The 98,999-nt window shown below is 70.0% G+C and carries 85 protein-coding genes, 2 tRNA genes and 1 pseudogene; 48 read left to right on the plus strand and 40 right to left on the minus strand.

Annotated elements, in window-relative coordinates; all coding sequences use genetic code 11:
- Positions 1–1,023: M23 family metallopeptidase (locus ACWCPW_RS38925; RefSeq protein ID WP_449766325.1), on the plus strand; the 1,023-nt coding region annotated here is incomplete at its 5' end.
- 233 nt (positions 1,024–1,256) lie between these two features.
- Here the strand turns inward: ACWCPW_RS38925 and ACWCPW_RS38930 are convergent.
- Together ACWCPW_RS38930 and ACWCPW_RS38935 are read right to left on the minus strand one after the other, a co-directional pair.
- Entirely contained in the window at positions 1,257–3,290 is a 2,034-nt protein-coding gene (locus ACWCPW_RS38930; RefSeq protein ID WP_449766326.1) for a PIG-L family deacetylase, read from the minus strand.
- 118 nt (positions 3,291–3,408) lie between these two features.
- A complete protein-coding gene (locus tag ACWCPW_RS38935) occupies positions 3,409–4,557 on the minus strand; it encodes an NlpC/P60 family protein (RefSeq protein WP_449766327.1) in 1,149 nt (382 codons plus the stop codon).
- A 233-nt stretch (positions 4,558–4,790) separates the two neighbouring features.
- Here ACWCPW_RS38935 and ACWCPW_RS38940 point away from each other — a divergent pair, with 233 nt between their 5' ends.
- The 6 genes from ACWCPW_RS38940 (at position 4,791) to ACWCPW_RS38965 (ending at position 10,919) form a co-directional block, all read left to right on the plus strand.
- Positions 4,791–5,099 (plus strand): hypothetical protein, encoded by a 309-nt coding sequence (locus ACWCPW_RS38940; RefSeq protein ID WP_395864725.1) that lies wholly within the window; start codon positions 4,791–4,793, stop codon positions 5,097–5,099.
- A gap of 314 nt (positions 5,100–5,413) precedes the next feature.
- Positions 5,414–6,220, plus strand: coding sequence for a hypothetical protein (locus ACWCPW_RS38945; RefSeq protein ID WP_449766328.1), 807 nt, complete (start codon positions 5,414–5,416; stop codon positions 6,218–6,220).
- A complete protein-coding gene (locus tag ACWCPW_RS38950; RefSeq protein ID WP_449766329.1) occupies positions 6,210–7,523 on the plus strand; it encodes a hypothetical protein in 1,314 nt (437 codons plus the stop codon). The genes ACWCPW_RS38945 and ACWCPW_RS38950 overlap by 11 nt, the downstream gene beginning before the upstream one ends.
- A complete protein-coding gene (locus tag ACWCPW_RS38955; RefSeq protein WP_449766330.1) occupies positions 7,524–9,035 on the plus strand; it encodes an SCO6880 family protein in 1,512 nt (503 codons plus the stop codon).
- A 60-nt stretch (positions 9,036–9,095) separates the two neighbouring features.
- Positions 9,096–10,439: an ATP-binding protein gene (locus tag ACWCPW_RS38960; protein ID WP_406300305.1), complete on the plus strand. Its 1,344-nt coding sequence runs from the start codon at positions 9,096–9,098 to the stop codon at positions 10,437–10,439.
- Positions 10,440–10,919 (plus strand): hypothetical protein, encoded by a 480-nt coding sequence (locus ACWCPW_RS38965; RefSeq protein ID WP_449766331.1) that lies wholly within the window; start codon positions 10,440–10,442, stop codon positions 10,917–10,919.
- A gap of 203 nt (positions 10,920–11,122) precedes the next feature.
- Here ACWCPW_RS38965 and ACWCPW_RS38970 read toward each other — a convergent pair whose 3' ends face one another.
- Complete coding sequence (locus tag ACWCPW_RS38970; protein ID WP_449766332.1) at positions 11,123–11,389, minus strand: hypothetical protein; 267 nt, start codon at positions 11,387–11,389, stop codon at positions 11,123–11,125.
- Positions 11,390–11,487: 98 nt separating this feature from the next.
- Positions 11,488–12,408 carry a DMT family transporter gene (locus ACWCPW_RS38975; protein WP_449766333.1) on the minus strand — a complete coding sequence of 307 codons (921 nt, stop codon included), beginning with the start codon at positions 12,406–12,408 and terminating at the stop codon, positions 11,488–11,490.
- A 254-nt stretch (positions 12,409–12,662) separates the two neighbouring features.
- Here ACWCPW_RS38975 and ACWCPW_RS38980 point away from each other — a divergent pair, with 254 nt between their 5' ends.
- Positions 12,663–13,130 (plus strand): DUF6328 family protein, encoded by a 468-nt coding sequence (locus ACWCPW_RS38980; RefSeq protein WP_449766334.1) that lies wholly within the window; start codon positions 12,663–12,665, stop codon positions 13,128–13,130.
- Between the two features lie 49 nt (positions 13,131–13,179).
- On the opposite strand, the gene ACWCPW_RS38985 is transcribed toward ACWCPW_RS38980, so the two are convergent.
- Both ACWCPW_RS38985 and ACWCPW_RS38990 read right to left on the minus strand, forming a co-directional pair.
- Positions 13,180–13,449: a hypothetical protein gene (locus ACWCPW_RS38985; RefSeq protein WP_395864481.1), complete on the minus strand. Its 270-nt coding sequence runs from the start codon at positions 13,447–13,449 to the stop codon at positions 13,180–13,182.
- A 76-nt stretch (positions 13,450–13,525) separates the two neighbouring features.
- Positions 13,526–14,080: a MarR family winged helix-turn-helix transcriptional regulator gene (locus ACWCPW_RS38990; RefSeq protein WP_406297865.1), complete on the minus strand. Its 555-nt coding sequence runs from the start codon at positions 14,078–14,080 to the stop codon at positions 13,526–13,528.
- A gap of 383 nt (positions 14,081–14,463) precedes the next feature.
- On the opposite strand from ACWCPW_RS38990, the gene ACWCPW_RS38995 reads away from it, so the two are divergent.
- Positions 14,464–15,723, plus strand: coding sequence for an MFS transporter (locus ACWCPW_RS38995; RefSeq protein ID WP_449766335.1), 1,260 nt, complete (start codon positions 14,464–14,466; stop codon positions 15,721–15,723).
- Positions 15,724–15,911: 188 nt separating this feature from the next.
- Here ACWCPW_RS38995 and ACWCPW_RS39000 read toward each other — a convergent pair whose 3' ends face one another.
- Both ACWCPW_RS39000 and ACWCPW_RS39005 read right to left on the minus strand, forming a co-directional pair.
- A complete protein-coding gene (locus ACWCPW_RS39000) occupies positions 15,912–17,528 on the minus strand; it encodes a SpoIIE family protein phosphatase (RefSeq protein WP_449766336.1) in 1,617 nt (538 codons plus the stop codon).
- A 223-nt stretch (positions 17,529–17,751) separates the two neighbouring features.
- Entirely contained in the window at positions 17,752–19,083 is a 1,332-nt protein-coding gene (locus ACWCPW_RS39005) for an NAD(P)/FAD-dependent oxidoreductase (RefSeq protein WP_449766337.1), read from the minus strand.
- Positions 19,084–19,302: 219 nt separating this feature from the next.
- Between ACWCPW_RS39005 and ACWCPW_RS39010 the strand changes: the two genes are divergently transcribed.
- Positions 19,303–20,043 carry a TetR/AcrR family transcriptional regulator gene (locus ACWCPW_RS39010; RefSeq protein ID WP_395864490.1) on the plus strand — a complete coding sequence of 247 codons (741 nt, stop codon included), beginning with the start codon at positions 19,303–19,305 and terminating at the stop codon, positions 20,041–20,043.
- A gap of 72 nt (positions 20,044–20,115) precedes the next feature.
- Here the strand turns inward: ACWCPW_RS39010 and ACWCPW_RS39015 are convergent, their stop codons facing one another.
- From ACWCPW_RS39015 to ACWCPW_RS39030, 4 genes are all read right to left on the minus strand, one after another.
- Positions 20,116–20,568 carry a universal stress protein gene (locus ACWCPW_RS39015; RefSeq protein ID WP_449766338.1) on the minus strand — a complete coding sequence of 151 codons (453 nt, stop codon included), beginning with the start codon at positions 20,566–20,568 and terminating at the stop codon, positions 20,116–20,118.
- Positions 20,569–20,663: 95 nt separating this feature from the next.
- Complete coding sequence (locus ACWCPW_RS39020) at positions 20,664–21,704, minus strand: phosphotransferase family protein (protein WP_449766339.1); 1,041 nt, start codon at positions 21,702–21,704, stop codon at positions 20,664–20,666.
- A 14-nt stretch (positions 21,705–21,718) separates the two neighbouring features.
- The gene (locus ACWCPW_RS39025; RefSeq protein WP_449766340.1) at positions 21,719–22,864 is read right to left on the minus strand and encodes an acyl-CoA dehydrogenase family protein; all 1,146 of its coding nucleotides are present in this window, start codon (positions 22,862–22,864) and stop codon (positions 21,719–21,721) included.
- Between the two features lie 649 nt (positions 22,865–23,513).
- On the minus strand, positions 23,514–25,442 hold the full coding sequence (locus ACWCPW_RS39030; RefSeq protein ID WP_449766341.1) for an albusnodin/ikarugamycin family macrolactam cyclase: 1,929 nt from the start codon (positions 25,440–25,442) through the stop codon (positions 23,514–23,516).
- A 451-nt stretch (positions 25,443–25,893) separates the two neighbouring features.
- Between ACWCPW_RS39030 and ACWCPW_RS39035 the strand changes: the two genes are divergently transcribed.
- The gene (locus ACWCPW_RS39035) at positions 25,894–27,423 is read left to right on the plus strand and encodes an MFS transporter (RefSeq protein WP_449766342.1); all 1,530 of its coding nucleotides are present in this window, start codon (positions 25,894–25,896) and stop codon (positions 27,421–27,423) included.
- A gap of 100 nt (positions 27,424–27,523) precedes the next feature.
- Here the strand turns inward: ACWCPW_RS39035 and ACWCPW_RS39040 are convergent.
- Positions 27,524–27,597, minus strand: a tRNA-Met gene (locus ACWCPW_RS39040).
- 283 nt (positions 27,598–27,880) lie between these two features.
- On the opposite strand from ACWCPW_RS39040, the gene ACWCPW_RS39045 reads away from it, so the two are divergent.
- The 6 genes from ACWCPW_RS39045 to ACWCPW_RS39070 all read left to right on the plus strand — a co-directional run bounded on the left by ACWCPW_RS39045 (position 27,881) and on the right by ACWCPW_RS39070 (position 35,999).
- A complete protein-coding gene (locus ACWCPW_RS39045) occupies positions 27,881–29,287 on the plus strand; it encodes a cytochrome P450 (protein WP_449766343.1) in 1,407 nt (468 codons plus the stop codon).
- Positions 29,288–29,373: 86 nt separating this feature from the next.
- Positions 29,374–30,591 carry an L-2-hydroxyglutarate oxidase gene (gene lhgO / locus ACWCPW_RS39050; protein ID WP_449766344.1) on the plus strand — a complete coding sequence of 406 codons (1,218 nt, stop codon included), beginning with the start codon at positions 29,374–29,376 and terminating at the stop codon, positions 30,589–30,591.
- Positions 30,592–30,695: 104 nt separating this feature from the next.
- Positions 30,696–32,885, plus strand: coding sequence for an FGLLP motif-containing membrane protein (locus ACWCPW_RS39055; RefSeq protein WP_449766345.1), 2,190 nt, complete (start codon positions 30,696–30,698; stop codon positions 32,883–32,885).
- Positions 32,886–32,909: 24 nt separating this feature from the next.
- The gene (trmB, locus tag ACWCPW_RS39060; RefSeq protein WP_449766346.1) at positions 32,910–33,638 is read left to right on the plus strand and encodes a tRNA (guanosine(46)-N7)-methyltransferase TrmB; all 729 of its coding nucleotides are present in this window, start codon (positions 32,910–32,912) and stop codon (positions 33,636–33,638) included.
- A 136-nt stretch (positions 33,639–33,774) separates the two neighbouring features.
- The gene (locus ACWCPW_RS39065; protein ID WP_449766347.1) at positions 33,775–35,475 is read left to right on the plus strand and encodes a PrsW family glutamic-type intramembrane protease; all 1,701 of its coding nucleotides are present in this window, start codon (positions 33,775–33,777) and stop codon (positions 35,473–35,475) included.
- 35 nt (positions 35,476–35,510) lie between these two features.
- Complete coding sequence (locus ACWCPW_RS39070) at positions 35,511–35,999, plus strand: YcxB family protein (protein WP_449766348.1); 489 nt, start codon at positions 35,511–35,513, stop codon at positions 35,997–35,999.
- 250 nt (positions 36,000–36,249) lie between these two features.
- On the opposite strand, the gene ACWCPW_RS39075 is transcribed toward ACWCPW_RS39070, so the two are convergent.
- A complete protein-coding gene (locus tag ACWCPW_RS39075) occupies positions 36,250–37,878 on the minus strand; it encodes an MFS transporter (protein ID WP_449766349.1) in 1,629 nt (542 codons plus the stop codon).
- 141 nt (positions 37,879–38,019) lie between these two features.
- Between ACWCPW_RS39075 and ACWCPW_RS39080 the strand changes: the two genes are divergently transcribed.
- Positions 38,020–38,223: a hypothetical protein gene (locus ACWCPW_RS39080; RefSeq protein WP_355541626.1), complete on the plus strand. Its 204-nt coding sequence runs from the start codon at positions 38,020–38,022 to the stop codon at positions 38,221–38,223.
- Positions 38,224–38,371: 148 nt separating this feature from the next.
- Here the strand turns inward: ACWCPW_RS39080 and ACWCPW_RS39085 are convergent, their stop codons facing one another.
- From ACWCPW_RS39085 to ACWCPW_RS39095, 3 genes are all read right to left on the minus strand, one after another.
- A complete protein-coding gene (locus tag ACWCPW_RS39085; RefSeq protein ID WP_395864511.1) occupies positions 38,372–38,662 on the minus strand; it encodes a hypothetical protein in 291 nt (96 codons plus the stop codon).
- 67 nt (positions 38,663–38,729) lie between these two features.
- Positions 38,730–39,269: a nuclear transport factor 2 family protein gene (locus ACWCPW_RS39090; protein ID WP_449766350.1), complete on the minus strand. Its 540-nt coding sequence runs from the start codon at positions 39,267–39,269 to the stop codon at positions 38,730–38,732.
- Between the two features lie 13 nt (positions 39,270–39,282).
- Complete coding sequence (locus tag ACWCPW_RS39095; RefSeq protein WP_449766351.1) at positions 39,283–40,029, minus strand: nuclear transport factor 2 family protein; 747 nt, start codon at positions 40,027–40,029, stop codon at positions 39,283–39,285.
- A 229-nt stretch (positions 40,030–40,258) separates the two neighbouring features.
- Here ACWCPW_RS39095 and ACWCPW_RS39100 point away from each other — a divergent pair, with 229 nt between their 5' ends.
- Entirely contained in the window at positions 40,259–40,681 is a 423-nt protein-coding gene (locus ACWCPW_RS39100) for a hypothetical protein (RefSeq protein WP_395864516.1), read from the plus strand.
- Between the two features lie 28 nt (positions 40,682–40,709).
- Here ACWCPW_RS39100 and ACWCPW_RS39105 read toward each other — a convergent pair whose 3' ends face one another.
- Positions 40,710–42,743: a serine/threonine protein kinase gene (locus ACWCPW_RS39105; protein WP_449766352.1), complete on the minus strand. Its 2,034-nt coding sequence runs from the start codon at positions 42,741–42,743 to the stop codon at positions 40,710–40,712.
- Between the two features lie 308 nt (positions 42,744–43,051).
- On the opposite strand from ACWCPW_RS39105, the gene ACWCPW_RS39110 reads away from it, so the two are divergent.
- Positions 43,052–43,243, plus strand: a complete 192-nt coding sequence (locus ACWCPW_RS39110) for a ferredoxin (RefSeq protein WP_449766353.1) — start codon at positions 43,052–43,054, stop codon at positions 43,241–43,243.
- 32 nt (positions 43,244–43,275) lie between these two features.
- Here ACWCPW_RS39110 and ACWCPW_RS39115 read toward each other — a convergent pair whose 3' ends face one another.
- Both ACWCPW_RS39115 and ACWCPW_RS39120 read right to left on the minus strand, forming a co-directional pair.
- Positions 43,276–44,244, minus strand: a complete 969-nt coding sequence (locus ACWCPW_RS39115) for an RDD family protein (RefSeq protein WP_449766354.1) — start codon at positions 44,242–44,244, stop codon at positions 43,276–43,278.
- A gap of 299 nt (positions 44,245–44,543) precedes the next feature.
- Positions 44,544–45,641 (minus strand): S1C family serine protease, encoded by a 1,098-nt coding sequence (locus ACWCPW_RS39120; RefSeq protein ID WP_449766355.1) that lies wholly within the window; start codon positions 45,639–45,641, stop codon positions 44,544–44,546.
- A gap of 223 nt (positions 45,642–45,864) precedes the next feature.
- Here ACWCPW_RS39120 and ACWCPW_RS39125 point away from each other — a divergent pair, with 223 nt between their 5' ends.
- From ACWCPW_RS39125 to ACWCPW_RS39160, 8 genes are all read left to right on the plus strand, one after another.
- The gene (locus tag ACWCPW_RS39125; protein WP_449766356.1) at positions 45,865–46,305 is read left to right on the plus strand and encodes a nuclear transport factor 2 family protein; all 441 of its coding nucleotides are present in this window, start codon (positions 45,865–45,867) and stop codon (positions 46,303–46,305) included.
- Positions 46,306–46,358: 53 nt separating this feature from the next.
- Positions 46,359–46,835, plus strand: a complete 477-nt coding sequence (locus tag ACWCPW_RS39130; RefSeq protein ID WP_449766357.1) for an N-acetyltransferase family protein — start codon at positions 46,359–46,361, stop codon at positions 46,833–46,835.
- A gap of 67 nt (positions 46,836–46,902) precedes the next feature.
- Complete coding sequence (locus tag ACWCPW_RS39135) at positions 46,903–47,418, plus strand: DUF6879 family protein (protein ID WP_449766358.1); 516 nt, start codon at positions 46,903–46,905, stop codon at positions 47,416–47,418.
- Between the two features lie 166 nt (positions 47,419–47,584).
- A complete protein-coding gene (locus tag ACWCPW_RS39140; protein ID WP_449766359.1) occupies positions 47,585–47,782 on the plus strand; it encodes a hypothetical protein in 198 nt (65 codons plus the stop codon).
- Positions 47,766–48,290: a DUF6879 family protein gene (locus tag ACWCPW_RS39145; protein ID WP_449766360.1), complete on the plus strand. Its 525-nt coding sequence runs from the start codon at positions 47,766–47,768 to the stop codon at positions 48,288–48,290. The genes ACWCPW_RS39140 and ACWCPW_RS39145 overlap by 17 nt, the downstream gene beginning before the upstream one ends.
- Positions 48,287–49,120: a helix-turn-helix domain-containing protein gene (locus ACWCPW_RS39150; protein ID WP_449766361.1), complete on the plus strand. Its 834-nt coding sequence runs from the start codon at positions 48,287–48,289 to the stop codon at positions 49,118–49,120. Before ACWCPW_RS39145 ends, ACWCPW_RS39150 begins: the two co-directional genes overlap by 4 nt.
- A 179-nt stretch (positions 49,121–49,299) precedes the next feature.
- The gene (locus tag ACWCPW_RS39155) at positions 49,300–50,514 is read left to right on the plus strand and encodes a methyltransferase domain-containing protein (protein WP_449766362.1); all 1,215 of its coding nucleotides are present in this window, start codon (positions 49,300–49,302) and stop codon (positions 50,512–50,514) included.
- Positions 50,515–50,605: 91 nt separating this feature from the next.
- Entirely contained in the window at positions 50,606–51,139 is a 534-nt protein-coding gene (locus ACWCPW_RS39160) for a DUF6879 family protein (protein ID WP_449766363.1), read from the plus strand.
- A gap of 90 nt (positions 51,140–51,229) precedes the next feature.
- Here the strand turns inward: ACWCPW_RS39160 and ACWCPW_RS39165 are convergent, their stop codons facing one another.
- Together ACWCPW_RS39165 and ACWCPW_RS39170 are read right to left on the minus strand one after the other, a co-directional pair.
- On the minus strand, positions 51,230–52,384 hold the full coding sequence (locus ACWCPW_RS39165; RefSeq protein ID WP_449766364.1) for a CapA family protein: 1,155 nt from the start codon (positions 52,382–52,384) through the stop codon (positions 51,230–51,232).
- A gap of 81 nt (positions 52,385–52,465) precedes the next feature.
- A complete protein-coding gene (locus ACWCPW_RS39170; RefSeq protein WP_449766365.1) occupies positions 52,466–53,002 on the minus strand; it encodes a hypothetical protein in 537 nt (178 codons plus the stop codon).
- A gap of 235 nt (positions 53,003–53,237) precedes the next feature.
- Here ACWCPW_RS39170 and ACWCPW_RS39175 point away from each other — a divergent pair, with 235 nt between their 5' ends.
- Positions 53,238–53,954 carry a DedA family protein gene (locus ACWCPW_RS39175; protein WP_449766366.1) on the plus strand — a complete coding sequence of 239 codons (717 nt, stop codon included), beginning with the start codon at positions 53,238–53,240 and terminating at the stop codon, positions 53,952–53,954.
- 111 nt (positions 53,955–54,065) lie between these two features.
- On the opposite strand, the gene ACWCPW_RS39180 is transcribed toward ACWCPW_RS39175, so the two are convergent.
- Together ACWCPW_RS39180 and ACWCPW_RS39185 are read right to left on the minus strand one after the other, a co-directional pair.
- Positions 54,066–55,292 (minus strand): LLM class flavin-dependent oxidoreductase, encoded by a 1,227-nt coding sequence (locus ACWCPW_RS39180; RefSeq protein WP_449766367.1) that lies wholly within the window; start codon positions 55,290–55,292, stop codon positions 54,066–54,068.
- Between the two features lie 356 nt (positions 55,293–55,648).
- On the minus strand, positions 55,649–56,641 hold the full coding sequence (locus ACWCPW_RS39185) for a PP2C family protein-serine/threonine phosphatase (RefSeq protein ID WP_449766368.1): 993 nt from the start codon (positions 56,639–56,641) through the stop codon (positions 55,649–55,651).
- A gap of 323 nt (positions 56,642–56,964) precedes the next feature.
- Between ACWCPW_RS39185 and ACWCPW_RS39190 the strand changes: the two genes are divergently transcribed.
- Complete coding sequence (locus ACWCPW_RS39190) at positions 56,965–57,330, plus strand: DUF2277 domain-containing protein (RefSeq protein ID WP_449766369.1); 366 nt, start codon at positions 56,965–56,967, stop codon at positions 57,328–57,330.
- A gap of 234 nt (positions 57,331–57,564) precedes the next feature.
- Complete coding sequence (gene dnaE / locus ACWCPW_RS39195) at positions 57,565–61,113, plus strand: DNA polymerase III subunit alpha (protein WP_449766370.1); 3,549 nt, start codon at positions 57,565–57,567, stop codon at positions 61,111–61,113.
- A 108-nt stretch (positions 61,114–61,221) separates the two neighbouring features.
- Here the strand turns inward: dnaE and ACWCPW_RS39200 are convergent, their stop codons facing one another.
- Positions 61,222–61,665 carry a winged helix-turn-helix transcriptional regulator gene (locus tag ACWCPW_RS39200; RefSeq protein ID WP_449766371.1) on the minus strand — a complete coding sequence of 148 codons (444 nt, stop codon included), beginning with the start codon at positions 61,663–61,665 and terminating at the stop codon, positions 61,222–61,224.
- A 134-nt stretch (positions 61,666–61,799) separates the two neighbouring features.
- Here ACWCPW_RS39200 and ACWCPW_RS39205 point away from each other — a divergent pair, with 134 nt between their 5' ends.
- A complete protein-coding gene (locus ACWCPW_RS39205; RefSeq protein ID WP_449766372.1) occupies positions 61,800–62,660 on the plus strand; it encodes an SDR family oxidoreductase in 861 nt (286 codons plus the stop codon).
- 48 nt (positions 62,661–62,708) lie between these two features.
- On the opposite strand, the gene ACWCPW_RS39210 is transcribed toward ACWCPW_RS39205, so the two are convergent.
- A complete protein-coding gene (locus tag ACWCPW_RS39210) occupies positions 62,709–63,575 on the minus strand; it encodes a helix-turn-helix domain-containing protein (protein WP_449766373.1) in 867 nt (288 codons plus the stop codon).
- 264 nt (positions 63,576–63,839) lie between these two features.
- Between ACWCPW_RS39210 and ACWCPW_RS39215 the strand changes: the two genes are divergently transcribed.
- On the plus strand, positions 63,840–64,268 hold the full coding sequence (locus tag ACWCPW_RS39215) for an SRPBCC family protein (RefSeq protein WP_449766374.1): 429 nt from the start codon (positions 63,840–63,842) through the stop codon (positions 64,266–64,268).
- 20 nt (positions 64,269–64,288) lie between these two features.
- On the opposite strand, the gene ACWCPW_RS39220 is transcribed toward ACWCPW_RS39215, so the two are convergent.
- On the minus strand, positions 64,289–65,464 hold the full coding sequence (locus ACWCPW_RS39220; RefSeq protein ID WP_449766375.1) for a macrolide family glycosyltransferase: 1,176 nt from the start codon (positions 65,462–65,464) through the stop codon (positions 64,289–64,291).
- A 229-nt stretch (positions 65,465–65,693) separates the two neighbouring features.
- Positions 65,694–66,518: an NAD(P)H-dependent oxidoreductase gene (locus ACWCPW_RS39225; protein WP_449766376.1), complete on the minus strand. Its 825-nt coding sequence runs from the start codon at positions 66,516–66,518 to the stop codon at positions 65,694–65,696.
- 191 nt (positions 66,519–66,709) lie between these two features.
- Between ACWCPW_RS39225 and ACWCPW_RS39230 the strand changes: the two genes are divergently transcribed.
- Positions 66,710–67,717 (plus strand): helix-turn-helix transcriptional regulator, encoded by a 1,008-nt coding sequence (locus ACWCPW_RS39230; RefSeq protein WP_449766377.1) that lies wholly within the window; start codon positions 66,710–66,712, stop codon positions 67,715–67,717.
- Positions 67,718–67,798: 81 nt separating this feature from the next.
- Here ACWCPW_RS39230 and ACWCPW_RS39235 read toward each other — a convergent pair whose 3' ends face one another.
- Both ACWCPW_RS39235 and ACWCPW_RS39240 read right to left on the minus strand, forming a co-directional pair.
- Positions 67,799–68,218: an SgcJ/EcaC family oxidoreductase gene (locus ACWCPW_RS39235; RefSeq protein ID WP_449766378.1), complete on the minus strand. Its 420-nt coding sequence runs from the start codon at positions 68,216–68,218 to the stop codon at positions 67,799–67,801.
- Positions 68,219–68,251: 33 nt separating this feature from the next.
- Positions 68,252–68,854, minus strand: coding sequence for a CGNR zinc finger domain-containing protein (locus ACWCPW_RS39240; RefSeq protein ID WP_449766379.1), 603 nt, complete (start codon positions 68,852–68,854; stop codon positions 68,252–68,254).
- A gap of 199 nt (positions 68,855–69,053) precedes the next feature.
- On the opposite strand from ACWCPW_RS39240, the gene ACWCPW_RS39245 reads away from it, so the two are divergent.
- Positions 69,054–70,466: an MFS transporter gene (locus ACWCPW_RS39245; RefSeq protein ID WP_449766380.1), complete on the plus strand. Its 1,413-nt coding sequence runs from the start codon at positions 69,054–69,056 to the stop codon at positions 70,464–70,466.
- 84 nt (positions 70,467–70,550) lie between these two features.
- Here the strand turns inward: ACWCPW_RS39245 and ACWCPW_RS39250 are convergent, their stop codons facing one another.
- On the minus strand, positions 70,551–71,048 hold the full coding sequence (locus ACWCPW_RS39250; protein WP_449766381.1) for a MarR family winged helix-turn-helix transcriptional regulator: 498 nt from the start codon (positions 71,046–71,048) through the stop codon (positions 70,551–70,553).
- Between the two features lie 217 nt (positions 71,049–71,265).
- On the opposite strand from ACWCPW_RS39250, the gene ACWCPW_RS39255 reads away from it, so the two are divergent.
- Positions 71,266–72,939: an MFS transporter gene (locus ACWCPW_RS39255; protein WP_449766382.1), complete on the plus strand. Its 1,674-nt coding sequence runs from the start codon at positions 71,266–71,268 to the stop codon at positions 72,937–72,939.
- 110 nt (positions 72,940–73,049) lie between these two features.
- Here ACWCPW_RS39255 and ACWCPW_RS39260 read toward each other — a convergent pair whose 3' ends face one another.
- Positions 73,050–74,420, minus strand: coding sequence for an MFS transporter (locus tag ACWCPW_RS39260; RefSeq protein WP_449766383.1), 1,371 nt, complete (start codon positions 74,418–74,420; stop codon positions 73,050–73,052).
- A gap of 292 nt (positions 74,421–74,712) precedes the next feature.
- On the opposite strand from ACWCPW_RS39260, the gene ACWCPW_RS39265 reads away from it, so the two are divergent.
- Both ACWCPW_RS39265 and ACWCPW_RS39270 read left to right on the plus strand, forming a co-directional pair.
- Positions 74,713–75,159, plus strand: coding sequence for a winged helix-turn-helix transcriptional regulator (locus tag ACWCPW_RS39265; RefSeq protein WP_449766384.1), 447 nt, complete (start codon positions 74,713–74,715; stop codon positions 75,157–75,159).
- A gap of 397 nt (positions 75,160–75,556) precedes the next feature.
- A tRNA-Lys gene (locus ACWCPW_RS39270) sits at positions 75,557–75,629 on the plus strand.
- 320 nt (positions 75,630–75,949) lie between these two features.
- Here the strand turns inward: ACWCPW_RS39270 and ACWCPW_RS39275 are convergent.
- The 3 genes and pseudogenes from ACWCPW_RS39275 to ACWCPW_RS39285 all read right to left on the minus strand — a co-directional run.
- Positions 75,950–76,111: pseudogene (locus ACWCPW_RS39275) on the minus strand (tyrosine-type recombinase/integrase); the annotation flags it as partial.
- Entirely contained in the window at positions 76,045–77,325 is a 1,281-nt protein-coding gene (locus ACWCPW_RS39280) for a site-specific integrase (RefSeq protein WP_449766385.1), read from the minus strand. The gene ACWCPW_RS39280 and the pseudogene ACWCPW_RS39275, both read right to left, overlap by 67 nt.
- Positions 77,322–78,167 carry a helix-turn-helix domain-containing protein gene (locus tag ACWCPW_RS39285; protein ID WP_449766386.1) on the minus strand — a complete coding sequence of 282 codons (846 nt, stop codon included), beginning with the start codon at positions 78,165–78,167 and terminating at the stop codon, positions 77,322–77,324. Before ACWCPW_RS39285 ends, ACWCPW_RS39280 begins: the two co-directional genes overlap by 4 nt.
- Positions 78,168–78,265: 98 nt before the next feature.
- On the opposite strand from ACWCPW_RS39285, the gene ACWCPW_RS39290 reads away from it, so the two are divergent.
- The 3 genes from ACWCPW_RS39290 to ACWCPW_RS39300 all read left to right on the plus strand — a co-directional run bounded on the left by ACWCPW_RS39290 (position 78,266) and on the right by ACWCPW_RS39300 (position 80,962).
- Positions 78,266–78,523 carry a hypothetical protein gene (locus tag ACWCPW_RS39290; RefSeq protein WP_449766387.1) on the plus strand — a complete coding sequence of 86 codons (258 nt, stop codon included), beginning with the start codon at positions 78,266–78,268 and terminating at the stop codon, positions 78,521–78,523.
- Positions 78,524–78,727: 204 nt separating this feature from the next.
- Positions 78,728–80,197, plus strand: coding sequence for a DUF3631 domain-containing protein (locus ACWCPW_RS39295; protein WP_449766388.1), 1,470 nt, complete (start codon positions 78,728–78,730; stop codon positions 80,195–80,197).
- 318 nt (positions 80,198–80,515) lie between these two features.
- Entirely contained in the window at positions 80,516–80,962 is a 447-nt protein-coding gene (locus ACWCPW_RS39300; RefSeq protein ID WP_449766389.1) for a hypothetical protein, read from the plus strand.
- Here the strand turns inward: ACWCPW_RS39300 and ACWCPW_RS39305 are convergent.
- From ACWCPW_RS39305 to ACWCPW_RS39325, 5 genes are all read right to left on the minus strand, one after another.
- Positions 80,934–81,695 (minus strand): hypothetical protein, encoded by a 762-nt coding sequence (locus tag ACWCPW_RS39305; protein ID WP_449766390.1) that lies wholly within the window; start codon positions 81,693–81,695, stop codon positions 80,934–80,936. The two genes, ACWCPW_RS39300 and ACWCPW_RS39305, sit on opposite strands and share 29 nt — an antisense overlap.
- Before the next feature lie 220 nt (positions 81,696–81,915).
- Positions 81,916–82,560 (minus strand): hypothetical protein, encoded by a 645-nt coding sequence (locus ACWCPW_RS39310; RefSeq protein WP_355534407.1) that lies wholly within the window; start codon positions 82,558–82,560, stop codon positions 81,916–81,918.
- Between the two features lie 177 nt (positions 82,561–82,737).
- Complete coding sequence (locus tag ACWCPW_RS39315) at positions 82,738–83,649, minus strand: phospholipase D family protein (RefSeq protein ID WP_449766391.1); 912 nt, start codon at positions 83,647–83,649, stop codon at positions 82,738–82,740.
- A complete protein-coding gene (locus ACWCPW_RS39320) occupies positions 83,646–85,514 on the minus strand; it encodes an ATP-binding protein (protein WP_449766392.1) in 1,869 nt (622 codons plus the stop codon). The genes ACWCPW_RS39315 and ACWCPW_RS39320 overlap by 4 nt, the downstream gene beginning before the upstream one ends.
- On the minus strand, positions 85,511–87,139 hold the full coding sequence (locus ACWCPW_RS39325) for a DEAD/DEAH box helicase (protein ID WP_449766393.1): 1,629 nt from the start codon (positions 87,137–87,139) through the stop codon (positions 85,511–85,513). The genes ACWCPW_RS39320 and ACWCPW_RS39325 overlap by 4 nt, the downstream gene beginning before the upstream one ends.
- A gap of 457 nt (positions 87,140–87,596) precedes the next feature.
- Between ACWCPW_RS39325 and ACWCPW_RS39330 the strand changes: the two genes are divergently transcribed.
- From ACWCPW_RS39330 to ACWCPW_RS39360, 7 genes are all read left to right on the plus strand, one after another.
- A complete protein-coding gene (locus tag ACWCPW_RS39330; RefSeq protein WP_449766394.1) occupies positions 87,597–88,766 on the plus strand; it encodes a cysteine desulfurase family protein in 1,170 nt (389 codons plus the stop codon).
- 53 nt (positions 88,767–88,819) lie between these two features.
- On the plus strand, positions 88,820–89,923 hold the full coding sequence (locus tag ACWCPW_RS39335; RefSeq protein ID WP_449766395.1) for a DUF4007 family protein: 1,104 nt from the start codon (positions 88,820–88,822) through the stop codon (positions 89,921–89,923).
- A complete protein-coding gene (locus tag ACWCPW_RS39340; RefSeq protein WP_449766396.1) occupies positions 89,920–93,486 on the plus strand; it encodes an ATP-binding protein in 3,567 nt (1,188 codons plus the stop codon). Before ACWCPW_RS39335 ends, ACWCPW_RS39340 begins: the two co-directional genes overlap by 4 nt.
- A 2-nt stretch (positions 93,487–93,488) precedes the next feature.
- Positions 93,489–94,325, plus strand: coding sequence for a phosphoadenosine phosphosulfate reductase domain-containing protein (locus tag ACWCPW_RS39345; protein WP_449766397.1), 837 nt, complete (start codon positions 93,489–93,491; stop codon positions 94,323–94,325).
- Between the two features lie 144 nt (positions 94,326–94,469).
- A complete protein-coding gene (locus ACWCPW_RS39350; RefSeq protein WP_449766398.1) occupies positions 94,470–95,072 on the plus strand; it encodes a hypothetical protein in 603 nt (200 codons plus the stop codon).
- A 37-nt stretch (positions 95,073–95,109) separates the two neighbouring features.
- Entirely contained in the window at positions 95,110–96,402 is a 1,293-nt protein-coding gene (locus ACWCPW_RS39355; protein ID WP_395800914.1) for a DNA sulfur modification protein DndB, read from the plus strand.
- A 332-nt stretch (positions 96,403–96,734) separates the two neighbouring features.
- Positions 96,735–98,408, plus strand: a complete 1,674-nt coding sequence (locus tag ACWCPW_RS39360) for an ATP-binding protein (protein WP_449766399.1) — start codon at positions 96,735–96,737, stop codon at positions 98,406–98,408.
- Positions 98,409–98,999 lie beyond the last annotated feature (591 nt).

A 98,999-nucleotide genomic window follows, 5' to 3' on the forward strand; every position in this document is an offset into this window, starting at 1 on the left:
CCCGGCGCCTGGCCGGTGTGCTCGGTCAAGGCGGGCCTGACCCGAGGCGGCGCCGCCGCCGACGTCGACACCGGCTCCTCGGCCGGCAAGACCGCTCCCAAGACCGAGACCAAGACCGAGACCGCCAAGCCGGCCCCGAAGAAGACGGAAGCCGCGCCGAAGATCGAGGTCAAGACCGAGGCTCCGAAGACCGAGGCCCCCAAGGCCGAGGCCCCGAAGACCGAGGCGCCCAAGACCGAGACGCCGAAGACCGAGCCGGCCGCCGCGACCTCGTCCTATGTCGTGGTCACCGGCGACACGCTCTCCAAGATCGCGAACGCCGCGCACGTGCCCGGCGGTTGGCCGCAGCTGTTCGAGGCCAACAAGTCCGTCGTCGGCGAGAACCCCGACCTGATCTTCCCGGGTCAAAAGCTCACGGTCGACGGCAAGGCCGCGCCGACCACCACCAAGACCGAGGCCGCCCAGCCCAAGGTCGAGGTGCAGAAGGCCGAGACGCCGAAGACCGAGGCGCCCAAGGCCGAGACCCCGAAGGCCAAGACGGAGAGCAAGCCGGCTCCGAAGGCCGCGAGCACCAAGACCGAGGCCGCCAAGACCGAAACGACGACGACCGCCTCCGGCTCGTACGTCGCCCCGGTCTCCGGTGCCACGCTCACCGCGAGCTTCGGCTCCGGCGGCTCGCGCTGGTCCAGCGGCAGCCACACCGGCCAGGACTTCGCGGTCTCGACCGGCACCACGGTGCGCGCGGTCACCTCGGGCACCGTCGTGTCGGCCGGTTGGGGCGGCGCGTACGGCAACGAGGTCGTCATCCGGCACGCGGACGGCAAGTACACCCAGTACGCCCACCTGTCCTCGATCTCGGTCAAGGCCGGGATGAAGGTGCAGACCGGCCAGAAGATCGCGCTCTCCGGCGCGACCGGCAACGTCACCGGCCCGCACCTGCACTTCGAGGTCCGCACCACGCCGAACTACGGCTCCGCGGTCAACCCGATGACGTGGCTGCGCAGCCACGGCGTCAGCGTCTGAGTCACCTGCTCCACCGCTGCACCGAGTCACCCGCTGCGCCGAACGGCGGGCGTTCCCTCCCGGGAGCGCCCGCCGTTCGCGTGTGCGGGGGTTCGCGTGTGCGGACGGATTGCGTGTCCGGACCGGTGCGCGTGCCGGACCGGTGCGCGTGTCCCGAGGTTTGCGTGTGCGGACGGTTTGCCTGTCCGGAGCGGCGCATGTCCCGGACCGGTGCGCGTGTGCGGACGGTGCCGTCAGGGCAGCCGCGCGGTGCGCAGCGCGCCGTCCGCCCCCAGCCACAGGGCCACCGCGTGGCCGGCGCCGTCCGGCGCACCGGTGGGATCGACCGCGACCGCGCGTTCGTCGAGCACGACCGGCGGGCCGGCCGCGCCGAGCACGATCGGCCGGCCGTCGGCGTCCCGGGTCAGCGTCGCCGTCGTGCCGTCCGGTCGGGGCACTCGGCTCAACCTCTCGTAGCCCGCGCCCGCGGTGCCCGAGCCGGCCGGCGCCCACCCGCTCGGCCCGGCCTCGACCACGCTCGCGATCTCCGGCGTGCCGGCCCGCCGGTAGGCGACGCCCACCCGGCCGTCCGCGCCCACCGACACGGCGGGCGGACCCGCCGGTCGCTCGGCCGGAATCGTGCGCGGCGGACCCGACCGCTCGCCGACCGGTTCCCAGTAGCGAATGCCCTCGCGCGCCGTGCCGAAGACCACGACCCGGCCGTCCGGGCGGGTCACCGCGCCGGGCCCCTCGACGATCTCGCCGCCGCCCAGGTCCCGCCACGGCGACCACGTGTCGCTCCCGGTGGGCCGATGACGGCCGCTGATCCCCTTGTCCCGGTCGCGCACGAACAGGTACAGCCCGCCCGCGCCGTCCATCCCGACCACCGGTGTGCCCGGACCGCGTCCGGCGCCGTCGGGGTTGCCCAGGCCGCGCCACGGCCCCAGTTCGCCGCCGGGCGTCGTCTCGGTCGCCGTGAGGATCTCGAACCGGTCCCGATCGGCCCGTCGGGCGCCGCCGATGCGCAGCGCGAACACCGCGATCCGGCCGTCCGCCGTGCGCGCCGCGGCGAGCCCCGGGGCGAGCTCGCCGTCGCCGGGGCCGGGCATCGAGTGCGCCGGGGACCAGTTCGGGCCGCCGACGGCCTCCTGGGTCCACCGGGTGATCCGCCCGCCGAGCACGGCCCACGCGGTGAGCCGGCCGTCCGCGCCGAGCACCGGGCGCACCCCCGCGTCCGGATAGCGATAGGTGGTGCTCTGCGGCCAGTTGGTCGAAGGCGCGGTGTCCCGCACCTTGAGGTCGCCGCAGTCCACCCGCCCCGGGCAGTGCCGCACCCGGTCCGTCCAGCCGTACACCCGGTTGATCTCGTCCTTGCGCTCGCGCGCCGCCGGCGCCAGATTGTGCGGCCAACGCTCGTTGTAGTAGCCCCGGTAGGCGATCGCGGCGGCATTCGCGGCCGGTCGATCGGCGTTGTACCGGCGCAGCGCCTCCCACGTGAACCGCGCGGCGGCGGTGTGGTCCTGGTGGTCCGAGACACCGCCGTTGTCGGCGTGTACGGGGTGCGCGCCATCGTGTCGCTGCCGGTCGGGCTCCGGGTCGAGCGTGCGCACCACGGTCGGCGTCTGGGCCCGCATCAGGTCCGCGAGCGAGTCGATCAGGCCGTCCCTGGTGTACGTGTAGGGCCCGCCCGCCGGCTCGTCCCGCGGGGCCAGCGTGTCCAGTTCGCGTTCCGAGCCGTTCCACAACGTGCGCAGCCGCCCGTGCGCGCCGATGCCCTCCTCCTTGCGGGTGTTGAGGAACACCAGCTTGATGTTCGGGGCGTCCACGAGTCGGTCGAGTTCGGCGTGCGCGCCGTCGCGCAGTCGTACGCTGTGCCGCTCCCAGCGCGCCGCGCGATCCCCGAGCGCCATGAACGCGTACGCGGCGCGTGAGCCGTTGTTGCGCGCGGCGGCGTACGCCTGGGGATCGGGCCGTCCGCCGGGGCCGTTGCGCCCGTCCGCCTCGCCCGCGGTGAGGAAGACCGTGACGCTTTCCGTGCCCGCCCGCACCGCGCGGTCCACGTCGGGGTTCATGAAGTAGAGGTCGTCGTCCTGGTGCGCGACCACCTGCATCACCGCACCGGTCGTGCCGGCCCGCGGCGTCAGGGTCTCGATGCCGATCGGTCGGGTCGGCGCGTGGTAGGGAGGCGAACCGTACGGGCCGGTCAGCTTCACCACCCCGAGCGCGAAGCCCAGCGCCAGGACGCCGACCACCGCGGTGAATCTGCCGGTGCCGGGGATCATCGCCATCTCGGCCGGTCCCTTTCTGCCGTCGCGGGCGAACCGGCCTCATCATCGCCGGTCGCCGGCGACCGCCCGCACCCGGCACGGCCCGATCGGCCGGCGGGGATCGCGTGGCGCCCGGCGGTCAGCGCGCCCGCGCGTCACCCGCACCGGCGCCGCGCGGCTCGGCCGCGGCCGGGAGTCGGGCCGGGACGTTGCCGCCCGACGCGGTGGAGCGGCCCGGGTCGGCCGCCGGACTGCCCGCGCCCGAGTCGTTGTTCGCCGAGCCGGGGCTGCGGTCCGGCAGCGACTTCGCGCCCTCGGGCGTGACCCGGGTCGCGCCGATGTAGTCCGGCTTGTCGATCGGGCCGAACTTGATCACCGTGCCGGTGTACGGAGCGTGGATCATCTGGCCGTTGCCCACGTAGATCCCGACGTGGTGGATGCTGCGCGGGTCGCTCAGGTCGGTGGCGAAGAACACCAGGTCGCCGGGCAGGAGTTGGTCGCGCGAGGGGTGCCGGCCGGCGTTCCACTGGTCGTTGGCCACCCGGGGCAGTTTGATGTTCACCGTCTCGTAGGCGGCCTGGGTCAGCCCCGAGCAGTCGAACCGGCCGCCGTCGGCCGCGGTGCCCTCACCGCCCCACAGGTAGGGGGTACCGAGCTTGGTCTGCGCCCAGTTGACCGCGCCCGCCGCCTGCGCCATCGGCTGGAGCGGGGCCTGCACCACGCCGAAGCTCTGCTCCAGCGAGCGGATCGACTTCACGTAGTCCTGGGTCTGGGTGTAGGGCGGGATGCCCTTGTACTGCATCACCCGGTACGCGCCCGCGTTGTACGCGGCGAGCATGTTGTTGGTGCGGTCGCCGGGCACCGAGGCGACATATTTGGCCAACGAGCAGTCGTAGCGCGCCGCGGCCGGGATGGCGTCGGCGGGATCCCACGGGCTCGACTTGCCGTCCCCGTTGCCGTCGGTGGCCCACTCCGGCCAGGTCGTGGGCATGAACTGGGCGATGCCCTGGGCGCCCACGTTGCTCACCGCGTTCGGGTCGAAGCCGCTCTCCTGGTAGAGCTGCGCGGCGAGCAGCGCCGGCGAGATCTCCGGGCAGAGCCGCCCCCACTTGTCGATCGCCGCCGCGTACGCGGCGGGCACCGTGCCGGGAGCCAGCGCCATCGTGCCACCCGCGCCGGTCTGCGTACCGGACGCGGATTGCATCGCGCCGACGCCTACAGTGAGAAGACCGACCAGACCGAAGGGAATCGCGAACGCGATGCCACCGGCGACCCAGGCTTTGCGCATGGCGGGCACCCCCGATTCTCCGCAGCCGGGACGGGCCGCGACGGACTCTCCGTCCACATTGTGCGTGCCACGATTGCTCAGCGCAATCACCCGTGATACACACAGTGAGCAGACACACTTGCCGAGGTGGTAGCCCGATCGGCTTCCCCACAGCACAATAAACGAACGACCACTCCTCCGGTCGAATGCGACCGGAGGCAACCAAAAGCCCGACCTCGGGGGCGGTGAACAACGTGTTTCTTGGCGAAGGCAATGGCGACATCAATACGATCATCGGCGGGATAGCTCCGGACTGGGGCCCGTTCGCGAAGCTGGGGGCGGAAGCCCGGATCATGGTCGAGGTGATCATGGCCGTCGCGCTGCTGCTGTGTCTGGCCCTGGCCATCTGGGGTGCGGCGAAGCAGCGCATAGGTGCCACCGCGATGCGCGACACGTTCAGCGCGGAGCAGGGCAAGGGCCTCATCATCGCCGGCCTGACCGGTGTCTTCATCATCGGATCGCTCGGGACGCTGTTCACGATCGTGTACGGAATGGCGATCTAGACCGATTCGCACCCTGCCGTCCCAAGGTGGCGAATCCCGTGGTGTTTTATCCCGGGCGCGGCGCACTTCGGTGTGCCGTGCGCCCCGAAACCGGAATGCCCCATTCCGCATTCGAGGCAAAGCAGCAATTCCGGTTCCTTTACCGGACAATCGAGCCTGTGTTCACGCAACAGCGCGGTGCCACCGGAATGAGTTCCCGTCTGGGAAGATCGTTCCGGCTGCAACCGAACCCGGCGGCGCTCCGCCGCCGGGGACAGTGTTGTGCGCGCGGGTCGTCCGTATCTTCCGGCCTGCCGCGGTAAGGGGGACAGGCCATGAGCGACGAGGAACCCGTCACGCGTACCCGGCTGCCCAGACCCACCTCCTCACCGGAGGGTCCGGAGCCCAGGCGCAATCCCATACTGTCCGGGATCGGTGTGGTCGTGGTGGTCGCCGTGGTGATCGTTTCCCTGTTGTTCGCCGCGAACCGCTCGGACGAGGACGACGGCTCCGCCACCGGGGACGCCGCGAAGACCTCCGCCGCGCCCGAGGCGTCGAGCGGACCGCCGCTGTCCGCCGCGCAGTTGCCCGAACGCGTCGAGTCGGGCGTGCCGGTCGGCTACCCGCAGACCGCGGAGGGCGCCCAGTCCGCCGCGGCCAACTTCGTCGTCGCCTTCGGCTCTGATCGGATGTTCCGGGCCCAGCCGCGCACCGCGATCATCACCACGGTCACCGACCCGGCGGTCCGGGACGGTCTGCTCGCGCGCGCCGACCAGACGTACCGCGCGCAGACCACGACATTCGGCCTGCAACCGGACGGCTCACCGCCCAAGGGGCAGACCTTCGTTTGTCGGGCCGTCCCGATGGGCACCAAGTCCGTTGTCTTCGGTGCCGCTTCGGCGACCGTCGAGGTCTGGAGCGTCGGCGTGGTGGGCCTCGCCGGACCCGGCTCCACCAAGCCGGTGGCCGAGGCGTGGAACACCACCACGATGAAGTTGTCGTGGGTGAACGGCGACTGGAAGCTGGTCGAGTTCAGTCAGAAGGAGGGCCCGACTCCGGTCTCCGGGCTCCAGGATCCGTCCAGCGCCAACGACATCGCCAAGGCCGACGGGGAGTTCGGGGAATTGCGCCATGCACGCTGACCGGGAACGCCGCAGCCCTCGCAACCGATTCCTGACCCTCGGCGGGACACTGACCGCGGCCTGGACCGTCGTCGTGCTCGGCGCCGGCCGCGCGCGGGCCGAGCCCACCCCCGGCGCCACCACACCGCCCGGCGGCACACCCGCTCCCAGCGCACCCGCGAGCAAGCCCGAGTGCGACCTGCTCACCGGCCCCGCCAAGGACATCTGCAACAACGGCGGCCCCAGCGCACCGGGCACCGGCCCGCTGGGCACCGTCACCGACCCGCTCGGCTCGATCGCCAAGGGCTGCGCCGACGCGGCCACCTGGATCATCGACAAGCTCGCGGGCGCGGTCAACGACACCACGCAGGTGGACTTCACCAACCCCGGCTTCCTGCGCCAGTACGCGGTGGTGTTCGCCGCGTCCACATTCCTCACGCTGATCCTGTGGATACTCGCGGTCGCCAAGCGCGCCGTGCGCGGGGTCCCGATCGGCACCGCGATCAGCGAGGCGGTCGGCTACCTGTGGCTCGCGGTGATCGCGTCCGCGTTCACGCCGCTGATGCTGTATTTGGCCGTGTCGATGACCGACGCGGTCACCGCGGCCATCGCCACCGGCACCCAACAGGACACCAACAAGTTCCTCGGCGGCTTCTCCAAGGCGCTCGATCCCGCGAGCGACCTCGGCGGCGGGCCGGTGATGCTCATCTTCGTGTCCCTGCTCTCGATGGCCGCCGCGGCCGTGTTGTGGGTCGAGCTCCTGGTCCGCGCCGCGATGTTGTACGTCGGCGCGATCCTGGGCACCGCGGTGTACTCCGGCCTGGTGGACAAGGCGATGTGGCACCACGTCCGGCGCTGGGCCGGGATCATGATCGCGGTACTGCTCGCCAAACCGGTGATCGTGATCGTGCTCGGACTGGCCACGGCGGTCACCGCCGGCGGCAAGGACGACGCGTTCTCGTCGGTGCTCTCGGGCCTGGCGATCCTGTTCCTGTCCATCTTCGCGAGCGTGCTCATCTACCGTTTCGTCCCCAGCATCGGCGACGACATGGCCTCGCTGCACAGCAGCCGCAAGGCGATGCAGTCGGCGGGTCCGGCGTCCATGGTCAACGGCCCTGCCACGTACGTGAAGCAGGGCATCCAGGCGCACGCCTCGCGGGGATCGACCGGTTCCGGCTCTGCCCCGGTGACCGCGAACGCCGTATCGTCGGGCATTGCGGCCCATGGCACCAGGGGCGGCGGATCGGGCGGCACCCCGACTCCGGCACCGACGCCTCCGGCCAACCCCGCGGCAACGCCTCACGCGAGGAACGGTAAAGAGTAAATGACTACGCAACCGGTCGCCCGACGGCGGACCTTCCTGATCGGCAAGGCCAAACCCACCGCCGTCATCGGCAAGAACCGCGAGCCGGGTGAGATCTTCCTGATCATCGCGGCCGGCGGACTCGCCCTGATGTGGGGCCTGTTGGTGCCCGTCCTGGTGATCCGCATCGCGGGTCTGGTCGGCTTCCCGCTGCTCGCGTTCGCCGCCGTGTACATGCCGTACAAGAAGCGCACGTTCTACAAGTGGTGGGAGATCAACCGCACCTACAAGCGCACGCTCAAGCGCGGCGCGAAGTACCGGTCCGCGGTCACCGAGGCGGGCACCAAGCTGACCGGCCAGGGTGTCGCGGTCGGCGCCCCGCCCGGCGTCGGCCGGGTGACCTGGTCGAGTGTGCCGTTCGGCCCGGACGACCTGACCGTGCTGCTGCACCTGGAACGGCGCACGGTCACCGCCGCCATCGAGATCGAGGGCCCGGGTGTGGGGCTGCGCGACTCGGAGGACCAGGAGGCGCTGGTCGAGCGGTTCGGCACACTGCTCAAGCACGTGGCCAACGGCGACGGCTTCGTCACCCGGTTGCAGGTGCTGGCCCGGACGTTGCCTGCCGACCCGGACGCGCACGCCAAGGACGTGGCCCGGCGCGGCGACCACAGGGCGCCGCTGTGGGTCCAGGACTCCTACGAGCAGCTCCAGTCGATGGTCTCCACCTCCTCCGAGCAGCACCGGGCCTACCTGGTCGCGTGCATGCACTACACCCGGGAGCTGGCCGCCGAGGCGAACGTGATGGGCAAGGGCGACAAGGGCATCGGCGTGGTGATGGCCCGTGAACTCACCGACGTCTGCGCCCGGTTGACCGAGGCGGACATCCGGGTCCGGCAACCGCTGAACGAGGCCCGGCTGTCCTCGCTGATCCACTCGATGTACGACCCCGAGCACCAGATCGACGCGTTCGAGGGCATGCAGGCGCGCTACGCGTGGCCGGCCGAGCTGGACGCGACGCACCAGAACTACCTGGAGGCCAAGACCCGCGAGTCGGACTCGGCCGAGCCGTGGTGCCACGCCACCGCGTGGATCAAGGAGTGGCCGCTGACCCCGGTCGGCGTCAACTTCCTGGCCCCGCTCCTGGTGCACACCCCGGACGTGATCCGCACCGTCGCCGTCACGATGGACCTGGAACCCACCGACGTGGCGATCGAGCGCATGCTCACCGAGAAGACCAACGACGACGCGGACGCGGCCCGCGCGGCCAAGATGAACCGCGTGGTCGACCCGCGCGACATGGCCCACACCGGCCGGGTCGACCAGCGCGGCGAGGACCTGGCGGGCGGCGCGGCGGGGGTGAACATCGTCGGCTACATCACGGTGTCCTCGCGCAATCCCGACCAACTCTCCCGGGACAAGCGCACGATCCGCGCGTCGGCGGGCAAGTGCTTCCTCAAGCTGGAGTGGTGCGACCGCGAGCAGCACCGCGCGTTCGTCAACACGCTGCCGTTCGCGACGGGCATTCGCAAGTGAGCGTCGGCGGCCACGACCGTGGCCGCGACGGAGGGATGAGGTGATCACGTGTCGGGTCTGATGTCCACGTTGACCCAGGGCTTCTCCGGCATCATCTTCGGCCGCAACGAGACCCAGCGGCTGCCGGTGCGCACGTCCACCGGCCAGGCCCAGGCGGTCTACCTGCCCACGGCCGCACCCGGGCTGGGCGACTCGGGCGTGATCATCGGCCGCGAGGTGTACTCCGGCAAGGGCTACATCTACGACCCCTTCCAGCTCTACGGCCAGCAACTGCCCGCACCGCACTGGCTGGTCCTGGGCGAGTCCGGGAACGGCAAGTCGGCGCTGGAGAAGACCTACGTGCTGCGCCAGCTACGTTTTCGCGACCGCCAGGTGGTGGTCCTGGACGCGCAGGGCGAGGACGGCGTCGGCGAGTGGAACCTGATCGCCGAGGCGCTGGGCGTCAAGCCGGTCCGGCTGGACCCCAACGACCTCTCCGGCGATGCCGTCCGGCTCAACCCGCTGGACCCGGCGATCGCCGTCACCGGCCAACTGGCGCTGTTGCGCACCATCATCGAGGTGGCGATGGGCCACTCGCTCCAGGAGCGCGCCGGCTACGCGCTCAAGGCCGCGCACACGCACGTGATGCGCACCGTGCACGGTCGGCAGCCGATCCTCCCGGACATCGTCGAGGCGTTGCGCAATCCGACGCCCGAGTCGTGCGAACTGCTCAGCCTGGACGTCAAGGACGTCCGGGTCTGGGGCCTGGACGTCGCGCTGGTCCTGGACCGGCTCACCGACGGCGACCTCAAGGGCATGTTCGAGGGGCCGACCACGGACGGCATCGACCTGGACTCGCCGCTGATCATCTTCGACCTGTCGCACATCGACCGGAACTCGATCGCGATGCCGATCCTGATGGCGATCGTCGGCGTGTGGCTGGAACACACCTGGATCCGGCCGGACCGGGTCAAGCGCATCTTCCTGGTCGAAGAGGCGTGGCACATCATCAACAGCCCGTTCGTGGCCCAACTCTTCCAGCGCCTGCTCAAGTTCGGCCGCCGGCTGGGCCTGTCCTTCGTCGCGGTCGTGCACCACCTCTCCGACGTCGTGGACGGCGCGGCGGCCAAGGAGGCGTCGGCGATCCTGAAGATGGCCTCGACCAGAACCGTGTACATGCAGAAGTCGGACGAGGCGCGCGCGACCGGGAAGGTGCTCGGCCTGCCCCGGTGGGCGGTGGAGATCATCCCGACGCTGACCCCGGGCATCGCGGTGTGGGACGTCAACGGCAACGTACAGGTGGTCAAGCACCTGATCACCGACACCGAGCGGCCGATGGTCTACACCGACCGCGCGATGACCGAGGACGCGGTGGAGGAACGGGTGCGCGCCGAGGCGGCGTTGGCCGACGATCCGGCGGCGTAGATGGGGTCGCCCGGGCAACCGCCGGAACCGCGCCTGCCCACGCCGGGCCGAGCGCCCTCGCGTGGCGTCCCGGACGGCCTGCTGATCGCGGGCCTGTTGCTGCTGGTCGCGGGTACCGCGGTGATCTGGCTCTCCACCGGGTTGGCCGCGCTGGCGAGCGGCAAGGACTGGCCGGACGGGGTCACCTACCGTCGGTCGGCGCTCGCCATGCGCTCGGTGCTCGGTACGCCCGACGACCTGCCGCGCGCGTGGCCGGACACCCCGCCGGGGCAGTTGCCCACCCCCACCGCGTTCTGGGTGTCCTTCGGCCTCGTGGTGTTGCTCCTCCTGATCGCGGCGGGGTGCGTGTTCCGGTGGTGGTTGCGCCGGATGGCGGCGAAGGCCGCGGGTGCGCCTGCGGCCTCGGCCGCGAACACAGCGGCGCAATCGCCGAATTCATCTGCCCCGAACCGGAATCAGCGGCTCCCCGACGGGGAATGATGCGCTTGCGTCCTCGGCGAGGACGCCCCCGAACGTGGCCGGGCCTGGTCGCCGCGTGGCCGCACGGTCACCCGACGATCGGCCCGACCCACCATGTTCGTGGCCGCATGGCCCGATGGATGCGGCCGGCGGTCGGGTGGTCGATGCCGCGGGTGGCCGCGAGCGCCGGCCGGGCCGGGTTTTCGCCGGTTCCGCGGACGGTGTCAGTCCGTCCAGGTCATGCATTCTTCGCAGCGGTAGGCGCGCGGGCCGGACTTGTATTCCACTTTGTCGGATTTGCGGTAGTACTTGCACGCGCGGTTCTTGCAGACGATCGGGTGGCCGTCGACCGCCTCGGCCGGCAACGGCGCCGTCTCGTAGGTGCACGGCGTGGGCGGGAGCTTCTTGTAGTAACCCCCCGTGGCCGGCAACGCGGTCGGGTCGAACGGTGAATACGCGGCCCCGTCGGACACATCCTCGGACACGTTCATGGCACCTCCTCCGTGTGCCGGCACGCTAGCCGAGATACGGGCGCGGGGCGGGTGGTTCGGGATGGTTCCGCCCGAAGGGCCGACGGGGCCGCGTGGGTTCAGTCGCGGGCCGGCCGGTCGGCCGCGCGTCGGTGTACGGCGATCGAGGTCAGCACGAGGAGGCCGCCGAGCAGTTGCACCGGGCCCAGCCGCTCACCGCGCAGGAGCGCGGAGAGCACGGTCGCGGTCAGCGGTTCGAGCAGCACCGCCACGACGGCGCCGGCCGGGTGCGCGCGGCCGAGTGCGGTGAAGTAGGCCACGTACGCCGCCCCGGTGGGCAGCACGCCGAGGAAGACCACCGCGCCCAGGACGTCGGCGCGCATCGGCACGGTCATCCCGACCACCAGCCCCGCGGGCAGCAGCAGACAACCCCCGAACAGGAATCCGAGGCCGGTCACCGCGACCCGATCGAGGGTGGGCAGGTCCGGCCGGGAGTCCAGGGTCAGCACCGCGAACCCACCGGCGGCCACCAGCGCGAAGCCGGCACCGGCGAGCGCGCCGCCCGCGCCGCCGGCGGGTGTGCCGAGCAGCAGGAGCAGACCCAGCGCGGCGGCGGCGAGGCTCGCGAGCACGATCCGGCCGGGTCGGCGCCGCTCGCGCACCGCCGTGCCGACGGTGACCATGAGGTGTACCGCGACCATGGTGGTGAGCGTGGCCAGGCTCACCGAGCCGGCCACCACGGCCGCGAAGTAGGCGGCCTGGAACACCGTGAACAGCGCGCCGGCGCCCGCGATCCGGGCGAACTCGGCGCGGCTCGGGCGGCGTACCCGCAGCCGCCCCGTGGCGAGCGCGTAGCCGGTGATCAGCAGACCGCCGGCGAGCAGCCGGTAGGCCGCGATGGCGACCGGGTGCAGACCGGCGCGGCCGGCCAGGACCGCGCCGGCGATTCCGCCGGTGCCCCACAGGACTCCGGCGAGGACGAACAGATCGAGCCCGGATCGGGTCTTCCGGGCAGCGTGCACGAAGGTACGAACAGACATGGAAAGGCTCCGACTTCGACGCCAACAGGACAACGTCGGAGCGGGGCGGCACCGGTTCGGGCCAGCTCGGGCGGGGGCCGCGACCCGGACTGCCGGATCGGACCCGGGGACACCCCGCTCAGTGGCGGGGCGGCGGGCAGATCGACCAGTCGCGGTGCATGGACGACACCCTAACCCCGCGCCGGCGCCGCGGGCCGGTGATTTCGCGGTGCCGGGAGAGGGTGTGAAACGTTTCTTCGGGGCAGCAGCCCACCATGGACGAAACGTCGAAGGAACGACTGGACCGCGAACTGAACGAGTTGCTCCAAGGGCTGCGCATCGCGATCCCGGGTGTGCAGTTCATGTACGCGTTCCTGCTGACGGTGCCGTTCGCGCAGGGCTTCGCGCGGGTGACCGAGTTCCAGAAGGACGTCTTCCTGGTGGCGTTGATATCGACCGCGCTGTCCTCGGTGTGCTTCATCGCGCCGGCCGTCCAGCATCGACTGCTGTTCCGGGGCGGCCTCAAGGACGTCCTGCTCAGGCGGTCGAACCGCTACGGGATCGCCGGCGCGGTCGCCCTCGCGGTGGCCATGACCTCGGCGATCCTGCTGGTCGTGGATTACCTGTTCGGCCGTTCCTGGGCGTTGTCCGTGGCGATCCCGCTCTCGGCGCTGATTCTGTGGGTGTGGCTGCTCCAACCGATGATCACCCGCTTCCGGCGGGCCGGCGAACCGCTTCCCTGAAGCTTCGCGCACAAGTCTTCAGAGCGGGTCGCATCGGATCCGAATCGGGTCAGACCCATTCCAGGAGCCGGGCCGCGTGCGCCCGGACCGGGCACGGTACGGGCACGCCGCAGCCACACTCGCCGGCCTCGGCGGGCCGGTGCCGGATCAGCGTGCGGGTGACCACCAGGCGGTAGTCGAGCAGTGGGTCCTCGGCCGGGCGCGGGGCCCTCGGGCGCGGCGCGCGCAGGATGCGCGGCGCCGGTCTGGACAGTCCCTCGGGCAGCGGTCGGTCCAGCCGCTCGATGTCGCCGCGTTGTCTCGGAATGCGCACTCGCATGTTTCCGGTCCCCTTCTCGTCCGGTGTCCCGCCGTGGCGGCGCACCCGAGCGTGGCAGCACTCGGAGCCCGCCGGATCACTCCGTGTCCAGGCGCCCGCCCGCGTCCGGCTGGGATTCCTCGACCCGCGCCAGCATGCCGCGCAGTCCGGCGGCGAGCGCGTGCCGCTCGGCCGGACCCAGGTCCTGGAGCAGACCGGCCTCGAAGACCGCGGCCTCGCGCACCACGCGCAGCCACACGTCCCGACCGGTCGTGGTCAGTTCGACGATCACCCGCACCCGGTTCTGCTCGTCCCGGGTCCTGGTGACCAGTTCCTCGGCGACCATCCGGTCCAGCCGATGGGTCATCGCCGCCGGGGTCAGGCCCAACCGGCGGGCCAGGTCGCCGGGGCTGAGCCGGTAGGGGCGGCCGACCAGCACCAGGGCCTTGAGCACCTCCCACTCGGCGTTGGTGATGCCCAGTGCGGTGAGTTGGCGGCCGTACGCGACGTTCATCCGGCGGTTGAGCTTGGAGAGCGCCGCCACGATCGTCTCGACCTGCGGGTCCACCTCGGGGAACTCGCGCTGGAAGACGGCGAGGTACTCCTCGATGTCGCCTTCGTCCGCTGTTGCCTGCTCGGCCCCCTCTGTCATGCCGGGAAGTATCGCATCTTCGACCCGCTCGACCGCCGTCTCCGGGCTGTCGCGACACAAGGCGTTGGACGGCAACGCTATAGATCCGTATAGTTTAGCTCTGAAGTCTTCAGACTTGAGGACTCGGACTCTTCGGATCAGGCAGGGCGGCGACGCCGGCGTGGGCCCGGACCAGGCGTGCCCTGGACTCCGGTCGCCCCCGGCGCACCCGCCTCGACGCGGATACAGGCGGTCCCTCGCCGCCGGACTCGGGCATGCCCCGGGCCGGCGACGGTCGGCTCGGCTGCCCTCGCACGCCTCCGTACGCCCGAGCCCGGTCTGCGGACCGATCCCCCGCGGGCCGGAGCGGCCGGCTCGCGCGACCGGTAGTCGGGAGGTGTGTGATGGCGACCCAGGGCGCTCTGCGTCGGATCCAGCTCGGCAACGCGCTCAGTGCGTTCGGCAGCGGTTTCACGGTGCCGTTCCTGTTCGTTTACGTGACGCGGGTACGAGACCTGTCGGCCGGTCAGGCCGGCCTGATGTTCAGCGTGCTCGCCATCGCCGCGCTGTGCGCGCTCCCGATGGTCGGTCCGGCGATCGACCGGCGCGGCCCCCGCCCGGTGGTCGCGGTCGGCTCGGTGGTGGCCGCGCTCGGCGCGCTGACCCTGGGTCTGGCCCGCGGCGAGCTGCCGGTGATGGTGGGCGCCGCGCTGCTCGGGGCCGGCGTGGCCGCGATCCAGCCCGCGCTGGCGACGATGATCGTGCGGTGTACGACGGCGCCGACCCGCGCTCGCGCGTTCGCGCTCCAGTTCACCTTCAACAACCTGGGCCTGGGCATCGGCGGCCTGATCGGCGGCCTGATCGTCGACCCGTCGCGGCCGGCCAGCTTCACCCTGCTGTTCGCCATCGAGACCGCGATGTTCCTGGTGCTCGGCGCGGTGTGCGGCACGGTCCGGCTGCCCGCGGTGCCCGCCGCGCCGGCCGGGACGGTGCCGGGCGCGGGTTTGCGGCATCTGCTGCGGAACCGCGCGATGGTCCGGTTGTGCGTGGTCAGCGCGGTCATCTTCTTCACCTGCTACGGCCAGTTCGAGTCGGGCCTGGCCGCGTTCGCCACCGAGGTCAGCCGGATCTCGCCGAGCATGCTGGGCGTCGCGCTCGCGGCCAACACCGCGGTGATCGTGCTCGGTCAGCTCACCGTCCTGCGGATCACCCAGCGCCGCCGGCGCAGCACGGTGATCGCGGCCACCGGCCTGGTCTGGCTGCTCGCCTGGATCGTCACCGCGGTGTCCGGTCTGGTGCACGGCGACAAGGTCGCGGCGGCGGTCACCATCATCATCACGTTCGCGCTGCTCGGCGTGGGCGAGTCGCTGCTCGCGCCGACCCTGGGCCCGATGGTCGCGGACCTGGCACCCGCGCACCTGCTCGGCCAGTACAACGCGGCCCAGTCCCTGGTGAAGCAACTCGCCATGGCAGCGGGCCCGGCCTTCGCCGGCGTCATGGTCGGCGCCGGCCTGTACGGTCCCTACCTGGCCGCCCTGATGGCCTGCTCACTCCTGATCACCGCACTCGCCCTACGCATGCGCCACACCCTGAACCCCACCCAAAACGGCACAATAATCGCCGAATCCACCCCCCGCCCCACCCCCCAGGCCCTCCCCGCCTGACCCCCACCCCCAGCCGGCCGGCGCATGAAGTCACCCTCAGCCCGGCCGGCGCCTGAGGCCACCCCAAAGCAACCCAAAGCCCAAGGTCAGCCAAAACCAATCCAGCCCGGCCGGCGCATGAGGCGAACCAGCCCCGCCGGCGCTTGAGGCGAACCAGCCCGGCCGGCGCATGAGGCCAAAAACCCCAGTCACCCCAACGGGAACTCGCACCAGACCGTCTTGCCCTCGTCCGTGAGCCGACTCCCCCACGACTTCGCGATCGTCGCCACGATCGCCACCCCACGCCCACTCTCGTCGTCGGCCGCGGCCCGCCTCCGCCGCGGCACGTGATCGTCCGCGTCCGAGACCTCGACGATCAACCGCTTGTCGGTGCGCCGAAGGCGCAACCGCATCGGCGCGGCCCCGTGAGTGAGCGCGTTCGCGACGAACTCGCTGACCGCGAGCACCCCCAACTCGCGCAGTTCCTCGCCGACCTGCCAACTCGCCAGCACGCCCGACGTGAACGCCCGGCCGCGCGCGGCCACCTCGCTGCCGCCGAGCAGGTCCAGCGACGCGGTCCGGAACAACCGGGCCTGGGCACCTTCCCGACGCGGCAGTTGCAGCACCAGCATGGCCATGTCGTCGTCGTGTTCCTCGGGCAGCTGCATGTGTGCGATCAGGTGGTCGCGGACCGCCTCGGGTTCGCCCACCGACGACAACAGCGCGGCGCCCAGCGTGTCGATGCCCTCGTCCAGGTCCTCGCCCCGGCGCTCGACCAGGCCGTCGGTGTACAGCACCACCGTCGAGCCCGGATCCAGGGTGATCCGGCCGGAGGTGTGCGGCCAACTCGCGCCCGTGCCCAGCGGAGGCCCGTTCGCGTCGTCGAGCTTGTGGATCACGTCCTCGCCGTCGCGGACCAGCGGCGGCAGGTGGCCCGCCGTCGAATAGGTCAGCACACCCTCCCCCGGGTCGTAGACCGCGTACGCGCAGGTGGCGATCTGGGTGGCGTCGATCTCCATCGCGGTCTCGTCGAGCAGTTGCAGGATCTCGTGCGGCGGCAGGTCCAACCGCGCGTACGCCCGCACCGCCGTGCGCAGTTGGCCCATCACCGCCGCGGCGCGCACGCCCCGGCCCATCACGTCGCCGATCACCAGCGCGGTGCGGCCCGCGCCCAGGGTGATCACGTCGTACCAGTCACCGCCCACCGCGGCGTCCGTGCCGCCGGGCAGGTACTTCGCGGCCACGATCAGGTCGTCGGGGTTCTCCAGCCGCTGCGGCAGCAGGCTGCGTTGCAGGGTGACCGCGGCCTGCCGGTGCCGCCGCTCGCTCTCCCGCAGCCGGTCGGTGGCCTGCACCTGGTCGGTGACGTCGACCGCGAAGACCAGCACGCCCCGCGTGTCGCCGCCGCGCCCGGCCGCCTCGGGTCGTACCGGCGTGCAGACGAACGTGTAGTAGCCGTGCCTGCGCTCGCTCTCCGGCATGCCGGGGTACGTCTCGCCGCGATGGTCGACGCGGCGGGCGCGCACCGTCCGCCCGCGTCCGGTCCGGTAGACCTGATCCATCAGCGTCAGCAACCCGTGCTCGGCCAGTTCGGGCAACGCGTCCCGGGCCGGAACCCCCGATCTGCGCGCGCCGAAGACCGCCCGGTAGGCGTCGTTGACGTAACACAGCTCGTGGTTCGACCCTCGGGTGACCGCGATCAGCGCGGGCGCGTGGGCCAGCACGTCGCGCAACGGGAAGGTGTCGTTCGATTCCTGGCTGCGTGCCGCCGGCACCGAGCGCCGCCGGTCACCGGCCAGCCGGGCGCCCCACCGAGTGATGTTCAACCGCTCGCTTCCTAGAGAGTTCGTTCACGCAAAGCGCATGGAGGTTTACCGCAGGTGACGTCACCAGTGTGGGCGAAAGTCGGCCGTGAGGGAATCACGTCCCGTGACCGGGCCCCCGTTCGGGGTACCACAGGAGTGCGCTGTGGCAATGTACGGGACCCGGTCGCGAGACACTCAACCCTCGGGCACCACGGCAGCCTACGAGCCCGCCGGACGTTCATGCCTACCCGGTGGGCTTGCGGTCGCCTCGGGTGGCGTACTCGAATTCGGCGCGCGGGTGTTCGATCGAACCCAGCGAGACGATCTCGCGCCGGAACATCAGGGACAGTGTCCATTCGGCCATGATGCGCATCTTGCGGTTCAGCGTGGGCACCCGGCTGAGGTGGTAGGTGCGGTGCATGAACCACGCCGGAAGGCCCTTGGTCTTGATCCCGTACACCTGCGCGACACCCTTGTGCAGGCCCAGCGAGGCCACCGAACCGGCGTGCTTGTGCCGGTACTGCCGCTGCGGTTGTGCACGCAGCGTGGCGATGATGTTGTCGGCGAGCACACGCGCCTGACGCACCGCGTGTTGCGCGCTCGGGCCGGTGAACTCCTCGCCCGGCTTGGTCAGGTCGGGCACCGCCGCGCAGTCGCCCGCCGTCCACACGCCGGGGACGCCGTCCACCTCCAGCGTCGCGCGCGCCTTGAGCCGGCCCTTGTCGTCCAGCGGCAGGTCGGTGGCGATCAGCATCGGGCTGGGCTTGACGCCCGCCGTCCACACCAGCGTGCTCGCGTCGAGTTCGGTACCGTCCGAGAGCACCACGTGCCGGTCGCGGGCCGACTCCAGCCGGGTGTTCAGCCGTACGTCGATGCCGCGCCGGCGCAGTTCGGCGACCGTGTAGCGGCCCATGTCCTCGCCCACCTCGGGCAGGATCCGCGGCGAGGCCTCGACCAGGATCCAGCGCATGTCCGCCGGGGTGATGTTGTCGTAGTACCGGCACGCGTAGCGGGCCATGTCCTCCAGCTCCGCGAGCGCCTCCACACCCGCGTAGCCGCCGCCGACGAAGACGAAGGTCAACGCGTGGTCGCGGATCGAGGGATCCCGGGTCGAGGAGGCGGTGTCCATCTGTTCGAGCACGTGGTTGCGCAGCGCGATGGCCTCCTCGACGGTCTTGAAGCCGATGCCCCACTCGGCCAGGCCGGGTATCGGCAGCGTGCGCGCGACCGAGCCGGGCGCGACCACGAGCAGGTCGTAGGAGGTGTCGTAGGTCTCGCCGCCGAGCAGTTCGACGGTCGCGGTCCGCTTCGCGTGGTTCACGTGCTCCACGGTCCCGGTCACGATGCGGCACTTGGGCAGCACCGAGCGCAGCGGGACCACCACGTGCCGCGGCGAGATGGCGCCGGCCGCGGCCTCCGGGAGGAAGGGCTGGTAGGTCATGTACGACTGCGGTTCGACGACGGTCACCGTCGCCTCTCCCGCCTTGAGTTTCCGTTGCAGGCGAAGGGCCGTGTACATGCCGACGTAGCCGCCGCCGACGATCAGGATGCGCTCGGGCCGAGTCGAGGTCGTCATGCGTCCCACTCTGCCCCTTTCCGGCGGCCACAGACAGATGTTCATCGGGTTTGCGTGCCCCGCACGGTTGGTGACGAGACGTCAGCGGTCAGCGATATCTTCACAACCGTGCTGTCGGATTCCGCTTCTGGGGCGGGGTCGGTTCGGGTAGTCTCGACGCCCTGGGCAAAGCGGGGTCTGGTGGGGGAATCGACACACTTGCCTTTCGGGGGAGACGCTATGAGCGGCGCTTCGCGTACGCGTACCACGAAGACACAGGACACCGGCGACGGCATCGGGGGTCGGCACACGACGACGATCCCGCCGGCTCGCAAGCCGCAACGAAGCAGGCCGGCGGAGCCGTCGCCGCAGTTGCGCACCGACGCCCGGCGCAATCTGGAGCAGGTGCTCCGCGCGGCCCGCGAGGTGTTCGGCGAGCTGGGCTACGACGCTCCGATGGAGGAGATAGCCCGCCGCGCCGGAGTCGGGGTGGGCACCATCTACCGCCGCTTCACCGGCAAGGAGGCGCTGGTCCAGCGGATCATGATCGCCGAGACCAATCGGCTCACCGCCGAGGCGATCAACGCGCTGGACGAGGAGCCGGACGCGTGGTCCGCCCTCGCGCGCTACTTACGTCGCGCGGTCGGTTCGGGTGCCGGGCGACTGTTCCCCGCGCTCAGCGGCCGGGTCCCGGTGACCGAGGAGATGAGCTCCTCGCGTGCGGAACTCAACGACGCGGTAGGCGTGTTGGTCGATCGAGCCAAGGCCGGCGGGTTGCTCAGGGCGGACGTCTCGGACGCCGACATCTCGCTGATGATGTCGTGCCTGTTGCCCCCGTCCGGGCTCCCGCATCCACAACGATTGACCATCGCCGGCCGCTATCTGGAGATCCTGCTCGACGGCCTGCACGCGGGACACTCGTCCCCGCTGCCCGGGAAGCCGTTCACGCAGGACGAGTTGGACACCCTTTTCCTGAGCTGAGCTCCGCCGCGCCGAGCCGAGCCCGGTCTCCCGGGTTCGCTCTCCCGAGGCCGCTCACCCGCTTCGCTCCGGTCAGCCGCGCACCACGAGCACCGGACACGCCGCGTGGTGCACCACCGCCGTGCTGACCGAGCCGAGCAACAGGCGGGAGAATCCGCCGGAACCGCGCGAGCCCACCACGACCATCTCGTGCCGCTCGGACATCCCGAGCAGCACCTCGGTCGCCGTCCCCGAGTACACCTGGACCTCCGCACGCCCCTCGAACGGCCGCTCGCGTTCGCCGTTCACCTCGGCGAACGTGGTTTCGGTACGGATCCGCAGTTCGGCGAGCACCCGCTCGAGGTCCTCCTGGAAGTTCGGGTCGGGCGCCGCGAGCACATATCCGGGCGTCGCGGGCTGCGCGGTCACCACGTACAGCGGCAGCCCGCGCAACTCGGCCTCGGTCATCGCCCACTCCAGCGCCCGCCGGGCCGGCTCCGACCCGTCCACGCCGACCACGACGCCCTTCGGCTCAGCGTCGGCCATGGGCCCTCCTCGTCACCGGATCCGGATGTGGAGGGCCCCATACCACCCGGATGTCGCGCACTCACCTATCCGCGGCAACGCCACCCGGACGGCGGTCAGGCGTGCGCGAGGATCTCCCGCGCGCGCTCGGCCAGCGCGCGCAGGCCGTCGGCGGTGAACCGGCCGGCCGCGTCCTGATCGCCCATCGCGCCGGCGGTGTAGCGGTCGAGCACGCCGGCCAGGATGCACGCGAGCCGCCAGCACGCGAACGCCTGGTACCAGCGGATGTGCGACAGATCCCGACCGGTGGCCGCCGCGTAGCGCGCGGCGAACGCGGCCCGGTCGACGAAGCCCTCGCTCGCGGTGCCGTCGGCGGGCAACAGCGCGCCGTCCTCGCCCGCCTCGACCCAGTACATGAGCGTGGTGCCCACGTCCGCGAGCGGATCGCCGAGCGTGCACAGCTCCCAGTCCAGGACGGCCCGCACCGTGCCGTCCGGGCCCAGGATCACGTTGTCGAGCCGAAAGTCGCCGTGCACGATCGTGGCGCCCTGTTGCGGCGGTACGGATGCCGCGAGCGCGCCGTGCACCTCGTCGATCGCCTCGATCCCGGGCACCCGGGTGGCCTCCCACTGGCGATGCCAGCGGCGCAACTGGCGCCCGATGTAGTCCTCGCGGCGGCCGAGTTCGCCCAGGCCCACCGCGTCCACGTCCACCGCGTGGATCGCGGCGAGCACGTCCGCGAGCTGCTCTCCGGCCCGCTGCCGGGCCTGCGGCGTGAGCAGCTTCGTCGCGTCCTCGGCGGAGCGGATCACGTGCCCGTCGACGAAGTCCATCACGAAGAACGGCGCGCCGTTGACCGTGTCGTCCGTGCAGAGGCCGAGCACCGGCGGTACCGGCACGTCGGTGCGTCCGGAGCCGAGCGCGGCCAGGATCCGGTGCTCGCGGCCCATGTCGTGCGCGGTCGCGAGCACGTGCCCCAACGGGGGCCGACGCAGCACCCAGCGGCGGGCGTCGGCGTCCGAGACCACGTAGGTGAGGTTGGAGCGACCGCCGAGCACGAGGTCGAAGCCGAGCGGTGCACGCACCTCGGTCCGTTCGGCCAGCCACGTCGTGATCGCTTCCGGCCGCAACGCCTCGGCCAGGGGACTCTGCGTCATGTTCGCACTCCGCTTCAGATGCCGAGGGAACGGCCGATGATTTCCTTCATGATCTCGTTCGTCCCCCCGTAGATCGATTGCACGCGCGTGTCGATGAACGCCTTGGCCACCGGGTACTCGAGCATGTAGCCGTAGCCCCCGTGCAGTTGCAGGCAGCGGTCGACCACGCGCTTTTGCAGGTCGGTGGTCCACCACTTGGCCTTCGAAGCCGCGACCGCGTCCAGCTCGCCGGCGATGTGCTTCATGATGCAGTCGTCGACATACGTGCGAGCGATGTCCAACTCGGTGTCCATCTCCGCCAGTTCGAACCTGGTGTTCTGGAACGAGCCGATCGGGCGGCCGAACGCGGTGCGGGTCTTGACGTACTCCAGGGTGTGCGCGAAGACCGTCTCGGCGCCGGCGACCGCCGCGCTCGCGATGCCCAGGCGCTCCTGCGGCAGGTTGTTCATCAGGTGGTAGAAGCCGCGGTTCTCCTCGCCGAGCAGGTTGGCCACCGGGACCCGGACGTCGGCGAAGAACAGTTCGGCGGTGTCCTGCGCCTTCATCCCGATCTTGTCGAGGTTGCGCCCGCGCTCGAAGCCGGGCATGTCCCGCTCGACCACGATCAGGCTGATGCCCTTGCTGCCCTTGGCCGTGGGGTCGGTCTTGGCCACCACGATCACCAGGTCTGCGTTGATGCCGTTGGTGATGAAGGTCTTCGCGCCGTTGAGCAGGTAGTGGTCGCCGTCGCGGATCGCGGTGGTGCGCACACCCTGGAGGTCGCTGCCCGCGCCGGGTTCGGTCATCGCGATCGCGGTGATGATCTCGCCGGAGCAGAAGCCCGGCAGCCAGCGCTCCTTCTGCTCGTCGGTGGCCAGGTCGTTGAGGTACGGCGCGACCACCTCGTTGTGCAGCCCGAAGCCCACGCCCGAGGCGGCCACCCGGATCAGCTCCTCGGACAGCGTCGCGAAATAGCGGAAGTCGGACACTCCGCCGCCGCCGTGGCGCTCGTCCACGTCGATGCCCAGCAGCCCCTGCTTGCCGGCCTTGAGCCAGACCGAGCGGTCCACGATGCCGTCCTTCTCCCACTGGTCGTGGAACGGGACGACCTCGCGCTGGAAGAACTCGCGCGCGGATTCGCGGAAGGCGATGTGCTCGGGTTCGAGGTGGCGGTCCCTCATGTGTGTGCTCCCCCTGCGGTGTCGCGGTGGATCGAGCCGGATCGGACATTCCTACCGGTCGGTAGGTGCCACGTGCTCGCATGCTAGGTCCGCACCGAAAGCGGATCAAGGCCCCCACCCCCGAATCCCCCCACCAAGCCCCCACCCGCGAGCCACCCCGAAGCGGCACACGACCCACCGCCCGGGCACGCGACCGGCCGCGCGGCGTGCGGAGGGGGCGGCGCGAACGAGGACGCCCACGGCGAGGGGCCGGCCGCGCGGCGAGTCACAAGGCGGGGCGGCGGCCAAGGGCGGGGACCGGGCGGGCGGCCGTGCCCGCGCCCCGGGGCGCGGTAGCGCACGTACGCACGTATCCCGAGCCGGGCGGGCAAGCGCGCGGTGGCGGCCCCAAAGGCCCCGTGGCCTCGGGCCGTCGCTGCGGCGCCGGGCGTGGGCGTGGGGTGCCGCGACCCTCGGTGGCCGTGCCGAGGGTGCGGCGGGTCGTGGTCGACGACGCGTGCGGTCCGGGCGTACGCGGGCACGCGGTCGGCGCTCACGCTGGTGGCCGACGTGGCCGACGTGGGCGGCGTGCGGTCCGCGCGTACTCGGGCACGCGACCGCGCGAAGGCGTGCCCGCCGTCCGCGCGGCCGCGCCAGGCGGGCGCGGGGTTCAGGCGACGGCGGCCATGCGGATGCCCGGGGCCGAGCTGGGGGTTGCGTCCCAGCGCATGACTCGGCCCTCCCAGACGCCGCGCAGCCACAGTTCGGCCGAGACGATGTCCGCGAGCGCGCCCAGCGGCAGGTCGGGTCGCGCGGCCGGTTCGCCCTTGCCCAGGTTCGGGCCGCCGATCGCCCGGTCGAGCGTGTGCCGCACCTCGACCGGATCGAGCACACCCAGCTCGGCCAGCAGCGGATCGGCGAACAGGTCGCGCAGCACGCGCGCGTTCAGCCGCAACCCGCGCCGCTCCGCCTCGGTGTAGTCGGCCCGGTGCACCTCGCCCAGCGTGTGTCGGGGCAGCAACCCCTGCACGGCCGCGGTGAGCAGCGCCCTGGGCCCGTCGTCCCGATCGCGCGCCCAGGCCGGCAGGGACAACCCCGCCCGCACCACGGCGGTGTCCAGGTACGGCGCCTGGACCCGCACCCCGATCCGCTCGGCGAGCTGCTGGCAGGCGCGTTGGCGCTCAGCCGCCCGGCGGACCGCGACCCATGCGGCGCGGTCCCCCGGACGGCCGTGGACCGCCGGGTCCGCGGCGACAACGGATCCGGCGGAGACCACCGACTCGCCCGCGAGGCGGCGCAGCGACACGGCAAGACGGCGGCGCATGTCCGGCGTCGTCCAGACCGCCGTTGGGGCCGCGGTGCACCACGCGATCGCGGCGGCCGGGCCCGGGTCCACCCGACCGGAACCCGCGAAGACCTCGGCGAGTTGGTCGAGTGCCTGGGGGAAGGTGGTGCGCGCGACCCGGTTCGCGGTGCTCGCGAGCTCGTGGCCGCTCATGCCCAGATTACGCGCCCAGGTGCGGGCGTGTCGGGCGGTGGTCATCCGGCGGCGGTCCATCGCCAGGTCCGCGAGGTAGGCGAGCGGGGTGCCCAGCACCGCGTCCCCGCCGTAGCCGGTGATGTGCATGTCGATGCCGGCGTCGCGAATGGCGTTGAACGTACGGGTGGTTCGGGCCATGCCGATCAGCGAGAAGCCCGGTTCGTCGGGCATCACCGCGCCGCCGAGCACGTCCTCCAGGCCGGTGTAGGGCAGGTGGTCGACGCCGCCCGGGATCACCAGGTGCCGCAGTCGCGCCGAGCGGGCGACGATGTCGGCGGCGGACTCCGGGTCGCCGGGGGCGCACGGCTCGGCCCAGGTGACCGCGAGCAGGTCGCGCGACTTGGCCATCGACACCGAGCGGGCGCCGAGCAGCGCGAGCACCGCCGAGTCCCGTCCACCGGACAGATCCGCGCCGGGACGCTTGGATCCGGCCACACGCCGGCCGACCGCGTCGTTCAGCGCACGACCCAGCGCGTCGGCGGCGCCGGGGAAGTCGAGCGGGGAGCGGTGCTGTTCGTACAGCCGAACCCGCGCCACACCGTGGGCGACGTCCAGCGCATGGCCTGGTTCCAGCCGGCCGACCCCCGCGAACATCGAGCGTCCGGACACCAGTTCGGGCACATCGGGGCAGGCGAGTCGGGCCGCGAACGCCTCGGTGTCCAAGCCCGCCCTGGTCAGGTCGGCGAGCGGGAGCGCGTGCGAGGCGTAGACCACGCCGTCGGCCGGCTCGGCGTGGAACACCTGGCGCACGCCCGCGAGATCGCCGAGCACCACGGTACGCAGGCCGGTGCGCAACACGACGTGATAGCTGCCGGCCCACCCGGTCAGGTGGCGCAGCGCACCGCCGCGGGCGACCGCGAGACCGACCTCGAGCTCGGCGTCGGTGGCGCCGCACACCCCGAGCACCGCCATCCGCATCCCGCCCCGGCTGACCACCCGGACCTCGTCCGCGGGCCAATTCCCCACCAGCCACAGCGGATCGGAGCCGTCCCACAGCGTCCTGGCCCCGGTCGGCCGGGTCACGCTCCGGCTCTCGGACGTCCCTGCGAACCAGCGCATCTCGACCCCCTTCGGGTTACGGCTTCGCGCGAACCACCATGGATACCGGCCGTACGTACTCCGACACTTCCATGGAACCAAGGTTAGGCAAGCCTGAGTAGAGCGCATCCGACGGCGCACGGGGACACACACCCGGCGCATGGTTCCTTTTGACCGTGCCTGGGTACTGACGCGCCGTCAAGTACGTTCTGTCAATGATTGCGACCGGGCCTTGGCGACGGCTTGGCCAAGCGTTGTCCCGGCAGCGGCCGGACCACGAACGACACGTCGAATCCCGTCGCCCGACACCCCGGAATGGCGAATATCTCCCTTACCGGCGGTGGCCGGCCCGGTTACGCTGAGGCGGACGGAGGGTTGCCTTTGGGGGCAAACTATGCGCGGCAGTCCCAAGCAGGATCAGTCGGGGCGTTGTGCTCCCGGCCACGGTGACCGGGAGGTCCCCGATCCGGGGGTGGTGAGCGGAGGCGTCGGCGCCGGGTCCGACGGCTCCTTCGGCGATTCCCCGGCCGGCGCCGAGCAGGCGCCCCCCGATCGCGTCTGTCTCCTCCCCGCGCCCGACCACACCGGCTCGGAGGCCGTCGACCCCCGCCCCCGGACCCCGCGCGAGCGCGGACCCAACGGCCGACTCGGCGAACTGCTGGGCGTCGCCGGGGTCAGCAACGCCGGGCTCGCCCGCCGGGTCAACGACCTGGGCGCGCGGCGCGGCCTGTCCCTCCGCTACGACAAGACCTCCGTGGCCCGCTGGGTCGGCAAGGGGATGACTCCACAGGGCCCCGTGCCGCACCTGATCGCGGCCGTGCTCGCGGAGCGTCTGGGCCGCCCGGTGCCGCTGGAGGAGATCGGCCTGGACGACAGCCGGCCGGTGGATCCCGATCTCGGTCTGGCCTTCCCACGCGACGTCGGGGAGGCAGTTCGCACCGCCACCGACCTGTGGAGGCACGACCACGTGAATCGACGCGAGTTGCTCGCCGGAACGTTCGCCGTCACCGCCTACGGCACCCCGATGGCCCGATGGTTGATCACCCCCGCGGACGCCCGCGCCGAGCACCGCGGCACCGGGTCGCACGTCGGCCACAGCGATGTCACCAAGCTGCGCGAGGCGGCCGAGGAGGCCCGCCGGTGGGACAGCAAGTACGGCGGCGGCGACTGGCGGGCGTCGATGGTGCCGGAGTGTCTGCGCTGCGACGCGACGCCGCTGCTGCGCGGCAGCTACCACGACGACGTGGGCCGCCGGCTGTTCGGCGCCACCGCCGAACTCTCCCGACTGGCCGGGTGGATGGCCTTCGACACGGGCCAACACGAGGTCGCGCAGCGCTACTACATCCAGGCCCTGCGACTGGCCCGCGCGGCGGCGGACGTACCGCTGGGCGGCTATGTGCTCGCGTCGATGAGCCTGCAGGCCACCTATCGCGGCAACCCCGACATCGCGGTGGACCTCGCGCAGGCCGCCATCGAGCGGAACAAGGGCATCGCGACCGCGCGGGTGACCGGCTTCCTGCACCTGGTCGAGGCCCGCGCGCAGGCCCGGGCCGGCCACGCGGCGGGCTGCGGACGGGCGCTGAACGCGGCCGAGGCGCACCTGGAGCGGTCCCGCCCGGGCGATGCCGACCCGGAGTGGATCGACTTCTTCACGTGGGATCGACTGTGCGCGGACGGCGCGGAGTGCTACCGCGACCTCGGCGTGCCCGAGCGCACCCGCTACTTCACCGCGCAGGCGCTCGCGGGCCTGCGCGGCGAGGCGTTCCAGCGCTCGCACGGACTGCGGCTGGCCGTGGGCGCCCAGGCCGAGCTGCGCGCGGGCGAGGTCGAGGCGGCGTGCGCGACCGGCCGACAGGCGCTGGAGATCGCCGACCGGGTGCACTCGTCCCGCAACGCGGCCTACCTCAACGATCTGATGGTCGGCCTCAAGCCGTACGCGGACGTGCGCGCGGTCAAGGACTTCACCGAACGCGCCAGGCTGGTCGGCGGAATCACCGTCTGAGCCGCACCGGAGACGCCCCGCGATCGGCGCGGCGACCGTGCGGCGCCGTCCCGGAAAACGCCGCAGGCCCGACATCTTCATGTCGGGCCTGCGATCCAAGTAGCGGGGACAGGATTTGAACCTGCGACCTCTGGGTTATGAGCCCAGCGAGCTACCGAGCTGCTCCACCCCGCGTCGGTAGACCCAACTGTACGCCATCGCGACCGCGCCCACGACCAATTCCCGCGCGGGCCGGCCCGTTCGTTCGGGCGGGCCGCGCGCAGGGCCCGGCCGGCTCTCCCGGGGCGAAGATCGATTCCCGTACGGAGAAAGGCCGTTCCTGTCCGATTCGAACCGGTGGCAAGCGCTCGCGGGCACGATATGGTTCCGGGCCGTAGAGGGGGCGGGTCGCCCACCGGGGCGGGCCGATGTGCGCCGGCGACAGCCGTGGCAGCGGCGGAGCGGGATGTGTCCTGAGATGACCGAGAGATCCGGCTGCCCGTACGCGGCCCTGACCGGCCCGCGCTTCGAGACCGACCCGGCCGGCCTGTACCGGGAACTGCGCGAACGGCACGGTCCCGTCGCACCGGTCGTGCTGGAGGGCGACGTGCGCGCGTGGCTGGTCCTGGGCTATCACGAGGTGCTGGCCGTGCTGCGCGATCCGGTCCTGTTCTCGCACGACTCGCGGTTGTGGCGCGACCGGATCAAGGGTCTGGTCCCCGACGACTGGCCGCTGGCGCCGATGGTCGAGTATCGCCCCTCGGTCCTGTGCGCCGACGGAGCCGAGCACCGAAGGCGCAGCGCGGCCGTCGCGCACAGCCTGGGCCGGGTCGACCGGCGGGCCCTGCGCGGCGAGGTCGAGCACATGGCCGACTCGCTGATCGACACGTTCGTCACCCGGGGCGAGGCCGACCTGCTCACCGAGTACGCGCAACGGCTGCCACTGTTGGCGATGGGCCGGATGGTCGGCATGCCCGCCCCGGACGGACCGCACCTGGTCCGGGCGATCAACGGGATGTTCGACGGCGGCCCGGAGGCGCTCGCGCATCAACTGGCCTTCCACAAGATGATCACCGACCTGGTCGCGGCCAAGCGGATCGCGCCGGGCGCGGACGTCACGTCCTGGCTGATCGCGCACCCCGCCGGGCTGAGCGACGCCGAGGTGATCGAGGACCTGCTCGTGATCACCCCGACCGAGCCCACCGCCAACTGGATCGGCAACGCGCTGCGCATCCTGCTGACCGACCACGACCTGCACGCGTCCCTCACCGGCGGCCGGCACACCACCGACGAGGCGCTGGACGAGGTGTTGTGGCAGGACCCGCCGATGCAGAACGCGGCCGGCCGCTGGGCCACCGAGGACACCGTGCTCGGCGGCACCGTGATTCGCGGCGGCGACTTCCTGGTACTGGGCATCGCGGCCGCGAACGCCGACCCGGCCGTGCGTACGGCCGGCACCGAACTCACCGGCAACCGCGCGCACTTGGCCTGGGGCGGCGGGCCGCACATGTGTCCCGCGCGGGACCACGCCCGGCTGATCGCGAAGACCGCCGTGGACACGCTGCTGGACCGGCTGCCCGACCTGCGCCTGGCCGTGCGCCCGGACAGGCTCACCTGGCGGTCCTCGCCCTGGATCCGCGCCCTCGCCGCGCTGCCGGTCGCCTTCACCCCCGACCACCCGATCCACGGCGGCGCCCCCTGGCCGGGGCCCGCCGCCGACCCGGACCCCGCACCCGAGCCGGCTCCCGCGCCCCCTCCCGCGCCGCCGACGCCCGAACCGGCGCCCGTACCCGCACCCGCGCCGCCCGTGCAAGAGGACCCGGTCCCGGCCCCGGCCGCGTCCACCGCGTGGTGGTCCCCGGCGAGGTGGCGCCGCGGCCGGTGAGCCGACCGGTCCGCCACCGGCGTCCGCCGTCCGACACCCCCGCCCGGCCCGCACCGTCTAGGGTCGAAGGCCGGAGGTGTGCTCTCATGACGTTGACCTACGACGTGGTGGTGATCGGCGGCGGGATCGTCGGCCTGGCCACCGCGTACGCGATCACCGAACGCGACCCCGGACGCACCGTCGCCGTGGTCGAGAAGGAGACCTCGTGGGCGGCCCACCAGACCGGCCGCAACTCGGGGGTGATCCACTCCGGCCTCTACTACCGCCCGGGCAGCCTCAAGGCGCGGTTCGCCGTCGAGGGCGCGCGCCGGATGACGGACTTCTGCGCCCGACACGACATCGCGCACGACGTCACCGGCAAACTCGTGGTCGCCACCAGCGTGCACGAACTCCCGCGCCTGCGCGCGCTGTACGAGCGCGGCCTGGCCAACGGCGTGCCGGTCACCGAACTGGGCACCGAGCAGGTGCGCGAACGCGAGCCGCACGTCCTGTCCGTCGGCGGCCTGCACGTGGCCTCCACCGGCATCGTCGACTACGCCGACGTGTGTCGGACCCTGGTCGCGCTGCTGCACGAACGCGGTGTCGCGCTGCGCACCGGCGCGGGCGTGGTCGACCTGGCCGTGCATCCGGGCGAAGTGGTCGTCCAGACCCGGCTCGGCGAGCTGCGCGGGCGGATCCTGGTCAACTGTGCGGGCCTGTACAGCGACCGGATCGCGGCGCTGGCGGGCGATCCGCCGCCGGTGCGGATCGTGCCGTTCCGCGGCGAATACCACGAACTGGTGCCCTCACGACGCGGGTTGGTGCGCGGGCTGGTCTATCCGGTGCCCGATCCGGCGTTCCCGTTCCTGGGTGTGCACCTGACCCGGGGCATCCACGGCGACGTGCACGTGGGGCCCAACGCGGTCCTGGCGCTGCGTCGCGAAGGCTACTCGTGGGCCCGGATCGCGCCGCGCGAGCTGGCCGAAACCCTGGCCTACCCGGGCATGTGGCACATCGCGCGCCGGCACTGGCGCTACGGCGCGGGCGAGTTGCTGCGCTCGGTGGCCAAGCCCGCGATGGTGCGCGAGGTGCAGCGGCTGTTGCCCGAGGTCACCGCGAACGATCTGGTCCGGGCTCCGGCGGGAGTGCGCGCCCAGGCGGTCCGGCCCAACGGCGATCTGGTCGACGACTTCCTGATCACCGGCGGCCCGCGCACGATCCACGTGCTGAACGCGCCCTCGCCCGCCGCGACCGCGTCGCTGCCGATCGGGGACGAGATCGCCACCCGGGTCGGCGAACGCCTCGGCGCGCTCGCCGGCCGCTGACCCCGACCGGGATCATCGGCACGGAACATCCGAAGGCGCTCGCCGACCACCGACCCGGCACGGGATCATGGGCGCGGGCCGGCGATCGGGGGACTGTTGTGGCCGTGAAATCCGTCTTGCCGCGGATCGTGTTCGTGGGCGCCGCGTTGGTGCTGTGCGTGCTGCTCGGCGGCTACCCGCCGGCGCACGCGGACGCCCCGGGGGCGCGGTTGGTGATCTCCCCGGGCGGGCCGCTGCGTCCGGGTGACGTGGTGACGCTTCGGGGCACCGGGCACACCGGCTGTGCCACCGGTCGGGTCGACGTGATCGGGTACGACGCGCGCCTGCGTTCGAACGTGATGGGCGCCGACCGGCTGATCGCGGCGGACGTCCCGATCGACCCGGCGGCGGATCACGGCTTCACCGTACGCTTCACCCTGGACCCGCCGATCTACACCGGCGACCAGGGCTTCCGCACGGTGTGCACGGACCGGGGCTCGGTGGTCCACCCCGCGCCGATGGCCCAGGCCACGTTCGCCTATCCGGCGAGCGAACCCGGCAATCCGGACGGCTTCCCGGCCCCGGGCCCGCCGCCGGCGACCCTGGCGAGCCGACGGCTGGTGGTCGAGCCGGCCGAGGCCGCGCCCGAGACGCCGGTCACCGTGTGGACCGATCTGCGCTGCGGCCCGGCCTACGCGACGCACAGCGGCGTGCTCTTCTGGGACGGCCGCTTCGTCACCACCTTCTACGCCCCGGCCGAGTACGAGGGGCCCCGCGCACTGCGGGTACGCGTCCCGCAGACGCCCGTGCGCGGCGGGCACAAGTTCACCGTGTCCTGCCTGGCCGGCCGGGAGGGTTTCGGCGTCGTCGACGCGGACACCGTCCTGGGCACCGAACTCGCGGTCCCACCCGCCACGTTCACCCTCTTCGCCACCCGGGCCGGCGGCGGCGACCGGATCCGGGCGAGCGGTACCGGCTTCACCGGCTGCGCCGCGCGGCTGGGCGGCGCGCCGGCCGAGGTGGCGATCCGCCGAGGCGACAAGGAGCTGGCCCGGGTGCCGGTCGGCCCGGACGGCCGGGCGGAGGGCGAGCTGACCGTGCCCGACGGGCTGCCCGAGGGACCGGCCGAACTCACCGCGGCGTGCGCCACCGAGCGCCTGGACGGCAGCGTCCGACTCGCGCTCAGCGTGCTGCCGACCCGAAGCCCGGCCGAGGCCGCGGCGGACCGGTCCGCCGACCGCGCCGACTCCGCGCGTCGCCTGCCCTCCCCCGACGACCTGCTCGACCACCCCGCGCCCCTGGCGGCGGCCGGCGTCGGCACGGCGCTCGCGCTCCCGCTGATCGGCTTCGCGGCCGAGCTGTTCAACAAGACCGTGGAGGAGAACCGGCTGCGGATCCGTCGCCGGCTGCGGCCCGGAGCGGCCCGCCCGCGCTCGATGCCCCGGGCGCCCCGACTCCAGGTGCTCGTCTTCGTCGCGCTGTCCGCGCTCGGCACCGTCGCGGTCGAACCGAACATCGCCCTGGACACCGGCACGTACGCGCTCGCGCTGTCCCTGCTGATCGCGATCCCGCTCACCGTGCTCGCCTACTCCGGCGTGGCCGAGGCGTACCGTCGACGCGTCTCGCGGATCCGCGCCTTCCCGCACCTGGTCCCCGGTGCCCTGGTGGTCGCGCTGCTGTTGGGGATCGGGTCCCGGCTCGGGCACCTGGTGCCGGGCTACCTGTACGGGCTGTTCCTGGCCTTCACCCACGCCGGGCTGCGCCGGTTGTCCGCGCGCGAGGACGGGCGGGCCGGCGCGTTGGGCGCGTGGGCGCTCGCCGGGCTCGGCGTGAGCGCGTGGGTGTGGCGGATCCCGGTCGAGCACGTACTGGACGGCGACGAGACGCCGGCCTTCGGCTGGGTGCTGGCCGAGAACGTGCTCACCCAGACCTACGTCGCCGCGGTGATCGGTCTGATCTTCGGCCTGCTGCCGATCCGCTTCCTGGACGGGCACCTGCTGTGGCGCTGGAGCCGCCGGGGCTGGGCGGCGGTGTACGCCGTCGCGGTGTTCCTGTTCCTGCTCACCCTGCTCGACCCGACCGGCGTGAGCACGGGCGCGACGCGGGAGATGTGGCTGCGCGCGGTGTGGTTGTTCGGCGCCTTCCTGCTCGCGTCCGTGGCGTTCTGGGCGGTGTTCCGGCTGCGTCCGGGACCGCCGTCGGGTCCGCCGGGTCCGCCGGGACCGCGCCCCGCGCCGATCGGGTCGACCGTGCCCGCACCGACGGGTGCGCCGCCGCCGATGCCCGGTGTTCCCCCGACGATCGGCCGATCGTAGGTTCGGCCGTAAAATCCTTGTCTTATGTCCCCTCTTCCCGGCGCCTCGACCGCCTCCGGCGTCCCGATCACCGATCGACCGATCCGACACCTCGCGACCGTGCGCAGCTTCACCCCTCGGCGGGGGCGGGTCACGCTCGCCCAGCGCGACGCGCTGGACCGGCTGTGGGAGCGGTGGGGCTTCGACGTCGCGGACCGGCGGCTGGACCTGGGCGAGTTGTTCGGCGACGACCGTCCGGTGGTGCTGGAGGTCGGCTTCGGCATGGGTGAGGCCACGGCGGCGATGGCCGAGGCCGATCCGGGCACCAACGTGCTCGCCATCGACGTGCACACCCCGGGTCAGGGCAGCCTGCTGCACGACGCCGAGCGTCGGGGGCTGACGAACATACGGGTGGCCAACGGCGACGCGATCGAACTGCTCCGGGACATGTTGCCGCCGGCCTGCCTCGCGGGCATCCGGGTCTTCTTCTCCGACCCGTGGCCCAAGACCCGTCACCACAAGCGCCGGCTGATCCAGCCCGGCTTCGCCGCGCTCGCCGCGTCGCGGCTGGTCCCGGGCGGGACGCTGCACTGCGCGACCGACTGGGCGCACTACGCGCAATGGATGCTCGACGTGCTCCGCGCCGAGCCCGAACTGGTCAACACCGTCGACGGCTACGCACCCCGGCCGAGCTGGCGACCGGTGACCCGCTTCGAACAGCAGGGGCTGGACAAGGGCCACGAGGTCGCGGATCTGCTGTTCCGCCGCCGCTGATCCGGCCCCGGCCCGACGCGACCACGCCCGAGGCGCGCCGGCCCGGCCCGATCTCGGCAAGGCACCCATACCGACCAAGTCACAGCCAAGCGAGAGAGGGGCGCCGCGGCACCGCGCGGCGTTATCGTCACCCCATATGGACGCTGAGCGAGGACCCGACGCGCCGGCCGGTCCCGTCCCCCCGGACCGGGCCGCGTACGAGTTCGCCCTGTACGAGCCCGGCCCGGCGGAGAAGTCGGGGGTGCGCGCGCTCGCCGCGAACCAGACCGCCCGAATATCCGTGCTCGTCGTCGCGTTGCTCGGCTGCGCGGTCACCGTCGCGGTCATGCTCGGCGACACCATCGGCGCGCAGGGCCTGCTGGTCGGCGCGCTGCTGGCGCTGGTGCCCGCCCCGCTGGTGGTGAGCGCGATCGTATGGCTGGGCCGGGTGCGGCCGATGCCCTGGAAGAGCCTGCTCTTCGCGTTCGCGTGGGGTTCGTGCGCGGGCGCGCTGGTGGCGCTGCTCGCGAACAGTTGGTCGTTCGACAAGCTGATGGACCTCAAGGGTGAAGAGGACGCCGAGCTGCTCGGGCTGACCATCGTGGCGCCCGTGGTCGAGGAGTGCGTCAAGGGACTCGCGGTCCTGCTCCTGTTCGTGACCATCCGGAGCAGCTTCAAAGGCGTGCTGGACGGGCTGATCCCGGCCGCGGTCAGCGCGGCGGGCTTCGCGTTCACCGAGAACATCCTGTACTTCGGCCGCGAGTTCGCGGCGAGCGAGGACAGCGGCGACGGTCTGGGCACCACGTGGGGCACCTTCATCGCGCGCGGCATCATGTCGCCGTTCGCCCATCCCCTGTTCACCTCGATGATCGGCCTCGGCTTCGGCCTCTCCCTGTTGGCCCGGTCCCGCCCGGCGCGGATCCTGCTCCCGCTCGGCGGATACCTGTGCGCGGTCGGCCTGCACGCGGCCTGGAACGGCTCGGCCAGCCAGGGCCTGGCCTTCCTCGGGGTGTACTTCCTGGTCATGATGCCGATCCTGGGCGCGCTCGTCTGGTACGCGGTGATCGTGCGCCGCGATCAGTTGCGCGCGGTCGAGGACGAGCTGCCGGGGTATGTCGCGGCGGGCTGGTTCCGGCCGCACGAGCCGCTGCTGCTGTCCTCGATGGCGGACCGCTCGCGTGCGCTGCGAACCGCGCGGACCACCCTGGGCCCGGCCGGCGTCGCGCGGCTGCGCGCCTATCAGGCGGACGCCACGCTGCTCGCCGAGCTGCGCCGGCGCGCGGGCCGGTCGCGCCGCGGTCCGACGCCGGAGTACCCGCGGCAGGAACGGGAGTTGCTGGACCGGGTGTGGGCCGCGAAGCCGAGCCTGGGACACGTCATCGACCACACCATGCCCTCGCCGCGCTGGCGCTACATCAAGCCGCCGCCCGGGTGGGGCCCGCCGGGGCCGATGCCGTACGGGCCGCCGGGTGTGGCGCCGTACGGGCTGCCGCCCGGAACGGCCGCGTACGGGGCGCCGATCGGCTGGGGGCCGCCGGCGGGAACGGCGCCGTTCGGAGCGCCGCCGCCCGGGTGGGTGCCGCCGGCTCGGCATCCGGCCGCGCACCCCGCCTGGGGGCCCGTGCCGCCGTACGGCGCCCCGGCGCCGTGGCAACCGCCCCGGCCCGCGGCCGACGGTGCCCGGGCCGAACCGATGGGGCAGCCCGGCTCGCCGTGGGGTCCGCCGGCGTCGTCGGCCGACGACGCCGTGCCCGCCCGGACCGGGCAGCCGGGGCCGCCCATCTGGTACGCCCGCCCCGGCGACGCCCCGCACCCGCCGCCCGACGGCCCGCAGTATGGAGAGCGCCGAGAGGCGTAGCCGGCCCCGGGTCGGCCGCGTGCGACCATGGCCGGGTGCATATCTCGACCACCTACGTCCCGACCGAGGCCGATATCGCGGAGGGCGTGCTCGCCTTTCGGCGCGGGCTCTTCCGGGGTCTGTTCGGGGCCGGGGCGGTGCTCTCGGTACTGGGCGTCGTCCTGGTGACGAAGGCGCTGCTGTCCGGGACGACCGTGTTGTGGCCGCTCGCGTTCGTGGGTTTCGGCCTGGCGATGCTCGCGCTGCGGTTCTGGGCACCGATCCAGGCGGCGCGCCAGAACAAACACATGCACGGGGTGCCGTGCGAGGTCACCTTGACCGACGAGGAGTTCGTGACCACGCTCGGCGGCAGCCGCGGCGCCACCGCGTGGGACACCTTCCGCAAGGTGCGCTCGGTGGACGCGCAATGGATCTTCGAGTTCGGCCCCACCCAGGCGATGACCATTCCCCGCCGGGTCTTTTCGGACGCCGAGAACCTCGAACTGGAGACGTTTATCCACAGCCGGAGCCGGGCAGCACGCTGATCTTCCACAAGGAAGATCCACATCCTGTGGAAAACTTGTGGGCAAAGGCTTTCGGCATGGCCAGACTGCTCGAAATGGCGAGAATCAATACCGATTCGACCTGATCGGGCGCGTTTATCCCGTTCTAGAGCATCATCGGCCTTCATCCCTTCGGCATTTCCCGCATTCACCACAAAGGCGACCCCTCGCGGGGTCGCCTTCGGGCGCCTCCGGCCGCCCGCCACACCCCGCGGGGCGCGCGAGCCGCTCCTCAGCGGGTACGGACCGACTCGGTCGGGCCGTCGGCCGCAGCGGGCACGTCGCCGGACCCGTCCGCCTCGGGGAGTTCCTTCGTCTCCGCCGCGGCGGGTTCCGCCTCGGCCGCGGCGGCGACCGGCAGGTTGCGCAGCACCCCGGCCGCCACGATCGCGGCCAGCGCCAACAGGACCGCGCCGCCGAGCGTGGCGTACTGCATGCCGTGGGTGAAGGCGTCCCGCGCGGTGTCCAGGAGCCGTTCGCCCGCCGGCCCGGAGAGCCGCCCGGCGGCCGCGTTCGCCGCCGCCAGCGTGTCGTTCGCCGCGTGCAGCGCGTCGGCGGGCACCCCTTCGGGGCTCGCGTCCCGCATGTCCCGTCCGTACACCGCGTCCGCGACGCTGCCCAGGATCGCGATGCCCAGCGCCCCGCCCAGTTCGCTGCCCGTCTCCGAGGTGGCCCCCGCCGCGCCGGCCCGCTCCGGCGGCGCCGCGGTCAGGATCATCTCGGCGGTCAGCGTGGTGGCGATCAGCACCCCGGCGGCCACCAGTGCGGCGCCGGCGAGCACCAGGGCCAACGGCGAGCCGGGTCGGGCCTGGCTCATCACCACGAAGCCGGCCACCGCGAGCAGCAGTCCCGCGCCGATCAGGAACCCGGGCCGCACCCGCTTGGCCGCGATGCCGGAGACGGTCAGCGCGACCATGATCACCGGCATCACCGTCAGCGACCACAGCGCCGCCTCCAACGGACGCATGCCGAGCACGAGTTGCATGTACTGGGTGTTGAACAGCGCGGAGCCCATCATCGCGATGCTCGCGATCACGTTGACCACGATCGAGGCGCTGTAGGCGCGATTGCGGAACAGTTCCAGGTCGATCAGCGGGTCGGCGATGGTGCGCTGACGGCGGACGAACAACAGGCCCACGACCAGACCGACCGCGATGCAGACCAGGTACCGCGGCTCGACGCCCTCGGCCGCGATCTCCTTGATCCCGTAGATCACGGTGAGCACCGCCACCAGCGAGAGCGCGGCGCTGACCAGGTCCAGCCGTCCGGCGGCGGCGTCCTTGAACTCGGGGAGCAGGAACGGGCCGACCACGAGCAGCAGCACCATCGCGGGCACGTTGAGCAGGAACGCGGAGCCCCACCGGAAGTGTTCGAGGAGCAGGCCGCCGGCCACCGGGCCGAGGGTGGCACCCGCGGTCAGCGCGGCGGTCCACACCCCGATCGCGGTCCGGCGCTGGGCGGGGTCGTGGAACATGTTCCGGACCAGCGCCAGGGTCGAGGGCATCAGCGTCGCGCCGGCCACGCCGAGCAGCGCGCGGGTGGCGATCAGCATCTCCGCGCTGTTCGCGAAGGCCGCGGCCACCGAGGCCGCCCCGAAGGCCGCCGCACCGATCAGCAACAGCCTGCGCCGACCGATCCGGTCGCCGAGCGCGCCCATCGTGATCAGCAGGCCGGCCAGCAGGAAGCCGTAGACGTCCATCATCCACAACTGCTGCGGAGCCGTCGGTTCAAGGTCCTCGCTGATGAACGGAAGCGCGAAGTACAGCACGCCCATGTCCATCGACACGAGCAGGAGCGGGAGGAGCAGGACCGTCAGGGCGATCCATTCCTTGCGGCCGGCCTTGGCTGGGGTGGAGGTCATGACAGGAACTGTACGAGCGTATAAGACACTTGTCTATGACGCTTGTATAAAAAGTTCGCGCGGGGTTCCCACCCCGGTCGCAACGGGTAGTCGGGTGCGGTGCGGGGGCACCGACTCCACTTCCGAGCGAAGGACGGCGACATGAGTGACGAGCGGATTCCCGTGGACGAGATCCCCGAGGGCGACCGGCCGCGGATGGACCTGCGCAGCGGCGCCGAGACGCCCGTCGACCCCGAGGACCTGGTGCTCGCGGAGGGCAAGGACCTGACCGAGAAGAACATCGAGGAGGCCCGGCGGCGGCTGGCCGAGCTGGGTCCGGCCGCGGTGGAGCGCATCGTCCCCTGACCGCTCGCGGCTCGCGCGGCGCGGCGCCGATCGCGGTGCCGCGCCCCGTGCCGGGCGAGACGCGGCGGGCCCGGGGGTGGGGCGGGCCCGGGGGGCGGGCGACGTGGGGGGCGGCTCGCGCGGGCGGGTGGACCGCTCCGGCGGCGGGTCAGCGCCCGGTGCGCCGCCGGGGACGCATCTCGACCGGTCGTACCTGGTAGACGCCCCGGTCCCGGTCCCGCTGCTCCTCGGCCACCTGGAGCGCGATCAGGATCTCCAGCGCGCTCCACGCCATGCCGAGCATGCCCAGGCCGACGAACAACATGGCCCACACCCAGAACCACGTGTGCGCCCAGACGCCGAGCAGCGCGACCATCGCCGCGACGATGGTGAGTGCCAGGAGCACACCGGTACGCGCCGCCGCGTTTCTCGCGCCGTCCGGAAGTCTGTCGCGCGCCATGGCCGACCTTCCCACCGCCGAAGAGGCAGTCTGCCGCCGAGTATCCGGTTGCTCCTCGCCTGCCCCGTCATTCCTCGACGGAACCCGATCGCTCCCCATGGTCCGAGGATCGATGGAACTCCCGCCAGGTGTCCCAGATGGCCGGCACCGTGCCCGAGCCGTAGGAGCGCTCGGGCCAGTTCGCCGGCGGCAGTCCCACCGGGTTGGCGCCGACGTTCGCGCCGTACCACAGGTCGTGCCGCCTGCGGGCGAAGTACCAGGTGCCGTCCCGCCGTTCGTACACGTCGCGGTACAGGATCGCCTGGTGCAGCCAGCGCGGCCCCTCCTGGATCTCGGCCTTGCAGTACACGTGTCCGGTCGCGTGGTCCGCGTCCGACAGGTCGATCACGTGGGTGCCGACGTTGAGGATGCTCACCCCCAGCGGGGCCAGTTGGGCCGCGAACGACGCCCGCAGCGCGGCACGTCCGGATTCCCGCCGACTCACCCGCACATCGGGCACGAACAGCGCGCACAGCGCGTCCAGATCCCGGCTGTCCAGGGCCAGCGCGTAGCGCGCGGCGAGTTGACGGATGTGTTCATAGGCCAGCAGCCGTTGCACGTCGTCCATGCCCGACACCTTGTCAGGCCGGGGGACGACCGATCTCCTGCGGGTTGTACACGACCTCCACGTAGGACCAGCGGCCCTCGCCCGCGTAGTGCAGCACCACGTTGACGTCCAGGCCGCCGACGGGCCCCTCGGCGCGTACCACCGTCGAGACCCGATTGCCGTCGATGATCCGCAGCCGGATCGGGTAGCGGGTGAACGGCGAGCGGCGTACGCCGTCGCGGATGTACGCGCTCAACGCGTGCCGGCCCTCGACGAAGCCGATCACGTGGTCGCGCACGCGCACCTCGTCGGTGAACACCGCCGCCACCGGCGCCCACTCGCCACCGGCCGAGGCCGAGGTCAGCCGCATCGCGAAGTCGCCGAACGCGCGCTCGATCTCCTCGCGCGGGGTCGGCACCGGCATCGGCTCCGGCGCCCAGCCGACGATGCCGCGCAGTTCGGCTCCGTCGTGCCCTGCGGCCGGACCGCCCGCCGCGTGCCAGCGCGCGATCATCGCGTCGGCGTCGTCGCCGTTGCGGAACTCGCCCACCGTCTCGAAGCGATCACCGTCGCCGAGCCGGCGCACGATCTCGGTCCCGGGCACCGTGTACCTGGTGGCGCCGCCGGTGGGATCCGGCAGGTTGTGCCAGACGTAGCGGCAGACCAGGTCCCCGTCGACCATCGTCCACTCGGTGAATCGGCGCACCCGGTCGCCCGCGGCGCCCGCCCCCGGCCCGCCCCGTGCGAGTGCCGCCGCCACCTCGTCCCGGCTGCCGCCCATCGTGCCTCCCCGCATTCGTCCGGCGAGCCTGGGCGCACGGAGAGATCCGGGCGCTGCCTGCCGCCTCCGGTGCGCGTGATCCTGCCCGCGCCCCGCCGGGAAGTCCAGCCCCCGCCCGATCGACGAAACGGAACCGTCGCCGGCTGGTATACGTATTACCGATCGCAACAAGCCGGCCGGGCTCCGAGCGAGCACGCCACCAAGACGAAATGAAGCGGAGGGGACGCGAGTGATCCGGTACAGGGTCCGGGTGGACTTCTACCAGGACGTCCCACCGGACCGTCCCCCGACGGGGTACGTGGGCTCGTTGCTCTCGGGCGACTTCGCCGGGCCCGCCCTGCCGCGCGGCGGCGACTCGGTCTCGGCGATCCCGCTGGGGGGCGCGCACATAGGGCCGTGGACCGGCGGACCGTACATGATGGTCCACCGGGTCGAGCACCACCCCGTCCCGGTGGACGGCGAGGGCCACATAGTCCAGTGGTGGGAGCAGTATCCCCAGCCCTCGGTGCATGTGGTCGTCAACGCCGAGTGGCCGGACACCGAGGAGTCCGAGCACGAGCTGATGAACCTCTACGAGGAGCAGAGCTGGAGCTCCTTCCCTGCCGGACCGGAGAACCCGTTCCTGCCGGTGGCCGCGGCGGCCGACTTCTAGGGCGCCGCGTCCCGCCGGACGTGACGGGCTACACCTTGGGCTTCTTGTAGCTCGTCACGTCCACGGACGCCAGGATCTTGTTCAGGTCCGCGTCGTACTCGCGGGACAGGCCCGCCGTGGAGAACGAGATCATCGACTGCGGCAGCCACCACAACTGGGGCTGGAACGAGCCGCCGCTCTTGCAGGTCACGCTGTACGACGCGTACTCGTACTTCAGGCTGCCCTTGCCCGGCTCGGCGTACTTCTTCCCGTCCGTCGTGCTGGTCGGTGTCACCGCGTCGTCGGCCCGGATCACACAGGTCGGCTTGGCACCCAGGGTCCAGTTCGCCTGATTCTTGAAGTCGACCTTGCGCTGGTCGCTCTTGCCGACCCAGATCCGCAGCCCGGCGCGTTCGCACGTGGTACGCAGCGCGGCCGGCGTCGCCGTCGGCAGTACGCACACCTCGGTGTCGCTGACCTGCTTGAGCTCCCAGGTGGTGGGCACCGCGAACTTCATGCCCTGGATGTCCTGCGTGAAGCCGCCGGGTTTTCCGGTGAGTTTGGGCGTCTCGGCGGACGGGCTCGTCTTCGCCTCCGGCTTGGTCTTGTCCCCGTCGTCGCCGCGCAGCGCGAACACCGCGCCGGCGGCGATCGCGACGACCGCCACCGCGACGCCGGCCACGATGACCACCCGCTTGCGGCCCGCACCGCCGCCGGCCGCACCCTGCCGGGCCGCGGCCCGCCCGGTGGGCGGTGGGGTGTGTCCGTCGTGGCCGGCCGGGGGCGGGGTGAACGCGCCGCCGGCGGGCGCCTGATGCTGATGGGTGCCGTGTGCCTGGCCGGCGGTGCCGTACTGGCCCGACGGCGCGCCGTACTGGCCGGACGGGGTGCCGTACTGCCCCGAAGGCGCGCCGTACTGGCCGGAGGGCTGCGACGGGACGCCGTGCGCGCCCGAGGTCGGGGTGTCGCGGTACAGCGGCGGTTGCGTCGGGGAGGCGCCGTACGGGTCGTGCGAGGGCCCGCCGTGCGCGGGCGGCGGCGGCACGGTGGGTGCGCCGAAGGCGGCGGTGCCACCCGAGCGCGCGGGACCGCGTGGCGGTTCGTACACCCGAGGCTGCGGCGGCTGCGGCGGCTGCTGATTCTGCTGGACCTGCCACGGGCCGCCGGACGCGGGCGTGGTCCACAACTGCCCGATCAGCGACGTCGCGTCCGCGACCGGGTCGAGCGAGGGCGCCGCGGCGGTACCGAGCGCGCCGCGCCACACGTGGGTGACCGAGGCCAGCAACTCGCGGGCGTGCGGCCGGTAGTGCGGTTCCTTGTCGGCCGCGCGCTTGACGATCAGGCGCAACGCGTCCGGCACGCCGGACAGGTCCGCCTCCTCCTGGAGCACACGCAGCGCGACCACCTCGGGCGCGCCGGTCCCGAACGGGATCACCCCGGTGGCCGCGTAGGTGATCAGCATCGCCCACGCGTACACGTCGGCGGCGGGCGTGCTGTCGTGCCCCTTGAAGCGCTCGGGGCTCATCCACGCGGGGGAGCCGATCATCATGCCGGTGCGGGTGAGTCCGCTGTCCTCCATCGAACGCGCGATGCCCAGGTCGAGCACGCGCGGTCCGGCGGGCGAGCAGATGATGTTCTGCGGTTTCAGGTCGCGGTGGATCACGTCGGCGTCGTGCAGCGCGACGAGTGCCTCGGCGAGCCCGGCCGCGAGGCCCATCAGCTCGTCGCCGCGCATCGGGCCGCCCTGGTTGACCCGCACGTCCAGGGTCGGGCCCGGGACGTACTCGGTCGCGAACCACGGTGTCTCGGCGTCCACATCGGCGTCGAGCACCGGTGTCGTACACGTGCCCTTGATCGCGCGCAGCAGGTTGACCTCACGCGTGAACCGGGCCCGGAACTCGGGATCGTCGGCGTATTGCGCGTGCACGACCTTGACCGCGACGCGGCGCTCGTAGCCGTCCAGGCCCGCGTACACCGCGCCCATTCCACCCGCGCCGAGTCTGCCCGTGATCCGGAACGGTCCGATGTGTTGTGGGTCTCCCGGACGCAACGGACGTATCTCGGCGCCGCCCTCGGCCGTCATGGACGTGCCTCCCGTGTTGGTTCGCCGGCCCGCGGCTGCGGCCGTACCGGGATGGAATCCTCTCATCCGGTCTTGTGACCTCCCCAGGGCACCGGCTGGTTCCCCGTTCGAGCGAAAAGGCTCGCCTTACCCGAGGGGTGGCGTGATAGGCCAGCGGTTGCGCCGGGTGTGCCAACGCCCCGGCGCGGGACGACGGTTCGCGTGTCGGCCGGCGCGGCCACCGGGTCGCACGACCGCAGAACGCCGTCGTCCGGCACCGCTTCGAGGTATCGCCGCATCGCACCGCTTCCACGACCGAAGGGCCGAACGTGAAGATCGTCGTCGACTTCGACAAGTGCAAGAGCAACGCACTCTGCATGGCCGAGGCACCCGAGGTGTTCGAGGTCCGGGATGACAACTTCCTCTACATCCTGAACGAGAACCCGGGTGAAGGGTTGCGGCCGGAGGTGGAGGAGGCGGCTCGGCTCTGTCCGACCCGAGCCATCTCGATCCAGGATTGACCCGCGGCCGGCCTGGGGTGGCGGGTACGACCTCAACCCGCCCCGGGTCGGCCCGAGTCGCCGGGGCCGGACGACGGGTCCTCGGAGCGGGACCTGGTCGACTGCCACCGCTCGCGTGCGCCCCGAGCCCCCTGGACCACCGCGCCGGACGCGCCCCGAGCACCTTGGGCCACCATGCCGGACGCGCCCCGAGCGCCCTGGACCATGGCCGTCGACGCGTTGCGGGTGGCCGACCAACCCCGGGCGAGCAGCTTGACGTTGACCACCACGGTGCCCGCGGTCCGGTCGTGCCACGTGCGCCGGCGCGGGCCGAGCACGGCCAGCGGATCCAGGAAGCCGATCAGGGTGATCAGCGCGAACAGACCCGCCATGCTCCACTGACGCAGCGCGATCTCGTACCAGGTGAGCAGTAGCGCGGCCCACGGCACCACCACGGCCACCAGGGTGCGCCGGGCCGATCGCCACCCGCCGACCGGCACCCGGCCGCGCACCGCCCGCGCCGACGTGCCCACCGGGACCACCTTCGCGCCCACCATGATCTTGCCCAGCGTGCGGCCGAACCTGGCGTGCATGAACCAGTCGTAGAGGGTGGGCACCAGCAGGTGCGCCAGGATCAGCAGGAGCAGCAGGGTCTTGGTGGTGCCCCACAGCCCGTCCACCGCCTCCAGCGGCGCGCGTTGGGCCTCGCCGGCCCGACCGAACACGACGTCCAGGAACGCGTCGCGGACCACCTTCGTGGGCAGGTCGGTGGCCTTGGTCTGGAGGTAGTGGTAGGCCAGGAACCACAGTGGCAGCACCAGCGCGGTGGTGAGCAGATAGTCCGTGGTGCGGGCGATCAGGCGCATGGTCCGTGACGCGAGCGGGAGTTCGCCGGAGTCGGTCGGGCTCGCCGCCGGTGCCGCCGGCGGCAGCGGCGGCAGCGGCGGGTCGAAGTGCGCGGCGGGCGGGCCGGGCGGCGGCGGCTGTGCGCCCTGATCCGGGATCAGGGGAGCTGCGGTCACGGGCGGTTGGTGCCAGGACAGGTGCGGGTCACCGTCGACGGATGGTTGCTCCCCGTACGGCGACCCGGGCCCGCGTGGAGGCTGGGGGATCGTCATGAGCGGGACGGTATCGCGTAGATCGTCCCTGGCGTCGAGGGATGGTGGATCGGGTCGGGGGGCGTGTCGGGGTCGGCGGTGTGTCCGATTCGGGAGGCGGTTCGGGTCGCCGGCGGTTCGGGCCGTGAGGCCGTTCGAGTCGGCAGCCGTTCGCGTCGGCGGCGGTTCGGGTCGGCGGCGGTTCGGGTCGGGACGCCGTTCGCTCAGCTCTTGAGTTCGCCCAGGGTCGCTTCCACCGTGGCCGTACTGCCGCCGCCGGCGCGGGTCAGGCTCACCGTGACCTTGTCGCCCGGTTGTTTGCCGCCCACTACCTCGGACAGGCTCGCGACGTCGGTGATCGGCTGGTCGTCGATCGAGGTGATCACGTCGCCCTGCCGGATGCCCGCCGCCTGGGCGGCGCCGCCCTCCTGGACGGAGACCACGCCGACGCCGGCGGCCCGCCCGTTGGCGCCGGCCACGGTGCGCACGGTGATGCCCAACGCGGCCTTGCCGGAGTTGTCGACCTTGCCGTTGCGGATGATCTGGTCGGCGATCGACTTGACCGTGTTCGCCGGGATCGCGAAGCCGATACCGGGCGCGGTGCCGCCGTTGGACTCCGGGTCGGTCGCGGCCAGGGTCGGGATGCCGATCACCTGGCCGTCCAGATCGACCAGCGCACCGCCGCTGTTGCCCGGGTTGATCGCCGCCGAGGTCTGGATCGCGCTGGAGATGGTCGCACCGGTGGCGCCGGCGTTCTGCGGTTCGCTGATGGTGCGGCCGACGGCCGAGACGATGCCCTCGGTGACGCTGGAGTCCAGGCCGAGCGGGTTGCCCATGGCCATGGTGATCTGGCCGACCTGGAGCTTGGCGGAGTCGGCGAACCTGGCGGGCTTGAGGTCGCCGGGCGGGTTGTCCAGGCGGATCACCGCGAGGTCGTCGGGGGCGAACGCGGCGACCAGCTTGGCGGTGACCGGCTTGCTCGCGTTCGGGAGGGTGACCTCGAACGTGGTGGCCTGGCCGACCACGTGGGCGTTCGTGACGATGTTGCCCTTGTCGTCGTAGACGACGCCCGAGCCGAGTCCGGTCTGCGTGGTGATCTGGACCACCGAGGGCAGCACGTCGCGTACGACCTGCTGGTACCGCGCCTGGAGGTCGTTCGCGAGCGGGTTGTTCGGCGCGGCCGAGCTCGAGGCGACGTTGCCGCCGTCCTTGGACGAGTCCTTCTTCGACCCGTCGTCGGCGCTGCACGCGCACAGCCCGCCGAGCGCGATCACAGCGGCCGTCAGCGCGACCGTGACCCGTCGCCGCGTCGTCCTGCCCACGATGTCTCCCTCGGGTTCGGCGGCTGCCGCCGGCGACGGCCCGGATGCCGATAGCGGGGCCGGTCCCCCGAGCATTCTTCGTACTAACCCCAGGACCGGACTTTTCACCGTCCCGCCGAGGCGGCGCCCCTTTCGCCATGTGCTTGTTCGTGTCAAGTTGGCTCCTCGGATCGACCCGTGATCACGGAACGACGCCGCAGGGCCGGAGAGGGTGGGCACGCACATGCTGACGCTTCAGGAGATCTCGGACCGGATGGAGATCCAGGACCTGATGGTCCGTTACTCGCACGCCGTGGACACCGGCGACTGGGACGCCCTGGACGCGGTCTTCACCGCCGACGCCCTGATCGACTACTCGGCGATGGGCGGCTCCAAGGGCGGCCTGAAGGAGACGAAGGAGTTTCTGGCCTCGGTGATGCCGGGGTTCGGCGCCTACCAGCACCTCATATCGAACTCGTCGATCACCGTCGACGGCGACACCGCCACGGGCCGCACGATGTGTCACAACCCGATGGTCTTCAAGGGCGAGGACGACCAGACGCCGGGCCCGGTGATGTTCTGCGGCCTGTGGTACATCGACACGTTCACGCGCGTGGCCGGCGAGTGGCGGATCTCCTCGCGCAGCGAGGAGAAGTCCTACATGTACGTGGCACCCACGGCATAGCGCGGGCGGAAAATCCCCCGAGCCGACCGGCGGGGTCGCGATAGCTTCGAACCATGATCCGCGAAGCCACCGCAGCAGACGTCCCCGCCATCCACACCCTCGTCCGCGAACTCGCCGACTACGAGAAGCTGCTGCACGAGGTCAAGTCCACGGAGGTCCAACTCCACACGGCCCTCTTCGGCCCCAATCCGGCGGCCTTCGCACACGTCGCCGAGGACGAGGAAAGCGGCGAGGTGGTCGGCTTCGCCCTGTGGTTCCTGAGCTTCTCCACGTGGGAGGGCGTACACGGCATCTACCTCGAAGACCTGTACGTCCGCCCCGAGGCCCGCGGCACGGGCCACGGCAAGGCCCTCCTCAAGCACCTGGCCGAAATCTGCACCACCCGCGGCTACGCCCGCCTCCAATGGGCCGTCCTCGACTGGAACACCCCAAGCATCGCCTTCTACGACTCCCTGGGCGCCACCCCGGAACGCGAATGGCTCGGCTACCGCCTCACCGGCACCCCCTTGGCCGCCCTGGCCGGCACCTGACACCACGAGCCGCCGGCGGGCGAGACCATCGTGTCCCCACCGGCGGCAACACCCCGGGAGGCCACACGTGCCGCACTTGGACGGTGAGGGCTGGACCTCGTTCTTCGACTCGTTCGAACGCGAGGCTTTCCGGCTCGAGACCCCGCCCACCTATTCCGTGCTCGGCGAGCAACAGGAATACGCCGACTTCCTGGCGACCGGACGCCTCGACCTCCCCGAGGACGACCCGTGGCTGACGAAGCTCGCCCACTACCGGGCCGGCGGACGCCGGGTCACCCGGGTGCACGTTGTCACGCCTCCCTTGTCCGACTACCTCCGCTACGAGTTCGCTGCTTACCACTACAACGTCGCGGCCGGCGAAGAAGTCAGGATCCTGGACACGACCGTTCACCGAAGCATCCCGTCGTTGCCTTCGGACTTCTGGATGCTCGACGACTCGAAAATCGTCGAGATGCGCTACGACGCGCACGGCGCCCAAGTGGCCCGAGTCCTGCTCGAAGCACCGGACTTCGACCGATACCGCCGATCGAAGGCATCGGCCCTGGCCCTGTCCATCCCCTTCGCGGAATACCTCTCGGCGTGACCCCCGCCCGACGCCACGCCGAGCGCCGGGCCCGGCCCCGAGCCGCACTGTGATCACGAACGTTCTCCCGATTTCCCGTTGTCTCAATCGGAAAGGCTTGACCCTCCCTTCGCCGTGCCGCGAGCATCGGGTGGGACGACACGAGACTTCGACGAAGGGTCGGCCCATGCCCGTAAAGGTCACCAAACTCGTAAGCACGTGCGAATTCGACGACTGCCCGACCCTTTACGCCACGGACCGGGACACCCTGCTCGTGCAGGGCGCCACGCCGATGGATCATGGGCTGACCATCCCCACCCATGAAGCCTTGGTCGAGATCCCGATGGACCTGATTCGGAGGGCCATTCGTGACCGTCTCGTCTAGAACATATCGTGAACTCTTCGACACATTCGCTCGCGAAGCCTTTCGCCTCGAAACGCTTGACGACTACAGCCGGTCCGGCAACATCAAGGGCTACCAAACCTATCTGGCGGGAGAGCCCAGGCCCGAGGATTACAATGCCCCCTGGCTTTCGACCTTGCGAACACACACCGAGGCCGGAAAGCGCGTCTATCGCGTGCATATCGTTTCCCGGCCCCTCTCCACGTATCTGACATACGAACTCGGCTGGGGCTATCACACGAACATGACCGCCGGCGAAGAGTTCTTCATCCTCGACGTCACGGATCGTCCGAATCCACTGCCCCAAGTCCCGGACTTCTGGCTCTTCGACGCCGAGGTCGCCGCTGTCATGAACTACGACGACGCGGGCGGGTTCAGCGGTGCGGATGTGCTGCCTCGGCATCGGGCGCCCGAGTTCGTGGCACATCGCGACACCGCCCTCGCGCACGCCGTTCCTTTCTCCACCTGGTGGGCCGAGTACGGCAAGTGAACAAGGGGCAGCTCGGTGCGGCGCTGCGGGCGGTACGGCAGGCATCCGGCAAGGAGCCCAAGGTCGTCGCCCGCGGCGCTCTCATGTCCCAAAGCAAGCTGAGCAAGATCGAAACCGCCAAACTGGCACCCAGCGCGACGGACGTCGAACGCATCCTCAGTGCCATCGGGGTATCGGCGGACGCCAGGCACGAATACATGGAAGCGGCCCGAGAGGCGGCCACCGAGACGACCGCCTGGCGTCATCTCGAGCGCGCCGGGGCACACAAGGGCCAGAAGGCACTCCAGGCGCTCGACGCACAGATGTCCCTGCTCAGGCTTTTTCAGCCCGCGCTGGTCCCCGGGCTGCTCCAGACGCCCGAATACGTTCGCGCGATCCTCGCACGCCACGGGCTCGGCGACGATGTCCTGGCCCGGACGATTTCCGGGCGCCTGGAGCGACAAAGCGTCCTCTACGACACCACGAAATCGCTGCGCTTCGTCATCACGGAGCCCGTCCTTCGGTGGCGGATCATTTCTACACCGCAGATGGCCGGTCAGATCGACCGTATGGTTTCCGTGTCACGGCTTTCGAATGTAGACATTCGCATCGTCCCCATGAACACCGACCAAGACGACATCGCCAATCACTCGTTCGTGATTCGAGACGATCGCATGGTGACGCTCGAAACCGCGCACGCAAAAATAGTCGTCACCGATCCGCGCGACGTCGACTTGTATATACGAAAGTTCGATGGCTTCGCCGAGAAAGCCCTTTTCGGCGAAGCCATGCGCTCGACTCTGGAGGGAATTCGAGACGAGTTCTTGAGAGAACGGGAAATTGGCCGATGAGACCCCGCCGTCACCGCTAACTTGATGGGAATCTCGGACACGAAAGGGATCCCCATGGGAAAGCACCGCGACCCCGCGACGGATGACGGGCACAAGCCGCAGAAGCCGGTTCCGCCGCCCATTCCACCGGACAAGCCCGCTCGTCCCGGCACGCCGAAGGGGCGGTGAGGCGGGTGTCCGTGGGCGCCGAAGGCTCGAAGGAGGCCCGACTGGGTCTGCTCCGCCTGATCGAGGAGTCGGTCGGTGAGTTGCCCCAAGGATGGCGGGACGCCTTCGTGGGCATCCCGCGCCACGCGTTCCTGCCCCAAGTGGTGTGGCTGCGTCGGCCGGACGGCGATCGGCACGAGTGCTGCGAGCGCGAGCGGGATCCCGGCCGCTGGTGGTCGGCCACGTACGCGAACGAGCCGGTGGTCGTGCAGGTGTGCGACGGTGGCGCACCGAGACCGGGCGGGCCACAGTGGCCGTCCTCCTCGGCGTCGCAGCCCTCGATCGTGGCGGCGCATCTGCCGGCTCTCGACGTCGCCCAAGGACACCGCGTCCTGGAGATCGGCACCGGGACCGGTTGGATCGCCGGACTGCCGGCGTATCACCTCGGCGAGCGCAATGTGGTGACCGTCGAAGTGGACGCGGCCCTGGCCCGCGCCGCGCGCACCCGCCTGGCCGCGCTCGGGTGGCATCCCACCGTCGTCTGGGGAGACGATGCCGACGGCTGGGCCACCGGCGCCCCCTACGACCGGATCCTGTCGGGCGCGGCGGTGACCCACCTCCCGCCGGCCTGGGTTCGGCAGTGCCGGCCGGGAGCCGTGATCGTCACGCCGTGGGCGACCGCCTGGACCGCCAACGGCACCCTCGTGGCCACCGTCGACGACCTGGGCCGAGTTCACGGCCGCTTCCGCGCGGGCGGAGCGTTCATGCACCTGCGCGGACACCGCTCCCGCATCACCGACATCCGCCAGGTCGTCCTCCCGGGTCAGGAGCCCGCGTCGAGCCGCACCGCGCTGTCACCCTGGGACGTGGCCGGCGGCGACCCCGTCGCCGAGTTCGCGATCGGCCTGATGGTGCCCGGCGTCTGGCAGCACTGGGACGACGACCCGGACGTGGAGGGCGTGCACACCCGCCTGTGGGTGGGCGACGAGGCCGGCACCTCGTGGGCGAGCGTCGACTACGACGGCCGGCGACTCGACGCCTTCGCCGTGCGCCGACACGGACCGCGCCACCTGTGGAACGAGATCGAAGCGGCGTGGGCCCGCTGGTGCGCGGCCGGTCGACCGAGTGTGGAGGCGTTCGGCTGGACCGTGTCCGCCGACGGCTCCCAGGAAGCCCGGGTCCCCGGTCCCACCTCCGGGGCGTTTCCGACCGGGCGGGGTGTCGAAGCCCTGTCCTGGACGCTATGAGCAGGACCGCGCCTTGCCGTTTTCGCTCGCCGAGGCGGCCGTCGCGGCGAGAATGCGGACCACGAAAGCACCCGAACCCCGGAGGCGCACGATGCCCGACCCGCACAGCGGATTCGCGGAGCTCTTCGACTCGTTCGACACCGACGCGTTCCGGTTGGAGACCCTCGACGACTACGGCCGGTCCGGCAACATCGACGCCTACCAAGCGTTCCTCGCCGGAAAACCACAGCCCGCCGACTACAACGCCCCTTGGCTCACGAAACTTCGCACGCACACGGCGGCAGGCCGCCGCGTGTATCGAGTGCACGTGCTCGCTCGCCCGCTCACCCCCTATCTGCGCTTCGAACTGGGCTGGGGATACCGCGAGAACATGACGGCCGGCGAGGAGTTCTTCATCCTCGACGTCACCGAACGCGCGAATCCCCTCGAAGGAGTCCCGGACTTCTGGCTCTTCGACTCGACGACCACCGCCGTCATGAAGTACGACGAGGACGGAGCCTTCCTCGGAGCCGACGTGTTGCCGCTCGACTGGTCCGGGGAGTTCTGCCGCCTCCGTGATGTCGCGCTCGCCGAGGCCGTGCCGTTCGAAGCCTGGTGGGCCGAGTTCGGCGACCCCGCGCACTGAAGCCGTGGCCCGATGACGGATCCCGCACGCCGTCCGGGACGACGTCCTCCGTACGCGCCGCCGCCCGCCCGCGGCCCCCCGAGTACCGCGCTACTTCTTCGGCGCCGCGGTCAACCCCGTGCACGGCCGCAGCGTCTCCCGGCGGTCCAGGATGCGCCTGGACTCGGCACCGGTCACCGGCATCGGCACGCCGCGCTGGTCTATCGAGGCCGGGGTGAACTTCTCGCCGACGACCTTGCCGTCCTTGATGGTCAGGGTCGCCACGCCGGTGTCGTTCGAGTTCGGGTACGGCGACGTGCCGTACCACAGGAAGTTGCCGTAGCCGTAGCCCACATACGTGGCACCCAGCCAGCCCGCACCCTGCATCACGTGCGCGTGCGTGCCCAGCACCGCCGCCGCGCCCGCGTCCGCGAGCTTGCGCGTCACGCTCTTCTGGTCCGCGCTCGGGCACTTGTCACCCTCGATGCCCCAGTGCATGTACACGATCACCACGTCCGCCCGCGCCTTGGCCTCCCGCACCGCGCGCACCAGGCGGTCGGTCTGCAACGCGGTGGCTATCCCGGGCTTGGTGTTGCCCGCCTGGTAGAGCTGGTTGGTGATGTCCTGCACCTGGCTCGCGGCCAGGAACGCGACCTTGACGCCCTTCACGTTCTTGATGAACGGGCGATACGCCTGCTCGGCGTCCTTGCCGATGCCGACCACGCCGATCGGCGGGTTCCGCACCGCGGCGATCGAGTCCTCCAGGCCGACCTTGCCGTAGTCCACGGCGTGGTTGTTGGCCATGCTGACCACGTCTATGCCGGTCGACTGGAGCTCGGTCAGCACCTTGGCCGGGGCCCGGAAGTGGTACGTCTTGTTCTCCGGCGTGCCCCGCTCGGTGATCGCGCTCTCCAGGTTGACCATCGCCAGGTCGGCTTCCGCGAGCGTCTTGCCGATCGGGCCGAGCGCGCCCTCGGTGCCGGCGTTCAGGCGCGACTGGGTGCGCTCGAAGAAGTGCACGTCGCCCGCGAGCGCGACGGTGATCTCCGTCCCGGGCGCGGCCGAGGCCGGCGGCGGCGCGGAGCCCGTGCCCGGAGCCGCCGAGGCGTCGGGCCTGCCGACCACGGGATCGGCGTCCGAGGCGTTCTTCGCCTTGCCCGACGAGTCGTCGGAGTCGGAGTCGGACAGCAGTCCGCACGAGGCCAGACCGGCGATCAGCAGCGGAACCAGGCCAAGCGCGACGGTCCGGCGGCGGGGTATAGACACGCGGACAAGGTAGCCCAGCGACGTACGCGCCCGTACGTGCGCCGTGGCGTGACGAGAATTACCTCATCCGCGTGCCACGCATCAGCCGTTCAGGGCCTCATAGACCCGGTCGCACAGCTCGGGGTGCATGTCGAAGTAGCCCTCCTCGTCCACCTCGAAGGCCCCGGTCCGGAAACTCTCGGTGACCGTGCGCAACATCAGCGGGATCGACGCGTACACCATCGGCTCGTCCGCGCCCTGCACGTAGCTCGCCACCTGGACGTCCGCACCGTCCCAGACCGCCGCGTAGAAGTCGGCGGCCGGCGACACCAGCAGCGGCAGCCACTGCACGCCCTCCGGCTGGTCCATCTCGACCTCGTCGCGAAACTCCAGCGCCTCGGCCAGGCTGACCAGCACGTAGCCCGGTATGAACGACGCTTCGTCCACCAACTGGTCCGGCTCCTCGCGGGTGCCGTCCGCCCAGCCGAACCAGGAGACCAGTTCGGCGGGCACCTCGGCGCCCACCCGGGTACGGACCGCCTCGGCCGGCAGACCCGGCTCCAACAGGCGCACCACGGGGCGATCGAGGCCGACCAGCTCCGCCCGCACGGCGTCCAGGCCTTGATGAACGGCGTCCATGCCACGTCCCTCGCGTTGTTCGTCTGCTTCGAATGCTTCGCGTCGCACGACCCGCGTCGATCGAGGGGCCGAGCCGAAGGGATCAAGCCTGACAGACGTTCGACCGATCGGCGCACGGTGCCTTGTTTCCGGGCTCGACGGGTAGCCGCCGAACAGACGGCCGGGCCGAACGATCGAGCGAGGCATCGGCCGAGTCGGTCGCGGACCGCCACCTGACAACGAGGAGGGAGTGCGCGTGGACGCGTGGTTCGACCCGATCATGTCCTTCGCGGGTTCGCCGTGGGCCTACCTGGTCGTCTTCCTCACCGCGCTCCTGGACGCGATGTTGCCGATCCTGCCCAGCGAGAGCGCGCTGATCACGTGCGGTGTGTTCGCCACCGTCACGGGCTGGTCGCCCAACCTCTTCCTGCTCATACTGGCCGGCGCGATCGGCGCCTTCCTCGGCGACAACATCACCTACGCGATCGGCCGGTGGGCCGAGCCGTTCGCGAACCGGCACATGCTCAACGGCGAGCGCGGCAAACGGGCCCGGAAGCAGGCGGAGCGCTGGTTGGCCGAACGCGGCGGCGCGATGATCGTGGTCGGCCGGTACATCCCCGGCGGTCGGACCGCGATCTCGCTGGTGGCCGGCATGGTCGAGTATCCGCTCGCGCGGTTTCGGATGTTCACCGCGATCGCGGGCCTGACCTGGGCGATCTACGGCGTGATGCTGGGTTTCTGGGGCGGGACCGCGTTCAAGGACAGCCCGATCAAGGGCATCGCCGTGGGCCTGGCCACCGCCGCGGTGATCGCCGCGCTGGTCGAGATCGTCCGCCGCGTCCTCGCCGCCCGCAACCGCCGCAGGCGGCGCCGTGCCGGGCATGACCCGGACGGGCGTCCCGACGACGATGCGCCCGAGGAGCTCGAACCGCACACCGCGCCAACCCGCCCGGTGGACCCACCGGCGCACTGACCCGCCCGCGCGCCGCGGCACGTGGCGACCCGGCGCCGAAACGCACGAGGCCACCGGGATGCCCCGATGGCCTGGTGCGTGTCGCCTGGTTCCGCCCGCGTGCTGCCCGCGTTACGCCGAGGGGTACGGGAGCGGCAGGACCGCGCTCGTCGGGAGCACCTCGACCTTGAGGTCGGGGTCCGGGCCCGCGCCCTGGAAGCGACCGAACTTGGGCACCGCGGTGCGGCGGTACTTGGTGGTCGAGTGCTCCGGGTCCTTGTCGAACGCGGGGATGACCTTGTCGCCGAAGAGCTCGATCATCTCGAGGTTCTCCTCGTGCGTCATGCCGTCGTTGATACCGAAGACGAGCTGGTCACAGCCCACGTTCTGGTACGCCTCGACCTGCTCGCACACCTCGTCGGGGGTGCCGACGAGCATGTAGCCGCCCTTGATCAGCTCGTCGAGCAGCTCGTCGCCGCCGGCCGAGAGGTCGAACGTGGGCGACGGCCAGGTGATCGCGTCCGCCGACTTCGGCATGGTGTCGTGGTACAGGTTCACCAGGGTGACCAGGTAACCGCGACCCTTGCTGAGCGCGATCTCGCGGGCGCGCTTGCGGTCGGACAGACAGATGACGGCGTTCGTCATCATCACGTTGTTGTTCTGGTAGTCGCCGATGATCTCGACCGGGTTCTCGGCGGCTTCCTTGTAGGCCTCGATGCGGCCCTTGAGGTTGTGGACCGGTTCGAAGTTGAACGCGATCGCGCCGATGCCCATCGAGCCGGCCTTGCCGAAGGTGGCCGGGTTGCCGCAGGCCACCCAGATCGGCGGGTGCGATTCGCCGTACGGCTTCGGGTGGATGTCGTGCGGGGTCGGCACGGTGAAGTGGTCGCCCTCGAACGTGTAGTCGGTCTGCGCCCACATCCGGGGGATCTCGCGAACGACCTCGTCCCACTCGGTCTTCGTCGAGTTCTTGTCCATGATGTTGAACGAGGCCATCTCGTGGCTGCCCGCGCCACGACCGGTGCCCCACTCGAAGCGGCCCTCGGTGATGTGGTCCATCATCGCGGCGCGCTCCGCGTAGCGGACCGGGTGCTCCTTGCGCGGCGACAGGCTGTTGATGCCGGTCGCCAGGTGGATCCGCTCGGTCTTCGCCGCGACGTAGCCGATGACGACCTCGGGGGCCGACATGTGGCTGTACTCGACCAGACCGTGGTGCTCGCCGAACCAGGCGTACTTCCAGTTGTGCTTGTCGGCCTTGATGGCCAATTCCATCTCGCGCATGAGCACGAGGTGCTCGCTCGCGCGATCGTGAGCGGCCGGACCGGGGGTGTACCCGTTCAGGAAGATGCCGAACTCCACGTGGAGCCTCCCAAAATCGCCTGGTTCAACCAGCGCTGCGTACGCCTGTATGAGGTCTGCGTACGGGACAGTATGCGAGCGTCGGCCGGAACTTTGTTTACACGTGGCTAACGTCACGTCAGATGTCAGGCGCCGCCCGGGACATCGAGCTGACGCATAGTCAGATCCTCTCGCGGCAAAGGCCGAAGATCCAGCGGAACGGCCCTTTGTGGCCCGCGACACCCCTGCTTCGACCGCGCGGAAGCACCCCGATGAACGCGCCGGAAAACACCGCCCGGCCCGAAATCGAAGGGCCGTCGACAATCGTTGCCGCGCTTTTAGGGCAAGATCGTTTCGACGGGCGAAATGGGGCGCGTTCAACCCGCCTTGGTACGCGCCAACAACAAGGTCACGTCGTCCCGATGACCGGTCAGGTCGGCAAGCCCGAACAGGCGCTCCGCGGTCGCCTCCAGATCCAGGCCCCGGCTGCGCTCGAAGCGGTGCGCGAGCCGTTCCATGCCCCGGTCCAACGACAACTGCGGACCCTCGACGAGCCCGTCGGTGACCAGCACCAGGGTCTCCCCCGGGGTCACGGTCAGCGTCGTGCACGGATAGCCCTGATCGGCCAGCATGCCCAGCGGCAGCCCGCCCTCGACGTCCTCGATCCGCGGCGTGCCGGCCGGATCCGCGAGCAGCAGCGGCGGGTGCGCGGCACGCGCGACCCGGAGGCTGCCGGTGGCCGGGTCCAGGTAGGCCAGCGTGCAGGTGGCGTGGGCCGGGCCGGGGAACCGGTCCAGGAAGTCGTTCACCAGGGCGAGCGTCCGGCCGGGGTCCGGGGTGACCACCGCGTACGCGTGCAGCAGGGTGCGGATCCTGGCCATGATCGGCGCCGTGCCCGCGCCGTGGCCCTGGACGTCGCCGACCACCAGTGCGACCTGGCCGTCGTCGAGGGTGAACACGTCGTACCAGTCGCCGCCCACGCCGAACTCGTCCTGCGCGGGCCGGTGCCGCACGGCCAGCTCCAAGCCGGCGACCGGCTCCGGGTGGGACGGCGTCACGCCCGCGCGAAACGCCTCGGCGAAGTCGCGGTACGGCGGTGGCGGGACCGGCTCGGTGCCCAGCGCGCGAGTGACCCGGCCGGCCACGTCCGGCGGCATCCCGCCCGCCGCGGAGGCCGCCGCGGCGTCGGCGTACCAGTCGGTGCGGATCGCCATCAGCGTGTGCGACTCCTCCTGCCACGCGTCCGTGCTGACCGTGAGGCTGCCGTCCTCGCCCTGGTACACCCGCCAGGCGGTCGCCGGGTCGTAGCGGTGGTCGCGCGTCCCCGACGAAACCAACAACCGCCCGGGTCCCGCACCGACCGCACCCATGCGCCCTCCTCCTCACACCCGACCGACACAAGTCCCAACGCCCAAAACCCCCCAAGGCAACGGCCACTGCGCCGAACACGCACCCGAACCCCACCCACCCCCCGAAAACAAGGCGCGCGGCACCCCGACTCAACCCATCCGACGCCCGAGAAAAGGCGGGCCGCACCCCAACCCGGCCCGTCCGGCGCCCGAGAACAAGCAGGCCGCAACCCACCCCAGCCCGTCCGACGCCCGAGAACAAGCAGGCCGGCCCAGGTCAACCCCCGCCCACTGGCGACGGCAGCGCCGCGTGCGTGTCAGCCGCCCCGCCTAGCCTGAAAGGTATGTGCCGAAACATCACGACGCTCCGCGGACTCGACCCCGCCGCCACCGACGTGGAGATCGAAGCCGCCGCCCGTCAATACGTCCGCAAGGTAGGCGGCGTGCAGACCACGTCGTCCCGTACCGAGGAGGCCGTCGAGCGCGCCGTCGCCGCGATCGCCGAGGCCACGAAGGTGCTGCTCGCCGAGCTCCCCGAGCGCCGCCAACCACCGCCCACGCTGCCCCCGCTGCGCCGCCGCGAAGCCGCCGCACACGCCGCCGCCGAAGCCGCCCGGGCGCACACCCATCCGCACCCTCACACGCACCCCGAGGCGCCCGCGCACACGCACCCCCACGCTCCCGCCGAGGCGCCCGCCGACGCCCGCTGACCCCCCGCGCCAAACCCCCCGTCAAGCCCCGCGCCAAACCCCCACCAAAACCCGCCGAACCCCCACACAGAGCACTTCGCGGGCCACTCCGGGGCCACTCGGATACGGGTCGGAAACGACTCGGAAAAGCCTTCGCCGACAGGCGTGGACACCCGCCTCGGACACCCGGTTGCCGGCCTCCGCCGCGTTATGGTGGATGGTCCCCGCCGCCCCCTTCGAGGAGCCTCACACACCGTGTCTGACTCGTTCGTTCACCTGCATGTCCACACCGAGTACTCGATGCTGGACGGAGCGGCGAAGAACGACAAGCTGTTCGCCGAGGTGGCCCGCCAGGGCATGCCGGCGGTGGCCATGAGCGACCACGGCAACATGTTCGGCGCCTACGAGTTCCAGGGCACGTCCAAGAAGCACGGCGTCAAGCCGATCATCGGCATCGAGGCGTACGTCGCCCCCAGCACCCGACACGCCCGCCGCCCCGAGTTCTGGGCGCCCGGCGGCAAGCGCGCCCCGAGCGAGGACGGCGAGGGCGGCAAGGACGTCTCCGGTGGCGGCCGGTACACCCACATGACGATGTGGGCGGAGAACGCCCAGGGCCTGCGCAACCTGTTCCGGCTCTCCAGCCTGGCGTCCATCGAGGGCTATTACATGAAGCCCCGGATGGACCGCGAACTGATCGCGCAGCACCACGAGGGCATCATCGCCACCACCGGCTGCCCGTCCGGCGAGGTGCAGACCCGGTTGCGCCTGGGCCAGTACGACGAGGCGATCAAGGCGGCCTCGGCGTACCAGGACATCTTCGGCAAGGAGAACTACTTCCTGGAACTGATGGACCACGGCCTCGACATCGAGCGCACGGTGCGTCAGGACCTGCTGCGGATCGCCAAGGAGCTGAGCATCCCGCTCCTGGCCACCAACGACTCGCACTACGTCACCGAGGACCAGGCCGACGCGCACGACTCGCTGCTGTGTGTGGGCGTGGGCAAGAACAAGGCCGACCCGAACCGGTTCAAGTTCGCCGGCACCGGCTACTACATCAAGACCTCCGACGAGATGCGCCGCCTGTTCGCCGAGGTGCCCGAGTCCTGCGACAACACCCTCGCGATCGCCGAGCGCATCCTGCCCTACGACGAGGTGTTCGCCGAGGTCAACCGGATGCCGCAGTTCGACGTGCCGGAGGGCGAGACGCAGGCGACGTACCTGCGCAAGAAGATCGCCGCGGGCCTCAAGCACCGGTTCGGCGACGACCCGAGCCAGGAGGTGCTGGACCGGATCGAGTTGGAGATGGGCGTGATCACGCCCATGGGCTTCGACTCCTACTTCCTCGTGGTCGCCGACATCTGCCAGTACGCCCGGGACAACGGCATCCCCGTCGGCCCCGGCCGCGGTTCGGCGGCCGGTTCGATGGTGGCCTACCTGACCGGCATCACCGGCCTGAACCCGCTCGACTACGACCTGCTGTTCGAGCGCTTCCTCAACCCCGAGCGGATCAACCCGCCGGACGTCGACATCGACTTCGACGACCGTCAGCGCGACCAGATGGTGCGCTACGTCACCGAGAAGTACGGCTCCGCCTACACCGCACAGGTCAACACCTTCGGCACGATCAAGGCCAAGGCCGCGATCAAGGACTCCAGCCGGATCCTGGGCTTCCCGTTCGCCACCGGCGACCGCATCACCAAGGCGTACCCGCCGGACATCATGGGCAAGTCGATGCCGCTGGCGGGCATGTTCGACAAGGACCACGCGCGCTACACCGAGGCCGGCGAGATCCGCGCGCTGTACGAGTCCGACCCCGAAGTGAAGATGGTGATCGACACCGCGCGCGGCATCGAGGGCCTGACCCGCGGCACCGGTGTGCACGCCGCCGCGGTCATCCTGTCCTCGACCCCGCTGATCGACCTGATCCCGCTGCACCGGCGGGACAAGGACGGCGTGATCATCACCGGCTTCGACTACCCGTCGTGTGAGTCGATGGGTCTGGTCAAGATGGACTTCCTGGGTCTGCGGAACCTGGGCATCATCGATCACGCCATCAAGATCATCAAGGCCAACCGGGGTGTCGACGTCGACATCGAGAAGATCCCGCTCGACGACCCGACCACGTTCGAACTGCTCTCCCGGGGCGACACGTTGGGCGTGTTCCAGCTCGATGGCGGCCCCATGCGCGCGCTGCTCAAGCTGATGAAGCCGACCGAGTTCGAGGACATCTCCGCCGTCTCCGCGCTGTACCGGCCCGGCCCGATGGGCATGAACTCGCACATCAACTACGCGCTCCGCAAGAACGGGCAGCAGGAGATCACGCCCATCCACCCGGAGTTGGAGAAGCCGCTCAACGAAGTCCTGGGCCCCACCTACGGTCTGATCGTGTATCAGGAGCAGGTGCAGCGTGCCGCACAGGTGCTGGCCGGCTACAGCCTGGGCCAGGCCGACCTGCTGCGCCGGGCGATGGGCAAGAAGAAGAAGGAAGTCCTGGAGAAGGAGTTCATCCCGTTCCAGGCGGGTTGCCGCGAACGCGGCTACGGCGACGAGGCGATCCAGGCGGTGTGGGACGTGCTGGTCCCGTTCGCCGGCTACGCGTTCAACAAGTCGCACTCGGCGGCGTACGGCCTGGTGTCGTACCAGACGGCCTATCTCAAGGCGAACTTCCCCGCCGAGTACATGGCCGCGCTGCTCACCTCGGTGGGCGATGAAAAGGACAAGATGGGCATGTACCTGGCCGACGCCAGGTCGGCCGGCATCCGGGTGCTCTCGCCGGACGTCAACGAGTCCGTGGCCGACTTCACCGCCGTCGGCTCCGACGTGCGATTCGGCCTGCGGGCGATCCGCAACGTCGGCGACAACGTCATCAACGACATCGTCGAGGCGCGCACGAGCAAGGGGAAGTTCAACTCCTTCGCCGACTTCCTGACCAAGATCGGCCTGCCCGCGTGCAACAAGCGCGCGGTGGAATCGCTGGTCAAGGCCGGGTCGTTCGACGCGCTCGGGCACACCCGCCGGGCCCTGGTGGACGTCCACGAACAGGCCCTGGACGCGGTGGTGGGCCTGAAGAAGCAGGAGGCGGCGGGTCAGTACGACCTGTTCGGTGGCGGCGACGAGGCCGCCGAACAACCGGCCGTCGGGCTCGACTTCACACTCACCGACCAGGAGTGGCCGCGCAAGCTCAAGCTGGCCACCGAGCGCGAGATGCTCGGCCTGTACGTCTCCGCGCACCCGCTCGACGGCGCCGAGCACATCCTGTCCCGACACCGCGACACCTCGATCACCGAGCTGAAGAACTCCGGCCGGACCGAGGGCCAGGTGCAGTTGGCGGGCCTGATCACCGGCATCCAGCGCAAGGTCAACAAGAGCGGTTCGCCGTGGGCGATGATCAACCTCGCCGACCACGACGGCGAGATCGAGGTGCTGTTCTTCCCGCAGTCGTACACGCTGGTCGCGCACGCGCTGGAGGAGGACGTCGCGGTCAGCATCAAGGGCCGGCTCAACGAACGCGACGGCGCGCTGAGCGTGTTCGGCTCCGAACTGGTCCCGCTCGACATCGGCTCGGCCGAACACGGCGGCAAGGCCCCGGTGTGCCTGCGACTGCCCACCACCAAGGTCAACGAGAAGCTGGTGAAGGACATCAAGCGGGTGCTCTCCTCACACCCCGGGGACAACCCGGTGCACCTGATCCTGGAGAGCGCGCGCATGCGCACCCGCTACAACCTGGACTTCCGGGTCAACCCCGAGGGCGGCCTCGCCGGCGAGATCAAGTCGATGCTGGGCGCGGGGGTCTGGAGCATCTGAGTCGGTCCCGAACGGGCCGGACCGACCGAGGGGTCGGGAGCACGAGCGTGACCCTCGTGCTCCCGACCCCTCGGTCGTCTCCGCGGCCGGCGGCCGGGCGCGGGGCGCTCAGGCGTGCGTGCGGTCGTACTCCTCGCGCGCGATCAGCACCTGCTCCATGTGGCCTTCCAGGTGCTTGATCAGGTCGAGCAGCTTGGCGGCCGTCGCGGCGCCCAGTTCGGTGAGCGTGTACTCCACCCGGGGCGGGATCGCGCTGTGCACCTCGCGAAGCACGAAGCCGTCCCGCTCCAGCGCCTGCAAGGTCTGCGCCAGCATCTTCTCGCTGACCCCGTCGACCCTGCGGCGCAGCGCGTTGAACCGCATCGGGCCGTCGTACAGCCCGCCCAGGACCAGCACACCCCAGCGGCCGGTGATGTGCTCCATGGCCGCACGCGAGACGCACGCCTTCGCGAACACGTCGAACTCGAACTCCGGGGTCGGGTCCGGCCCGGTCTCGGTCTCGGTCTCCATCGCTGCCCCCTTCGTCGTGTGCGTCTGCGGCTGCGTCTGCATGCATTGAGGCTACCTCCGAGTCAGCACTTTCGAAAGAGCTGCACTATCCCAACGCTTGCGCTTTCGAAAAGTTAGTGCAATCGTTTGGACAGCGGCCGGACGACGGGTTCGGCGCGGAAGAGAGGAAGCTCGCCATGATCGTCGTCACCGGAGCCACCGGGCAGTTCGGCCGCCTCGTCATCGACGCCCTGCTGGAGCGCGGCACACCCGCCGCGGAGATCGTCGCCGCGGTACGTACGCCGGCCAAGGCCGCCGACCTCGCCGCCCGCGGGGTCGAGGTGCGCGAGGCGGACTACGAACGGCCCGAGACGCTGGTTCCGGCCTTCACCGGCGCGGACAAGCTGCTGTTCGTGTCCTCCAACGGTCCCGAGGCGGACCGGATCGCCCAGCACACCGCCGTGGTCGCCGCCGCCGTCGAGGCGCGGGTCGGACAGTTGATCTACACCTCCATCTACGCCGCGAGCGACAGCCCGCTGGGCCTGTCCCGGGTGCACCGCGACACCGAGGCGCGGATCGCGGCCACCGGCCTGCCCACCGTGCTGCTGCGCAACGGCTGGTACACCGAGAACTACACCGGCTCGCTGGCCGGCGCCGTCGAGCGCGGCGCGGTCGCGGGCTCCGCCGGCGAGGGCCGGATCGCGTCCGCCTCGCGTGCCGACTTCGCCGAGGCCGCGGCCGTCGTGCTGCGGAGCGACGACCAGGCCGGGAAGGTGTACGAGCTCACCGGCGACAACAACTGGAGCCTGGCCGACCTGGCCGCCGAGACGGCGAAGCAGAGCGGCAAGGAGATCGCGTACGCGAACCTGCCGGCCGAGCAGTACACCGAGATACTCAACGGCGTCGGCCTCCCGCCGTTCCTCGTCGAGCTGATCGTGGACGCCGACATCCAGATCGCCGACGGCGCGCTCGCCGGCATCACCGGCGACCTGTCCGGCCTGCTCGGTCGCCCGACCACGCCGCTCGCGGACACGGTCGCGCTCGCGCTCAAGGGCTGACGCACGCCCGCTCCGACGCCTCCCGACCCGAAACGCCCCGAGCACGGCTCAAGCCGACGCCCGGGGCGCTTCGGGCGCTTGGCACGCTCTTGGCACTTCGGGCGGCGGCACCGGAGCGAGCAATCGCCGGAGCGCGGTGGGGGTGTAACCGAGCTCCTTCCGCACGGTCCGGGAAAGGTGCGCCTGGTCGGCGAAACCGAGGTCGACGGCGAGCACGGCCAGGCCGACCTCGCCGGCCTCCAGCCGATCCAGCACCGAGCCGAGCCGAACCCGGTTCCGGTACCGGGTGATCGAGACGCCCATCTCCCGGGAGAACACCCGACTCAGCCGGAACGGTGACACCCCGATCGACTCGGCCAGCGAGAACAAGGCGCCGGAGGCGGCGTCGCCGGTCGTGATCGCCTCGCGCGCCGCCGCGACCAGTCGCCGATCGTCGGGCGCCGACGCGACCGGAAGCGGTCGCGCCGCCGCCCGGTCGACCGCGTGCCGAATCAGGGTCAGCACCTGTTCGGCCAGCGCGTAGTCGACATTGCTGTCCTCGGCGGCCGACAAGCACCGCCGGTGCGCGAGGTCGAGCGCCGCGTCGACATACAGCGCCGAGCACGCGGGGCGGCGACCCGGCTCGCCCGCCGCATCCGCCCACAGTTCCGGCGCGACCCGCACGGACGTACACACGTCGCCACCGGCGGGGTGCGCGAACCGCTCCTCCTGCTTCGGGACGCCGACATAACCGACGGTCGGATCCAGGTCGACGTCGACACCGTCGACCCAACGCCGAAATCGACCACTGCGCACAAGCACGATCCGGTGGTCGTCACGCTCCTCGGGCGACGTCCAGTCCCGATGGTCACTCCGGCACCGCACCGCACTCACCACGAACGCGGGCCGATCGACGACATCAACGACGGACAACACACCTCCACGCTACGCCCGCCCCCCGACACCACTCCCCGCACCAGCCCCCTCCACGCACCTCGCCCGAACGGGTACCGGACACCACGCTCGCGCCACCTTGGTCCACGCCCCACGCAGCCCCCGCGGTCACCCCGCCCCCACCCGCGACCCGCGTTGACCCGCGCCCCGCGCAAGGATGTTCAAGACCCGGGGGCGGATGGACGGCAGGCTCGGAGTGGGCGTGTATCGCGCCTTTGAAGTTTCGATCCGGACCGGAGGACTGCCATGACGCGCATCCAAGAAGAGCGCACCGTCGAAGCCGACGCCGATGACGTCTGGGCGATCATCGGCGAGTTCGAGTCGGGGCCCGTGCGGATGGCTCCGGGGTTCGTCGTGGACAGTCGGCTCGAGGAGCCGGGCACACGATTCGTCACCTTCGCCAACGGCATGACCGCCCGCGAGCGCCTGATCGGGATCGATGCCCGGGAGCGCAGCTTCACCTACGCGGTGATCGGCGGCAGTGTCACGCCCACCCACGACCGGGCGACCATGCGGGTGCGGCCGACGGCCGAGGGCCGCTGCGTCTTCAGTTGGACCCGCGACGTGCTTCCCGACGGTGTCGTGGAGCCGATGCGGCAGGCGATGGCGTACGGCGCGGACCTGATCAAGCTCACCATGGAGGACCTGGCCAAGGCGGCCGGCCGAGCAGGTTGAGCCCGGCCGGCCACCCGGATTCAGCCCAGTTCGGCCTCGATCAGGTCGGCCGCACGGCGGGTACCGCCCTCCGCGAGGGCATCGGCCCGCAGTGCGGCCGAGCGCGCGGCCACCTCCGGGTCCGAGGTCAGCGCGAGGAGCGCTTCGCGCAGGGCTTCCGGCGTGGCGTCCTCGGTGTCCAGGCGGCGGGCCACGCCCAGTTCGACCAGCCGATCCGCGTTGCCGAACTGGTCGACGCCCTGCGGTACGGCGATCATCGGCACACCGGTGATCAGTCCTTCGCCGCTGCCACCCATCCCCGCGTGCGTGACGAACGCGTCGGCCTGCCGCAGGATGGCCAACTGCGGCACCCAGGAGTGCAGTTCCACGTTGGCCGGGATTGCGCCGAGGTCCGCCGGGTCGGTGTGCCGGCCGATCTGGAGCACCACGTGCCACCCCGGCAGGTCGCCGAAGGCCGCGAGACACCGTCGATAGAACTCCCGCTGCCGGGTGAAGGCCGAGCCCAGCGAGATCAGCAGCACCCGCTCCGCGCCGACCGGGCGGGTCCACTCCCCCTGGTCCTCGCGGCGACCCGGGCACGGGCCGACGAAGTCGACCACGTCCGGGTCCACGAGTTCCGCGTTCGGCTGCATCGCGCGCGCGACGGTGGCCACCACCCGGCGCGGCCGTCCCCCGAACGCGTCCACGTCCGTGGTGGTCGCACCGGAGTCCGCCAGCCAGGCCGCGAAGCGCGCCCAATACGCGTCCGCGCCCGGCAACTGCTTCATTCCGGGCAGTACTTCGTCCTCGTACCCGCGCCAGGCCACGTACGTCGGCGACAGTTGCACCAGCGGCCGGCCCTGACGCTCGGCCAACGCGCGGGCGGCGTACGCGCCGATGTCGTAGAGGTACAGGTCCGCCGGATCGTGGTCGTACGCCGCGCGCAGTTGCGGCAGCGCCTGGATCGCGTCGTCCAGGAACACACCCATCGCGGCGATCGCGTCGGCCGGCCAGTCGTTGTCGACGACCGGCAGTGTGGAGCGGTACGGCACGAACTCGGCGCCGGTCGGCGCGATCAGTTCGGCGACGGCGGGGTCGTTGGCGTAGCTGACGCGGTGCCCGCGATCGGCCAGTTCGCGGATGACTTCGAGGCTGGGCAGGACATGGCTGACGGCGGGGATGCCGATCATCGCGATGTGCGCACGGCGACGTGACATGAGAGTTCTCGTTTCGGATCTACGGCGGGTGGACACGGCAGCCCGACCACCCGGGCGTCGGCGCACGATGCGAGCGCCACCCGGTGCGGGCCGATCGAGGGCACGGCCCTCGCCGGTGTCAGCCGTAGAACTGAAGGAAGTACATCCCTCGACGATATCCCGAGCACTCGGCACCGACCAACCGACTTTCCGGATCGCACTCATCCGGCCGCATCGGTCGCCGTCCGGGTCACGCGGGCCGCACGTGCAGATCCGTTCCGGTCGTCCCCGCCGCCTCGACACCCGGCAGCAGCCGCATGTCTTGGTCGTAGTCGCCGCCGACCAGCGACCGGAACGCCACCGGCTCGTCGGTGAAGAGCCCGTCGAGGCGCCGCGCGTACTCCAGCTTCGCCGCCTCGAACCGCTCCTCCGACACGTCGTTCGCGCCGAATATCGCGAACGGTTCCAGCGGCGCCATGCCGGCGAACCAGAACAGGCCGTGCTGCACCGGGTACAGCAGATCCGCCAACCGCCCGTGGATACCCCGGTCGGAGAACGCCGACTCCCGGGCACCGGCCGTCACCGACACCAACGCGCGCCGCCCGGCCAGCGTGCCTTCGCTGTACGGCGGCGGGACCGCCGGGCCGTAGCCGAATCCGGCGGTGAACACCCGGTCGATCCAGCCCTTCATGATCGCGGGCACCGAGAACCACCACATCGGGAACTGCAGGATCACCGCGTCCGACCAGCGCACCTTCTCCTGCTCGGCGGCGATGTCCGCCGCCAACAGCCCCGCCAGCGTGGCCTGCTCCGAGTCTGCCATCACTGCGAACCGCTGTTCCGGGTCCCGGCTCGGGAAGTCCTCGGCGTCCACACTCGCCTTCCACTTCATCGCGTAGAGGTCGGACACCCGTACCTCGTGGCCCGCGGCGCGCAGTTCCTCGACCGCGAAGGCGGCCAAGGCGGCGTTGAGCGACCGGGGTTCCGGGTGGGCGCTGACGACGAGGATCTTCTTCGGCTCCTCGGTCCGGATGAGCCGGCCGGGCTGCTGCGACTGCGACGTGGTTTCGGTCATGGCGCAACGCTCTCCCGGACGTGGCGGGGCAGCCAGTACCCGGTTCAACCGGCGGAATGCCGTTCCTGGTATTGCGAAGACCAGGAACGGGAGCGGGCCGAACGCACAGGCGCGGGACGGGCCGCGATGCCGGTGTGCCGGGACACGCACGCACCGCCCGGGTGCCGCGAGGGCCACGCATACTGGACCACATGAACGGCGTGAACCGCACCGAGCGCACCGAGCGCACCGGCGACATCGAAAACCGCACCTCGGGGGGCGTCGACGGTGTCGGCGACACCCGGCGCGCGCTCGGCGGCTTCCTGCGTGCTCGCCGTGAGCGGATCGCCCCGGAGAACGTCGGACTCGTCGGCGGCGGTCGGCGGCGGGTACGCGGGCTGCGTCGCGAGGAGTTGGCCCAGCTCGCCGGGATCAGCGTGGACTACTACGTCCGGCTCGAACAGGGTCAGGCCACCCAGCCCTCCCCCGAGGTGCTGGACGCGCTCGCCAGGGCGCTCGGCCTCGACCCGGCCGAGCGCCGGCACCTCACCACACTGACCTCCGCCAGGCGCGATCCCGCACCCGCGACCCGGGTCAGCCCGCTGCTGCAACAGGTCCTGGACTCGATGGCCCGGTTGCCGGCCTTCGTGACGAACCATCGCCTCGACGTGGTGGCCTGGAACGACCTGGGCGCCGAACTGGTCGGCGGCCTGGCCGACCCGGGCCGCCGGGATCCGAACAACGCCCGGTACTTCTTTCTCGACCCCGGCTCCCGAGTCGTCTTCCCCGAGTGGGAGGAGCGGGCGGGGGACGCGGTGGGCCAGCTCCGAGTCGCCGCCGGGCTCTACCCGGGCGACCCGGAACTGGCCGAGCTGATCGCCGAACTGTCCGCGCACAGCGCCGACTTCCGGCGGATCTGGGCGACCGGCAAGGTGCTGATGTGCTCGGCGGGCCGCAAGCAGGTGCGACACCCGCGGATCGGCCTGATGCACCTGGACTACGAGACGTTGCGGGTACCCGTCCCGTCCGGCGAGACCGGCCTCGAAATCCACATCTTCTGCGCCCCCGAGCACAGCCCGGACGCCCGGGCCCTCGCCGAACTGGCCACGATCACGGCGACGGCGACGGCGCCGACATCGGCATCGGCGTCGGCATCGGCATCGGCATCGGCCGAAGACGCGACACCCGCGACGGACGCGCTCAGCCCTTCGGTCGGGTGAAGCGCACGAGACGGCCGACCGTACGCCCGCCCGGCCGCACCGCCACGCGCACCAACATCCGCGCCGCCCGTCCGTCTCGGCTCACACGTCGAGGATCTCCGTGTTCTGGCAGGCGACCAAGAGCCATCGTCCCGCCTCCTTCGCCATGACATAGAGCGGTGTGCCCGGGTTCCCGATGGGGCGACCGTCGAGCGTCAGGTACTGGGCGTGCACCTTGACGGCGGCGACGTCGGGGCGGATGAACAGCACGTCCACCACCTCGTACGTCACCGTCGAGTCCCGCATGGCTCCGGGGAGCACGCGGTGCGTGAAGTCCGAAATCTCGTCGCGGCCCGTGAGGCGCTTGCCGTGGCCCGTCGTCCAGATCGCGTCGGCCCGGAACAGGCCGACGAACTCATCGGGCAGCTCGTTGCGTTGGGAGTGTTCGACCGTCGCGACCACCTGCTTGATCGCCGCGATGTCGACTTCCCGCACCGGCCCGTTGCCATCGTTCGTAGTCATGCGAACAGCCTGCAACTTCAACCGCACTTGAGATCAAGCGGTCGCAGGACCGATCGTTTCCCCGTCCGCCGCGTCCTGCTTTCGAGGCGACGGGGCGTGCTTGGCCGCGTAGCGGCGGGCCTTGGTGCGGTTTCCGCAGACGCGCATCGAGCACCAGCGTCGGCTGCGGTTCTTGGACACATCCCAGAACACCCACGCGCAAGCGTGCTCCGGGCAGCGCTTGAGCCGGGTCGACTCGCCGGTGCCGACCAGGTCGCCCCAGGCGATCGCAAGTCGGGCCAACGCCCTTTCCACCGGTGGCAGTTCCGGACTCGGTACGAAGCGCCCGGGTTGCTCGCCGGTACCCAGCTCGAACACCACCGGCAGGGCGCGCAGCACCTCGTCTGCGTGCCCGAGCGTTTGCGGATCGGGCACGTCACCGACCGGTACGCCGAGCCTCTCGCGCAGACCGGCGCGCAGTCGTAGCGCCGCGTCGAGGTCCGCCGGGCCGAGCCCGGCACGGGGGTCGAGCAATTCCCAAGCGGCCAGCCACGCACCGAGTCGGGACGGCGTGGCCAGTTCGTCCGTACCGAGCTCGACGTCGACGGTGTTCACGAATGCCTGGATCAGCACTGCCGAAGCGGGCGCTTCGAGCATCGGGGCCTCCACGGTGCGCGTCGGGTCCGGTCGGGTCGTGCCGCGTTCGCGGCGCGTCGCGGCTTCGGTGCGGTCCGCGGATCAGTCTACTCCCGTTCTAACCGGCTATCGACTTCACCGGTTGACGGGTCGTACGCGCCGATGTCACGATCGACGCGGCGCATCAACCGGTAAAAGCCTTTGGCAGTTAGGACATGCGATGGCCCCGCAGAGCGTCCGAACCGAGCCGACCGCCCCGAAACGCGAGCGAAACCGCGACCTGCCGGCTCCCGCCGAGCCGAAGCCCCAGCCGAAACCGAAGCCCGCGCCGAACCCGACGCCGAACCCGCCCGGCACCCGGAACACCGCCGTCCTGCTGGCCTTCACCCTCGTCACCAACCTGGCGGACGGGATCACCAAGATCGCGCTGCCGGTGCTGGCCACCCGCAGTACCGGCTCCCCGGCGCTGATCTCCCTGGTCTCGCTGACCCTGACCCTGCCGTGGCTCCTGTTCGCGCTGCCCGTCGGCGTGCTGGTGGACCGCGCCGATCGGCGCAGGTTGTTGTGGCTGGCCGACGGGCTGCGTCTGCTCGCCATCGGCGGGCTGATCACGATCGTGCTCGCCGACCGGGTCTCCGTCGCCGTGCTCGCGATCGGCGGGCTGGTCCTGGGCGTGGCCGAGGTGATCGCGCTGACCTCGACCTCGGCGCTGATCCCGGCGATCGTGCCGCGTGCGGACCGGGAACGCGCCAACGCGCTGATCACCGGCACCGAGACGGCCGCCAACGAGTTCGCCGGACCGTTCGTGGGCGGCCTGCTGCTCGCCGCCGGCACCGGCCTCGCGCTCGGCGCGACCTGGGTCGCCTACCTCGCCGCGAGCCTGCTGCTGCTCCTGCTCACCGGGCGCTTCCGGGCGGTACGCCGGGCCGACCGGGGCGCGGACGGCGCTGCGGGCGAGGTGTCGACCGGTACACCCGAAGCCGGGGTCGCCGCCGGGTCCATCGGTCGGCAGATCGGCGCGGGTCTGAGCTTCCTGTGGCGCGACCGCCTGCTGCGCACGATGTCGCTCATCCTCACCGTGCTGTTCGCGAGCTGGGGCGCGTGGCTGGCCCTGATGCCGCTGGTCGCGCACGACCTGATGCGGTTGTCCCCCCGCGAGTACGGGGTCGTGCTGAGCGCGCTGGGCGTCGGCGGCCTGCTCGGCGCGGTGCTCGTCGGCCGGCTCAATCGACTGATCGGCCACCGCCGGGTGCTGCTCGCCGACCTGATCGGCACCGTCGCGATGATGGCGGTGCCGGCGGTGACCACCGACCTGTGGGCGGTGGCCGGCGCGGCCTTCGTCGGCGGCATGGGCGGCACGCTGTGGTCGGTGAACTACCGGCTGATCGGTCAGAACCTGGTGCCCGAGCACCTGATGGGCCGGTACAGCGGCGCCTCCCGGCTGCTCGGCTGGGGCGCGCTGCCGGTCGGCGCGGGCCTGATCGGCGTCCTCGCGCAGTGGTTCGGGGTACGCGCCGCGTTCCTGGTGTTCGCACTCGCCGCGGCGGCGACGATCCCGGTGTTCCTGATCGCCGTCACCGAGGAGCGGTTGGCTCCCGCGCTGCGCATGCCCGAGCCGGGTGACGCCGGGTGACGCCGGTGCGGGTGACGTCGCGAGCCGGCCGGCCCCGGCCGATCCGCGAAGCACCCGTCGAGCGGCGGTCCGGCCGGCCCCCACCTACCGCCGCGACGGCGGCTCCGGCCACATCCGGCCGGTCGGCGTATCGGGCCCGTCCACCACGGCGGTGATCGCCCGCAGGTTCGCCGCGAACGCCTCGACCTGATCGGCGCCGATCGTCAGGGCGATCAGGTCGTCGGCCTGCTTCACCAGGCGCCGTCCCTCGGCGACGCCCGCGCTGCCCGGTTCGGTCAGTTCGAGCAGGACCACCCGTTTGTGCACCGGGTGCGGTCGACGCACGATCCAGCCCACCCGTTCCAACGCGGTCATCGCGGTGGTCACGCTCTGCGGGGTGATGTGGTGCGCGCGGGCGAGGTCGGCGGCGGACATCGCACCGTTCTCGTCGAGCCGACCGGCCAGGCCGAGCTGATTGATCGAGACGCCCATGTCCTCGAGCTGTTCGTTGAGCAGCCGCTGCATGGACTGCTGGGCGCGCCAGAGCAGATGCGGCAACTGCTCGCTCCACGCGGCTTCGGCGACTTCGCGGTGAGCGGACATCGCGCGTTTCCCTTCTCCGAATGGCCCGGGTACGCACCTCGCGGGTGCCCGAGTACGCACCTCGCCGGTGCCTCGATCCCGTCACCGTAGGGCACGCCGGGAGGCGGCTCGGCATGCGACACCTTCGCAGTCGCCGAACACCATGACAGCCCACAGGCATGTTCTAAGTCTTCTGATAACTTAACAGCCTTCGAATAACTTGGAAGGCTGTCCCCTCATGTCGACGACCCCCCGGAGCGCCGGTCCGTCCGCCGCTTCGTCGCCCGCCCCGTCGGCCGCGAATTCGCCGCCGACCTCGACCGTGGCCCGCCCCGCGCTCACCGTCGTACTCGCCTGTCTGGGCGTGTTCGCCTCGTACGTGCCGATCGGCGGGGTTGCGGTGTCCCTGCCCACCATCGCGCGCGGGTTGCACGCGTCCACGAGCGACCTCCAGTGGATCAGCGACATCTTCATCCTGCCGATGGCGGCACTGATCCTGACCTTCGGCCTGATCGGCGACCTGTACGGGCGCAAGAAGGCGTTCCTGGCCGGCCTCGCCCTGCTCGCGGTCGGCTCGGCCACCAACCTCACCGCGCACAGCGTCGCCCAGGTCTGGGTGGGCCAGGCGCTGTCCGGCGCGGGCGGCGCCGCCCTGCTCACCTCCAGCCTGGCCCTGATCAGCCACGCCTATCCGGACTTCCGAGCCCGCGCCAAGGCCATCTCCGCGTGGGCCGCGTCCCTGGGCCTGGGCATGTCGCTGGGCCCGCTGCTGAGCGGGACCATCCTCGAACACGTCTCGTGGCGCTGGATCTTCGCGCCGATCGTGCTGGTCTGCCTGATCGGCGTCCTGGTCGCGGCCATCCTCCTGGAGGACTCCCGGTCGCCGCACGGCCGGGCGATCGACGTACCGGGCCAGATCGCCGCGATCATCGCGATCACCGGCCTGATCTACGGCGTGATCGAGGGCGGCACGATCGGCTGGACCGACGGCGCGGTCCTGGCCGCGTTCGCGCTCGCGGTGCTGGGCCTGGCCGCGTTCATCGTGATCGAGCACCGCTCGGCGACCCCGATGTTGTCGCTCAAGCTGTTCTCCTCGCGCTCGTTCACCGGCGCCGGTGTGGTCACCATGCTCACCATGTTCGGCCTGGTCGGGATCGTCTTCTCGCTCAGCCTGTTCTTCGGCAACGTCCAGCGGCTGAGCGCGCTCGAGATCGCCTACCGGTTCCTGCTCATCAACGGGCTCACCGTGGTGATCGGCCCGATCGTGGGCCGGTTGATGGGCCGGATCGCCTCCGGCGCCCTGCTCACCGCCGGCCTGGTGATCACCGGGATCGGCATGCTGAGCCTGAACACCCTGGAACCGGACACCGGATTCGCCGCGCTGGTCGGACCGCTCGCGGTGATCGGGGTGGGCTTCGCGTTCGTGATGACGCCGATCACCTCGGTCGCGGTGAGCAGCGTGCCGCACCACCTGGCGGGCATGGCCAGCGCGGGCAACAACACCCTGCGCCAACTCGGCGGCGCGCTCGGCCCGGCCGTCCTGGGCGCGGTGCTGACCAGCCGGATCGTCGCGGTCCTGCCGGACCACCTGGCCGCCTCGGGCCTGTCCGCCGCCGACCGCGACCACGTCGACTCGGCGGTCTCCGCCGACGGCGTCTCGGCGGCCGGTCATCTGGGCCTGGCCCCCGAGGCCACCGGAAAGGCCCTGTCCGCCGTCGGCGAGAGCTTCGCGGACGCGCTGCACCTGTGCATGACCATCGCGGGGGCGGGGATGTTCGTGGCCGCCGCGGTCACCGTGCTGACGATCGGCGTGCGCCGGCCCAAGCACCCGGGCGGCGCGACCGCGCGGCACGTACCCGCACCCGCGAGCACACCCGCCACCACCACACTCTCGACCTCCACGTCGGCGTGAATCGGCGCCGCTCGCCGATCCATACGATCGGCGAGCGGCGCCATTCCATACGATCGGCGAGCGGCGCCGTTCCAGACGCCGGCGGCCAGGGCGGGACCCGGGGCGTGTCTTCATTCCTTCGCCGGCGCTCGCCGCCTCCCGCGCAGACCGAACGCGGTGACCACCGCGCCGAGCAGCACCCCCGCCAGCGGCACGAGCAACGCCGTCCGGAAGCCGTCCAGTTCCGAGCCGGGCGCGCCGGCCAGCACCGCCGTCACGGCGGACAGGCCCAGCGCCGCGCCGAACTGGAAGGAGGTGTACAGCAGTCCGCCGGCCAGACCCTGTTCGTGCTCCTCGATGCCGTCCGTCGCCGCGATCGTGAGCGGCCCGTACGCCAGCGAGAAGGCGAGCCCGAGCAGCAGCATGGTCGGGAACATCGCCGCGTACGAGGTGTCCGCGTCGATCGACAGGAACAGCGCGTACGCGAGCGCGGCCAGCGACATCCCGCCCAGGATCACCCGCAGGTTGCCGAACCGGTCCACCAGCCGCGGCGTCACCGTCGGCGCGAGCACCGCGTCCACGCCGACCGCCAGCAGCGCGAAGCTGGTCTCCAGGGTCGACCAGCCGCGTACCTCCTGGAGGTAGAACACCGCGACGAACTGGAAGCCGAAGAACGAACCCGCGAACAACATCGCGCCCAGGTTGGCCCGCACCAACGCGCCCGAGCGCAGGATGCCGAGCCGGACCAGCGGCGCGCCGGCCCGCCGTTCGGCGGCCACGAACGCGGCCAGCAGGGCGATCCCGCCCGCGAAGACCGCGATCGTCCAGCCCCGGCCGTGCGCCGGGTGCTCCAGCCGGACCACGCCGTACACCAGCAGCAACATCGAGCCGGTCACGCTGATCGCGCCCGCGACGTCGAAGCCCTGACCGTTGCGCTCGGGTCGGCCGTCCTTGGGGATCAGCGCCGACGCCACGACCAGGATCACCGCGGCCAGCGCGACCGGTACGAAGAACACCAGACGCCAGTCGATCGCGGTCAACAGGCCGCCGATCACCAGGCCCAGCGAGAAGCCGCCCGCCGCGGTGCCCGCGTAGAACAGCAGCGCCCGATTGCGCTGCGGCCCCTCGGGGAAGCTCGTGGTGATGATGGCCAGACCGGCCGGCGTCATGAAGGCGGCCGAGGCCCCGGTCACGAAGCGCGCGACGATCAGCATCCAGCCCTCGGTGGCGAACCCGCCCAGGCCGGAGAAGACCAGGAACACGGTCAACCAGAAGAGGAACATCCGCCGCCGGCCGAGCAGATCGGCGGTACGCCCGCCCAGGAGCATGAATCCGGCGTAGGCGAGCACGTACGCGCTCATCACCCAGCTCACCGCGCCGGTGGACATGCCCAGGTCCTCGCGGATGGTCGGCAGCGCCACGTTGAGCATCGCGACGTCGATGCCCTCCAGGAAGATCGCGCCGCACAGCACGATCAACATGCCCCACGCGCGGGCGCCCATCCGTCCGGCGTCGTTCTCCCGCGGCGTGTGCGGTGCTCTCGGCGATCCCGTCCCGTCCGGAGCCGGGACGGGGGCGGGGGCGGGGACGGGGGCGGGTGGGACGGAGGCGGTAGACGAGGCGGAAGTGGTGGACGAGGACGAGGACGCGGATGCGGATGCGGATGCGGACATGCTGCAGCCCCTCGGGACGCTGGAAACGGGTGGGTGGCGTCGAGACTCCGGGTGGTCGGTTATCCGAACGAACCCGGTTCCCTCTTGTAACCACCGCCATCCTTGGGCAGCATCGTCTGCCATGGAAGAAGGCACTTCGAAGGAACCGACCCTCTGTACGAGTAACCACGACTACGACGCGCACCAGTGGGACGTCCGCGAAGGGTGCGAGGTGCGCCAGATCCTCGACCGGGTCGCCGACAAGTGGTCACTCCTGGTGATCGCGATCCTGGAGAGCCGCACACTGCGCTTCACCGAGCTGCGCCGGGCGATCGACGGGATCAGCCAGCGCATGCTCACCGTGACGCTGCGTCAGCTCGAACGCGACGGTCTGGTGCGGCGCACCGTGTACCCGGTGGTCCCGCCGCGGGTGGACTACGCGCTCACCCCGATGGGCACGACGCTGCACACCACGATCCGGTCCCTGATCACCTGGACCGAGGAGCACCAGGAACAAATCGCCCGGGCCCGGGCCGAGTACGACGCACGCGCCGACACCGACGCCCGATTGGCCTCCGCCGCCCCCTGAACCGGACGCCGCCCTCCGAACCGTGGTGAACAGTGGGCCGGCGAATCGGTCGGCGCGTGTCGGAGCACCGCGCCGGCGAGCAACGTACCGAGCACCGGCGGGCTGCCCCAACCCTCGCGCGGCACCAGGATCGTCCCGCAGACGAGCGAGGTGATACGGGATCGCCAACGAGAGCGGCATCCCGACGGCCCACCGGCCGCCCACCTGCCCTCCGGAGCGGCTCGGACACCCAGCCGCTTCGACCCGTTCGAGCCGACCGACCGACGGCCGGGCATCCCGCCCCCTCGCACTACATCCCCGCAGGTCACGGCGTGTCCGGGGATACTCGCAACATGTTCGATCCGATACCGGTACTCTGCCGGTGGGCAAAAGCGGATCACACCGCGACCACCCAACCGGGCCGTTAGCTCAATTGGCAGAGCAGCGGACTTTTAATCCGCGGGTTCAGGGTTCGATCCCCTGACGGCCCACCCGCGTCAGGGCCGACTTTAGGCTGCTGACCAGCACGAACGCCGCGCACTGCGGTCTTCTTCACGGCCCTGGACCTCTGGTCCGGGGCCGATTGCGTGAGCGGTGCGTGAGCGGACGTCCCGGCATCAGGTCCCACAGGAGCGGCCGGGGCATCACCGGCGGGCTCGGCGACCTGCTCGGCGGCGGGTTCGACCACGGCCTTCGGGGCGCGCGGGACGATCCGGCCAGCGGCCTCGGCCAGGGCCCGGTCGACCTGCGGCAGCACGCTCGTGTAGGTGTTGGCCGTCAGCACGTAGGACGCGTGGCCGAGCAACTCCTGGATGGACTTCATGTCCCCTCCCGCGGCATGGGCGATGGTCGCCGCGCCGTGCCGCAGGTCGTGTAGGCGGATCGGCGGCAGGTCGATCTCCTCGCTCAGCTTGACGAACCGCCGCGTGACGAAGTCCGGGTGCAGCCAGGAGCCGTCCTCCTTCGTGAACACGCGGCCGGTCTCGACCCACGCGTCACCCCACTCGGCGCGCTCCACGTTCTGTCGAGCACGATGCACGGCGAGCGCCTCGACCGTGGGGCGTCGATCGCGAACGTCCGCTTCCCAGCGTCGGACTTGGGCGCGTCCTCGTAGACCTCCCAGCCGTGGACGATCAGTTCGGTGACGACGGTCACGGTGGCCGCGTCGAGTCGAACCTGCGCCCAGGGCAGGCCGCACGCCTCGCCGCGACGGAGGCCCCGGAAGGCGACCAGGTGCCAGAGCGCGTACAGCCGGTCCGACTCGGCGTGGTCGAGGAACCGGCCGGTCTGCTCCGGGGTCCACACCATGACCGGCGACGGCTTCTCCCTGGTACGCCGCCACTCGGCGACGTGGTCGTCCGTCCACACCACCGGCTTGGGCCGCGCCGCGGAATCGAGATCCGCGTGGCGTGCCGGGTTGAAGGTGATCAGCTGCTCTTTGATGGCGTCGTTCAGCGCCTTGCGCAGGGTCGCGCGGATGTGCTGCCGGCTGGTCGGGCCGACCACCTTGCGGAACGGCGGCATGGCATCGATCGCCGCCTTCATGGCCTTGCGGCGAGCCCGGTTCTCGGCGCCCTTCCACGGAACGAGCGCCAGCTCCGCCACCGCGGCCTTCCGCTGTGCGGCGTTCTCCAGGATCTCGGCGTTCTCCTCCGTGATGGCGGCGAACACCTCGGTGAGCTTGCTGACGCGCAGCCGGTCGAGCCGCACATCCCCGATCCGCGGAATCAGGTGGGTGTAGACGTCGGTGGTGTAGCGGCGCACCGTACCCCGGCGAATCTGGCGCCTGGAGGCGAGCCACAACTCCAGCCACTCGCCCACAGTCATTGCTCCGCCGAGGTCGACGCCGTTGTTCAGCCGACGCCGTGTCTCCTCGACATTTGGGATAGGCGCCTTGTCGGCCGCGACCTGCACCAGGAGGTCGGTGATCGCGGCCAGGCCCTCGGGGTCGAGCGCGTCGGGAATGGCGAGCAGGGCCCGGACGTCGTCCAGGTCGGCCTGCGCCTCCTTTGCGGTGGCGTAGCCGGCGCGGTTGAAGGATCGCCGTGTGCCGTCCTCGCGGCTGGGCAGTTCCTGACGGATGGAGTAGGAGCCGTGCCTACGGCTGGTCAGCTTTGGGCACTTGGCGCCGAGCGGCTTGCCGTTGCTGTCGCGGCAGTAGCAGCGGTGGTAGGTGGAACCCTTCATTCATCCTCCGGATCAAAGAACTGCGCGTCGTCGTACTCGGGATAGTCGTCGTATTCGTCGTACTCCCCGTCCTCGGCTGCCTGGAGATCGTCCGGGTCCGGCTCATCGAAGTCCTCCTCGCCCCAGTAGCGCTCGGGGTCGACACGCTTCATCGAGAACTCGAGCTCCCTGTAGGCGTCGCCCTTCTTCTCCTGGGCCCGGACCGCGCGTCCGAGCTGCTTCGGCATCGGCGGCAGAAGGAGTCCCTCGTGGTGCAGGAACGCCCGGATACGGCGAATCCGCTCAAGCTGGGCGTCCCTGACATGCTTCTGGAAATCCGCTGCCTGTAGCGCCGCGGCCCGGTCGGCTTGGGAGTCGGCCTGCGTGGCCCGGTGTTCCTCGCTGAGGGCTCGTTGTTCGGAGTCCCGGGCGAGCCGAACAGCCACTTCGTGCTCCCGGTACAGGCGAAGCGGGCGGGCGTTCTCGTAGTAGGGGTCGCAGGCCCAGAGGTCCGTGCGTTCGCCTTGCTCGCCGGTGAACCACCGCACGGCGCCCATGAGCGGTTCTCGATCCCTGGCCGGTGCGCGGTGTGTGCCGTGCGCATGGCCGACTGGGAACAGCAGCAGGACGGGAGGTACTTCCAGCGCCTCCGCGACGACAAGCAACTCGGCCACCGAGACCGACTCCTTGCGCCCCGACTCCAGGTTCGCGATCACGTTCCGCGGCACGGGATAGCCCAGCTCCGCGCAGCGGTCGGCAAGCCGCTGCGCGCTCATACCCATCTCCTTCCGGATGCGACGGACCTCTCCCGCGATCAGGCGGGTGAGGTGGGGTTCCCATTCTGACGATTCGGATCGTGTCATGGCAACACAATAGCGGAATCACTATTGATCCCGCCGTCTGGAAACGACAGCCCCACCCGCACCATCCGCACCAACCACCGCCCACGAGAAGGAGCCCGATGAACACGCAGGAGCCCACGGCCCAGCCCCTGACCCAACGCGCGATGACCCGCACGGAACTGCTCGCCCTACCGACCTCCGTGGACCTGACCACGGCTAACCGTGCATTGGACATCGGACGGAGCACCGGCTACGCCCTCGTTCGCCAGGGCGAATACCCCTGCAAGGTGTTGCGCGCGGGCAAGCGCCTGCGGGTGGTCACCGCCGACCTGTGGGCAGTCCTGGGCGTCGCCGACGACAGGGCGCACGCGGCCTGACCTAGACGACCGTCAATGCCCTTGTGTATCCGTCACACATTTAGCTGGACTGCGGGCAAACCGACGACGTACTGTCTGGTCGCGTCGCACGGCACCGCCGCCGCCCGCACACAAAGAAAGCCCCCGGCGCTGGAACGCCGAGGGCCCACATCTCGCCTGCGTGGCCGGCCTGCAAACCCACCGCCACGAGATCAGGAGATCTCCTTGAACCCTACGCCCACCGACTCCACCGGCGCATCCCCCGATTCCCCCGCCGCAGCGCCCGCCAGCGGGCCCGAGCTGGCGCGCGCCGCACTGCGCGCCCAGCGCCCGACCTCCGCGCCCGCACAGCCGGTCCCCGGCCAAGCGCCCGGTGCGGCGCCCTGGCACACCACGCCCACCGCCCTGCCCGAGGCCACCCTCCGAGCGGCGACGACGGGCAGCGGTATGCCGGACATGCCTGCCCCGCACACCGGCTTCGACCTCGGACGCGACACGCCGGACACAAACCCGCCTACGGGTGTCGACGACGGCACGGGCGACGGCGGCCCGCACACCCACGCGGCACCGGAAGGTGCGGCGCTCCTCGACGAACTCCGGTGCGCGGTAGGCCGGTACGTGATCCTGCCGCACGAGCACGCGCTGGACGCGGTGGTGCTGTGGATCGCGGCGACGCACCTACAGCCGGCGTGGCAGCACGCGCCGCGCCTGGCGGTGGTCGGTCCGGCGAAGCGATGCGGGAAGTCCCGACTGCTGGACGTGCTGACCGAGACCGTCCACGCGCCCTTCATCACCATCAACGCCACCATCGCGGCGGTCTTCCGCTCGATCGGCACCGAGGAGCCGCCGACCCTGCTGGTCGACGAGGCGGACACCCTGTTCGGGACCGCGAAGGCGGCCGAGCGCAACGAGGAACTGCGCGGCCTGCTCAACGCCGGCCACCAGCGCAACCGACCCGCCACCCGCGTGTCCGGGCCGGAGCACAAGCCGGTCCAGTTCGCCACCTTCGCCATGGCAGCCCTCGCGGGGATCGGTGACCTCCCCGACACGATCATGGACCGATCGATCGTGCTGCGCATGCGCCGACGCGCGCCGGGCGAGAGGGTCCAGCCGTTCCGCTCCCGGCGCGACACCCCACTGCTGCACGAACTCCGGGACCGCATCGCGGCATGGCTGGCGCCGTGCACGAACGAGGCGGCGGTGATGGAGCCGGTGATGCCGGTCGAGGACCGTGCCGCCGACACGTGGGAGCCGCTGGTCGCGGTCGCCGAACTCGCGGGCGGCGCCTGGCCCGAGCGGGCACGCGCCGCCTGCACTGCGATGACCGCGTACGAAGCCGGCAACGACGACGAGGGCGGACCCAAGATCCGCATCCTCGCCGACATCCGCAAGATCTTCGCCGCCGGCGGCGACCCCACGGCCCTGTCCACCGAGCACCTCCTCACCGCGCTGCGCACCGACCCGGACGGGCCTTGGGCGGAATGGGGCAACGGCGGACTGACCGCCCGCGCCGCGCAGGTCCTCCTCAAGGACTACGGCATCACCTCGGCCACCATCCGCTTCGCCCCGGACGGAATCCAGCGCAAGGGCTTCCACCGCGCCGCCTTCACCGACGCGTGGGAGCGCTACTGCCCCGCCGGCCCTCCGGCCGAGCACGGGCCCGACGCCGACACCGGCGACCACACGGCGGCCTGACAGCACGCACCCGGGAAGGCCGTCCCCCACTCCCATGCGGGGACGGCCTACCCCGACTCCCACCACCGCCCAGGTAGCCCGTGCCGGTACGAGAGGGCGCCGCATCGAGCGAGCGGCCACCCTCGGCGACCCGTACCACCCTCATCGACGCAGGTCACAGCGACGAGGGTCGATGCCCTGGTACGAGTCGACCCGTACCAGAGGGACAACCCGTACCGCGCTGACCAGCACCGACGAGGGTGTGACGAGTCGCCGAGCGTGACCCCCGGCAGCCGGCACCTCCGCCACCCCCTCACATCTGCGTGAAAGCGAGCCCTCATGCACCCCACCCCGCGATGCGCCGGATGCGCCTGCCACCCCCGCCCGTTCGGCTGCCCACCGCCGCCCGTCGCCACCCTGTGCCCCGACGCCCTGTTCACCCTCGCCTGGGACAGCGCCGCAGCCCTGGACAAGGACATCCCCGGCTCGGAGCGCGCCGCCGCCCACCTGCTCGCCGCCCTCACCGGCACCACACCCGACCCTCTCGGCCCACACCACCACGGCGCGGCCTCCCTCATCGACCGCGCCGCCCTGCGCCGGGACCTGGCCGAGCACCTGCACGACCTCATCGACCAGTACGCCCACCACGCGCGCGTCTTCAACACCGAAGACCTGCGCGCCTCCCCCGGAGCCGACCGGTGGATCACCCCCCGACGCCACGCACAACTCGCCTGCCTGCGCACCGCACTCGCCGACATCACCGGACAGAACAGGCACGCGGCCTGACCGACAACACGCGGCCACACGCGACACTCGCCCCACCCTCAACACCCTCATCACCGCAGGTCAGCCCGCTGAGGGTCGCGCGCGTGTGACGAGTCGACCCGTACCAGACCCCGAATAGACCCGACACCTGGCAACGGCGCCCGCACCGACCAGCCGCCCCCGACCAAGGCCGCCAGCGATCCCACCCGCCCCGCTCGTCCACGCGCAGATCTGCGCAGAGACAATCCAGGCAGTCGGCACGTCGCAGCCCGAGGTCGAGCAACGGGTATTCGATCACCTCATACGCCTCGCACCTACGACGGTTGGCGCGGTGAATCTCGTCCACAGAGATACCGATGCCGACCGTTGCTGGATCGCTCTTGGTAGCGCCTGCGCCACGGAGCCACCGTCCGACAACCTTGATCTTGAAGTCCGCCGTGCAGGACCTACGACCAGGCGCGCCGTTGGCCATGCGTACCGGGATCGGGATAGAACGAGTGGCGGGTCGATTGAGACGTTGCCAAAGGGTCTCGGTGGTTCCATCGCGGCGCCGGCGATCCAGGATGCGCAGGTCGAGCCCGGCCTTGGCTGCGTACGGAGCTGCGACCTCGCGGAGGTACTTGAGGGTGCCGGGGTTCTCGCTGTCGTCACCGACGTTGGCAAACAAGAACGTTCGATAGTCGATCTTGCCGTTGGCAGCCAATGCGAGGAGGGCCGTCGACTGCACTCCGCCACCGTAAGAAATGACCTTCACGAGCTGGCTCCCCGTGCACAGCCTGTGGATGACGCGCCGCTGGCGCGGGTAGATGCCGGCGCCTGACAGATATTGCGTGACATGAGGGCCCCCTGGTGAGAGTCTGGACTCGACATGGGAGATTCTATTGATAGAATTGCCATCGTCAACTGTTTCTCCCACTAAGGGTGCCAATGCAGACGTACGAGCATGTGCTGCGCCGACGCTCGCCGGCGTGCCTCTACCGCTTCGGCCGGATCACCGTGGTGTGGCCCTCGGAGAGCACCTCGCCGAGGAAGGCGACAGCCTCGGCGTGCTCAGCGGACGTGAAACTCTGCGCCGCTGGCAGAGACTTCTTGGGCGGTCGGGGCTCCAATGCCACCTTGCGGCCCCGCGGCTTTTGCGGCGTCCGCTCACCGGCCTTCAGCCGCTCAACCTCCTCCGCAACAAGAGCCGCCCCACGCTCGTGCGCGTCCGTTACGACCGTATCGAGCAACCAGAGCGGCGACCGGGAGAGCAGGAGGTCGGCCTCGGCGATCTGTCTACGGTGTCGCCGACGAGACACGGTCTGCCTATCAACACCTAGCACCTGAGCGACCTCCTGGATCCCCAGGATGACAGGTAGCAGCTCACGGTCGTCGACGCGGTAGCCACCCGGGATGCTCGCCTGGTAGTGCTTGAGGCGTTGCTCGGCGACCTGCCGGCCCGCATGGCCGTCGAGTCGGAGGACGGTGTTCAGCAACCAGTAGGGGTTGCCGGACGCGACAAGGTCGGGCTGGCCCAGTGTTCCGTCGACGCGCCACTTCGCCGAGGTCTGACGTTTGACGCCGAACAGCTCGGCGATCTCGGCGTGGCCAAGCAGGTAGGGGATCCGCGCTACTGCCATGTCCCGGTACCTTCTCCGCCTTGCGCACCACGTCGAAGCCCTGGTTGGTGTGGGCGCCATTAAGATATCGCGCTGCCCGGGCTTTGCTGAGCCTTGGTGGCGGGCGGAGATCCTGGAGCGTGGTCCGCCGGAGCATCGAGGCTTCGCGGACCACCCTCTGCGGTGAGGTGGCTCCCTCTAGGTGAGTTCCTTGCCCTGGCGAATCTCCCAGGGGCCGACGGGCACGAGGTGGACCTCATCGAAGTAGCCCAGCCACGCTGCGATCGTCTCGACTGCGCGCTGCGCCTGCTCAGCCGTGAAGTCTCCTGTTGCGGCCAGGTCCGCCTGCGCGTCGCCCAGGTTCATCCGCCCGGCTGCCGTCAGGGCGTGCAGTTCGGGCATCGCGCGGAGGCGGGCAAGGACTGCTGAACCGAACGCCTGCTCGTCGAACCCGGGACCGATGTCGAGGTGCGCAAGATCGCGGAGTACGCCGGCGAGCACGTCGCTACCGATGTGGCGGTGGCGTCCGTTGTAGACACGGTAGAGCCGTTCCGGGTTTCGGGTCTCCGGAAGCCAGCGTGCCGGCTGCCTGTCCTGGCCTGGTACGAGGACGCGTGGGCTGTCCTCGTCGCTACGCATGAGGCTCGCCTGCTCGCGTAACTGCTCGGCCAGTTGCACCGTCCCGGGCACCGCGGCGCCCTCGATCGCATCAAGTACCCGCTGCACTTCGGGATGGGCCACGTCGGCCTCCACAAGGAGCTCGACGTTGGCTGCCGGAACTCGACCGGTGGCCTTGCCCGTGAGGTTGGCGGACCCCACGAGACAACGGTCGTCGGCCACGTACAGCTTTGCGTGCAGGTTGTGGCAGAGCAGGACGACCGCGCGGCCGTCCTGCTCTGCCAGTTCGGCGATCTCCGGGTCGGATACGCCAGCGGCGACCTCGGGTACGGACCAGCGGGTGATGCACGTGATCTTCTGGACTCCGGCGGGTATCGCGTCAAGCGCAGCCCGGAAGGTCTCCTTCTTGATGAAGGGCGCTACCAGGATGACGCTGTTGGTCGCCGTGCCCAGGAGCTGTTCGATCTGGCGCCAGACGTGGTCGGTCGTCACTCGTCGTCCTCGTCGTCGGCATCGCTGGCTCCGAGGAATTCGCTGGCGAGGCGGCCCCAGTCCTGCCGCATCTTCTTGGCGCGCTCGCGCGGCTTCTCCGGCTGCTCGTCCTCAAACCGGGCCCAGGAAATCAGCAGAAGTTTGAAAGCACCGGCTGCAGCGGTGAGGCGTTCAGCGAGCTCCTCGCGGCTCGCACCCTCGATGTCCCCGTCGAGGACAGCAATCAGGTCGTTGTAGACCGGGTGGTCCATATTGAGGGCGACCTGGAGCATGCCGGGGATGTACTCGACACTAAAGAAGGCGGGGGAGTCGGGATTGCGGCTGGTCAGGAGCCGGACATGCTTGCCCTGCGACATTGTTTCTTCGATGATGCGCTGGGCGTCGGCCGGGGTGTAGCGGTGCGTTTCGACCAGGCTCTCGTACTGGAGCTGCTTGCTCTCCTCTTCGGTGGTCTCCTCAGCGAGCTGGTCGGTCAGGCTCGGCCGGGTCTCTGCTCGTCGGCGCTTGACTGCACTCTCGGCCTGGACTTCGACCACCTCGTGGCGCTTGCGGCTCGTACCTGTGCCCTGCGTCTGGTCTTCCAGGTCGGAGCGCAGCTTGCCGAGGAGCTTCTCGCGAATGTGGTAGACGATCTCGATGAGGGGAAGGCGCGGATTTCCCTCCTCGCGCAATGCCTCCCGGAATTCGTCCCATGACAGGCCGGCCGCCTCCTCTCGCCAATTGAAGTGGGCGAGGCTGGAGAAGATCGTTGCGGACTGCTTGTTGTTGGTGACTCCGAAGACCTCGTCGAGGCCTGGCGGGAAGTCGATCTCCACCCCCCACCAACGTTCACGCGTGTCATAGGAGTTGATCCACCCGGTATCGAGATCCAGTTCCCGGTCTGCGCGTATGAGGGAGATTCCCTGATTCCGAGCTGCGTGCTTGCCCCACGGGGTGTCACCAGGCTTGAGGCTGGTCGGCACGTTCGGAGGCCACGCCTCACCTGCGATGTCGGTGCGGCGGGCGGACTGAACGGCGATCGAAGACCGGACGAAGACGGGGTACTCCTCTCCATCCACGCCCTTGACCACGAACCGCTCGACACCAACCTGGCCAACGTTTCCGGCGCCGTGAGCACGAAACATCGGCTTGCCATCGAAGGGGTGCGGAGTGGCACTCGGCGCCATGAGGTACAAAGGGTCGTTGGGGCGGGTGTCCCGGACGCCGGGCAGCTGGACCCAGCCGCGTACCGGGACAAGCTTGATCCGCTTGCCCTTCATGATCAGCCGTCGGTAAATACGACCGATCAAGCTCTCGGTGTTGGCGATAGTGGCCTCGGCACCGCGCCACTGGACCCGCTCAAGAGCGGTCCACTGCACCAGGGTGCCGGACGTGCCGAGACCTTCGGAGAGAGCCTGCCACTCGTCGGGCACAGCGTCCAGCTTGGGCTCGGGGACCTCCTCAAGCCCCTGAGAGATCTCCTGGAGGTCGAGGTAGGTATGGAGAGCGTTCTGGGGGCCGTTGGTCCAGGACCAGACGTCGACCCGGTCGCACTGCGAGATGCTGGAGTTCGGTAGGCCGACACCGAAGCGGCCGATCCCCTTGCGATCCCCACGAGTACCAGCCCCGAAGCGCAGTGACTGCCGCAGGGTCTCGGGATCCATGCCGGAGCCGTTGTCGAGGACCGCGATTTTCTCGACACGGTAGCGGGCCCGGTGGGAGGGGCGGTCCATCGACTCGACGACGAAGAGTTCGACGAGGTCAGCCTTGGCTTCAAGGCCGTTGTCGATGAGTTCGGCGATGGCATGGGCCGTCGACTTGTAGCCGCTGTCCTGCAGGGCTTTGACCGTCAGATCGGATGTGACGATCGAGTACTTGGATGTCACCGGGTGTTCCACACGTCCTCCCAGTTGGTGAATGCTTCCGCTACGTCTCCGAAGCCCGGGAGCGCGGGATCGACGACCGTGACGATGTCGCAGGTGGCGGTTCCGCCTGCCTTAGGTCCACGGATGACCCGGCCCACCATCTGGCTGTAGAGGACCAGAGACCGGGTGGGGCGGGCGATGACCACGGCACTTGCAGCAGGAGCATCGAAACCTGTGGTCAGGACGCCGAAGTTTGATAGAATCATCGGCCGAGTGCCAGGCCCCTTGAAGCGGGCGATGACCCGGTCTCGGTGTCGCGGCGAGGACTCGGCAGTTACTTGATCGGCATCGAGACCGAAGACGGAGAGAATCGCAACAAGCAGGCGGCTGTGCTCGACGGATGCAGCAAAGAGGAGGATCCGCCGGTGTCGCTCGCTGAGGTCGAGCACGGTACTGACGACCTGCAAGTTCCACTGCACGCTGTCTGCGAGCCCCGCCACCAATTTGTCGGGGATGTCGAACGAGGCGGCGAGGGCCTGCTTGTCCCGGGTGCTGAGGAGCATGCCAGAGTCAGCGGCTACGGTGCGGAAATCCGGGCGAGCGAGGTAGCCCTGCTCGATCAGGGCCGTGACGGGATTGTCGTAACCGTTGATCTTCAGCATGACCTTCTGGCGGGCGAAGAAGTCGGACAGCCGCTCGTCCTCGACAATGTCGGCCCATGTCCGTCCAGGGGTCGCGGTCAACCCCAACAAACTTGAGTCGCTACGCAGTGTGAGAGAGTCGACGACTCTGCGGTAGGTCGGGGCGATCGCCTGATGGGCTTCGTCGAAGGTGGTGAGAGTGGTGCGCACGCCGAGGCGGTCGAAGAACGTCGGGTCGGCGTTTGCTGCGGCGGTGGCCTTGTCGAGGCCGAGGACGATGAGGCCGTCCTCAATCGCAGTGAGGTCGGTCGGCGCGTCTCCCCACATCCGGGCCACGGTCACCTCGCGGTTGCCGAGTGAGGCCCATGCCTTTTCGAACTCGACTGCCGCCTGCTCCAGTAGTTCTCGTCCCCTGGCCAGCCACACCACGACGGTCGGCTCGTACCGGCGCAGGTGGTCGCTGATGAGATTCATGGCTGTGCGTGTCTTGCCGACACCAGTGGGCAGGTGCAGCACGACCCTGCGCTCTCCGGAGTAGAGCATGCGCTGGACACGTCCGGCCGCCAGTCGCTGATGGGGGAACATCCCGTACAGCGGTGCAGTGGCGCTGCGGAAGGAGACCGGTAGCTCGGGGGCGCGGTCGACGACGAGGCCGAGGAAGCCGAGAAGGGTGCGCTGCTGTTCGGTGGTCCACGGCAGGGCCGCGAGAAAGGCGCCGGAGCTCGTGGAGTGGTCGACACCGAGGCGGTCGGCGAGTTCTGCGAGCTTTTCCTCGGGCAAGAGCTGCAAGAGCTGCGTGCGCTCCTCCGGGTCGCCGATGAGTCGCTCCGGAGAAACAGCCGAGGCTGCGACCAGGCGCAGCTTCTCGTCTGTGTCTTCTCCCTTGTGCAGAAGGTCCAGTAGGTCACAGGCATGCTGGCCGAGGAGACCCCGCACATAGGAAAGAGGCGCGCTGTTCAGCACGGACGCGAAGGCAATCCCTGGAGATCCGGTCACGACGCGCATCGGCCTGTCTGTGTTCGCACACCGCGATTTGCTTCTCTAGCTCCCACCCTCAGCCCCTGCCCATTCGCCCGCCCGTTGGCACAGCGGCACGCGACCAGCTCGCGCCTCACCCTGTGATCAGACCCTAGACCCGCCTGCCGGGGTCCGGTCCCCCAAACCTCTGCACCCCTACTGCGGATTCTCGCCCAGTCGGCGAACGACACAGGTCACACTTGCCCGAACTGCCGTTTCCCACAAGGGGATTCGCATCACTACGCGGGACATCTCACCAATGGGAACATTTGTTTGATTTCGGTCATTGGGGGCGATCCTCGAGGGCTGAAGTTCACGCCTCTCCTTCGCCTGCCCTTTGCTCCGGCTAGGATCTCCGTGTACTGCTGGCGGAGGGTTTCATACCGGACGAGATTCGCCGCCAGTTGATGAAGAGCGGCTAAAAGCGAGCGAAACGGGGTGAAGTGTGACGTTTCAGTCACCTAGCTCGGATCCGGCCTACCTCGACTACAACGCCACCGCGCCGGCACGACCAGAAGCCCTCAAGGCAACGGTCGAGGCCATGAGCGCCGTCGGCAACGCTTCTAGCACCCATCGCTCCGGCCGTGACGCGGCCGACCGCGTCGATCTGGCGCGCCGTCAGGTAGCTGAACTCTTGAACTGCTCCCACGGCGAGATCGTTTTCACCTCCGGGGCCACAGAAGCCAACAACCTGGCCCTGCGGGCAGCATTCGAGATCGGTGGTCGACTGGTCACGAGCACGGTCGAGCACCCGGCGGTTTTGGAGACTGCCAAGGCCATCACCTCTGGCAGCCCCGGATCCCTGATGCTGTTGCGCGTCGATGAGGACGGCCTGGTCGACCTGGATGCCCTCTGCACGAGTCTGACCACCGGTGAAGTGGCAGTCGTGTCGCTGATGGCAGCCAACAACGAGACCGGGGTGATCACCGAGCTCGAACCTATCGTCGAGGCTTCCCACCGCGCGGGAGCGCTCGTCCACACGGACGCCACGCAACTCATCGGCCGGCTCCCGATCGACCTCGCGGAGACGGACGTAGACCTCCTCTCCCTGTCCGCCCATAAGTTCGGCGGCCCGCAGGGGGTCGGCGCCCTGTTCGTGCGCCGCGGTATCGCCTTGCCGTACCGCCCGTTGCTCTTTGGTGGCGGACAGGAGCGAGGCTGGCGGGCCGGAACACACAACGTGGCGGGCATCGCAGGCGCGGGTGCCGCCGCCGAGGCCGCCCGGCGGGCTCTGGCCACGGAGATTCCCCGAATCGAACAGCTGCGTGACGCACTGGAGGACTCGCTCGTTGGGCAGGTCGGCGATTGCCGGATCAACGGCGCGCTCAGCATGCGGCTGCCTGGAGTCACCAGCATTACGTTCCACGGTGCGCCGGCGGATGCGGTGCTCGCCGCGATGCCGGACGTGGCGGCGTCAGAGGGGAGCGCTTGCTCCTCTGGCGCGCCTAGCCCGAGCCACGTGCTCCTCGCCATGGGACGCAGTCGGGAAGAGGCTGACTCCACAGTCCGTTTCTCTCTCGGGTACGCCACGACCACGCTCGACATCGAGCGCGCTGCTGCGTCGGCGGTACGAGCCGTCCGGCAGGTGCGAGCAGCGCTGACGGCCCCCATGTAGCAAGGCCTGCACTAACACCATCCACGCTTTGACGGACACGGAGAAAGCCTCGCATGTCAGACAGCCGGCTCGCGGAAGCCGCCCACTTCAACTTCGCGCGCCACGAGACCTTCGCGCCGCGATTCGGGTGGCTCCATAAGGCATACATGCAGGTGAAGGACCGCCCGGACACGTTCCTAGCGGATGACGCACCCGTTCTTCTCGGGGTCGGCAAGAACATGTCCAATGCCATGAGGTATTGGTCACGGGCTTTCAAACTGACCCGCGAGTTCCCCGGCGATGATGCCAACGCCCGCGCATTGTTCTCCTACCCCACGTGGGAGGCACGGTGGCTCCTCGACGAGAACGGTGCCGATCCTTATCTAGAAGAGCAGGGCAGCCTATGGCTGCTGCATTGGTGGCTGTTGTGCTCCCGGCCCGGGGCAAAGAGCTGGGCGCCGTCCTGGTATGTCGCTTTCCAGCTCGCGCCGTTCGCGCGGTTCTCAGCGCCCGACCTCACCCAGCTGATCGCGCGACACGCGAACTTGTCGTACGCAGAAGCGCCTGCGGAGGCATCCGTTATCAGGGACGTCGACTGCATTACCAAGATGTACGTTCCAGCGAAGCGGGCCAAGGGCGGCGCGCCCGGCGCGCTTGAAGACCTGCTGGCTTGCCCCTTCCGTGAGCTCGGCCTGATGGAAGCGGTGGACCATCCGACCTCCGGACGTGCCGAGTGGGAGTTCACGACCGGCTCGCGCATCTCCTTGCCTGACCGCGTGGTGGCGTATGCCTGCCTCGACTACGCCGCTCAGACCACCCGCGGTGCCGGGTCCATTTCCCTCGCCCGGCTCGCCAACGAGCACGGCGCACCCGGGCGGGCCTTCCGCGTGCGTGAGCCTGACATTGCTGGAGCCCTGGAGCGGGTCGCCGCCACCACCGCGGGCCTGCAGGTGGTGGAGGCGGTCGGCCAGCGCAGTCTGGCGTTCACCTCCGACCCGTTCGATCTGGCTTGGGACGTTTTGGACGCCCAGTACGACAAGGTCCGGGAGAGGCCGGGCTTCCCGACCCGCGAGGACTGGGGCCGCAGCTATCCCAAGCTCGCCGAAGCTGAGGCGCGCGAACTCAAGCTTCAGGACGTTTTTGAGCCGCAGCTCGCCCTGATCGAGGAGACACAGTGACCACCGAGACCCCCACGCGGTCCAGCGCCGCCCGCATGTCCTCCGGTGGCCCGCAGTTCCCGGCCGGTGTCCAGGTGATCGGTTCACGTATGCGCTCCACCAATGTGGAGCGCGATGTCTTGGACGAACTGCACTCCCCGTATATCGGTGCTCGGGCGGTCGACGTGTTCGACCGGGTTGCCAACGCCCTCGGCGACCTGCGCCGTCCCAGGTCGTGGTCGTTCACTGGCCCTTATGGCTCGGGCAAGTCCACCCTGGCCAATCTCATCGACGCGACTCTCGGGTGCGACGAGAGCCGGCGCGCCGAGGCACACGCGGTGCTGGCCACCGTCAGCCCCGGCCTGGCGCGGCGCCTGGCCACATCTCGTGACCAACTAGCGCCGGAAGGTTTCCTTGGCGCTGTCGCGACCGCCCGGCGCGAGCCTCTCGTTACCACCCTGTCCCGTGCCCTGCAGACCGCCGCCAAGCGGCGCTGGCCGTCCAGGACACCCAAGGCTGTCGCCACCGCGCTGGCGCGGTGCGATGATCCTGCCACCGCCAAGCCCGAGGACATCGTCGCTGCCGTCACCGCCCTGTGCGCGCAGCAGCCCCTTCTGCTGATCATCGACGAATTCGGCAAGACCCTGGAGCACCTTGCCGGGCACAGCGAGTTCTCCAGCGCGAAGGACGACCTGTTCCTCCTGCAGGATCTTGCGGAGAAGAGTGCCGGCAGCCGTGGCCTGCCGTTGTTCATGATGACACTGCAGCACCTGTCGTTCATGGACTACGCTGCCCACTCCAGCGAGCTGCAGACCCGCGAATGGGCCAAGATCCAGGGCCGATTCGAAGACATCACCTTTGCCCCCCACCTGGGCGACTCGGTCCAGCTGATGCGCCGCCGACTCGATCAGTCCGCTGTGGCGGAGCCCGGCCGCAAGCTCATCTGGGCGCACGCCGAGGCAGCGGAGAAGGCCTGGCGTGATCACGGCCTCAACGATGTCGTGGACCTCGCGATGCAGGACTTCGCCGACCTCTATCCCCTGCATCCGTTGACCGCGGTCGCGGCGCCCTTCCTCGCGGCGCAGATCGGTCAGCACGACCGCAGCCTGTCCGGGTTCCTCAACAACGACGAGCCCCACACGGTCCGCCGCTCACTCGCCTCGTTCTCGGCTGACAAGCCGCGCCGGGCGAGCACCGTCCAGCTGCCCCAGCTGTACGATTTCTTCCTCGACTCCGGCCGAACCTCGCTGCTGGCATCAAGCAACGCCAGCCGCTGGATCGAGATCGAATCCCGGGTCACCGAAGCCAACGGCCTGTCCACTGCCGAGCAGCGCCTTCTGCGCACGATCGGCATGCTGAACCTGATCGACTCCGATGGTGCGCTGCGGGCAACTGCGGCGATGATCTACTTCGCGCTGCACGACCCGGCCGACGCACCCAGTCCCAAGGCGTTCGCCACCCTGGAGAAGCAGCTCAACGGCCTGGTGGACCGTGGCCTCCTGGTACTCCGCAGGTTCAACGGCGAGTACCGAGTGTGGCGCGGAAGCAACTTCGACATCGACGGGCGCCTCAAGGAGGCACTCAGCCACCTCGATGAGGCAGCAGTCCTCCAAAGGCTCGGTGACTACCTCCCGCTGGCTGTCGCGGCCGGCCGGCACAGCCAGATCACAGGCATGCTTCGCGCCCTTTTCGTCCGAATCTCCGGCGCCCAGACGCAGCTCATCGAGGGACCCGACGAACTCAACGACCACGCCGACGGCCTTCTCGTCTTCCACCTCGGAACCATGGAGGATCGGCCTTTCGTCGAATCTTCGCTGCCCGTAGTGCTCGGGACGACCGATGAGCCGGACCTAGTCCTGCGTGCTGCCTTCCACCTCGTGGCGCTGGAGGAACTGCAGCGCGACAAAACCCTGGACCCGGTGGCTAGTCGCGAGATCTCCGAGCGGACATCGGCTGCCAAGCGCGAGCTGCTCGAACTGCTCAGCGCAGCATTCTTCCCTCTCACCCAGCGAGCCACCTGGCGCCTGTGGCGCTCGGGCATCACTGCGGAGGCCGGCGAGGGCGAGGTCATCGAAAGCCGTAGCCTCAGCGGACTTGCGTCCATCGCTTGTGACCGGGTGTTCCCTGCGACCCCGCACATTCGCAACGAGATGCTCGGTCGCCATGAGCTGACCAGCCAGGGGGCGAAAGCACGCGGGAAACTGCTGACCGCCATGCTGACCAAGTCCGGCGAACGTCACCTGGGCATCGACAAGTACCCGGCCGAGCGCGCCATGTACAGCGGGGCTCTGGAGTTCATGGGCCTGCACCGGGAGAACAGCGGCACCGCGGACGACTCCTCGACCACGCTGCTGCCCTACGGCTTCTCGCGGCCAGGCCCCGCCCACCCGCACGTGCTGCCCGTCTGGGATGCCCTTGAAATGGCACTCTCGGACGCCCACAAGCGCACCAATCTTGACGAGATCTTCCGCGCCGTCATGGTGCCGCCATACGGCGTCAAGGCCGGCGTGGTGCCTCTGCTGGTGGTGACCGCACTTATCCTGCGCAGCCAGGACGTGGCCCTGTTCGAGGAGGGCTCCTACCTACCGCGCCTGACCACCGACGTGGTGGAGCGGATGATCAAGGCGCCGGGCCGGTTCTCCGTGAAGGCCACGCCACTCGGTGACGGCCTGCGGGAGAGCGTCGTCAAGAAGCTCTCGCTGGCACTGAACGTCGAACCGCCCCGCTCCCAGGCGCTGCGCAACCCGGCCATTCTCTCGGTTACCCGTGCTCTGCTCGAGCGGGTCATGGTGCTCACGCCATACGCGCGCCGCACACAGCGCATCAGCAAGGACGCCATTGCGATCCGCTCCGCGCTGTTCACCGCACAAGACCCGGACGACCTGCTCTTCCACGCTCTCCCACAAGCACTCGGCCTGGACCCGATCAGCCCCGAGGCTCGCAAAAGCACCAGCGGCAACAAGGGCTACGTCGAGCGCCTGACTGCCGCAGCCGAGGAAATCGCCGGCGCCGACCGCGCGCTTCGCGTCGAGGTCGTCGAGACCATCAGCCGCGAGTTCCGCCTGCCCTCGGCTCTGCCCGAACTGCGACAGGCGCTCGCACGCCGTCTCCAGGGCTTTGCCGGTATCTCGCTCAGTCTCGAGCTTCGCGGGTTCGTCGCCATAGCACTGAACGAGGGCTTGTCGGACTCCGACTGGCTCGACCCCGTGATTGTGCGGCTGTCGCACTCTGCCCTGGGCGACTGGTCCGACGACGACGTCACGCTCTTCGCCCGTCGTGTCCGGGAAATGGCCGCCGCGCTCGACCGCGTCAGTCACCTGTACAAGACGGGCGAGGCGGTCGGCGGCGCTGAGGAAGATCTCGAAGCCCGGCTGCTCACCCTGACCGACAAGGACGGTGGCGAGCAGCGCACGCTGATCTACCTGCCCGAACAGTCCCGGCAGGAGGCGGAAAGCCTCGTTGTCAGTGTCTTGGCACAGGCTAAGAAGGCGCTCGGCCCCGACGGTGCGCGCATTCTGCTCGCGGCGCTCGCCCAGCGCGTGTCCGAGCCTGTTGCCACTACTGCACTCGAGAGGACGGAGTGATCGTGACTGACGCAACCACCCCGGCGAAGAAGGTCCGGCACGTCCTGGGATTGTCCGGAGGAAAGGACTCCTCCGCACTTGCCATCTACATGCGTGACCGCGTGCCGGAGATGGAGTACTTCTTCTGCGACACCGGCGCTGAACTGCCCGAGACGTACGAGTACCTCAACAAGCTCGAGGCCGCGGTCGGCAAGCCGATCACGCGATTGAACACCGACCGGGACTTCGACCACTGGCTCGAGGTCTACCAGGGCACTCTACCGAGCCCCCAGATGCGCTGGTGCACGAAGAACCTGAAGATCAAACCTCTGGAAGAATGGGTCGGCGAGGACGAGGTGATCTCCTACGTCGCAATCCGAGCGGACGAGAACCGGCTCGGCTATGTGAGCACCAAACCCAACATCACCGCGGTCTTCCCCTTCCGTGAGGATGGCATCGACCGGGAGGGCGTCGGCCGCATCCTCGACGAGGCCGGCACCGGCCTGCCCGGCTACTACGAGTGGCGCACCCGGTCTGGCTGCTACTTCTGCTTCTTCCAGCGCAAGCACGAGTGGGTCGGCCTCAAGGATCGCCACCCCGAGCTCTTCGACAAGGCTGTTGCGTACGAAGAGAAGGTCCGCCACCAGGGCACCGCGATGCAGGGCCGCGACTACACGTGGTCTCAGGGCGAGTCCCTGCACCAGCTCATAGAGCGGCGAGAGGAAATTCAGGCCAAGCACGAGGCGAACCTCGCCCGAGCCGCCAAGCGGATCAAGCCCAACCGGCCGCTGCTGGAGGTCCTCTCGGACGCACTCGACGCCGATGACGACGAGGTGGGCTGCTCCGTCTGCCATCTCTGATTCCCTCGATTTCAGTCAAGAGTCCGTTTGATGACAAAAAGTCATCAAACGGACTCTTTTCTGTCTCGCCCACCGACTGTCGGTGCAGCGTGTAAGGATGTGTGCGCTCATCACACGCCGTCACCCAGTCGGAGCACATGAGGAATGGCGACACCAGACACGGTCGCGCGCGCAGTCATCCGCCACCGCCTGGACGTCAGTCCCGCTCTGGAGCTCCAGCTCGGCATCGCACCGATGATGGACGTGTCGGCCCTCCAAGTCCTCCAGGACGATCTGAAGCGACTCGCATCCCCGTGGGAACGGCTCGTCACAACCGAGAGCATCGCCGCAGCGATTCCCGACGAGCCGGGCCTCTACATGTTCGTCTGGCGCCCGTCGATCAAGCTGGCCATGGCAGACCGGACCGAGGGCAGCTTCCACCAGGTTCTCTACATCAGGAACGCGGGTGGGGCCGGCGAACTGGGCAACACACTCAGGAATCGGTACCGAAACTACAAGAAGCACCTGCGGGGGAACCCCGAGGACCTCTGGACCCGAGAGCCTCCGATCAATCGGGACGACCGGCTGACTCACTACCTTGCCCTGCGCCCCCTGGAGTACTGGTTCGCGACAGTCGACGACAGGTCGATGATCAGGAACCTGGAGAGCCGCCTGATCCACCTCTACAACCCACCGATCAACATCCAGGGCGGTCCCACTCTGCGCGGTCGGCTCAGCACCATCCCCAGACCAGCGCTCCGCTCCTAGCCCGCGCTCGCTCGCCCCCTGACATCGAGGTACCTCCATGCCGTCCAAGACGTTCGTTCCCGCCTTCGAAGCGAAGGTCGGCAACTGGACCTACTACTCCTGCCTGATGAGCTACGCCCAGGTGGCCCGAGAGATCAACTTCGCGCATGAACTCGGCGGAAACCGCGACCTCGGTACCATGATCCAGCGCGGCGTCGGCACGCGGACGCAGGAGATCACCGAGTATCTGCTCACCAATGAGAACCGCTTCCTGGGCGCTCTCATCATCGCGGTGTGGGGCGGGGACCCCAACTACCTCTCGGTGACGATGGATGCCGAAAATCAGGCCGTCCTCCAAGGGCTGGACCGCAACTTTGGTGTCCTCACGTTCGACGGCACCCAGCAGTTCTTCGCCCTCGACGGCCAGCACCGGCTCAAGGCCATCAAAGACGCGATCAAGCAGAACCCGGAGTTGGGAAACGAGGACATCAACGTCATCGTGGTACCACACTTCGACACTGATGAAGGCCGGCGCCGCACCCGGCGGCTCTTCACCAACATCAACCGGAACGCCAAGAGCACCAACCTGCAGGAGAACATCGCCCTCGATGAGGACGACAGCTTCGCCATCCTCACTCGGCGTCTGCTCGACGATGATGAGTTCCTGAAGCGGGACAAGGTTGTCCTTGTGTTCAGCAAGGTGGGCCAGGACGGTGAGCTCGTTTTGGCCCAACGCTCGATCAGCACGTCGAGCCCGGCCTGGAGCACCATCGCCGTTGTCTACGACATCGTCAAGGAGATCGGCTACGACCTCCCCTGCACCACCGAGCAGTCCAAGCAACGGGCGACCGATGAACTTCTCGACCAGAGCTTCGAGATCATCGCCGTACGCCTCCGGGAACTCCTCGACGCGTGTGGCAACCTGCGTCAGCGCTACCTCGCCTCAGTGTCGCCGAAGGACCTCCGGGCGCCCAAGGGGCGCGACGGTGCTGGCCACCCGTTCATGCGCCCTGCCATTCAGAACCAGGTGGCGAAGGTGGTTCGACACATTCTCGAGCAGGGAGCCTTGGAGTGGCCGGAGGTCATGAAGCGGCTGTCGGCGCTCGACTGGAAGATGACCTCGGCCCCGTTCTCCTCTATGTGGATCGAGACTCCGGAAGGCACGAAGGCCAAGGGCAAGATGGCCAGTGGCAACACCCAGCTTCTGTTTGATCTCCTGCAGGTCCACGTCGCACCTCGCTCTAAGGCCCAGATCAGTCGGGCACTGCGCTCCTACGCTGACGTGACGAAGACTAAGTACCCGCTTCCGGCTGAGGAGTTCTTCGCGCTCCTCCCGGTCGATGCCGACTGAAGTCGGGCGGGCGCTTGGCTAACCGAGATGCGCCTTGCTGGCCCTATACCCCTGCGCGCGGCTGATGACGAACCGTCAGCCGGGCTTCTTCGGAAGGGCGCCACATGTCGCCTGCCCCTCGTGACACCAGGGGTACGCGATCACTACCTGCAGTGCGGAGGACGCAACCTGTGTCCGCGAGCCGCATACCTGTCGCCTGCCATGCAAGTAAAGTCAAGGTCCTGCAACGTCCTATTAATAGGAGGCAGAATGGGCGCCGCTCGCTAATCGCATGAACTCAAGAACTCCCATCAGTTGAATTGTCATATTGAATTCTCTCCAGGAGCCTAAGCATGACCACTCCGGCTGATGCCGTGCCAGGCGAAAGCACTTTTATGTCGGTCCCGATCAACCCCGGCAGGGTACTGCGCGCTATCGCGCGCATCGGGTACACACCCGAGAGTGCCATCTGCGACATCGTGGACAACTCTGTGGCTGCCAACGCAAACCGCATCGTTATCGAGCTCGAGCGTGAGCCTGAGGTTGCAGAAAACCGCCGAAACAGTGCGGCCGGGTACATTATCGCCGACAACGGCGCTGGCATGAGCGGGGAACAACTACTAAGTGCTCTCGGCCTTGGTGTTGATCGCCAATACGCCGAAGGAAGTCTCGGCAAGTATGGTCTCGGTCTCAAAAGCGCAGGACTATCTCAGGGCGATCGCATCGAAGTGATCAGTGCGCGCGAAGGACATGAGTGGAACAAGATTGTTCTCGACCTCCCGCATATTGAACAAGTGGGAGCATTCGTTTGCGAGATGCCCGAGCTAAACGAAGCCGACCGGGAAAGAATCGATCGAATGCTGCCCGGGGTCTCGCACGGCACACTGGTCAGCATCGAGAAAGTACACAAGCGCAACCATCCAAGCATCCGAAAGACAAGGGAAGCGCTCACCCAGAAGCTTGGCCTCACATACTTTTACTTTCTCCAGGATGGGCAGAATAGCCTGGATATTATGCTTGACGGTGAGGCAATCACACCCTTCGATCCGCTGTTCACAGGTTCAGCAGAAGAGAACGGCAACATTGCCGAGGGCTCCTGGGATGGCCTGAGTGTGCGTTGGCTAGAGCGGCCACGCCTCATTACCCTCGACGCAGAAAACGGGGTGCAAGCCACTCTCGAGGCGACCCAGCTCGTGCACCCTCCTGCGTTCGAGAACTCCGCCGAAATTCGCAAGAGGTACATGATCGGAGCAAAGCACTACGGATTCTATGTCTACCGCAACAAGCGGCTCATTCGGCACGGCGAACGCTTTGGCCTCATTCCAACAGAGCAGGACTTCTTTGCCTTCCGGGGAAGAATCCTGATCGACGATTCCGCCGATGACGCGTTCAACATCGATGTCAAGAAGTCTGAAATACTGCTCAGCGAGGAAGCCGAAGGCGCTCTCGACGAGGCGACATACGAAGCCCGGCGCGCCAGCAGGGCGGCTTGGCGGAACGCCACTAAGCTGCTTAAGAAGAAGGCCGACGAGGACCCGATCAGCAAGGCCACTGAGGCGCTGAGCGAAGTGGAGTTTCCAGATCTTCTACCGAATGATCAAGATGACGTCTTTACCGAGTCGAAGCGTAAAGAGCGCGAACAGAAGGAGGCAGTACGCCATCCTTTGCGCGAGCCCGAACGCGAGCTAGCGATCAAGGACGGATCCCGCGTCGCGATCGTCGACCAGCTCGACGACAATGCACTCTGGGAGCGGGCCTACGACGCCACGCTTGGAACGATCGTGCGAATCAACCGAAACCATCGCTTCATGCGAATGTTTGATGAGCGATTCGGCGGCGACGCAGACGTAGTGCTGCTGCTGCACGCCCTATTTTTGAGCCTCGCCGTAAGCGAGAGCAACTCCGTAAAGAACCTACAGAACATCGAAGACGAAGTAATCGAGGAAGTGTTTCAGAGGTATCGAAATCAGGCGTCGTCGGCCGTATATCAGGCAACTGCCACCGCACTCGAAAAGCGCTTCGCCTGATTCACTCCGATGACTAATAACAACGAGACTGACACTTGGGGGTCGGCCGCAATCGGCGACCCCAGTCTGTGTCGAGCACGCGCCTACATCTACTGCGGGTACTCACGTCGCATTGGCGTTGCCTACATAGGTATGACGGTTGGCCGGAACGGCGTGCTGGGTCGATGGGCCGATCACCTTGGACGGGCTCTCGAAAGATCATCGTTCCGACGACGCGTCCATGAATTTGACGAGTCAGCGTGGGAGCGGATCGATGATCTGGTCATCGTTTGGTCGGAGATCGGAGAGGAGAGCGTGTTTCTCGCGGCCGAGACTAGCCATCGCGAATCGGTCGAATACCTCGTCCAGCGAGAAATGAGGAATATTCTCGCCGCCGAAAATGCGCCGATTACGGTCGTCAGCAAGGTACGATCGAATCCGACTGCGCAATTGGCCCTGGTGCAGGATGCAGCTGATCGAGTCCTCAACGCCTTCCGGAAGCACTTCAGTGTCAGCCCCTAAGGCTTGTCCCGTAAGTGATCTTGGGTGTGTCGGCCGCGGTTCGGGGCCGGGTTATCCGGCGAGGGTGAGGTTGTGCAGGCGGGCGATGCC

This window comes from Embleya sp. NPDC001921, from assembly GCF_053594475.1.

What these genes read in the sequence shown, in the direction of transcription:
- ACWCPW_RS39065 (WP_449766347.1), top strand. Translation starts at nt 33,775, where the DNA reads ATGGACGCTGAGCGAGGACCCGACGCGCCGGCCGGTCCCGTCCCCCCG.
- ACWCPW_RS39020 (WP_449766339.1), bottom strand. Translation starts at nt 21,704, where the DNA reads ATGACGCAGAGTCCCCTGGCCGAGGCGTTGCGGCCGGAAGCGATCACG.
- ACWCPW_RS38990 (WP_406297865.1), bottom strand. Translation starts at nt 14,080, where the DNA reads ATGACAGAGGGGGCCGAGCAGGCAACAGCGGACGAAGGCGACATCGAG.
- ACWCPW_RS38935 (WP_449766327.1), bottom strand. Translation starts at nt 4,557, where the DNA reads ATGCGCAAAGCCTGGGTCGCCGGTGGCATCGCGTTCGCGATTCCCTTC.
- ACWCPW_RS39190 (WP_449766369.1), top strand. Translation starts at nt 56,965, where the DNA reads ATGTGCCGAAACATCACGACGCTCCGCGGACTCGACCCCGCCGCCACC.
- ACWCPW_RS39230 (WP_449766377.1), top strand. Translation starts at nt 66,710, where the DNA reads ATGAACGGCGTGAACCGCACCGAGCGCACCGAGCGCACCGGCGACATC.
- ACWCPW_RS39285 (WP_449766386.1), bottom strand. Translation starts at nt 78,167, where the DNA reads ATGACACGATCCGAATCGTCAGAATGGGAACCCCACCTCACCCGCCTG.
- ACWCPW_RS39245 (WP_449766380.1), top strand. Translation starts at nt 69,054, where the DNA reads ATGGCCCCGCAGAGCGTCCGAACCGAGCCGACCGCCCCGAAACGCGAG.
- ACWCPW_RS39280 (WP_449766385.1), bottom strand. Translation starts at nt 77,325, where the DNA reads ATGAAGGGTTCCACCTACCACCGCTGCTACTGCCGCGACAGCAACGGC.
- ACWCPW_RS39045 (WP_449766343.1), top strand. Translation starts at nt 27,881, where the DNA reads ATGACCGAGAGATCCGGCTGCCCGTACGCGGCCCTGACCGGCCCGCGC.
- ACWCPW_RS39355 (WP_395800914.1), top strand. Translation starts at nt 95,110, where the DNA reads ATGCCGTCCAAGACGTTCGTTCCCGCCTTCGAAGCGAAGGTCGGCAAC.
- ACWCPW_RS38970 (WP_449766332.1), bottom strand. Translation starts at nt 11,389, where the DNA reads ATGAACGTGTCCGAGGATGTGTCCGACGGGGCCGCGTATTCACCGTTC.
- ACWCPW_RS39010 (WP_395864490.1), top strand. Translation starts at nt 19,303, where the DNA reads ATGAGCGGCGCTTCGCGTACGCGTACCACGAAGACACAGGACACCGGC.
- ACWCPW_RS39090 (WP_449766350.1), bottom strand. Translation starts at nt 39,269, where the DNA reads ATGGACGACGTGCAACGGCTGCTGGCCTATGAACACATCCGTCAACTC.
- ACWCPW_RS39130 (WP_449766357.1), top strand. Translation starts at nt 46,359, where the DNA reads ATGATCCGCGAAGCCACCGCAGCAGACGTCCCCGCCATCCACACCCTC.
- ACWCPW_RS39105 (WP_449766352.1), bottom strand. Translation starts at nt 42,743, where the DNA reads ATGACGGCCGAGGGCGGCGCCGAGATACGTCCGTTGCGTCCGGGAGAC.
- ACWCPW_RS38980 (WP_449766334.1), top strand. Translation starts at nt 12,663, where the DNA reads ATGGACGAAACGTCGAAGGAACGACTGGACCGCGAACTGAACGAGTTG.
- ACWCPW_RS38950 (WP_449766329.1), top strand. Translation starts at nt 6,210, where the DNA reads ATGCACGCTGACCGGGAACGCCGCAGCCCTCGCAACCGATTCCTGACC.
- ACWCPW_RS39215 (WP_449766374.1), top strand. Translation starts at nt 63,840, where the DNA reads ATGACGCGCATCCAAGAAGAGCGCACCGTCGAAGCCGACGCCGATGAC.
- ACWCPW_RS39325 (WP_449766393.1), bottom strand. Translation starts at nt 87,139, where the DNA reads ATGCGCGTCGTGACCGGATCTCCAGGGATTGCCTTCGCGTCCGTGCTG.
- ACWCPW_RS38955 (WP_449766330.1), top strand. Translation starts at nt 7,524, where the DNA reads ATGACTACGCAACCGGTCGCCCGACGGCGGACCTTCCTGATCGGCAAG.
- ACWCPW_RS39260 (WP_449766383.1), bottom strand. Translation starts at nt 74,420, where the DNA reads ATGGGCGCCCGCGCGTGGGGCATGTTGATCGTGCTGTGCGGCGCGATC.
- ACWCPW_RS38945 (WP_449766328.1), top strand. Translation starts at nt 5,414, where the DNA reads ATGAGCGACGAGGAACCCGTCACGCGTACCCGGCTGCCCAGACCCACC.
- ACWCPW_RS39025 (WP_449766340.1), bottom strand. Translation starts at nt 22,864, where the DNA reads ATGAGGGACCGCCACCTCGAACCCGAGCACATCGCCTTCCGCGAATCC.
- ACWCPW_RS38965 (WP_449766331.1), top strand. Translation starts at nt 10,440, where the DNA reads ATGGGGTCGCCCGGGCAACCGCCGGAACCGCGCCTGCCCACGCCGGGC.
- ACWCPW_RS39095 (WP_449766351.1), bottom strand. Translation starts at nt 40,029, where the DNA reads ATGGGCGGCAGCCGGGACGAGGTGGCGGCGGCACTCGCACGGGGCGGG.
- ACWCPW_RS39030 (WP_449766341.1), bottom strand. Translation starts at nt 25,442, where the DNA reads ATGCGCTGGTTCGCAGGGACGTCCGAGAGCCGGAGCGTGACCCGGCCG.
- ACWCPW_RS39085 (WP_395864511.1), bottom strand. Translation starts at nt 38,662, where the DNA reads ATGGCGCGCGACAGACTTCCGGACGGCGCGAGAAACGCGGCGGCGCGT.
- ACWCPW_RS39080 (WP_355541626.1), top strand. Translation starts at nt 38,020, where the DNA reads ATGAGTGACGAGCGGATTCCCGTGGACGAGATCCCCGAGGGCGACCGG.
- trmB (WP_449766346.1), top strand. Translation starts at nt 32,910, where the DNA reads ATGTCCCCTCTTCCCGGCGCCTCGACCGCCTCCGGCGTCCCGATCACC.
- ACWCPW_RS39005 (WP_449766337.1), bottom strand. Translation starts at nt 19,083, where the DNA reads ATGACGACCTCGACTCGGCCCGAGCGCATCCTGATCGTCGGCGGCGGC.
- ACWCPW_RS39360 (WP_449766399.1), top strand. Translation starts at nt 96,735, where the DNA reads ATGACCACTCCGGCTGATGCCGTGCCAGGCGAAAGCACTTTTATGTCG.
- ACWCPW_RS39170 (WP_449766365.1), bottom strand. Translation starts at nt 53,002, where the DNA reads ATGGACGCCGTTCATCAAGGCCTGGACGCCGTGCGGGCGGAGCTGGTC.
- lhgO (WP_449766344.1), top strand. Translation starts at nt 29,374, where the DNA reads ATGACGTTGACCTACGACGTGGTGGTGATCGGCGGCGGGATCGTCGGC.
- ACWCPW_RS39255 (WP_449766382.1), top strand. Translation starts at nt 71,266, where the DNA reads ATGTCGACGACCCCCCGGAGCGCCGGTCCGTCCGCCGCTTCGTCGCCC.
- ACWCPW_RS39220 (WP_449766375.1), bottom strand. Translation starts at nt 65,464, where the DNA reads ATGTCACGTCGCCGTGCGCACATCGCGATGATCGGCATCCCCGCCGTC.
- ACWCPW_RS38960 (WP_406300305.1), top strand. Translation starts at nt 9,096, where the DNA reads ATGTCCACGTTGACCCAGGGCTTCTCCGGCATCATCTTCGGCCGCAAC.
- ACWCPW_RS39310 (WP_355534407.1), bottom strand. Translation starts at nt 82,560, where the DNA reads ATGGCAGTAGCGCGGATCCCCTACCTGCTTGGCCACGCCGAGATCGCC.
- ACWCPW_RS39160 (WP_449766363.1), top strand. Translation starts at nt 50,606, where the DNA reads ATGCCCGACCCGCACAGCGGATTCGCGGAGCTCTTCGACTCGTTCGAC.
- ACWCPW_RS39225 (WP_449766376.1), bottom strand. Translation starts at nt 66,518, where the DNA reads ATGACCGAAACCACGTCGCAGTCGCAGCAGCCCGGCCGGCTCATCCGG.
- ACWCPW_RS39335 (WP_449766395.1), top strand. Translation starts at nt 88,820, where the DNA reads ATGTCAGACAGCCGGCTCGCGGAAGCCGCCCACTTCAACTTCGCGCGC.
- ACWCPW_RS39235 (WP_449766378.1), bottom strand. Translation starts at nt 68,218, where the DNA reads ATGACTACGAACGATGGCAACGGGCCGGTGCGGGAAGTCGACATCGCG.
- ACWCPW_RS39265 (WP_449766384.1), top strand. Translation starts at nt 74,713, where the DNA reads ATGGAAGAAGGCACTTCGAAGGAACCGACCCTCTGTACGAGTAACCAC.
- ACWCPW_RS39015 (WP_449766338.1), bottom strand. Translation starts at nt 20,568, where the DNA reads ATGGCCGACGCTGAGCCGAAGGGCGTCGTGGTCGGCGTGGACGGGTCG.
- ACWCPW_RS39250 (WP_449766381.1), bottom strand. Translation starts at nt 71,048, where the DNA reads ATGTCCGCTCACCGCGAAGTCGCCGAAGCCGCGTGGAGCGAGCAGTTG.
- ACWCPW_RS39300 (WP_449766389.1), top strand. Translation starts at nt 80,516, where the DNA reads ATGCACCCCACCCCGCGATGCGCCGGATGCGCCTGCCACCCCCGCCCG.
- ACWCPW_RS39350 (WP_449766398.1), top strand. Translation starts at nt 94,470, where the DNA reads ATGGCGACACCAGACACGGTCGCGCGCGCAGTCATCCGCCACCGCCTG.
- ACWCPW_RS38995 (WP_449766335.1), top strand. Translation starts at nt 14,464, where the DNA reads ATGGCGACCCAGGGCGCTCTGCGTCGGATCCAGCTCGGCAACGCGCTC.
- ACWCPW_RS39140 (WP_449766359.1), top strand. Translation starts at nt 47,585, where the DNA reads ATGCCCGTAAAGGTCACCAAACTCGTAAGCACGTGCGAATTCGACGAC.
- ACWCPW_RS39125 (WP_449766356.1), top strand. Translation starts at nt 45,865, where the DNA reads ATGCTGACGCTTCAGGAGATCTCGGACCGGATGGAGATCCAGGACCTG.
- ACWCPW_RS39240 (WP_449766379.1), bottom strand. Translation starts at nt 68,854, where the DNA reads ATGCTCGAAGCGCCCGCTTCGGCAGTGCTGATCCAGGCATTCGTGAAC.
- ACWCPW_RS39200 (WP_449766371.1), bottom strand. Translation starts at nt 61,665, where the DNA reads ATGCAGACGCAGCCGCAGACGCACACGACGAAGGGGGCAGCGATGGAG.
- ACWCPW_RS38985 (WP_395864481.1), bottom strand. Translation starts at nt 13,449, where the DNA reads ATGCGAGTGCGCATTCCGAGACAACGCGGCGACATCGAGCGGCTGGAC.
- ACWCPW_RS39185 (WP_449766368.1), bottom strand. Translation starts at nt 56,641, where the DNA reads ATGGGTGCGGTCGGTGCGGGACCCGGGCGGTTGTTGGTTTCGTCGGGG.
- ACWCPW_RS39290 (WP_449766387.1), top strand. Translation starts at nt 78,266, where the DNA reads ATGAACACGCAGGAGCCCACGGCCCAGCCCCTGACCCAACGCGCGATG.
- ACWCPW_RS39075 (WP_449766349.1), bottom strand. Translation starts at nt 37,878, where the DNA reads ATGACCTCCACCCCAGCCAAGGCCGGCCGCAAGGAATGGATCGCCCTG.
- ACWCPW_RS39205 (WP_449766372.1), top strand. Translation starts at nt 61,800, where the DNA reads ATGATCGTCGTCACCGGAGCCACCGGGCAGTTCGGCCGCCTCGTCATC.
- ACWCPW_RS38930 (WP_449766326.1), bottom strand. Translation starts at nt 3,290, where the DNA reads ATGGCGATGATCCCCGGCACCGGCAGATTCACCGCGGTGGTCGGCGTC.
- ACWCPW_RS38975 (WP_449766333.1), bottom strand. Translation starts at nt 12,408, where the DNA reads ATGTCTGTTCGTACCTTCGTGCACGCTGCCCGGAAGACCCGATCCGGG.